The organism is Paenibacillus sp. CAU 1782 (genome assembly GCF_054551715.1).
This window is the reverse complement of record NZ_JBTOLL010000001.1, coordinates 1052894-1166458: the sequence shown is the minus strand read 5'-3', so window position 1 is coordinate 1166458 and position 113565 is coordinate 1052894. Positions and strand designations below refer to the sequence as shown.

The 113565-nt window shown below is 48.0% G+C and carries 136 protein-coding genes (2 of these 136 only partly in view); 131 read left to right on the top strand and 5 right to left on the bottom strand.

All coding sequences use genetic code 11. The features are described from left to right. The 11 genes from priA to spoVM form a co-directional block, all read left to right on the top strand. Positions 1 to 2327: the 3' portion of a primosomal protein N' gene (gene priA / locus ACX93W_RS05825; RefSeq protein ID WP_459391359.1), read on the top strand. 154 nt of this gene lie to the left of the window's left edge; 2327 of the gene's 2481 nt are visible here — the last part of the coding sequence; the start codon falls outside the window, past its left edge; it ends in the stop codon at positions 2325 to 2327. A gap of 26 nt (positions 2328 to 2353) precedes the next feature. Further along, entirely contained in the window at positions 2354 to 2839 is a 486-nt protein-coding gene (gene def / locus ACX93W_RS05820; protein WP_459391358.1) for a peptide deformylase, read from the top strand. A 4-nt stretch (positions 2840 to 2843) separates the two neighbouring features. Further along, positions 2844 to 3800, top strand: coding sequence for a methionyl-tRNA formyltransferase (gene fmt / locus ACX93W_RS05815; protein ID WP_459391357.1), 957 nt, complete (start codon positions 2844 to 2846; stop codon positions 3798 to 3800). Next, positions 3797 to 5236: a 16S rRNA (cytosine(967)-C(5))-methyltransferase RsmB gene (rsmB, locus tag ACX93W_RS05810; RefSeq protein ID WP_459391356.1), complete on the top strand. Its 1440-nt coding sequence runs from the start codon at positions 3797 to 3799 to the stop codon at positions 5234 to 5236. The genes fmt and rsmB overlap by 4 nt, the downstream gene beginning before the upstream one ends. 178 nt (positions 5237 to 5414) lie before the next feature. Then, entirely contained in the window at positions 5415 to 6461 is a 1047-nt protein-coding gene (gene rlmN / locus ACX93W_RS05805) for a 23S rRNA (adenine(2503)-C(2))-methyltransferase RlmN (RefSeq protein WP_459391355.1), read from the top strand. Positions 6462 to 6468: 7 nt separating this feature from the next. Then, complete coding sequence (locus tag ACX93W_RS05800) at positions 6469 to 7239, top strand: Stp1/IreP family PP2C-type Ser/Thr phosphatase (protein ID WP_459391354.1); 771 nt, start codon at positions 6469 to 6471, stop codon at positions 7237 to 7239. Next, positions 7236 to 9383: a Stk1 family PASTA domain-containing Ser/Thr kinase gene (gene pknB, locus ACX93W_RS05795; protein WP_459391353.1), complete on the top strand. Its 2148-nt coding sequence runs from the start codon at positions 7236 to 7238 to the stop codon at positions 9381 to 9383. Before ACX93W_RS05800 ends, pknB begins: the two co-directional genes overlap by 4 nt. A 13-nt stretch (positions 9384 to 9396) precedes the next feature. After that, entirely contained in the window at positions 9397 to 10308 is a 912-nt protein-coding gene (rsgA, locus tag ACX93W_RS05790; RefSeq protein WP_459392018.1) for a ribosome small subunit-dependent GTPase A, read from the top strand. 5 nt (positions 10309 to 10313) lie between these two features. After that, positions 10314 to 10958, top strand: a complete 645-nt coding sequence (rpe, locus tag ACX93W_RS05785; RefSeq protein ID WP_459391352.1) for a ribulose-phosphate 3-epimerase — start codon at positions 10314 to 10316, stop codon at positions 10956 to 10958. Positions 10959 to 10968: 10 nt separating this feature from the next. Beyond that, the gene (locus ACX93W_RS05780; RefSeq protein ID WP_459391351.1) at positions 10969 to 11268 is read left to right on the top strand and encodes a hypothetical protein; all 300 of its coding nucleotides are present in this window, start codon (positions 10969 to 10971) and stop codon (positions 11266 to 11268) included. Positions 11269 to 11356: 88 nt separating this feature from the next. Continuing rightward, positions 11357 to 11437 carry a stage V sporulation protein SpoVM gene (gene spoVM, locus ACX93W_RS05775; RefSeq protein ID WP_010345573.1) on the top strand — a complete coding sequence of 27 codons (81 nt, stop codon included), beginning with the start codon at positions 11357 to 11359 and terminating at the stop codon, positions 11435 to 11437. Between the two features lie 142 nt (positions 11438 to 11579). On the opposite strand, the gene rpmB is transcribed toward spoVM, so the two are convergent. Further along, positions 11580 to 11768 carry a 50S ribosomal protein L28 gene (rpmB, locus tag ACX93W_RS05770; RefSeq protein WP_068683988.1) on the bottom strand — a complete coding sequence of 63 codons (189 nt, stop codon included), beginning with the start codon at positions 11766 to 11768 and terminating at the stop codon, positions 11580 to 11582. Between the two features lie 268 nt (positions 11769 to 12036). Between rpmB and ACX93W_RS05765 the strand changes: the two genes are divergently transcribed. From ACX93W_RS05765 to ACX93W_RS05510, 52 genes are all read left to right on the top strand, one after another. Further along, positions 12037 to 12396: an Asp23/Gls24 family envelope stress response protein gene (locus tag ACX93W_RS05765; protein ID WP_459391350.1), complete on the top strand. Its 360-nt coding sequence runs from the start codon at positions 12037 to 12039 to the stop codon at positions 12394 to 12396. A 56-nt stretch (positions 12397 to 12452) separates the two neighbouring features. After that, positions 12453 to 14183 (top strand): DAK2 domain-containing protein, encoded by a 1731-nt coding sequence (locus ACX93W_RS05760; protein ID WP_459392017.1) that lies wholly within the window; start codon positions 12453 to 12455, stop codon positions 14181 to 14183. A gap of 30 nt (positions 14184 to 14213) precedes the next feature. After that, positions 14214 to 15071, top strand: coding sequence for a DegV family protein (locus ACX93W_RS05755; RefSeq protein ID WP_459391349.1), 858 nt, complete (start codon positions 14214 to 14216; stop codon positions 15069 to 15071). A gap of 6 nt (positions 15072 to 15077) precedes the next feature. After that, positions 15078 to 17132, top strand: coding sequence for an ATP-dependent DNA helicase RecG (recG, locus tag ACX93W_RS05750; protein ID WP_459391348.1), 2055 nt, complete (start codon positions 15078 to 15080; stop codon positions 17130 to 17132). A gap of 71 nt (positions 17133 to 17203) precedes the next feature. Further along, positions 17204 to 17491, top strand: a complete 288-nt coding sequence (locus tag ACX93W_RS05745) for a stage VI sporulation protein F (RefSeq protein WP_459391347.1) — start codon at positions 17204 to 17206, stop codon at positions 17489 to 17491. 90 nt (positions 17492 to 17581) lie between these two features. Beyond that, on the top strand, positions 17582 to 18820 hold the full coding sequence (locus ACX93W_RS05740) for a DUF2515 family protein (RefSeq protein WP_459391346.1): 1239 nt from the start codon (positions 17582 to 17584) through the stop codon (positions 18818 to 18820). 113 nt (positions 18821 to 18933) lie between these two features. Beyond that, positions 18934 to 19263 (top strand): hypothetical protein, encoded by a 330-nt coding sequence (locus ACX93W_RS05735; protein WP_459391345.1) that lies wholly within the window; start codon positions 18934 to 18936, stop codon positions 19261 to 19263. Between the two features lie 200 nt (positions 19264 to 19463). Beyond that, positions 19464 to 20081, top strand: a complete 618-nt coding sequence (locus ACX93W_RS05730; RefSeq protein ID WP_459391344.1) for a genetic competence negative regulator — start codon at positions 19464 to 19466, stop codon at positions 20079 to 20081. A gap of 176 nt (positions 20082 to 20257) precedes the next feature. Next, on the top strand, positions 20258 to 20959 hold the full coding sequence (gene prsW / locus ACX93W_RS05725) for a glutamic-type intramembrane protease PrsW (protein WP_459391343.1): 702 nt from the start codon (positions 20258 to 20260) through the stop codon (positions 20957 to 20959). A gap of 45 nt (positions 20960 to 21004) precedes the next feature. Then, a complete protein-coding gene (locus ACX93W_RS05720; RefSeq protein WP_459391342.1) occupies positions 21005 to 21166 on the top strand; it encodes a hypothetical protein in 162 nt (53 codons plus the stop codon). 130 nt (positions 21167 to 21296) lie between these two features. Then, entirely contained in the window at positions 21297 to 22646 is a 1350-nt protein-coding gene (gene ypeB / locus ACX93W_RS05715; RefSeq protein ID WP_459391341.1) for a germination protein YpeB, read from the top strand. 78 nt (positions 22647 to 22724) lie between these two features. Then, positions 22725 to 23378, top strand: coding sequence for a flagellar brake protein (locus tag ACX93W_RS05710; protein WP_459391340.1), 654 nt, complete (start codon positions 22725 to 22727; stop codon positions 23376 to 23378). Positions 23379 to 23436: 58 nt separating this feature from the next. Further along, a complete protein-coding gene (locus ACX93W_RS05705) occupies positions 23437 to 23634 on the top strand; it encodes a hypothetical protein (RefSeq protein WP_459391339.1) in 198 nt (65 codons plus the stop codon). 149 nt (positions 23635 to 23783) lie between these two features. Next, a complete protein-coding gene (gene cmk, locus ACX93W_RS05700) occupies positions 23784 to 24488 on the top strand; it encodes a (d)CMP kinase (RefSeq protein WP_459392016.1) in 705 nt (234 codons plus the stop codon). 3 nt (positions 24489 to 24491) lie between these two features. Continuing rightward, complete coding sequence (locus ACX93W_RS05695; protein WP_459391338.1) at positions 24492 to 25067, top strand: lysophospholipid acyltransferase family protein; 576 nt, start codon at positions 24492 to 24494, stop codon at positions 25065 to 25067. Positions 25068 to 25146: 79 nt separating this feature from the next. Beyond that, positions 25147 to 26382 carry a 30S ribosomal protein S1 gene (gene rpsA / locus ACX93W_RS05690; protein ID WP_459391337.1) on the top strand — a complete coding sequence of 412 codons (1236 nt, stop codon included), beginning with the start codon at positions 25147 to 25149 and terminating at the stop codon, positions 26380 to 26382. 92 nt (positions 26383 to 26474) lie between these two features. Beyond that, positions 26475 to 27110: a YphA family membrane protein gene (locus ACX93W_RS05685; protein WP_459391336.1), complete on the top strand. Its 636-nt coding sequence runs from the start codon at positions 26475 to 26477 to the stop codon at positions 27108 to 27110. Between the two features lie 7 nt (positions 27111 to 27117). Beyond that, positions 27118 to 28035: a YIEGIA family protein gene (locus tag ACX93W_RS05680; protein ID WP_459391335.1), complete on the top strand. Its 918-nt coding sequence runs from the start codon at positions 27118 to 27120 to the stop codon at positions 28033 to 28035. Further along, positions 28028 to 28207, top strand: a complete 180-nt coding sequence (locus ACX93W_RS05675; RefSeq protein WP_459391334.1) for a capping complex subunit for YIEGIA — start codon at positions 28028 to 28030, stop codon at positions 28205 to 28207. The genes ACX93W_RS05680 and ACX93W_RS05675 overlap by 8 nt, the downstream gene beginning before the upstream one ends. A 153-nt stretch (positions 28208 to 28360) precedes the next feature. Next, positions 28361 to 29683 (top strand): ribosome biogenesis GTPase Der, encoded by a 1323-nt coding sequence (gene der, locus ACX93W_RS05670; protein ID WP_459391333.1) that lies wholly within the window; start codon positions 28361 to 28363, stop codon positions 29681 to 29683. A 12-nt stretch (positions 29684 to 29695) separates the two neighbouring features. Next, entirely contained in the window at positions 29696 to 30295 is a 600-nt protein-coding gene (gene plsY / locus ACX93W_RS05665) for a glycerol-3-phosphate 1-O-acyltransferase PlsY (protein WP_459391332.1), read from the top strand. 5 nt (positions 30296 to 30300) lie between these two features. Beyond that, on the top strand, positions 30301 to 31335 hold the full coding sequence (locus ACX93W_RS05660; RefSeq protein WP_459391331.1) for an NAD(P)H-dependent glycerol-3-phosphate dehydrogenase: 1035 nt from the start codon (positions 30301 to 30303) through the stop codon (positions 31333 to 31335). A 72-nt stretch (positions 31336 to 31407) separates the two neighbouring features. Beyond that, a complete protein-coding gene (locus ACX93W_RS05655; RefSeq protein ID WP_459391330.1) occupies positions 31408 to 31683 on the top strand; it encodes a stage VI sporulation protein F in 276 nt (91 codons plus the stop codon). A 142-nt stretch (positions 31684 to 31825) separates the two neighbouring features. After that, a complete protein-coding gene (locus ACX93W_RS05650) occupies positions 31826 to 32005 on the top strand; it encodes a DUF2768 family protein (RefSeq protein ID WP_459391329.1) in 180 nt (59 codons plus the stop codon). A 115-nt stretch (positions 32006 to 32120) separates the two neighbouring features. Further along, positions 32121 to 32417 carry a 2Fe-2S iron-sulfur cluster-binding protein gene (locus tag ACX93W_RS05645; protein ID WP_459391328.1) on the top strand — a complete coding sequence of 99 codons (297 nt, stop codon included), beginning with the start codon at positions 32121 to 32123 and terminating at the stop codon, positions 32415 to 32417. Positions 32418 to 32430: 13 nt separating this feature from the next. Further along, entirely contained in the window at positions 32431 to 33066 is a 636-nt protein-coding gene (locus tag ACX93W_RS05640) for a nucleotidyltransferase family protein (RefSeq protein WP_459391327.1), read from the top strand. Then, positions 33024 to 33365 carry a 2Fe-2S iron-sulfur cluster-binding protein gene (locus ACX93W_RS05635; RefSeq protein ID WP_459391326.1) on the top strand — a complete coding sequence of 114 codons (342 nt, stop codon included), beginning with the start codon at positions 33024 to 33026 and terminating at the stop codon, positions 33363 to 33365. The genes ACX93W_RS05640 and ACX93W_RS05635 overlap by 43 nt, the downstream gene beginning before the upstream one ends. Before the next feature lie 20 nt (positions 33366 to 33385). Next, on the top strand, positions 33386 to 34135 hold the full coding sequence (locus ACX93W_RS05630; RefSeq protein ID WP_459391325.1) for a hypothetical protein: 750 nt from the start codon (positions 33386 to 33388) through the stop codon (positions 34133 to 34135). Positions 34136 to 34415: 280 nt separating this feature from the next. After that, positions 34416 to 35894 carry a stage IV sporulation protein A gene (gene spoIVA, locus ACX93W_RS05625; protein WP_459391324.1) on the top strand — a complete coding sequence of 493 codons (1479 nt, stop codon included), beginning with the start codon at positions 34416 to 34418 and terminating at the stop codon, positions 35892 to 35894. A 273-nt stretch (positions 35895 to 36167) separates the two neighbouring features. After that, positions 36168 to 36443, top strand: a complete 276-nt coding sequence (locus tag ACX93W_RS05620; protein WP_068683925.1) for an HU family DNA-binding protein — start codon at positions 36168 to 36170, stop codon at positions 36441 to 36443. 191 nt (positions 36444 to 36634) lie between these two features. Beyond that, positions 36635 to 36856, top strand: a complete 222-nt coding sequence (gene mtrB, locus ACX93W_RS05615) for a trp RNA-binding attenuation protein MtrB (RefSeq protein WP_068683923.1) — start codon at positions 36635 to 36637, stop codon at positions 36854 to 36856. A 233-nt stretch (positions 36857 to 37089) separates the two neighbouring features. Next, complete coding sequence (locus tag ACX93W_RS05610) at positions 37090 to 37653, top strand: hypothetical protein (protein WP_459391323.1); 564 nt, start codon at positions 37090 to 37092, stop codon at positions 37651 to 37653. A gap of 101 nt (positions 37654 to 37754) precedes the next feature. Beyond that, the gene (locus ACX93W_RS05605) at positions 37755 to 38621 is read left to right on the top strand and encodes a heptaprenyl diphosphate synthase component 1 (RefSeq protein WP_459391322.1); all 867 of its coding nucleotides are present in this window, start codon (positions 37755 to 37757) and stop codon (positions 38619 to 38621) included. A 4-nt stretch (positions 38622 to 38625) separates the two neighbouring features. Next, positions 38626 to 39345, top strand: a complete 720-nt coding sequence (locus ACX93W_RS05600; RefSeq protein WP_459391321.1) for a demethylmenaquinone methyltransferase — start codon at positions 38626 to 38628, stop codon at positions 39343 to 39345. Next, entirely contained in the window at positions 39342 to 40211 is an 870-nt protein-coding gene (locus ACX93W_RS05595; RefSeq protein ID WP_459391320.1) for a UbiA-like polyprenyltransferase, read from the top strand. Before ACX93W_RS05600 ends, ACX93W_RS05595 begins: the two co-directional genes overlap by 4 nt. Then, on the top strand, positions 40212 to 40877 hold the full coding sequence (locus tag ACX93W_RS05590; protein WP_459391319.1) for a UbiX family flavin prenyltransferase: 666 nt from the start codon (positions 40212 to 40214) through the stop codon (positions 40875 to 40877). Further along, complete coding sequence (locus ACX93W_RS05585) at positions 40846 to 41706, top strand: menaquinone biosynthetic enzyme MqnA/MqnD family protein (RefSeq protein ID WP_459391318.1); 861 nt, start codon at positions 40846 to 40848, stop codon at positions 41704 to 41706. The genes ACX93W_RS05590 and ACX93W_RS05585 overlap by 32 nt, the downstream gene beginning before the upstream one ends. Continuing rightward, positions 41703 to 42677 (top strand): heptaprenyl diphosphate synthase component II, encoded by a 975-nt coding sequence (hepT, locus tag ACX93W_RS05580; protein ID WP_459391317.1) that lies wholly within the window; start codon positions 41703 to 41705, stop codon positions 42675 to 42677. Before ACX93W_RS05585 ends, hepT begins: the two co-directional genes overlap by 4 nt. A gap of 125 nt (positions 42678 to 42802) precedes the next feature. Continuing rightward, a complete protein-coding gene (gene ndk / locus ACX93W_RS05575; RefSeq protein WP_459391316.1) occupies positions 42803 to 43246 on the top strand; it encodes a nucleoside-diphosphate kinase in 444 nt (147 codons plus the stop codon). 21 nt (positions 43247 to 43267) lie between these two features. Continuing rightward, positions 43268 to 44047 carry a CheR family methyltransferase gene (locus ACX93W_RS05570; RefSeq protein ID WP_459391315.1) on the top strand — a complete coding sequence of 260 codons (780 nt, stop codon included), beginning with the start codon at positions 43268 to 43270 and terminating at the stop codon, positions 44045 to 44047. A 90-nt stretch (positions 44048 to 44137) separates the two neighbouring features. Continuing rightward, positions 44138 to 44320: a hypothetical protein gene (locus ACX93W_RS05565; protein WP_459391314.1), complete on the top strand. Its 183-nt coding sequence runs from the start codon at positions 44138 to 44140 to the stop codon at positions 44318 to 44320. 193 nt (positions 44321 to 44513) lie between these two features. Further along, positions 44514 to 45683 (top strand): chorismate synthase, encoded by a 1170-nt coding sequence (aroC, locus tag ACX93W_RS05560; protein WP_459391313.1) that lies wholly within the window; start codon positions 44514 to 44516, stop codon positions 45681 to 45683. A 3-nt stretch (positions 45684 to 45686) separates the two neighbouring features. After that, complete coding sequence (gene aroB / locus ACX93W_RS05555; RefSeq protein ID WP_459391312.1) at positions 45687 to 46781, top strand: 3-dehydroquinate synthase; 1095 nt, start codon at positions 45687 to 45689, stop codon at positions 46779 to 46781. Positions 46782 to 46787: 6 nt separating this feature from the next. Continuing rightward, a complete protein-coding gene (gene aroH / locus ACX93W_RS05550) occupies positions 46788 to 47153 on the top strand; it encodes a chorismate mutase (protein WP_459391311.1) in 366 nt (121 codons plus the stop codon). A 324-nt stretch (positions 47154 to 47477) separates the two neighbouring features. Beyond that, on the top strand, positions 47478 to 49055 hold the full coding sequence (gene trpE, locus ACX93W_RS05545) for an anthranilate synthase component I (protein WP_459391310.1): 1578 nt from the start codon (positions 47478 to 47480) through the stop codon (positions 49053 to 49055). A gap of 1 nt (position 49056) precedes the next feature. Then, positions 49057 to 50103, top strand: coding sequence for an anthranilate phosphoribosyltransferase (trpD, locus tag ACX93W_RS05540; protein ID WP_459391309.1), 1047 nt, complete (start codon positions 49057 to 49059; stop codon positions 50101 to 50103). Then, positions 50090 to 50887 (top strand): indole-3-glycerol phosphate synthase TrpC, encoded by a 798-nt coding sequence (trpC, locus tag ACX93W_RS05535; RefSeq protein ID WP_459391308.1) that lies wholly within the window; start codon positions 50090 to 50092, stop codon positions 50885 to 50887. Before trpD ends, trpC begins: the two co-directional genes overlap by 14 nt. Continuing rightward, a complete protein-coding gene (locus ACX93W_RS05530) occupies positions 50884 to 51573 on the top strand; it encodes a phosphoribosylanthranilate isomerase (RefSeq protein WP_459391307.1) in 690 nt (229 codons plus the stop codon). The genes trpC and ACX93W_RS05530 overlap by 4 nt, the downstream gene beginning before the upstream one ends. Beyond that, positions 51570 to 52775, top strand: a complete 1206-nt coding sequence (gene trpB, locus ACX93W_RS05525) for a tryptophan synthase subunit beta (RefSeq protein ID WP_459391306.1) — start codon at positions 51570 to 51572, stop codon at positions 52773 to 52775. Before ACX93W_RS05530 ends, trpB begins: the two co-directional genes overlap by 4 nt. After that, positions 52762 to 53568: a tryptophan synthase subunit alpha gene (trpA, locus tag ACX93W_RS05520; RefSeq protein WP_459391305.1), complete on the top strand. Its 807-nt coding sequence runs from the start codon at positions 52762 to 52764 to the stop codon at positions 53566 to 53568. Before trpB ends, trpA begins: the two co-directional genes overlap by 14 nt. Before the next feature lie 232 nt (positions 53569 to 53800). Further along, complete coding sequence (gene hisC / locus ACX93W_RS05515) at positions 53801 to 54892, top strand: histidinol-phosphate transaminase (RefSeq protein WP_459391304.1); 1092 nt, start codon at positions 53801 to 53803, stop codon at positions 54890 to 54892. 10 nt (positions 54893 to 54902) lie between these two features. Next, the gene (locus tag ACX93W_RS05510) at positions 54903 to 55994 is read left to right on the top strand and encodes a prephenate dehydrogenase (RefSeq protein ID WP_459391303.1); all 1092 of its coding nucleotides are present in this window, start codon (positions 54903 to 54905) and stop codon (positions 55992 to 55994) included. A 254-nt stretch (positions 55995 to 56248) separates the two neighbouring features. Here the strand turns inward: ACX93W_RS05510 and ACX93W_RS05505 are convergent, their stop codons facing one another. After that, positions 56249 to 57751 (bottom strand): recombinase family protein, encoded by a 1503-nt coding sequence (locus ACX93W_RS05505; RefSeq protein ID WP_459391302.1) that lies wholly within the window; start codon positions 57749 to 57751, stop codon positions 56249 to 56251. An 18-nt stretch (positions 57752 to 57769) separates the two neighbouring features. After that, positions 57770 to 58486: a helix-turn-helix domain-containing protein gene (locus ACX93W_RS05500; protein ID WP_459391301.1), complete on the bottom strand. Its 717-nt coding sequence runs from the start codon at positions 58484 to 58486 to the stop codon at positions 57770 to 57772. A gap of 172 nt (positions 58487 to 58658) precedes the next feature. Here ACX93W_RS05500 and ACX93W_RS05495 point away from each other — a divergent pair, with 172 nt between their 5' ends. From ACX93W_RS05495 to ACX93W_RS05485, 3 genes are read left to right on the top strand one after another with little or no spacing between them, the layout of a single operon-like run. Next, positions 58659 to 58937 carry a hypothetical protein gene (locus tag ACX93W_RS05495; RefSeq protein ID WP_459391300.1) on the top strand — a complete coding sequence of 93 codons (279 nt, stop codon included), beginning with the start codon at positions 58659 to 58661 and terminating at the stop codon, positions 58935 to 58937. A gap of 12 nt (positions 58938 to 58949) precedes the next feature. After that, the gene (locus ACX93W_RS05490) at positions 58950 to 59090 is read left to right on the top strand and encodes a hypothetical protein (RefSeq protein ID WP_459391299.1); all 141 of its coding nucleotides are present in this window, start codon (positions 58950 to 58952) and stop codon (positions 59088 to 59090) included. Further along, entirely contained in the window at positions 59077 to 59232 is a 156-nt protein-coding gene (locus tag ACX93W_RS05485) for a hypothetical protein (protein WP_459391298.1), read from the top strand. Before ACX93W_RS05490 ends, ACX93W_RS05485 begins: the two co-directional genes overlap by 14 nt. Before the next feature lie 100 nt (positions 59233 to 59332). Here ACX93W_RS05485 and ACX93W_RS05480 read toward each other — a convergent pair whose 3' ends face one another. Continuing rightward, positions 59333 to 59587, bottom strand: coding sequence for a hypothetical protein (locus tag ACX93W_RS05480; RefSeq protein WP_459391297.1), 255 nt, complete (start codon positions 59585 to 59587; stop codon positions 59333 to 59335). 81 nt (positions 59588 to 59668) lie between these two features. Here ACX93W_RS05480 and ACX93W_RS05475 point away from each other — a divergent pair, with 81 nt between their 5' ends. The 14 genes from ACX93W_RS05475 (at position 59669) to ACX93W_RS05410 (ending at position 70807) form a co-directional block, all read left to right on the top strand. Then, positions 59669 to 60787 (top strand): ParB N-terminal domain-containing protein, encoded by a 1119-nt coding sequence (locus ACX93W_RS05475; RefSeq protein WP_459391296.1) that lies wholly within the window; start codon positions 59669 to 59671, stop codon positions 60785 to 60787. Beyond that, a complete protein-coding gene (locus ACX93W_RS05470) occupies positions 60784 to 61194 on the top strand; it encodes an ORF6C domain-containing protein (protein WP_459391295.1) in 411 nt (136 codons plus the stop codon). Before ACX93W_RS05475 ends, ACX93W_RS05470 begins: the two co-directional genes overlap by 4 nt. After that, positions 61194 to 61433, top strand: coding sequence for a KTSC domain-containing protein (locus ACX93W_RS05465; protein ID WP_459391294.1), 240 nt, complete (start codon positions 61194 to 61196; stop codon positions 61431 to 61433). The genes ACX93W_RS05470 and ACX93W_RS05465 overlap by 1 nt, the downstream gene beginning before the upstream one ends. A 196-nt stretch (positions 61434 to 61629) precedes the next feature. Beyond that, positions 61630 to 61881: a hypothetical protein gene (locus ACX93W_RS05460; RefSeq protein WP_459391293.1), complete on the top strand. Its 252-nt coding sequence runs from the start codon at positions 61630 to 61632 to the stop codon at positions 61879 to 61881. 59 nt (positions 61882 to 61940) lie between these two features. Further along, a complete protein-coding gene (locus ACX93W_RS05455) occupies positions 61941 to 63512 on the top strand; it encodes an AAA family ATPase (protein ID WP_459391292.1) in 1572 nt (523 codons plus the stop codon). Further along, positions 63505 to 64527: an RAD52 family DNA repair protein gene (locus ACX93W_RS05450; RefSeq protein ID WP_459391291.1), complete on the top strand. Its 1023-nt coding sequence runs from the start codon at positions 63505 to 63507 to the stop codon at positions 64525 to 64527. Before ACX93W_RS05455 ends, ACX93W_RS05450 begins: the two co-directional genes overlap by 8 nt. A gap of 9 nt (positions 64528 to 64536) precedes the next feature. Further along, a complete protein-coding gene (gene ssb / locus ACX93W_RS05445; protein ID WP_459391290.1) occupies positions 64537 to 65025 on the top strand; it encodes a single-stranded DNA-binding protein in 489 nt (162 codons plus the stop codon). Between the two features lie 12 nt (positions 65026 to 65037). Continuing rightward, positions 65038 to 65445 carry a hypothetical protein gene (locus ACX93W_RS05440; RefSeq protein WP_459391289.1) on the top strand — a complete coding sequence of 136 codons (408 nt, stop codon included), beginning with the start codon at positions 65038 to 65040 and terminating at the stop codon, positions 65443 to 65445. Between the two features lie 16 nt (positions 65446 to 65461). Continuing rightward, positions 65462 to 65668 (top strand): LexA family protein, encoded by a 207-nt coding sequence (locus ACX93W_RS05435; RefSeq protein WP_459391288.1) that lies wholly within the window; start codon positions 65462 to 65464, stop codon positions 65666 to 65668. Positions 65669 to 65702: 34 nt separating this feature from the next. Next, complete coding sequence (locus ACX93W_RS05430; protein ID WP_459391287.1) at positions 65703 to 66683, top strand: DnaD domain-containing protein; 981 nt, start codon at positions 65703 to 65705, stop codon at positions 66681 to 66683. Positions 66684 to 66897: 214 nt separating this feature from the next. After that, positions 66898 to 67995, top strand: a complete 1098-nt coding sequence (gene dnaN / locus ACX93W_RS05425) for a DNA polymerase III subunit beta (RefSeq protein WP_459391286.1) — start codon at positions 66898 to 66900, stop codon at positions 67993 to 67995. Continuing rightward, complete coding sequence (locus ACX93W_RS05420) at positions 67995 to 68477, top strand: DUF1064 domain-containing protein (RefSeq protein WP_459391285.1); 483 nt, start codon at positions 67995 to 67997, stop codon at positions 68475 to 68477. Before dnaN ends, ACX93W_RS05420 begins: the two co-directional genes overlap by 1 nt. Then, a complete protein-coding gene (locus tag ACX93W_RS05415) occupies positions 68474 to 68779 on the top strand; it encodes a hypothetical protein (protein ID WP_459391284.1) in 306 nt (101 codons plus the stop codon). The genes ACX93W_RS05420 and ACX93W_RS05415 overlap by 4 nt, the downstream gene beginning before the upstream one ends. 3 nt (positions 68780 to 68782) lie before the next feature. Next, entirely contained in the window at positions 68783 to 70807 is a 2025-nt protein-coding gene (locus tag ACX93W_RS05410) for a DNA cytosine methyltransferase (RefSeq protein WP_459391283.1), read from the top strand. 34 nt (positions 70808 to 70841) lie between these two features. Here ACX93W_RS05410 and ACX93W_RS05405 read toward each other — a convergent pair whose 3' ends face one another. Next, positions 70842 to 71048, bottom strand: a complete 207-nt coding sequence (locus ACX93W_RS05405) for a helix-turn-helix domain-containing protein (protein ID WP_459391282.1) — start codon at positions 71046 to 71048, stop codon at positions 70842 to 70844. Positions 71049 to 71385: 337 nt separating this feature from the next. Here ACX93W_RS05405 and ACX93W_RS05400 point away from each other — a divergent pair, with 337 nt between their 5' ends. From ACX93W_RS05400 to ACX93W_RS05150, 51 genes are all read left to right on the top strand, one after another. After that, entirely contained in the window at positions 71386 to 71769 is a 384-nt protein-coding gene (locus ACX93W_RS05400) for a hypothetical protein (RefSeq protein WP_459391281.1), read from the top strand. Between the two features lie 67 nt (positions 71770 to 71836). Beyond that, a complete protein-coding gene (locus ACX93W_RS05395) occupies positions 71837 to 72010 on the top strand; it encodes a hypothetical protein (protein ID WP_459391280.1) in 174 nt (57 codons plus the stop codon). A gap of 306 nt (positions 72011 to 72316) precedes the next feature. Beyond that, positions 72317 to 72487 carry a hypothetical protein gene (locus tag ACX93W_RS05390; RefSeq protein ID WP_459391279.1) on the top strand — a complete coding sequence of 57 codons (171 nt, stop codon included), beginning with the start codon at positions 72317 to 72319 and terminating at the stop codon, positions 72485 to 72487. 70 nt (positions 72488 to 72557) lie between these two features. Beyond that, complete coding sequence (locus ACX93W_RS05385) at positions 72558 to 73223, top strand: HNH endonuclease (RefSeq protein ID WP_459391278.1); 666 nt, start codon at positions 72558 to 72560, stop codon at positions 73221 to 73223. Further along, entirely contained in the window at positions 73204 to 73683 is a 480-nt protein-coding gene (locus ACX93W_RS05380; RefSeq protein WP_459391277.1) for a hypothetical protein, read from the top strand. Before ACX93W_RS05385 ends, ACX93W_RS05380 begins: the two co-directional genes overlap by 20 nt. 106 nt (positions 73684 to 73789) lie before the next feature. Then, positions 73790 to 74734, top strand: a complete 945-nt coding sequence (locus tag ACX93W_RS05375) for a phosphoadenosine phosphosulfate reductase family protein (RefSeq protein WP_459391276.1) — start codon at positions 73790 to 73792, stop codon at positions 74732 to 74734. 19 nt (positions 74735 to 74753) lie between these two features. Then, a complete protein-coding gene (locus ACX93W_RS05370; RefSeq protein WP_459391275.1) occupies positions 74754 to 75104 on the top strand; it encodes a hypothetical protein in 351 nt (116 codons plus the stop codon). Next, entirely contained in the window at positions 75101 to 75622 is a 522-nt protein-coding gene (locus tag ACX93W_RS05365; protein WP_459391274.1) for a hypothetical protein, read from the top strand. The genes ACX93W_RS05370 and ACX93W_RS05365 overlap by 4 nt, the downstream gene beginning before the upstream one ends. Next, entirely contained in the window at positions 75606 to 75932 is a 327-nt protein-coding gene (locus ACX93W_RS05360; RefSeq protein ID WP_459391273.1) for a hypothetical protein, read from the top strand. Before ACX93W_RS05365 ends, ACX93W_RS05360 begins: the two co-directional genes overlap by 17 nt. After that, complete coding sequence (locus ACX93W_RS05355) at positions 75916 to 76134, top strand: hypothetical protein (RefSeq protein ID WP_459391272.1); 219 nt, start codon at positions 75916 to 75918, stop codon at positions 76132 to 76134. Before ACX93W_RS05360 ends, ACX93W_RS05355 begins: the two co-directional genes overlap by 17 nt. Positions 76135 to 76144: 10 nt before the next feature. Beyond that, positions 76145 to 76483: a zinc-finger domain-containing protein gene (locus ACX93W_RS05350; RefSeq protein ID WP_459391271.1), complete on the top strand. Its 339-nt coding sequence runs from the start codon at positions 76145 to 76147 to the stop codon at positions 76481 to 76483. Continuing rightward, the gene (locus tag ACX93W_RS05345; RefSeq protein WP_459392015.1) at positions 76377 to 76940 is read left to right on the top strand and encodes a hypothetical protein; all 564 of its coding nucleotides are present in this window, start codon (positions 76377 to 76379) and stop codon (positions 76938 to 76940) included. Before ACX93W_RS05350 ends, ACX93W_RS05345 begins: the two co-directional genes overlap by 107 nt. Before the next feature lie 147 nt (positions 76941 to 77087). Next, a complete protein-coding gene (locus ACX93W_RS05340; protein ID WP_459391270.1) occupies positions 77088 to 77366 on the top strand; it encodes a flagellar FlbD family protein in 279 nt (92 codons plus the stop codon). Next, positions 77363 to 77752: a YopX family protein gene (locus tag ACX93W_RS05335; protein ID WP_459391269.1), complete on the top strand. Its 390-nt coding sequence runs from the start codon at positions 77363 to 77365 to the stop codon at positions 77750 to 77752. Before ACX93W_RS05340 ends, ACX93W_RS05335 begins: the two co-directional genes overlap by 4 nt. Positions 77753 to 77813: 61 nt before the next feature. Next, positions 77814 to 78671, top strand: coding sequence for a DNA cytosine methyltransferase (locus tag ACX93W_RS05330; protein WP_459391268.1), 858 nt, complete (start codon positions 77814 to 77816; stop codon positions 78669 to 78671). A 66-nt stretch (positions 78672 to 78737) separates the two neighbouring features. Then, positions 78738 to 79163 carry a hypothetical protein gene (locus tag ACX93W_RS05325; protein ID WP_459391267.1) on the top strand — a complete coding sequence of 142 codons (426 nt, stop codon included), beginning with the start codon at positions 78738 to 78740 and terminating at the stop codon, positions 79161 to 79163. Positions 79164 to 79253: 90 nt separating this feature from the next. Continuing rightward, entirely contained in the window at positions 79254 to 79631 is a 378-nt protein-coding gene (locus tag ACX93W_RS05320) for a BC1872 family protein (protein WP_459391266.1), read from the top strand. 279 nt (positions 79632 to 79910) lie between these two features. Next, positions 79911 to 80282 (top strand): hypothetical protein, encoded by a 372-nt coding sequence (locus tag ACX93W_RS05315; protein WP_459391265.1) that lies wholly within the window; start codon positions 79911 to 79913, stop codon positions 80280 to 80282. Positions 80283 to 80296: 14 nt separating this feature from the next. Then, entirely contained in the window at positions 80297 to 80605 is a 309-nt protein-coding gene (locus tag ACX93W_RS05310) for a hypothetical protein (RefSeq protein ID WP_459391264.1), read from the top strand. Positions 80606 to 80662: 57 nt separating this feature from the next. Beyond that, positions 80663 to 81289 (top strand): hypothetical protein, encoded by a 627-nt coding sequence (locus tag ACX93W_RS05305; protein WP_459391263.1) that lies wholly within the window; start codon positions 80663 to 80665, stop codon positions 81287 to 81289. A gap of 178 nt (positions 81290 to 81467) precedes the next feature. Then, a complete protein-coding gene (locus tag ACX93W_RS05300; protein ID WP_459391262.1) occupies positions 81468 to 81713 on the top strand; it encodes a hypothetical protein in 246 nt (81 codons plus the stop codon). Positions 81714 to 81996: 283 nt separating this feature from the next. Next, the gene (locus ACX93W_RS05295) at positions 81997 to 82599 is read left to right on the top strand and encodes a hypothetical protein (protein WP_459391261.1); all 603 of its coding nucleotides are present in this window, start codon (positions 81997 to 81999) and stop codon (positions 82597 to 82599) included. 547 nt (positions 82600 to 83146) lie between these two features. Beyond that, complete coding sequence (locus ACX93W_RS05290) at positions 83147 to 83872, top strand: hypothetical protein (RefSeq protein WP_459391260.1); 726 nt, start codon at positions 83147 to 83149, stop codon at positions 83870 to 83872. 30 nt (positions 83873 to 83902) lie between these two features. Continuing rightward, positions 83903 to 84655 (top strand): hypothetical protein, encoded by a 753-nt coding sequence (locus ACX93W_RS05285; protein ID WP_459391259.1) that lies wholly within the window; start codon positions 83903 to 83905, stop codon positions 84653 to 84655. 381 nt (positions 84656 to 85036) lie between these two features. Then, positions 85037 to 85711, top strand: coding sequence for a hypothetical protein (locus ACX93W_RS05280; RefSeq protein WP_459391258.1), 675 nt, complete (start codon positions 85037 to 85039; stop codon positions 85709 to 85711). Next, on the top strand, positions 85692 to 87524 hold the full coding sequence (locus tag ACX93W_RS05275) for a DNA packaging protein (RefSeq protein ID WP_459391257.1): 1833 nt from the start codon (positions 85692 to 85694) through the stop codon (positions 87522 to 87524). Before ACX93W_RS05280 ends, ACX93W_RS05275 begins: the two co-directional genes overlap by 20 nt. A gap of 200 nt (positions 87525 to 87724) precedes the next feature. After that, a complete protein-coding gene (locus ACX93W_RS05270) occupies positions 87725 to 88804 on the top strand; it encodes a hypothetical protein (protein ID WP_459391256.1) in 1080 nt (359 codons plus the stop codon). Positions 88805 to 88954: 150 nt separating this feature from the next. Then, entirely contained in the window at positions 88955 to 90412 is a 1458-nt protein-coding gene (locus tag ACX93W_RS05265; protein ID WP_459391255.1) for a hypothetical protein, read from the top strand. A gap of 3 nt (positions 90413 to 90415) precedes the next feature. Next, positions 90416 to 91693, top strand: a complete 1278-nt coding sequence (locus tag ACX93W_RS05260) for a hypothetical protein (protein ID WP_459391254.1) — start codon at positions 90416 to 90418, stop codon at positions 91691 to 91693. A 2-nt stretch (positions 91694 to 91695) separates the two neighbouring features. Further along, entirely contained in the window at positions 91696 to 92064 is a 369-nt protein-coding gene (locus tag ACX93W_RS05255) for a head decoration protein (RefSeq protein WP_459391253.1), read from the top strand. Between the two features lie 14 nt (positions 92065 to 92078). Then, on the top strand, positions 92079 to 93098 hold the full coding sequence (locus tag ACX93W_RS05250) for a major capsid protein (protein ID WP_459391252.1): 1020 nt from the start codon (positions 92079 to 92081) through the stop codon (positions 93096 to 93098). 12 nt (positions 93099 to 93110) lie between these two features. Then, positions 93111 to 93494, top strand: coding sequence for a hypothetical protein (locus ACX93W_RS05245; RefSeq protein WP_459391251.1), 384 nt, complete (start codon positions 93111 to 93113; stop codon positions 93492 to 93494). After that, positions 93484 to 93918 (top strand): hypothetical protein, encoded by a 435-nt coding sequence (locus ACX93W_RS05240; RefSeq protein ID WP_459391250.1) that lies wholly within the window; start codon positions 93484 to 93486, stop codon positions 93916 to 93918. Before ACX93W_RS05245 ends, ACX93W_RS05240 begins: the two co-directional genes overlap by 11 nt. A gap of 7 nt (positions 93919 to 93925) precedes the next feature. Next, on the top strand, positions 93926 to 94498 hold the full coding sequence (locus ACX93W_RS05235; RefSeq protein ID WP_459391249.1) for a hypothetical protein: 573 nt from the start codon (positions 93926 to 93928) through the stop codon (positions 94496 to 94498). After that, positions 94495 to 95073 carry a hypothetical protein gene (locus ACX93W_RS05230; protein WP_459391248.1) on the top strand — a complete coding sequence of 193 codons (579 nt, stop codon included), beginning with the start codon at positions 94495 to 94497 and terminating at the stop codon, positions 95071 to 95073. The genes ACX93W_RS05235 and ACX93W_RS05230 overlap by 4 nt, the downstream gene beginning before the upstream one ends. Positions 95074 to 95077: 4 nt before the next feature. Next, entirely contained in the window at positions 95078 to 95512 is a 435-nt protein-coding gene (locus tag ACX93W_RS05225) for a hypothetical protein (protein ID WP_459391247.1), read from the top strand. 9 nt (positions 95513 to 95521) lie between these two features. After that, complete coding sequence (locus ACX93W_RS05220) at positions 95522 to 95731, top strand: hypothetical protein (protein ID WP_459391246.1); 210 nt, start codon at positions 95522 to 95524, stop codon at positions 95729 to 95731. 22 nt (positions 95732 to 95753) lie between these two features. Further along, on the top strand, positions 95754 to 96545 hold the full coding sequence (locus ACX93W_RS05215; protein ID WP_459391245.1) for a hypothetical protein: 792 nt from the start codon (positions 95754 to 95756) through the stop codon (positions 96543 to 96545). A gap of 58 nt (positions 96546 to 96603) precedes the next feature. Next, positions 96604 to 96942: a hypothetical protein gene (locus tag ACX93W_RS05210; protein ID WP_459391244.1), complete on the top strand. Its 339-nt coding sequence runs from the start codon at positions 96604 to 96606 to the stop codon at positions 96940 to 96942. Between the two features lie 133 nt (positions 96943 to 97075). Next, positions 97076 to 97210 carry a hypothetical protein gene (locus tag ACX93W_RS05205; protein ID WP_459391243.1) on the top strand — a complete coding sequence of 45 codons (135 nt, stop codon included), beginning with the start codon at positions 97076 to 97078 and terminating at the stop codon, positions 97208 to 97210. Positions 97211 to 97407: 197 nt separating this feature from the next. Further along, positions 97408 to 102192 carry a phage tail tape measure protein gene (locus tag ACX93W_RS05200; RefSeq protein ID WP_459391242.1) on the top strand — a complete coding sequence of 1595 codons (4785 nt, stop codon included), beginning with the start codon at positions 97408 to 97410 and terminating at the stop codon, positions 102190 to 102192. Beyond that, positions 102189 to 103013 carry a phage tail domain-containing protein gene (locus ACX93W_RS05195; protein WP_459391241.1) on the top strand — a complete coding sequence of 275 codons (825 nt, stop codon included), beginning with the start codon at positions 102189 to 102191 and terminating at the stop codon, positions 103011 to 103013. The genes ACX93W_RS05200 and ACX93W_RS05195 overlap by 4 nt, the downstream gene beginning before the upstream one ends. A 21-nt stretch (positions 103014 to 103034) precedes the next feature. Next, positions 103035 to 106754: a hypothetical protein gene (locus ACX93W_RS05190; protein WP_459391240.1), complete on the top strand. Its 3720-nt coding sequence runs from the start codon at positions 103035 to 103037 to the stop codon at positions 106752 to 106754. Between the two features lie 11 nt (positions 106755 to 106765). Further along, positions 106766 to 107197: a hypothetical protein gene (locus tag ACX93W_RS05185; protein WP_459391239.1), complete on the top strand. Its 432-nt coding sequence runs from the start codon at positions 106766 to 106768 to the stop codon at positions 107195 to 107197. Between the two features lie 3 nt (positions 107198 to 107200). Further along, entirely contained in the window at positions 107201 to 107344 is a 144-nt protein-coding gene (locus ACX93W_RS05180; RefSeq protein ID WP_459391238.1) for an XkdX family protein, read from the top strand. Between the two features lie 57 nt (positions 107345 to 107401). After that, a complete protein-coding gene (locus ACX93W_RS05175; RefSeq protein WP_459391237.1) occupies positions 107402 to 109477 on the top strand; it encodes a phage tail spike protein in 2076 nt (691 codons plus the stop codon). Positions 109478 to 109536: 59 nt separating this feature from the next. Next, positions 109537 to 110082, top strand: coding sequence for a hypothetical protein (locus ACX93W_RS05170; RefSeq protein ID WP_459391236.1), 546 nt, complete (start codon positions 109537 to 109539; stop codon positions 110080 to 110082). Positions 110083 to 110571: 489 nt separating this feature from the next. Beyond that, positions 110572 to 111321, top strand: coding sequence for a hypothetical protein (locus tag ACX93W_RS05165; protein ID WP_459391235.1), 750 nt, complete (start codon positions 110572 to 110574; stop codon positions 111319 to 111321). A 248-nt stretch (positions 111322 to 111569) separates the two neighbouring features. Next, positions 111570 to 112319: a BRO family protein gene (locus tag ACX93W_RS05160; RefSeq protein WP_459391234.1), complete on the top strand. Its 750-nt coding sequence runs from the start codon at positions 111570 to 111572 to the stop codon at positions 112317 to 112319. A gap of 163 nt (positions 112320 to 112482) precedes the next feature. Further along, positions 112483 to 113214, top strand: coding sequence for an NPCBM/NEW2 domain-containing protein (locus ACX93W_RS05155; protein ID WP_459391233.1), 732 nt, complete (start codon positions 112483 to 112485; stop codon positions 113212 to 113214). A 268-nt stretch (positions 113215 to 113482) separates the two neighbouring features. Continuing rightward, positions 113483 to 113565, top strand: the beginning of a protein-coding gene (locus tag ACX93W_RS05150) for a hypothetical protein (protein WP_459391232.1). 382 nt of this gene lie beyond the right edge of the window; 83 of the gene's 465 nt are visible here — the first part of the coding sequence; it begins with the start codon at positions 113483 to 113485; its stop codon lies beyond the right edge, outside the window.

The following is a 113565-nucleotide window of genomic DNA, read 5'->3' as shown; positions in this document are numbered from 1 at the left end:
TGTCTGAATCATCTTCCTTTGACAGCAGCCGGCTCAAGCCGATTGCGGAGTTGCTTGACGCCCTGCCGCCTTTGCTGCCGGATCTGGTAGAACTGTCCCATTGGATGAGCGACAAGTATTGCTGCTCCCGCATTCAAGCGCTGCAAGCGATGATTCCCGCAGCCTTAAAAGGCAAAGAAGAGCGCAAAGTTTCTTTGGACGACTATGTGGAGAGCAGCATTTTGCCGACAGAGCTAGTGGAATGGATCAATGCCTCTGGCGGAACGGTTAAGCTGAATGCATTGCTGGAGAGGTATCCTGAGCATACCTCCGCCGTAAAATCTGCTTTGCGAAGCGGGGGCCTTCAGCAAACATCCGCTATTCGGGACCGTTTGTCCGTCCGCCGGGTATTGACGGTTTTTTTGAACGTTGAACCAGCAGCCGCTGCCAAAGCCGCAGAGGAACTTCCGGCGCGTGCAGCGAAACAGCGCCTTGCGTTGCTTTGTCTTCTTGAACGGGGCGAGCCGATGCCGCTGCAGGAGCTTGCAACCGCATCGGGGTCATCTCCTTCCAGCGTCCGCGCCTTGGCCGATAAAGGACTTGTGGAGTTGCGCGAGGTGGAGAAGTCGCGAGATCCCTATGGCGACAGAAGCTTCGCGGCGACAGAACCACTGCCCCTGACCGAAGGGCAAGACGCTGTTTACGGAACAATCAGAAGGGCGCTCGACGGAGGCAAAGCCCGTACCATGCTGCTGCATGGCGTGACCGGCAGCGGGAAAACCGAAGTTTATTTACAAAGCATCCGGCATTGTCTGGACTCCGGCCGTCAAGCGATCGTGCTGGTGCCGGAAATTTCGTTGACGCCTCAAATGGTGGAGCGCTTCAAAGGCCGCTTTGGCAATGATGTGGCAGTCCTTCACAGCCGGCTTTCCAGCGGCGAGCGTTTTGACGAATGGCGCAAAATCCGCAGCGGCGCCGCGCAGGTGGCGATAGGCGCCCGCTCCGCGATTTTTGCGCCTTTTTCCAGCATTGGGCTTATTATCATTGACGAGGAGCATGAATCCTCCTATAAGCAGGAGGAGAGCCCCAAATACCATGCGCGGGATGTTGCGGTAAGAAGGGCGAATCAACACGGTGCTGCCGTTGTGTTGGGCTCCGCCACTCCATCTTTGGAGACTTATGCGGCAGCCAGCCGGACGCCGGCAGCCGGCGAAGAACCGGCTCTTCTGCCTATGCAGGAGCGGGTTGGAGGCAGGCCGCTGCCTGAGGTTGCGGTTGTTGATATGCGCGAGGAGCTGCGCGAGGGCAACCGGTCCATGTTTAGCCGTAAGCTGCATGCCGCTCTTGCCGAGAGGCTGGAGCGCGGAGAACAATCCGTACTGCTGCTGAACCGAAGAGGTTATTCAACCTTTGTCATGTGCCGCTCATGCGGCTTTACATCGACTTGTCCTCATTGCGATATTTCGTTGACCTTCCATCAAAAAACACGTGTGCTGCGCTGCCACTACTGCGGCCATGCGGAAGGCGCGCCGCTCCAGTGCCCCTCCTGCAAGAGCGAAAACATTCGTTATTTCGGCACCGGCACGCAGCGGGTCGAAGAAGAGTTGTCCAAGCTGTTTCCCGGCATAGCCGTTATACGGATGGATGTGGATACGACAAGTCAGAAGCACAGCCATGAAAAGCTGCTGAAGCAGTTTGGAGAACGAAAAGCTGATGTGCTGCTAGGAACGCAAATGGTGGCAAAAGGCCTCGATTTTCCATATGTAACGCTTGTTGGCGTTATTGCAGCAGATACATCGCTGCACCTGCCCGATTTCCGCGCGGCCGAGCGGACCTTCCAACTGTTGACCCAGGTTGCTGGCAGAGCGGGACGCCATCAGCTGCCGGGGGAAGTTGTTGTGCAAAGTTATGCGCCGGAGCATTATGCCATAACGACCGCGCAGCATCATGACTACGACGCCTTTCTGCGCGAGGAGTTGACGCATCGGGCGTCGATGGGGTATCCGCCTTATTGCAGGCTCGTATTAATAACAATGTCGCACGAACAGCTGCCGCTGCTGGCGTCCGTCAGCGAGGGTTTCGCTGCAGAACTGCGGGCATTGGCCGAGCATGAGGGGCTTTTGGTTCCGCTCTCCGGCGGATTCCCAAGAGCTATCGAAGTGCTGGGTCCCGTCGCCTCTCCCATTGCAAGAATGAAAGATCGCTACCGGTTTCAATGTGTGATAAAATATCGGGGAAGCATCAATATATCTGCACTTGTACGGCTTGCCTTAAAGCCTTTTACAGAAGGAGCGGCGGGCAAAACCGTGCAGTTTAGCGTGGACGTAGATCCACAGGTTATATTATAGAATGAGAACAAAGGATGGTAACGGAGATGAGCATCAGATTGATTGTGAAAGACCCCGACCCGGTTTTGCGCGAGGTCGCCAAGGAGGTGACCAAGTTCAACGCCAATCTTAAAAAGCTGCTGAAGGACATGGCGGAAACGATGTACGATGCGGAGGGCGTTGGACTGGCTGCGCCGCAGGTGGGCATTTCCAAACGGGTCATCGTTGTAGACGTAGGTGACGACAACGGCCTGGTGGAAATGGTGAATCCCGTCATTGTGTCACAGGAAGGCGAGCAATTTGGTCCGGAAGGCTGCCTCAGCATTCCTAATCTGAATGGCGATGTCCGCCGTTCGGACAATATCGTCGTTCAGGGACAGGATAGCGAAGGCAATACGTTTAGCGTAAATGCCAGCGGTTTTTTTGCGCGTGCGTTTCAGCATGAAATCGACCATTTAAACGGCATTTTGTTTACCGATTTGGCGGAGAGCATTTACGACATTTCGGAAAGATCAAGAAAAGGCGGCGAATAAGGTTATGCGTATTGTATTTATGGGGACGCCGGATTTCGCCGTCCCTTCTTTGCGTGCCCTTCTGGATCAGGGGTACAACGTTGTTGCAGTCGTCACTCAGCCTGACCGGCCAAAAGGCCGCAAGAAGGTTCTTACGCCTTCACCTGTGAAAGAGGCGGCCCTAGCGTTGGGATTGCCAGTGTTGCAGCCGGAACGCATGCGCAGCCCGGAGGCGGTTAAGCAGCTTCAAGCCTATGCGCCAGATCTCGTTGTGACGGCGGCTTACGGCCAAATCCTGCCCAAGGCGGTTCTTGAAATGCCGCGCTTCCGCTGCATCAACGTGCACGGCTCGTTATTGCCGAGGTACCGTGGCGGAGCGCCGATCCAACGTTCCATTATTAACGGCGAAGCCGCAACAGGCGTAACCATTATGTATATGGCGGAAGGACTGGACACGGGAGACATGATCAGCAGCGTGGAGCTGCCGATTGGCGAAAGCGACCATTCCGGCACGATGTTTAGCAAGCTTAGCGAAGCTGGAGCTGAGTTGTTGATCAAAACGTTGCCTTCCGTATTGGATGGCACGGCGGTAGCGGTCCCTCAAGATAATGATCTGGCGACCTACGCCCCCAATTTGACGAGAGACGACGAACGTATAGATTGGGGCAAAAGCGCACAAAGCCTATTCAATCAGGTGCGCGGCCTTTATCCCATGGCCGGAGCGTTTACGCTTCTGAACGGAGAAACGTTTAAAATCTGGTCATGCTCTCCATTGTCCGGCGAAGGCGGGCCGACATCGGGAGCGGCTCCCGGAACAGTCATCGAAGCCGGAGCCGAAGGCATTGTGGTTCAATGCGGCGAAGGACGTTTGCTGCTGAAGGAAATACAGCCTGCGGGCAAAGTCGTAATGAAAGCTTCGGAATGGCTTAAAGGCTCTCGTCTTGCGCCTGACGCTGTCTTTGGCGAAGGAGAGGGCCGATGAGCCGCCCGGCGCGCCCTAGACAGGGCGGAAACGGCCAGCAGAGCAACCCCCGTTCCGGCAAAGCTGCGCTTGGAACGCCACGCGAAGCCGCATTAACCATCCTTGTGAGGGTGGCGACTTCAGGCGCTTACAGCAATTTGCAGATCAATAAAACGTTACAGGAAGCGGGATTGTCCCGCAGCGATGCCGGTTTGGCGACGGAGCTTGTGTATGGAACGATCAGCAGGCAGGCTACACTGGATTATTGGCTGGAACGATTCGTGGCAAAAGGTCTTGGCAAGCTGCAGACTTGGGTGCATCAGCTGCTCCGTCTCAGCGCTTACCAACTGCTCTATCTGGACCGCGTGCCTACACATGCCGCCGTCAATGAAGCGGTTGAAATCGCCAAACGCCGCGGGCATGGCGGAATTGCGGGCATGGTGAACGGCGTGCTGCGGAGCATAGACCGGAATCGCGCCGAATTGAAGCCAGAGCTGATCAACTTGCCGGGAGAAGCGGAGACAATTGCGCTGCGCCATTCCTATCCCTTATGGCTGGTGGAAAGGTGGATTGCCCAGTTTGGCTTAGAGGCGGCTGAAGCAATCTGCGCTTCCAGCAACGAAGCGCCGCATGCCGGCATCCGGGTCAATCCCCTTGCTGCAAGCGTGGAGGACGTGCTGGCTGAACTGTCGGAAGCTGGCCTAGAGGGGCAACCTTCCTCATTGACGCAATCCGGCATAGCGGTTAGCGGCGGAGGCAATCTGACCGAGCTTGCCGGATATATCGGCGGGCGGTGGTCGCTCCAGGATGAAAGCTCCATGCTTGTCGCTGAGGTGGTTGCTCCTCGGCCGGGCATGAAGGTGCTCGACTGCTGCGCGGCGCCCGGCGGCAAAAGCTGTCATCTGGCGGAGCTGATGGAAGGGAAAGGAAAAGTTTGGGCAAATGATCTCCATGCGCACAAACGCAAAATCATTGCTGCCCAAACCGAAAGGCTCAAGCTTCGCAACGTAGAGGCGACAACGGGCGATGCGCTTAAGCTGGGAGAGATTTTTGCTCCGGCTTCCATGGATGCCGTTTTATTGGACGCTCCTTGCTCCGGCTTTGGCGTGATCCGGCGCAAGCCGGAAATCAAATGGACCAAAACGGCGGGCGACGTGTCCGACATTGCCGCCATCCAGCGGTCGCTGCTGGATGCGGTTAGCGACATTGTCAAACCGGGAGGCACGTTTGTGTACAGCACTTGCACGATGCTGAGAGAGGAAAACGAAGAGCAGATCGAGCGTTTTTTGAACGATCATCCACAATTCGAGTTGGACGCGCAATGGCCCGAGCCGCTGCTTAAACGACTGACTGCCGCTGGTCTGATCGACGAATCATTCCAGGGACAGCTGCAGCTGCTTCCCCATCATTTCGGCAGCGACGGTTTTTTTATCGCCCGTATGAAAAGACGGCTGTAACACTCCCGAATTAGCGTAAAACCTCTATTATGGCCCAGCATAGACGTTTGTGGTAAAATAAAACGATGGCGGCTTCCGACTTGCTGTTAGTTGAACAATCGCGTATAAACGATGCAGGCGATTGCTCGACGTAAAATGCATATTTGCTGCTGCCCAATTCAAATACAGGTGTGATGAGATGAAACCATTTATTTATGACTATACATTAGAGCAAATCCGCGATTGGATGAAAGAAAACGGCGAAGCCGCTTTTCGCGGCGACCAGTTGTTTGACTGGCTTTACGTCAAACGGGTGAGCAGCTTTGAGGACATGTCCAATTTGTCCAAGGAATTGAGGCAAAAGCTGGACGATCAATTCCAGTTCGTTACGCTGCAGGAAATTACAAAATTTGAGTCGCGTGACGGAACCGTTAAGTTTCTGTTCGGCCTGCATGACGCCCATGGAATTGAAACGGTCATTATGCGGCATAGCTATGGCAACAGCATCTGCGTAACAACGCAGGTAGGCTGCCGAATCGGCTGCACGTTCTGCGCATCGACACTAGGCGGTCTGAAACGGAACCTGACGGCGGGCGAAATCGTAGCACAGGTTGTAACGGCCCAGCAGATGCTGGATGTAACCGGCGAGCGTATTTCCAGCATCGTGATTATGGGTTCCGGCGAACCTTTCGAAAATTATGACGCCACCATGACTTTTCTGCGTCTGATGATTCACGAAAAAGGGCTTAATATCGGCCAGCGCCACATTACGGTATCCACTAGCGGCATTGTGCCGAGCATGTACAAGTTTGCGGACGAAAACACGCAAATCAACCTGGCGCTTTCAATCCATGCTCCAAATGACAAGCTGAGAAGCAAGCTGATGCCCGTCAACCGGCGTTATCCGTTTGAAGATGTTATGGAAGCGTGCCGCTACTACATTGCCAAAACCGGGCGCCGGATATCCTTTGAATATGCCTTGATAGGCGGCGTAAATGACAGCGCCGAGCATGCTCAAGAGCTTGCCGATGTTCTCAAGGATATGCTCTGCCACGTCAACCTCATTCCGGTCAACCACGTGCCGGAGCGCAACTATGTCCGCACGCCGCGCGAGGATATTTTTGAATTTCAAAGAGTGTTGGAGCGCAACCGGATCAATGTAACCATACGCAGAGAGCAAGGACATGACATTGCGGCCGCGTGCGGCCAGTTAAGAGCGAAACATATGGAGTCCACGGCGAGGTGATAGTTCTTTGTTAACGGCGAATCGCAGCAATATCGGACGAGTACGACACGTAAATGAGGATTATGCTTGGGTTGGCGAGCTGCCTGGCGGGATTACGCTTGCCATCGTTGCGGACGGCATGGGCGGCCATCAAGCCGGCGATGTCGCAAGCAAGCTGGCTGTTGAATCCTTCCGCAGCATGCTGGAGCGCCAGCCTGAGCGGGCTGAGGTTTCCGAGCAGGAAGCCAAAATGCTGCTTCGTCAAGCGATTGCGGAGGCCAATGAAAAGGTTTATGAGATGGCTTCGCGCAACGAGCGCTACCACAGCATGGGGACTACGGTTGTTGCCGCCATGCTGGGGGGAGGCAGCGCTGTTATCGGCCATGTGGGCGATAGCCGCGCTTACCGGATTTCCAAGGAGAAGCTAAGCCTGCTGACCGAAGACCACTCGCTGGTCAACGAGCTGTTGAAATCCGGCCAGCTCAGCCAGGAAGAAGCTGACAACCATCCCCGTAAAAATGTGCTGACAAGAGCGATCGGCACCGACGCGCATGTGGACATTGACGTGCAGTCGCTCCCGTGGAGCTCCGAGGATATGCTGTTGCTTTGCAGCGACGGTTTGACCAATATGGTTGGCGAAGAGCGGATTTTTTCCGTATTGGCCCAGGAAAGCCGTGATCTCAGCGCCAAAGCGGATCAACTCATTCAGCAAGCGCTTGAAGCGGGCGGAGACGATAATGTAACGGTCGTTCTTCTGCAGGAAGCAGCCAGTGCTAAGCGGAAGGAGGATGCAGTATGATTGGACATGATTTAGGCGGAAGATACGAGATTTTATCCAGAGTCGGCGGCGGGGGAATGGCGCTTGTCTATAAAGCCCATGATGTGCTGTTGAACCGCAATGTCGCGGTTAAGGTGCTCAGGCAGCAATTTGTCAATGACGAGGAGTTTATTCGCAGATTCCGGAGAGAGGCGCAATCCGCCGCCGCGCTTTCCCATCCTAACGTGGTTAGCATATACGATGTAGGGCAAGAGAACGATACGCATTATATTGTAATGGAGTATGTGGAAGGCAACAATTTGAATGAAATCATTCAGGAACGCGCGCCGCTTCAAGTACAGGAAGCCGTTCGGATAGCAGCGCAAATATGCGATGCGTTGGAACATGCGCATCACAATCACATCATTCACCGGGACATTAAACCTCATAACATACTTATCGGAAACAACGGTCGTGTCAAGGTAACGGATTTCGGCATTGCCCGCGCGGTTACCTCATCGACGATAACACATACAGGCTCTGTTGTGGGCTCGGTTCACTATTTTTCTCCGGAGCATGCCAAAGGCATCAATACGGGTGAAAAATCGGATTTGTATTCGCTTGGCATCGTGATTTATCAGATGCTTACGGCAAAGCTGCCTTTTTTGGGCGAAAGTCCGATCAGCGTGGCGCTTAAGCATTTGCAGGAGTCGTTTGAGGACCCGAGGCGGGTCAATCCCCATATCCCGCAAAGCGTGGAAAACATCATTTTAAAGGCGATGCGCAAAAATCCGGCTGAGCGATATGCAACGGCAAGGGATATGCTGGAAGATTTGGACACCTGTCTGCTTCCTGAACGGTTAAACGAACCGCCAATTGTTTTCCCGACCTTTAACGATTTGGACGAAACAAAGGTGATGCCGGCCATTCGGCATGACGATACGATGCACCGAATCGAAAATAAGCAGCAGGAGCCGCGGCCTTCGGGCGGCAATAAATCGTCCGGCATTGAGGCGTCCGCTTCCCAGACTGAAATCGCCAAAAAGCGCGGCGGTTGGCGAAAACCGCTAATCGTGGCTGGCATTACGCTAGTGTTGCTGTTTTTGCTGATTATGGGCTTCCGGTGGCTGCTGAAGCAGCTAGACACAGAGGAAGTTGAAGTACCTTATGTAGTAGGCTGGATGGAGAGCGATGCGCGCGCAAAGCTGGAAGAGGTTGGCATTAGGGTCGAAGACCCCGTAACCCGCGAATTCAGCAAAGACATTCCGAAGGACCAGGTCATCGAACAGTCCAAAAAGAATATGAAAGCCAAAAAAGGTACCACCATTCAATTAACGGTCAGCGATGGTCCCGAATTGAAGGAGCTCAAGCAATATGTAGGGCGGCTGCTTCAGGAGGCCAAAGACGAGCTGACGGGAATGGGGATTTCGGCAGACCGGATCAAGGTGAAAGAAGAGTTTAGCGAAGAAGAGGCTGGAACGATTCTTAGTCAAAGTCCGGAACGGGGAGACATGATTGATCCCGAAACGGCCGAAATATCCTTTGTCGTAAGCCAGGGCAGGGAACAAGTGAAAATGCCTGATTTAATTGATATGAAGCTATCGAACGCAAGAACGCTTCTAAGCTCTCTGGAACTGGTTCTGGAGGAAAGCGATATCAGTTACGAGGCAAGCTACTTGCACAAAAAGGATCATATAACAAACCAGGACGATATCCTTCCGGGTGAAATGATTGCCAAAGGCTCCAAGGTGAAAATAAAGGTTAGCACTGGCTTGCCTGCGGATGCCATCTCTTATGTCTTTAATGTCAGAATTTCGCCTGCGGTTTCGGGCACATCCAGCAAGGTCAAGATTCTTTATTCCGATGCAACCGGTGAAAATATCGATGCGGGAACCCAAACGATTAGCGGAACGGTGGATATACCGGTAACGGTTATATTGGCTCCGGATACCGTGGCCCGCGTATCCGTGCTTCGTGACGGAAACTTTATGGACATTAAGGAAATCCGATACGATGAAGCGTTGTCGGGCAACCATTCGCCAGGTTTGGAAATACCGGGACAGGACGACCCGCCGGCGCAAACGGAGGAACCAAGCCAGGAAGAAGAGCAGCCTGCGCATGCGGAGGTAAATGAACATAATGATGAAGACGGCTCAGAACAAAACAACGGCAATGAAGGCGAATGACGGTGCTGCGGGGATGTTGAACGGAGTGATCGTCAAGGCCTTAAGCGGTTATTATTACGTGCGGCCAAGTGATGGCGATGAGGACGGCGAAACGGTTCAATGCCGTGCCCGAGGCATATTCAAAAAACGGGGACAGTCTCCGCTCGTGGGAGACAACGTCCGTTACAGCTTGACCGAAAACGGGGAAGGCACCGTAGAGGAGCTCCTTCCCCGTTCCTCGGAGCTGATACGCCCTCCGGTCTCAAACGTCGATTTGGCAATCCTTGTATTCTCCGTGACGGAGCCCGACCTCAACTTGCAGCTGCTGGACAAGTTTCTGGTCCATATCGAGCATGCCGGCATCCCCGCCTTGCTTTGCCTCAGCAAGCAGGACCTGGAGGAGGAAGGCGAGGAAACGGAGGAAGCCAAAGCAGCGGCTGAATCTGTCAACCGTATTTATGGAGCGCTGGGCTACGAGGTTTTTGGCACCAGTTCCCGCAAAGGCGACGGCGTAGAGCGGCTTCAGGCCCGTTTGAGGGGACATCTGGCTGTATTTGCTGGACAATCCGGCGTAGGCAAATCCTCGCTCCTGAATGCGATTGTGCCTGGACTTGAGCTGGAAACGAATGAAATCAGCAACCGGCTTGGGCGAGGAAAACATACGACGCGCCATGTGGAGCTGATTAATATCGGCGGAGGACTGGTGGCGGATACGCCGGGATTCAGCCAGCTGGATTTTCATGAGCTTGGCGTGCAGGATTTGAGCTATTGCTTTGTGGAGATGAGAGAGCTTTCGCCACAGTGCAAATTTCGCGGCTGCACCCATGTCCACGAGCCCGGCTGCGCCGTTATTTCCGCTTTGGAAGAAGGAAAAGTGGCAAGGAGCCGCTACGATCACTATTTGCTGTTTATGGAAGAGATGAAAGATACGAAACGGAGGTACTAACGAACATGACCTTAATTGCGCCTTCCATATTGTCAGCGGATTTTTCCCGCTTGGGAGAAGAGATTGCCGGTGCAGAAAAAGCCGGCGCGGACTGGATCCACGTAGATGTCATGGACGGACATTTTGTCCCGAACCTGACCTTTGGCCCGCCCGTTATCGCTGCCGTTCGGTCTGCGACGACTCTTCCTTTTGATGTTCATTTGATGATACAAAAGCCGGAGCTGTCGCTTGGCGATTATGTATCGGCCGGCGCTAATCGGATTACCGTGCATGCTGAAGCCTGCACGCATCTTCACCGGACCATTCATTGGATCAAGGAACGCGGTTTGCCTGCTGGCGTTGCCATAAACCCTGGGACCCCGGTCTCCGTGCTGGAGCCCGTTATTCACGATTTGGATCTTGTGCTTGTTATGACCGTTAATCCGGGTTTCGGAGGTCAAAGCTTTATTCCTTATTCACTGGTGAAGCTTCGCCAGGTCAAAGCAATGCTGGAGGAGCGGGGACTAGACGACGTTCATATCCAGGTGGACGGGGGCGTTAATCCAGCTACGGCTCCAGGGATCCGCGAAGCGGGCGCCAATGTTCTTGTTGCGGGAAATGCCGTGTTTGGAGAATCTGACCGGGCCGCCGCAATCGCGGCGCTGCGTTAGGGGAAACGTTATGAATCAACGGGTCAAAACAACATTGAGGACAATCAGTTACAGCCTGCTAGCCGGGCTGTTTTTGGCATTATTCGCCCAAATGGATCATTTTATCAAATATCTGTTTTCGCTGCTTGCCCTTTTAATGGGGATTCTGTATTTCCGCAAGGTGGAGACGACAGTGCCGCGTGTGCTGTTTATCGTCCTGGCCCTGATCTTTTATTTTGTCGCCGCTATCATATTTGCCGCAGTGGCGTTTATACGGGATCATCCCGATTACATGACGGGAATGCTTTTTGGAGCGCTTGCAATGGAATAGGACAATATGCCTTCGCATAGGATGATTACATATAGTGATGGAATTGTTGCGGAGTTATTCCATGAGCGTGTCCGAGGAGGGAAGAGGCATGAAGTTTTATACGATCAAGCTGCCTAAATTTCTAGGCGGGTTTGTAAAGGCCATCCTGAACACATTTCAGAAAAATTGATGCTGCCTTCTTATAATGTGAGTTCAAAAGGTTCGGTTCTCCGTATCGAAGTTGAAGCGGACTTTTTGAACATTTCTTTTAAGAGGCAAAAAATAAAAGCACCTGGGCAACAGGTGCTTTTGTCTATGCGCGTAAGCCGGAACTATACGCGTGTCACTTTGCCGGATTTCAGAGCGCGGGCGCTCACATAGACGCGCTTTGGTTTACCGTCAACAAGAATGCGAACCTTCTGCACGTTGACTCCCCAAGAACGGCGTGTTTTGTTATTGGCGTGGGATACGTTGTTGCCTTGACGCGGCGACTTGCCAGTCAGATAACATTTGCGGGACATGACTACACCTCCTAAGCATAATTCAAGTAAGCAATATTCAAGTTCATACATGCCGAACCGATCATTCAACGCGAAGCCTAAACGGCGTCACTTCAGACGATCATTGAGCTTTACGCTGAACACACTTGAATATCGTATCACAAAGACGAGCTCTCTTCAACCCAAATGTGAGGAAAATGGAATGAATTTCTGTACGGACTTCAATAACGGCGTTCTTTATAGTACAATAAGACTTGGTCCATACTAGTGGAGTAAGGAGTGTGTTACCATGTCACTGCAGCTTCAAAGCGAGCTTGGCTCGGTTTACGTTTCAGATCATTGCATTAGCCTGTTGGCCGGCTCTGCAGCATTGGATTGTTATGGACTTGTCGGCATGGCTTCCCGGAAAGGGCTGAAGGACGGCATTGCAGAATTGCTGGGACGCGAGAACATGTCCCGCGGCGTCGAGATCAGACGGGAAAACGGCAAGCTGTATATCGATCTTTATATCATCGTAAGTTACGGCACCCGAATTTCCGAGGTTGCTCACAATATTCAATCCAAGGTTGAATACGTGATGAATAATGTAATTGGCCTGCAAGTGGACGGAGTTCATATTTTTGTGCAGGATGTAAGGGTATCCAGGTAGCGGAAGGGGAATTTTCATTGGGTAAGCGCTCTATTAACGGATCGGATTTTGCCGCAATGGCATTGTTCGGTGCGGAGCTGTTGCAGAATAACGCGGAACGCGTTAATGCATTAAATGTTTTTCCGGTTCCAGACGGAGACACGGGAACCAACATGAATTTGACGATGGGGTCAGGCGTAAGGGAGCTGAGAAGCAAACCTTCCGATCATATCGGAAAAAGCGCGGAAGCCTTGTCCAAAGGATTGCTGATGGGCGCCAGGGGCAATTCGGGCGTTATTTTGTCGCAGCTGTTTCGCGGCATGTCCAAATATTTGTCCAGTCATCAGGAGGCTACTGCCGCCGATCTGGCTGCGGCGCTTCAGCAAGGCGTGGACATGGCTTACAAAGCCGTGGTCAAGCCTGTTGAAGGAACGATTCTGACCGTTGCGAAGGAAGCGGCAAAACATGCTGTCCATTATGCCAGACGCTCGACGGATGTTGCCGATTTGATGCAGGAAGTATACCGCAAAGCCAACGAAGCGCTGCAGAAAACACCGGAACAGCTGCCGGTTCTCAAGCAGGTTGGCGTGGTGGATTCCGGCGGGCAAGGACTCGTATACATTTATGAGGGCTTTGTCAGAAGTCTTGCCGAGAGGGAAAGCACAGGCTATCAGGAGCTGTTCATGCAGCCTTCCGAAGCCGCCATGCCCGAAGAAGTAGCGCTCCCTGCCGGAAGCCGCAAACTTGAGCAGAAGGACTACGCCTCTGCCCAATCGCGCCTGTCGACCGAGGATATTGAGTTTTTGTACGATATGGAGTTTTTTATTGATCGCAAACATGCCGGCAATATACCGGTGTTATTTGATGAATCCGCTTACAAGAAACAGCTGGAACGGGACGGAGACTCCATTCTGGTTATAGCGGACGACGATATAATCAAGGTGCATGTTCATTCCCGAAAACCAGGAGACGTGCTTAATTTCTCTCTCCCTTATGGAGAACTGATCGATATTCGTATTTTGAATATGAGAGAGCAGCATCGCGAACTGCTGGAGCATGAAGAAGCCGTCGCAACTGCGGATTTGTCCGGAGCCGAGCTGCTTGCGGGCGGCGCCGTTAACGGGCTTGGCGCAAGCGAGGCCTATGAGAAGGCTCCTTACGGGATGATTGCCGTCGCGATGGGGGATGGCATTGCCGATATCTTTTTGGCCAGCGATGTAGACACCGTTTTGTCTGGCGGTCAAACGATGAATCCTAGCACGGAAGATTTTTTAAAGGCGATTGACGCATTGTCGGCGGATCATATCTTTCTTTTGCCGAATAACGGCAATATCATTCTCGCGGCGGAGCAAGCCGCCGAGCTTAGCGATCGCGATGTGACCGTTATCCCGACCAAAACAATCCTGCAAGGCTTGGCGGCGGTTTTGTCGTTTAAGGAGGACGAGTCTCCTCAGCGCAATCTGGATTGGATGAGCGGGGCGGCGCAAGGGATTGTGTCGGGCCAAGTTACAAAAGCGGTAAGAGATACTTCCATTGATGGCGTTGACGTCAAGGAAGGCCACTACATTGGCATCCGCGAAAAAGCGATTGTTGTTTCCCATGCCGATCTTGTGGAAGCATGCACGACTTTGCTTGGCGCCATGTTGGCGGAAGGCGGAGATTTGTTGACTGTCCTGACGGGCCAGGAGGCGAATGGCGAAGACACAGCGGCTATTTGCGAATGGGCGCAAGCGCAATATCCGGATCTGGAAATCGAGGTTCAACGAGGCGGACAGCCTCTTTATCCATACTTGTTTGGCGTGGAGTAATGCCAATACTTATTATTTGGAGGTAATGCCATGGGCAAGGTAAGAATTGTGACTGACAGCACATCCGATATTCCGGCGGAACTAAAAGAAGGGCTGGATATTACAGTTGTTCCCTTGCAAGTGCTGTTTGGAGAAGAAACCTTTCTGGACTCCGTTACGCTGACCGCGGACCAATTTTACGCCAAGTTAAAAACGGCGCAGGTTCAGCCCACGACTTCACAGCCGTCGCCGCTTGATTTTTCGCAAGTGTACGAGCGGTTGCTGACGGAGGATCCGGGGTGTGCCATCATCTCTATTCATCTGGCATCTGTCTTGAGCGGTACGCATCAGTCCGCTACGATTGCCAAATCCATGCTGGAGCAGGAAGGGGATATCGAAATTGTGGATTCCTGCTCCGCTTCCTACGGCATCGGCATGCAGGTTGTGCTGGCGGCCCGTATGGCAAAAGACGGCAAGTCTAAGGAAGAGATACTTGACGCAATAAGAGAGTTGCAGCAAAAAACGTATATCTACTTCCTCGTGGATTCTCTGGAATGGCTTCGCAAAGGCGGAAGAATCGGCAAAGCTGCAGCGCTGATTGGCTCTATTCTCAACATTAAGCCAATATTGTCGCTGGACAAGTCGACAGGCAGCGTAATTCCCGCTGATAAAGCGCGCGGCACTAAAAAAGCGATCGCACGGATCGGCGAGATGCTGCAGGACCAATTCGGCAATGCCCCCGTCGCTGTTGTCATAGCGGGTACTGACGAATTGGATAACGCAGATGAGCTGGAGGCAAAGGTAAAAGCGGTGCTGAATGTTGAGTCTGTTACGTATACAACCGTTGGCGCAGTCATCGGCACGCATACAGGGCCGGGAACATCGGCCGTATTTGCATACAAGGTGTGAGGATTCATGAATAAGCTTAATGAAATGTCAGTCAGGCAATTGAAAGGCGTGAGCGCCCTGAAAGAGGGGGAGCTTCACGCCTTTGGCATCTATACAATCGGGGACTTGCTGGACCATTTTCCATTTCGGTATGAAGATTATCGCATTGTTGATTTGTCGCAGGTTAAAAATGGCCAAAAAGCAACGGTTCTTGGCGTCATACGAGGCATGCCGATGCTGCAACGTTACGGCAGAGGGAAAAACCGCTTAACCTGCAAGGTCGAGATTGGTGGACTTCTTGTTACGGCTGTGTGGTTTAATCGCCACTACCTGGCGGACCAACTGACGTTATCCCGCGAAATTGTGCTGACCGGCAAATGGGAGCAGCACCGGCTGCAAATAACAGTCACCCATTCCGAATTCGCCGACGGCGCGGGAAGCGGGAGGACGGGCAGCCTTCAGCCTGTTTATTCCATCGGCGGCAATTTGACGCAATCCTGGATTCGCAAGCTGATTGGAACCGCGCTTGATCTTTACGGTGAATGGATACCGGAGGTGCTGCCGTCAGACTTGGTGGATAAACATCGGCTAATGAGCCGCTCCGAAGCCGTAAAGCTGATTCATATGCCGGATGATGTCAAACAAGGTCAGGAAGCAAGACGGCGAATGGTGTATGAAGAGCTGTTTCTGTTTCAGCTTAAGCTTCAAGCCTATCGTTCTTTGGGAAAAAGACGCAAGGACGGTATCGCCCATGCCATCGACAGCGTATCTATTCGAGAGTTTGCCTCGACGCTTCCTTTTGAGTTAACGGATGCGCAAAAGAAGGTAGTTAATGAGATTTTAACCGATATGCGACGCAGCAGCGCAATGAATCGTTTGCTGCAAGGCGACGTTGGTTCCGGCAAAACGGTAGTTGCGGCTATTGCGCTTTACGGCAGCTTCAAAGCGGGCCATCAAGGCGCATTGATGGTTCCTACAGAAATTTTGGCGGAGCAGCATGCCAAGTCGCTGGAGCGGCTTTTTGAAGGAACGGGTATTGTGGTGGGGCTGCTTACGGGCAGCTTGAGCGACCGTAAAAAAGGGGATGTCATTGCGGGACTGCAAATGGGCATCACGCATATCGTCGTTGGCACACATGCTTTAATTCAAGAGCCGGTTGTATTTCATAGTTTGGGATTGGTTGTAACGGATGAGCAGCATCGGTTTGGCGTCAATCAGCGAAGCGTGCTGCGGCGAAAAGGCATCAGCCCGGATGTATTGACGATGACAGCCACCCCTATTCCGCGTACGCTGGCGATTACCGCTTTTGGCGATATGGATGTGTCCACGTTAAAGGAAATGCCCAAGGGGCGCAAACCGATCAAAACGTATTGGGTGAAACATGATGCGATGGATAGAGTGGTTTCTTTTGTCAGGAAGGAAGCGGCAGCGGGCCGCCAGTCCTATATCATCTGCCCGTTGATTGAAGAATCGGACAAGCTGGACGTGCAAAATGCCATCGATACCTACATGCAGTTTCAGCAAGCGTGTCCGGAGCTGAAGGTTGGTTTGCTTCACGGCCGCCTCACGCCGGCGGAGAAAGAAGAAGCTATGGGTGAATTTGCCGGCAACACCAGCCAGGTGCTAGTAGCTACGACGGTTGTTGAAGTTGGCGTGGATGTGCCGAATGCAACGTTGATTGTCATAATAGACGCCGAACGATTCGGGTTGTCCCAGCTGCATCAATTGCGGGGAAGGGTTGGGCGGGGCGAACACCAATCCCATTGTATTTTGATCGCGGATCCCAAATCGGAGACGGGACGCCAAAGAATGAAAGTTATGACGGAGACGGGCGACGGATTTGAGGTGGCGAGAAGGGATTTGGAGCTACGAGGGCCGGGCGATTTTTTTGGAACGAAACAAAGCGGCTTGCCGGAATTCAAAATTGCGGATATGGTCAGCGATTATGAATGGCTCGAAATTGCGCGGGAAGATGCCGGCGAACTTTCCGAAAGCGATGTTTTTTGGAGTAGCGAGGACTACAGAGTATTGCGTGAAATGGTTTTGAAGGACGGATTATTTCAAGGCGAGCAATTGGATTAGTCAACTCCGCCTTCCCTTCGGCATATAGTTTAGTCATTGAGGAACTATGCTCTAGTGGAGGTGCAGATATCATGAGCTATCAGAATTATGGCATTAAACCGCAGTTTGTGGAAAGGGTAAAGCAAAAGCTGAAAAACCCGGCAGTCAAGGAACGTATTCGGGGACTGCTCGCCCATGTGACCAAATATGATCTGCAGGACCGGTCGAAGGTGCGGAGGCTGGTAAAGTCTGCGGCAGTTATCCTTCAGGAGAAGCTTACGGAATCGCAGGAAGACGGAATTGTAGCGTTTGTTATTGCGCAAAAAATCGATCCCAATAATACGTTTCATCTGCTTAAGCTGTGGGGCATGTTTCGTTGAAGTTCCTTCCATGCTTATAAAGTGTTTTTCTGCGCAAACTTTAGGTAGCGAGAGCGAACCGAAAAGTTTAGGCGCAGGGGGTTGAGAGTCGTGAATTGGCTGCGTTATTTGCTTGAGCTTCCCGCTGCGGCGGCTGCCTATACAGCCGGCAAATTCAAGGCATTGCGTTATTCCAGGGAGCTTCTGCAGCATGCCTCGCCCCCTGCGTTGTCTTCTGGTGCCGGATACCGGCTGCTGGAAAGCTTGAAGCAGGCAGAGCGGAAAAACCGGGGCGGTACGCCAAGGGATTGGCAGCCGGAGGAGCGGGAGCTGCTGAATCATATCGCTGCGGAAACGAGGCTGCATAACCGCAACAACGTGACGCGCACGGAAGCTTACCGCACGGTTTATTTCCACTCCCCGGAGCTGCATTGGAGTCTTTTGGCCCATCTTGTATCGCGCAATGGCGGCTGGAATATGACGGATCTGAAGGGCGAGTGGCTGCCGAGACTGCTGAACGAAGGACAAAGAAATGAGCTGTTTCAGTTTCTGGAGCGATGCAATGCGCTAATATTCGGCGATGCCTACCCGCAGCTTTTGCTCTATCAATGGAGCCGTCGGGAAGGCCGCAGCCTGTTTCATCTGCTGCCCGGTCTCGGCGTTTCCTCGTTTATGGCGCCAGTCTGGTCGCAATTTTGGCGGGAGGGAGATTCCGCACTTCTCTCCGTTGCGTTAATTATTAACGAGCAGCATTATATCGAAGGCCGCGTTGTACAAAATCCGGCCTATAAGACAGCGGTTCATTCCTTGGTTACCGAACTTCAATCCATCTTGCAGCTCAACGGAGTCGTATTTCCGTATGGAATCGGCATCAGCGACGGCAAAAGCGGCTCCGGCTTGCAGCTTGCAGGATTAATTATCGAAAAATTCAGAGATATCGGGGAGCGAATCGAGTTCGGCAAACGGTTGTATGCCATGTTGTTCGGTATTCCCACTGTGCTGCACGGAGCGCGCTGTTTCTCGGCCGCGATCAGGCATACGGGCTCACGGTCGGATTATGCTCCTTCCCTGTTTCAAAAAACGATGCCGCCGCCAGTTCCCCCTATCGAGAAGCTGTCGGGAGGAAGACTGAAAAAGGATGCTCAGCTTCTGTACAGTCCCGAGCTTGGGAATGCCTGGACTGACGTGGAGCTAAAATCGCCGGAGCCCGGAGACTGGTTCCGCAATGGCGACGAGATTGCGCCGTATTTCGACTCGCTTCCGATGCCTTCCCATTTTGAAATGAGCAATGAATACGGCATGATGCTGGACAAGCTGGAGCTTGCTGCTCTGACAAAGGGCGGCCAATAAGCGGGCGTCGTTATAAAGCGGGCGGCGCGATTTCCTGAATTTAGAGGGAATGCGGGACCCGCCGCAGTGCCACACTAATGGTTGTAATTCATTCGAAATGAGGTGCAACGCTGATGAAGTGGCGCGGATTAATAATTGGCGGTTTGCTTGGCGCGACAGCAACATTGTATATTTCCCGCAAACGGCCCGGAGCTGTCGCTTGGGCTGCAGGCGCAATGAGTGAGCTCTGTCACGCGGCAACAGGTAAAATGGCGGGAAGCATGTTTCGTTCAAAAAGCGGCGGCTCGCAACAGCTTGCCAAATCTGTAAAAGGCGACGCCGGAAGAAATGATAAGTCATCCCGTGAAACCTGGATGCAGATGGAGCAATGGATACAAAGCGATCCGGAAGTGAAACGGGAAGTGGAAAAAATAAAAGCGGAGAGCTCCGCAGCGGCGCACTAGATCATGAAATTGGAACCGGGAATCGGCCAGCAGAGCCCATAAGGGGCTTTGGCAGGCCGATTCTTTTTTCATCCAATATTAGTGCATTTGGCGTTCAGACATGGTAAAGTAATGTCATAGCGTAAAAAGTCCATTTTATGCACCATTAAAATGCGGCTTCATACGCTATTACGATAGACGCTGCAAAGGAGGATCCTATCATGAAGATCGAGCGGCTGAGTCAGGACCGGATACGGATTTTCCTGACATTTGACGATTTGCTGGAGCGGGGGATCCATAAGGATGATATGTGGCGCGAACCTCCCAAGCTTCAAGAGCTTTTTATGGAAATGATGGAGCAGGCATATACAGAGCTGGGTTTTGACGCATCCGGCCCGCTGGCGGTGGAAGTGCTCGCTATGCCGGCCCAAGGCATGGTGATAATTGTTACACGCGGTAAAATCAATCGTTCTTCGGATGAACACGGCAGAGACGATTTTGATGATTCGGATGACGACATTCTGGATATGGAAGTAACCATGGAGCAAAGCGACGTGGTCATGTATGCATTCAGGGATTTCGAAGATGTCATTTCTGTAGCCGGGCAGCTTAAACGCTCCGGATTAACGGAAGGAGGCCGGTTATTCTCCTACAATGGCAAATGGATTTTGACCCTTGAGCCTGCAGGCATGGAACCTCCTCAATATCATGCCGTCATTGCGCTGTTGGCGGAGTATGGAGAAGCGACCTCTGTCACTTATGCCATGCTGGAGGAATATGGGAAACTGATCATGCCGGAAAATGCAGTAAGGGAGATTTGCAGCCATTTTTCCTTTTGATTCATCAATCACATGACAGGGCAACGGCGAGATTTTTTCCGCCGGTGCCCTTTTTCGTCTTTACGGCAGCAATTGCTATATCCGGGCAAGCTCCGCCCATGTATAATTAAGAGTATGACTGTGTCATTTCCGTTCCCGTCCTGCCGGACAGGGAATGCAAGAAAGCAGGGACGCGAGTGGTGTTGTTTTCTATATTGATTGCGGCGATCGCACCAGGCGTCTCGCTGCTTACCTATTTGTATTTGCGCGACAAATACGACGCTGAACCGATTCATATGGTTGTGCGCATGTTTTTGCTCGGCGTGCTTGTCGTAGTGCCCATTATGGTTATTCAGCGCGGCCTCCAGATTTATCTGGGCGAAGATATGCTGCTTGTAACAACCTTTATTCAATCGGCGGGCGTGGAAGAATTTCTAAAATGGTTTGTGCTGTTCCACGTTATCTACAATCATACCGAATTTGACGAGCCTTACGACGGTATACTTTACGCGGCATCGATTTCTCTAGGGTTTGCCACAATGGAGAACGTGCTATATGCCATGTATTCCACTTCATCCTTTGGCCAGCTGCTGCTGAGGGCGCTTCTGCCGGTATCCGGCCATGCTTTGTTTGGCGTTATGATGGGCTATTATTTGGGCAAGGCGAAGTTTTCTCCAAAACGAAAATCAAAACGATGGTTTCTTTTCGTTTCGCTGCTGCTGCCCTTGCTGCTCCACGGCGTATATGACTGGATTTTGCTTGCTCTGGAGCAAGTATGGATTTGGTTCATCATTCCCTTTATGGCGCTTCTCTGGATGTGGGGGCTGCACAAGATGAATTCCGCTACCAGCCGCTCTCCGTTTCGTTTTATTAGGCGAGAGGATGAGGTTAAATTGTAAGTCTTCGGTCCATACTGGCATAATGACGGACTGAAGGAGGCTGTAATGGACAATGCAAGAATCAAGGTAACGATTCGCTGCAATGTATGCGGCGAAAAGTTTGTGCTGCGGGGCCGGAGGGAAAAAGGAAACATTGAAACAGGCTTTCGGCAATGCATTTGCAATAACAGCAGCGATCTCGATATCGAGGAGCATCCCGGCTTTTAATGACAAGCAGATGCTTGCTGGTACTGAAAACCGGACTTTTTGAACTAGCACTTAAATAGGCGGGATGCATAAAGCTCCTTTTTCCAATCCAAACTAATGGCAGGTTTGGAACGAGAAAGGAGCTTTTTGTATGGTATATCGCAGGCTTAGCTCCATTATGTTTCCCGTGCTCGCCGTTATGCTGGTCGGCGCGTTATTCTGGGGCTATCAGGAGCATCAGGAAAAAAACTCGATTTTGATTAAAGCGGAAAATCAATACCAGCGGGCTTTTCATGACCTGACATTTCATGTCGACAAGCTGCACCAGCAACTGGGCAATACGTTAGCGGTCAATTCAACCTCCAAGGATTTTCATCGCAAAGGCCTCGTGAATGTGTGGAGGCTGACCAGCCAGGCGCAAAATGAAATCAGCCAGCTTCCGCTCAGCTTTTTGCCGTTTACGGAAGCCGAAAACTTCTTGTCCCACATTTCCAATTTCGCATACAAAACCGCAGTCCGCGATCTGACCCGGCAGCCATTGTCGGAAGGGGAATTCAAGACGTTAAAAGCATTGTATGATAAATCCGGTGAAATTGTGCAGGATTTGAATCGGATGCAGCAGGATGTCATCGCGAGCAATTTGAGATGGATGGATGTCGAGGTAGCCATTGCGGCGGACCAGGCGACAAGCGGCAACGTCATCGTGGACGGATTAAGGTCTGTGGACCAGAAGGTGAGCGCGTATCCGGAGCTGGATTGGGGACCGTCTGTCAGCAGCATGTACGAGCGGCGTACCGTCAAGCTTCTCTCTGGTGAGCCTGTTACCGCAAATGACATCAAGACTAAAGCGGCTTCTTTCTTGGGAGCTGGCGTCTCCGGAATTCAGGTGGCGGAAAACGGCAAGGACACCCCATTTGCTTCTTATTCCGTGCGGGCAGATCACAATGGATCGGTTGCCCAACTGGATTATACGGCAAAAGGCGGGCAGTTGCTTTCTTACCGAAACGACCGGGACATCGGGAAAAGCGCAATCGATTTTCAGAAAGCGCAGAATGCTGCGGACACCTTCCTGGACAGTCATGATTTAAAGGGAATGAAGCCGATCAGCTACGACCAATATGGTGACACGGGGAACTTTACTTATGTCGGCACGCAAAATGGCGTATTGATTTACCCCGAAAAATTGACGGTCAAGGTTGCGCTGGATAAAGGCGACGTTGTAGGCCTGCAAGCAAGCGATTACGTGTATGAACACCGAAATCGCGAATTGCCAAGCCCGATCATGTCGAAGGAGCAGGCGCGAAAGTCTCTTAATCCGGAAATGAAAGTATCTGGCGAGGAACTGGCGCTCATCAAAAACGAAATGGGCGAAGAAGTGTTGTGCCATGAATTTACCGGCGGCATTAACGGCTACTTGTACAAAGTTTATATTAACGCGGACACGGGCTATGAAGAAGCCATTGAGCCTATGACTCCAGAGGATCAAAAGACGGCGGCTTAAGCATCCAAGGCCCAATCTCGTTATAGCTCCCCGACCGCAGGCATGCTATAATGTCTGGTATACGGGAGGGGAGCCATTTTGTTGCCAAAAGTTAACGCCATGCTTTATTACCACATTGCTTCCTCCGATGAATCGGAAGCTGCCGTGGAGTACAAATCCAGGATAGCGGATGAAGAAGAAGACGGCCTTCTGATCGAATATCCACTGAATGAAAAGACCGGTCGGACCAAGCGTTTGTATCTTGGTGACGAAATGTCGGTTTTTTTTGTGGAAGCCGACGGAGTGAAGCATTACTTTGACTCTCATGTCATCGGCTTCAAGGAGGATGGCGTACGTCTGGTCAAAATCATGAAGCCGGACCCCGAAAAAATGACGAGGGTTCAGCGACGCAGTTTTCTGCGCGTGCCGGCCGAATTGGATCTGGCTGTCAAGATTTCCGGGAAAGGCCGTTTTGTATGCAAAACGGATGATGTCGGCGGAGGCGGTATTTCATTCCTCCATCGCGAGCAGCATGGGCTGAGCAGCGAGGACGCCATTCAGTGCTGGCTGTTGCTTCCTTACAAAAACGGCGTGGTCGACCATGCCTATTTTACGGCCGAAGTGGTCCGGATCAAGGAACTGGAGAGCGGACGCAGGCAAGCCATGATCAAATTCATCGATATTTCCGACTCTGAACGGCAAAAAATTATTCGTTATTGCTTTGAAAGGCAATTGGAATATCGCAATCGTTGAATGAGGGTACCTTATTTGGAGCAACCTAATCCCATCCTGCAGTTGTGGAGGGAATGGGATGTTATCAAAGATTAGCGCTTTGTTACATAACAAAGATAGCCTTGCCGCCGGCTTGGACAAGGCAGGAAAATGGCTGCGTTATGCCATATTGGCCCTGCTGGCGGCAATCATTTTATCGCAGCTGGCCCTGCAGAACGAGACTATAAGAGAGTGGCTGACAAGCGCTGCCAGATGGGAGGGAACCTCTCTTGGCTAGCGCTTCTCTTTTGCATCTTGGGGGATAGTGTGGTATAATTTTCACGTTCGCAGGCAATGCCTGCTTTTTCTTTGAAGGTCAAGTGATTGAACAACCACTCCAAGCCTTGGGGGAAAAGAGGCCGTCTTGCCTTGATTAAAGGAGGTTGACTGTACGTGGTGCAGCAAGATGGCGACAGCGACTTGATCAATGTTGCGATTGACGGGCCGGCAGGCGCGGGCAAAAGCACGGTTGCAAGAATGGTCGCCGGGCAATTAGGTTATGTGTATGTCGACACGGGTTCGATGTACAGGGCAGTAACTTTGGGCGCTCAGCGCCAGGGAATACCTGCAGACGATGCTGAAAGGCTTGCGCAATTCATGGAGAGCCTGGATATCGTGCTGAAACCGGGATCAAACGGACAATTCGTTTATTTAAACGGAGAGGACGTTACCGCAGTGATTCGCTCCAGAGAAGTTACGGGTTCGGTCTCCCACTATGCCGCCAGCGGGATTGTGCGCGAGGTGCTTGGCGTTATGCAGCGCAATATGGCGCTCCGCAAAGGAATCGTTATGGATGGAAGGGACATCGGCACGCATGTGCTGCCGGACGCTGAACTGAAGGTCTTTCTCACTGCATCCGTCAGGGAGCGCGCGCTCCGCAGATTCAAGGAATTGGGTCAGGATGCCGTTGTTACGCTCCAGCAGCTTCAGGCGGAAATCGCCGAGAGAGACAGATTGGACGAGCAGCGCGAGCTTGCTCCGCTTATTAAAGCCTCCGACGCCATAGAACTGGACAGCAGCGACATGACCATCGAAGAGGTTGTTGACGCAATTGTCAAAATGAGCCGAACCAAATTGGCGGAGGCGAAGTAAACTATGTTATATGTCATTTTTCGATCCTTACTAAATGCTATTTACGCTGTACTGTTCCGTCTTGAGCCAAAAGGCTTGCACAATATACCATCTTCCGGAGCCGTTATTCTGGCGTCAAACCATATCAGCAATTTTGATCCGCCCACCATTGGCGTCAAGGTGGAGCGCCAAGTGTTGTTTATGGCTAAGGAAGAGCTGTTCCGAGTTCCGGTTTTTGGTTCGCTGATCACCTCTTTTGGCGCGTTTCCCGTCAAGCGGGGAGGCGTCAGCAAAGAAGCGATCAAGTCGGCTATTAACTTTCTTAAGGAAGGCAAGATGCTGGCTATCTTTCCGGAGGGCTCCCGAAGCAATCCAGGAGCGGCCAAAAAAGGAGCGGCGATGATCGCATTGCGAGGCGGAGGACTGATTGTGCCCGTTGCGATTGTCGGCAGCTACAAGCCATTCCGCAAAATGTTTGTCTGCTATGGGGAACCCATAGATCTGGCAGCCCGCATGGAAGGGTTCGAGGGCGATCAGCTGGAGCGTGCGACGGAAATTATTATGGATGGCATTCACAAGACGGCAAAGCAATACGTTTAAGAAGTTGTTTTAAATGCCGATTGGGCTTTGTCCATCGGGTTTAAATAAAGTTGGGGTATGAACTGAGGAGGTTATTTCAATGTCAGAAGAGATCAATGTGCAAGAAACCGTTGCGGAGGAAGTTACTCAAGACGCAATGGATAATTTCGTGTCTTTGAAAAAAGGCGATTCCGTTAAGGGCACTATCGTCAAAATCGAAGATAACCAAGCTTACGTAAGCCTTGGATATAAATATGACGGTGTTATTCCGCTGCGTGAGCTTTCTTCCGTTCAATTGGAGAATGCGGCTGACGCCGTACAGGTTGGCCAAGAGGTTGAATTGAAAGTTGTCAGCATTGACGACAACAAGGAAAGCCTGGTCCTCTCCAAAAAACTCGTTGACGGCGAAAAAGCATGGGATGACCTGCAAAGCCGTTTCGAATCCGGCGAGGTATTCGAAGTTGTTGTTGCCGACGTGGTAAAAGGCGGTTTGGTTGCCGATGTTGGCGTTCGCGGCTTCATTCCTGCTTCCATGGTTGAGCGTCACTTCGTTGAAGATTTCAGCGACTATAAAGGCCGCACGCTTCGCGTAAAAGTGAAGGAAATCGACGTTGAAAACAAAAAAGTTATCCTTTCCCAAAAAGAAGTGCTTGACGCTGAGTTCGAGCAAAACAAACAACAAGTGATCGGCTCCATCCAAGTTGGCCAAGAGCTGGAAGGCACTGTTCAACGCCTGACTCCATTTGGCGCATTTGTTGATATCGGCGGAGTGGACGGTCTGGTTCATGTATCCGAACTGTCCTGGCAGCATGTTGCACATCCGAAGGATGTTGTATCCGAAGGCCAAAAGCTTGCTGTTAAAGTGCTTAAAGTTGATCCTGCCGCAGGCAAAATCAGCTTGAGCGTTAAAGCAGCTCAACCGGGTCCATGGGAAACGGCAGCTGGTCAATTCAACATTGGCGACATTGTTGAAGGTACGGTTCGCCGCCTCGTTACGTTTGGTGCTTTTGTAGAAATCGCGCCTGGCGTTGAGGGCTTGGTTCATATTTCCCAAATCGCTCACCGTCACATCGCAACGCCTCATGAAGTGCTGAAGGAAGGTCAAGAAGTTAAAGCTAAAGTTCTTGACTTCAACTCTGCTGAAAAACGCGTTTCCCTGAGCATCAAGGAAACCGAAGAAGCTCCTGAGCAGCAAACTCCGGCTCCAAGAGCAGAGCGCGCTCCACGTGCTCCTAAGGTAGAGGAAATCAACAACCCTAACGTAAGCCTGAACAGCTCCAGCATGAGCTACTCCCTGGGCGAGCGTTTTGGCGACAAGTTGAGCAAGCTGAAGTAATTCGCTACTCCTATAGAGGCTATTCCTGCAGCTCCTTGCAGGAATAGCCTCTTTTCTTTGGGCCATAATAGGGAGACGCGAGGTGAACATTCATGATTCCGGGATATATTGCATGCCTGCTCCTGCTAGCCGGTTTTATTCTTCTGGCAACAGGCTGGAAGCCGTTTATAGCTCCTGATCGATCTGCCGTCTCTCTGATATTAATGCTGACGCTAACCACTTGTTTGCTTTTTCTTCCCGCTTGGAGGATGCCCTTTCAAGGCATTGTTTATATCCAGCCATCCGCGGCTCCGCTCATGCTGGCGGGTTTGGGCAGCTTATTTGCCCGCAGCGCTTTTTCGGGAAACTGCTACAGAGCGGCGGTAGTAGGGCTGCTGTCCTTAATTTGGGGCTGCTTGCGCAGCTTGTACAGTTACGAGCCTTTTATGTCCTGGCTTAAGCCAGGATGGGACATTCCCGTTTTATGCGGCCTGTTGGTCAGCTTGCTCATTAGCGATTTCAGCAGGCAGCCGGGACTTCTGGTCTGGTGCTCGATACTGGGAGAATGTTTTGCTTCTTGGCTGGATCGCGGTTCGTATTATGCCGTTATCGGTTCGGCTCGTTGGTGGGACATTGTTTTGCTGTCATTCGCCGTCGCAATTTGCGGCAATGCTTCGCAAGCACTGGTGAAGGCTGGGGGCCTAAGATTGGGGCGTATCTTTACGCGACTGGGGCCAAAGGGAGGATGAGCGAGCTATGAGTCGTTTTTTGGCGGATAACCATCATTTAATTGGGGTTCTTCTTGGCATCCTGTTTGGCATTATCGCCAGGCTGGTGATGCTCAAAACGGATTACAGACAATACCCGACCTATCCTCATGGTCGCATCATCCATATTTCGCTTGGCGTCATTGCCGCGGCGCTTGGCGCGGTTGCCGTACCGGCATTGTTTAACAAAGACTATACAGCGATTACGTTTTTGACGCTGGCAGCCCAGCAATTCAGGGATGTGCGAAAAATGGAGCGGGACACGCTGACAAAAATCGACAGCCTGGAGCTGGTTGGCCGAGGCACTACTTATATTGAAGGCATCGCCATGGTTTTTGAAGGCCGCAACTATCTGGTCATTATGACCGCTTTATTAACCAGCTTGTTTGCGATCATGTTATCACTCTGGTTTGGCATTGCTGCCGGCATATTATCCCTGTTCATTGTGCTAAAGCTGAAATCCGGGAAGTCCATCAGCCATATTGCGGACGTTGAACTGGGTAAGGTCGAGGTTGTGGGTCCGGATTTATTTGTATCCGGCATTTATATCATGAATGTAGGTTTGCAGGACAACCAAAAGATCATGATGGAGCGCGGCATGGGATTTGTACTAACGCCCCGCAATGCCAATGGCAAAGCAACGTTGACCAATCTTGGCCAACGCCAAGCCATCCTTTATGATCTTGCCACGATCTTGGGCGTTTATCGTGATGACGGCGAGCCGGCATTGGTTCCTCTTGCCAAGCTGGATATGAAGAATGGGCGACTTGCCGTATTTGTTTTGCCGCAAGAAATGGATACGCATAAAGGGGTAGAAGTGGTCAAAAGGGTTCCTATTCTGGAATCCGCGGTACGAATGCCTACAGAATCGGCTGTAAACCAGAAGGAGGCGGAGGAACATGGGTGAAATTGTTGCGGTGGTCTCCGTCCACCCGTCCAAGGTTGGCGGGGGTGCCCCTATTTTTATCGCAGGCGATGAAAAGGAACTGCAGTCAGCCGCGTTTTTGCTGGAGAAGATATTAGATGCAAGCGCCCATGACTTAAAAAACGGGACAATGATTCTGGTCAATCATCGTTAAAACAGGAGTAGAGTTCTAAAAGCTTGCATTTCAGTATCTCTGTGATCAAAAGCGGTCTTTTTGAACAACTGTTACAAGTATTTGTTAGCCAAGTTCATACTTTTTTGCTATGATGGGTAACGTGAGTATCATTGAAGGAGTGAAAAACCAATTATGGCTAGACCTGTTATCGCCATCGTCGGGCGGCCCAATGTGGGAAAATCGACCATATTTAATCGAATAATAGGCGATCGGCTGGCAATTGTTGAGGATAAACCTGGCGTAACGCGCGATCGCATTTATGGAACAGGCGAATGGAATGGCAAGCCGTTCAGCATCATAGATACCGGTGGCATCGAAATCGACGGAGAAGACGAAATTATGAAGTCGGTTCGGATGCAAGCGGAGCTTGCTGTCGAAGAAGCTGATGTCATCATTTTTATGGTGGACGCCAAAAGCGGCCTAACCCATTCCGATGAAGAGGTTGGCCAAATGCTGTTCCGTTCCCGCAAACCTGTAGTGGTTGCGGTCAACAAGGTTGACAATGACAGCCGAAGAGATGAAATTTACGAGTTTTACGGCTTAGGATTCGGCGAGCCGGTTCCTATTTCCGGTTCCCATGGCATTGGCATCGGCGACTTATTGGATGCTGCTACCGATCTGCTGCCTGAGCTGGAAGACGACGGCTATGACGAGGATGTCATCCGCGTTGCTCTGATCGGACGTCCCAACGTGGGCAAGTCATCACTGGTCAATGCGCTGCTTGGCGAAGACCGTGTTATTGTCAGCAACGTTGCCGGAACAACTCGCGATGCAATCGATACCCCTTTTCAGCATGACGGACAGAAGTATGTGCTGATTGATACGGCGGGTATGCGCAAGCGCGGCAAAGTTTATGAAACAACGGAGAAATACAGCGTTATGCGCGCTATGAAAGCAATCGAACGCGCTGATGTCGTTTTGGTGCTCATTAACGGTGAAGAAGGCATCATCGAACAGGACAAGCATATTGCCGGTTATGCGCATGAAGCGGGCAAAGCTTCCGTATTTGTGGTCAATAAGTGGGATGCGGTGGAAAAGGACGAAAAAACGATGGCGCATTTTACGCAAAAAATCCGCGATCATTTCTTGTTTATGACCTATGCGCCGGTCGTATTCCTGTCTGCTTTGACCAAACAGCGCTTACATAAGCTGCTTCCCGTTGTCAATCATGTATCGGAACAACATGCGCTGCGGATTCAAACGCATCTGCTTAATGATGTTGTATCGGATGCTGTGGCGATTAATCCACCCCCAACGGACAAAGGAAAACGTCTGCGCATCAACTATGTGACGCAGGTATCAACCAAGCCGCCTACCATCGTTTGTTTTGTAAACGATCCGGATCTGATGCATTTTTCCTATGAGCGTTATCTTGAAAATAAAATAAGAGCCGCGTTTAATTTTGAGGGCACGCCGGTCCGAATCTTTACACGCAGGAAATCAGACGAGGACTAGGGGAGAAAAAAGTTGGCCTTAAACGTCATTGCAATTGTATTCAGTTACTTGCTTGGTTCTGTCTCATTCAGCATCGTTATCGCTAAATGGATCAAAGGTATTGATATTAGACAACATGGCAGCGGCAATGCGGGAGCGACCAATACACTGCGGGTCCTTGGCAAAGGACCCGGCATTACCGTCTTTGCCCTGGACATCGCCAAAGGTATAGCAGCCGTCGGTATCGGCCATTGGTTAGGCGACAATGGATGGATTCCCGTTTTATGCGGACTAGCTGCCATCACAGGCCATAATTGGCCCATCTGGTTTGGCTTTAAAGGCGGTAAAGGAATTGCGACAGCTATCGGCATCGTGGTGGTACTGTGTTTCTTGCCGGCTCTTTATGCCGGCATCGTTGCGATTGCAGCGATAGCTCTGACGCGTTATGTATCGTTAGGCTCTCTACTGTTTGCCCTATTGACTCCGTTATTCGTGCTGCTTCTGGACTATCCGATGCCGCTGTTTTACGGAACATTGGCGTTTTGCGTATTTGCGTTTTTCCGTCACCGCAGCAATATCGTCAAGCTGGTGAAGGGAACGGAAAATAAGCTGGGCGCCAAAAAAGGAGCGTAATGCATATGACTCAAGAACAATCATCTGCGGGACGCAAAGCTGCTGTACTGGTGGCGGGGAGCTGGGGAACCGCGCTGGCTTCGGTACTGGCGGTCAATGGCTATTCCGTCTATTTGTGGACGCGGAGCGCGGAGCAAGCCAATGAAATCAATGCGACGCGCATCAATGGCAAATATTTGCCTGGCTGCGAGCTGCCTCCGCTCATAACGGCAACCTCCAGCATGGAGGAAGCACTTGCGGGAACGGATCTTGCGCTGTTCGTTGCTCCTTCCTCCGCCATGCGACAGGTTGCAAAGCAAGCGGCAGAGTGGCTGCCGGATCATGCGTTAGTGGTTCATGCGACTAAAGGATTCGAGGAACAAAGCCTGAAACGGATGTCCACCGTATTGGCCGAGGAATTGGGCAGACCGGAGGCATCCGTTGTTGTGTTGTCCGGTCCGAGCCATGCGGAGGAAGTTATTCGCAAGCAGCCAACTACGGTTGTAGTGGCAGCGGAGAAGCTGGAAGAAGCTGAAAAGGCGCAGGACGCATTAATGAACTCCGACTTTCGAGTCTATACCAATCCCGATGTTATCGGCGTAGAGGTAGCCGGCGCCATCAAAAACATTATCGCGCTTGGAGCCGGCTTGTCAGACGGCTTAAAGTTTGGCGACAATGCCAAAGCGGCACTTCTGACCCGGGGACTTGCGGAAATCGGCCGGCTTGGGGCAGCAATGGGCGCAAATGTGCTGACTTTTGCCGGGCTTGCCGGCGTCGGCGACCTGGTCGTCACTTGCACGAGCACTCACAGCCGCAATTGGCGGGCCGGCTCTATGCTGGCTGACGGCACTCCGCTGCCTGTGGTGCTGGAGAAAATGGGCATGGTCGTCGAGGGGGTCCGCACAACCAAAGCGGCTCATGAAATGGCTCAGCGATTTGGCGTAGAAATGCCGATCACCCATCAATTATACGAAGTACTGTTTCAAGGCAAAGAGCCAAAGGCTGCGGTCGAGCAGCTGATGGGACGGCTCAAAACGCACGAGATCGAAAGCATCGGATAAGCCCGCGCCTACACCATCGCGGATTCCTCCTCATATGATGTCAGGAACTCATGGTCGAGGAGGGTGAAGCGTTTGTCGAAAGGAATGCCGAAGGATATCCTTGGCGCCATTAACAAAAAGACGGGCAAGAGCATTTCCGAAAATGCCGTCAAAAAGCTGGCCAGCGGCGTAGACGCAAGCACGTTGAAAAACGAGGCTGAACTCCGCAAGCTGATCAAGCAAGTGGCAGACATGGCCAAGATCAAAGTGCCGGAAGCTGCGGTAAACGATATTGTCAAAGCGGTCAAAGCCAGCGGCTTAAGTCCGTCCAATATGGAATCGCTGGTTAACATGATGCTGAAGAAATAAAGTTTGACAGTTTAACGGCAAAAGCCGGCGAAAAACTCCACTGGTACCCATCGGTGGCGTTTTTCGCTAGTTCGTGTATGCAGACATTTGATGCTATAATGGGAAGCATAAATTCGACATAGATTAGGAGAATGGTACCGCAATGGATCCGATGACGAAGATGTGGATTTCGTTTGTAGGCATTGGCCTGATGGCAATTGCCGCTTTCCTGATTACATTCGCAAGAGCGAAAACAAAAGGCGTGCTCCGGGTTGTTTTATCGATTGTAGCGTTTATTTTGCTTGTATTCGGATTTATTTACGGATTCTTTTCAATCATTTAGCGATTGCTTAGATCATGTTAATTTTAGGAAGCGTTTGCCGGCGATGGATTGTACATAAAAAGTGATGTTATCGAAATCAGTTATTGATTTTGAGCTAAAAAAGGAAGGTCGTTCTATGATTGAGTTAAAAGGAAAAACAATGACGGCCGAGGTTCCGGCAGAGTCGGGGCTGACGCTGCTGGATCACGCCATCAAACACAAAGTGGACTGGAGCTTCTCCTGCACGCGGGGAACCTGCGCAAGATGCCGATGCCTTGTTACGGAAGGCGCGGAGTTTTTGGAGGAAGTGACGGACGAGGAATGGGACCGTCTGGAGCCGGAGGAGTTTGAAGAAGGATACCGTCTCGGCTGCCAGGCGATTGTCAAGGAAGGCGCTGGCCGGATTGCCGCCGTCAATAAAACGTATTTCTAGAGGTGTGCCAGACATGACTACACAATTGCCTATTCATAGTGCGCTGGCCATGATCGTTGAAGCTGCCGGAAGCGATCTCTGGGTAACGGGAGGAAGCGCAGGGCTTATGCTGCGTGGTTTGCCCCTGGCGGCATCTCCGCGCGATCTGGATCTTTATTGCGACGAAGAGAATGGCGCGGAACTGCATCACAGATTGAAAGCCTACGCGCTTAATATCCCGCACTTCAGCGAAAGTGATATTTACCGCTCAACCTTGAGCCATTATGATATCGGAGGTTGGCGGGTGGAACTTGTGGCTGGCTTTCAAGTAGCGTCAATGGGCTGCCGGTACAAGGTGGAGGTAAGAGATGTGCTTCTTCCTCACGGCAAGTCCGTAACGGTTGGAAATCATCACGCCACTACATTGGTGCCGCTTGCCCATGAGCTGTGGTTCAACGCTTTGCGCGGCAGAGCGGACAGGGTGGAAACGATAGTGGGCGGAATTTTGCTGGATCGGGATAGACATATGGCTGCAATGAAAGCTATTGAAGAACGAAATCGTTTTCCTGATGAATTTGTCCAGCAGGTACATGACTGGATAACGACCGGAGAGGGCGGTGATCGGGAGTGGACGTTGAAATACACTTTCGGCCTTCAGGCCGGTCGGTAAAGGTGCGCAAAGGCACAACTCTGCTGGATGCCGCAAGACGTGCAGGCGTTCATATCGCCACGCGCTGCGGCGGCAAAGCTTCCTGCTTTATGTGCAAGGTGACCGTGCTCCCCGGAAGCAAGCTGCTGCCGATTGGCGAGGTAGAGAGCCGGAAGCTTGCGGGTTTGGAGGAGCAAGGCGTACGTTTGTCGTGCCAGGCCAGAGTGAACGGCGGGTGCGAAGTGGAAATTCCGCCCGATCCTCTTCGCGCGGCTGTCGCAAGACAACTGGCGCGTCAGCAGGAAGATGACTTATGGTAACGGAAACGGAGGCATAAAACATGACAGTGGCTATCAAATCCATGTTGCGCCGCGCCGGGACAAGACCGGCTGCTGTGCTTGCATGCGCTATTCTGCTAGTGTTGACTTCCGGCTGTCTTTATCCCAAGGAGAACAGCCAGTCCGCTCCGCCGAAGGAAGCGGTACGCAATATTCAGTCGGCGATTGACCAGTATTTCAGCGAGCAGGGACTGCTGCCGATCATTAACGCCAGCCAGGATGTGCCGTTGTACGAGAAGTTCCGGCTGGATTTCAAGAAGCTTCAGGGCAAGGGCTACATCAGCTCGATTCCCGCGGCTGCCTTTGAAAACGGAGGAAACTATTATTTTTTGATCATTGATGAAGAAAGCAAGCCGTTAATCCGGCTCCAGGATATACTTGCTTTTCAGAAAGTGAATGATCTGCAGAAGCAGGTAAATACTTACTCCAGCGCTAACGGAAAGCTTCCTTTGTCGGATACCCTCTATCCCGGTTTTTTTGGTATTGATTACGGGGTTTTAGGTATCAAACAGCCCGTTATAACCAGTATGTTCTCGGGCGGAGCATTACAGGCGATGCTGGATGAAGAAGGGACCGTATATATCGATTACGGCATCGACATCATGCAGCGCTTGCAGCGCGAAGAGGATATTTCCCTATGGCAAGACGGGGATTTGCGCAGGCTGCTGATTGACAACACGGAGTTTGTGCCCGTGAAATCGCCGGCATACCAGTTGAATGAAGACGGGGAGCCGGTTGCAGTAAATAACTGAAAGCATTGTTGTAAAATCTCTTCCCTACGCGGGAAGGGATTTTTTTGTTTCTGCGACATAGTTCAGCCGGCATGTTCATATATTTCAATCTTGGAAGGGAAGATGAGGAGCACGCGGCGGGAGAAAAACAACAATTTTCGTAGAGGGAATAAGCATATTTGGACAGTCTGGACAATAAGATGTTACTAGTCCAAAAAGCATGTACGAGTTGCGTCGCTGGCCTGCCCTTTTGTCCGGTGGAAGGCGGCGAACCGGAAATTCAATTGGGAGGGGATATTCAGTGGAGAAAGTGGACATTTTCAAGGACATAGCCGAACGTACCGGCGGGGATATTTACCTCGGCGTGGTAGGTGCGGTTCGCACAGGCAAATCAACGTTTATCAAGCGGTTTATGGAAACGGTTGTTTTGCCTAACATTGCAAATGAATCGGACCGGGCCAGAGCCGTTGACGAGCTGCCTCAAAGCGCCGCAGGAAAAACCATTATGACGACAGAGCCTAAATTCGTGCCTAATCAGGCCGTTCAGCTGAAGGTGGCGGAAGGGCTTGAGGTGAATGTTCGCTTGGTGGACTGCGTCGGATATGCGGTGGAAGGCGCCAAAGGTTACGAGGATGAAAACGGTCCGCGCATGATTACGACGCCATGGTTCGAAGAACCGATTCCGTTCCAGGAAGCCGCCGAGATCGGCACCCGGAAAGTCATTCAGGAGCATTCCACGCTCGGCGTGGTGGTTACGACAGATGGCAGCATTGCCGAAATACCGCGCAGCTCTTATGTCGTTGCCGAAGAAAGAGTCATAGAGGAATTGAAGGAAGTTGGCAAGCCTTTTGTGCTGATCATCAACTCCACCCGCCCTAAAAGCGAGGAAACCCAGCAGCTCCGCAGCGAACTGCAAGCCAAATACGATATTCCGGTTATGGCGATTAGCGCGGCGACGATGGGCGAGGAAGAAGGATTGTCCGTTCTGAGGGAAGTGCTCTATGAATTCCCCGTGCACGAAGTCAATGTTAATCTTCCGAGCTGGGTAATGGTGCTGAACGAAAACCATTGGCTGCGCAGCAACTATGAAAACTCGGTGCGCGATACCGTGAAGGATATTCGGAGACTGCGGGATGTCGACCGCGTCGTCAGCCAGTTTATGGATTATGATTTCATTGCGCGGGCGGGCCTTAGCGGGATGAACATGGGGCAAGGCGTAGCGGAAATCGACCTTTACGCGCCCGATGAGCTGTACGACCAAATTCTGATGGAGGTTGTTGGCGTCGAAATCCGCGGCAAAGACCATTTGCTCCAGCTGATGCAGGATTTCTCCCATGCCAAGCGGGAATACGACCGCTTTGCGGAAGCGCTGGAGATGGTCAAAACGACCGGATACGGCATCGCAGCCCCGTCGCTTGCGGAAATGGCGCTTGATGAGCCGGAACTCATCAGACAGGGTTCGCGCTTTGGCGTAAGGCTGAAAGCGACGGCTCCGTCGATCCATATGATCCGGGTCGATGTGGAATCGGAGTTTGCTCCCATCATCGGCACCGAGAAGCAAAGCGAAGAACTGGTCCGTTACCTGATGCAGGATTTCGAAAACGATCCGATCAAAATCTGGGAGTCCGATATTTTCGGCCGTTCGCTCCATTCCATCGTGCGGGAGGGCATTCAGGGCAAAATCGCCATGATGCCGGATAATGCGCGCTACAAGCTTCAAGAGACGCTTGGCCGCATCATCAACGAAGGCTCCGGCGGTTTGATCGCGATTATTCTATAATTCGGCGCAAGACGCCTCTGGGGAAAGCCGCTTCGTTCTCATGACGAAGCGGCTTTGCTCTGTCCGGGGGCATTGGCACTTGAAATTGCCATTCTGCTGTATTACTATAGGTTTGTTCGGTCAAAAAGGTATATATTTGAAGTTTTCCGTTAATAAGAGGGATAAGATCGCAAACTTTAGGCAAATGCATACGAAGCCAAGTTTGCTCCGCAAACTTTAAGACAAAGCTTACGAAGCCAAGTTTGCTCCGCAAACTTTTAAGGAGGTGAGAAAATGAACAAGACTGATCTGATCAACAAAGTGGCCGAGCTGTCCGAGTTGTCCAAAAAGGATGCAACCAAGGCGGTGGACGCTGTTTTTGAAGCCATCTCCGATGCGCTGCAAAGCGGTGACAAGGTTCAACTGGTTGGCTTCGGCAATTTTGAAGTGCGCGAGCGTCAAGCCCGTAAAGGCCGCAACCCGCAAACAGGCGAAGAAATCGATATCGCCGCAAGCAAAATGCCGGCATTCAAACCGGGTAAATCGCTTAAAGACCTTGTATCCAATTAACGTATATGACGGCATAAACGCTCGAACGGTAAACGTTTTGAGCGTTTTTGCATGGTTTTATCATAGAAGCTGTTAGCTCTTTAAACGGCGGTTTCCGGAGGCCGTTTCATATTCGCCGCCGCCACCGTTGCGTATTGGGAGAACTTGTTCTATAATTTTTCACTAGGAACAGGAAGGGCGGAGATAACATCATGGAACCGACGGTTGGCGATTATGTAGTCATCAAAGCGAAGGACCAGGGAGTACAGGTCATCGGCCTCACCCGCGGGCAAGATACAAGGTTTCATCATATGGAGAAACTTGACCGCAACGAAGTGCTGATCTGTCAATTCACCGATCATACCTCTGCCATCAAGATTAGAGGCAAGGCCACCGTAATGACCAAATACGGCACGGTGGAAACGGATCAATAAGGCAATACGAGGAAGCAGGCGCAGCCTGCTTTTTGTTTTGGTCATGCTGGTGTACTCGAACAATCCTGCATCTACAGACAAGCGTCATAATGAGCGAAGCGCCTTCGTACAATGGAGTAAGGGTTTCGGAGCCGTATGGAAGCGGCGCAGAATGAGCAAAATGGATATTAAAGGAAACCATTTCAAGCGGTATGGAACATACGCTTAAATCCATTGTCGGGAGGCGCTGCAGGTTGCGTAGCATAATGCCATGGTTAACGGCGGGCGTAGCCACGCTGGTCATTACCTTGCTTCTGGGGCTTGCGCTGGACGGAATGGGGAGCGGGGAGGGCGATCTTCCCGCCATTCGCCATGCTGAGCCAGAGCGGCTTGGCGACTCCAATCTGGTAGAGGTGCTGGCCGGTGTGCCGCTCAAGGAGCGCTTGGGGAGAGTGGAGTGGAACGGGTCTGAACTGACGCTGGAACTGCGAGTTTCGTCTACCGAAGGAAGGCCGGATGTCTGGTTTGACGACGCGAAGTCGTTTATCGAACTGTCTTTTGGCCAACTGGACAATGTGAAGCGCTTGCTGTTCCGAATCGCGGAAAGCGGCCATGGCGCCGAAAGGCGGCTGCTTGCCGTCATGGACATAAGAGCGGAGGACCCATGGCTGAAGGAAGAGCTGGACACCCTTGCCCTGTGGAACCCCGTGCACGACGAAATTTGGCGCAAACGGCTTCGATTAAGGCTAACGGCTGCTTGGAACGAGCGGTTTGGAGCGTCTTCCGGCTATACCGCCACGCCGCTGGATAGATTTTGAATGAAACGATGGCAAGCTGTATGACCTTTTGTGCAGTTTATGCTATAATAATTTAGATTATCGGGCGGCAATCCTGTTATTTATGTTCGGAGGCTTCTACCATGAAAACTTACCGTATTCCAGAAATGGCGGAACACTACACAAAACACAAAATGATTCAAGACCACGCGGAGCTGCCCCCGCTGTCAAGTCCCAGGTTGCGCATGCTTCACGCGGCGCTGGAGCAGGATGGCGCCACCAAGGGACGCAGTGAGTTGTACACGCTTGCGACATCTTTGGTACAGCTTGGCATGGACACCCATGACTTGATCGATGTCGATACCCGAAAGCAACGGGAAGGCAAAATGAGAACGAGGCAGCTGAATGTCCTTGCCGGGGACTATTTCAGCGCACGTTTCTATCATTTGCTGGCAGCTGCGGGGCAGATCGACATGATCGCCAGGCTGAGCCAGGCGGTATGCGAAGTTAATCGGCTCAAAGTAAATCTGTACACGCGAATGCGGGGACTGAAAATAAACGCCGATGAGTATTACGGTTATGCGGTTCAGCTGAAAAGCGAGATGTTCCGGCATTTTGCGGAACTGCTGAACGGGCAGCCTGCCCGTTTATGGCCGGAGCTGCTTGGTGGCATCGCTCGTTGCGAGGTTGCGATCGAGGAAATCGGACGCAGCGAAAACCCGGACCGCTTTCAGCAAGGGTGGGCCTACTGGCATCTCCTTCAGGTTGGCAATGAAGAGGAACGGCATCAACTGGCTACGGGCAAGACGGATCACGGCATTTTTATGGAGCTGGTCCAGAAATACGATGTAAAAAGCCTGCTTGCGAGCAAGTTCAGACAAGCGGCTGATGCTGTGAGCAGCGTGGCGGCGCGGCTGGATTCCGGCGGTCTGTCCGGCGAGCTTAACAGCATAGTGGACCATTTTGCCGGAAAACTCGGCGCTTGGCCCGCACTTAACGAAACGAGGTGAAACCGTGAGCAACGACGCCAAAAGCCATGTGCATTCCCTGTTTGAAACGGTTGCGCCAAAGTATGACTTTATGAACGACGTCATCAGCTTCCGCAGACATAAGGCCTGGCGCAAATATACAATGAACAAAATGGCTGTTAAGCCTGGCGACGATGCCCTGGATATTTGCTGCGGAACTTGCGATTGGACTATTGACCTCGCAAAGGCAAGCGGCACCGGGAGGATTGTAGGCCTTGATTTCAGCAACAACATGCTGCAGGTCGGACGTCAGAAAATCAAAGCCTCCGGTTTGGAGAACAGCATCGAGCTGGTTCAGGGCAATGCCATGAGCCTGCCGTTTGCAGACAACAGCTTTGATTTCGTGACCGTTGGTTTTGGACTGCGCAATGTCCCTGATTATTTGCAGGTGCTGAAAGAGATGACCAGAGTCGTCAAGCCCGGAGGCAAGGTAGTCTGCCTGGAGCTGTCCAAGCCTACATGGCAGCCATTCAAAAGCATTTATTATTTTTATTTCGAGCGGGTGATGCCGCAATTCGGCAAACTGCTTGCAAAAAGATTTAAGGAATATCAGTGGCTTCCGGACTCCCTGAAGCTGTTTCCGAACCATAAGGAGCTGGCGGAGCTTTACACCCAGGCCGGCTTGGAGAAAATCGATATTTCTTTGTTCTTTGGCGGCGTAGCCGCTCTGCATATGGGAACGAAGGGATCTGACACAGTGCAATGATACGCAAATTACGCATTATTCTTGAAATGATCAAGTTCGAACATACCATCTTTGCGCTCCCGTTTGCTTATCTTGGCGCAATATTGGGAACGGTGGTGCTGGAAAACCGCTTGCCGTCGTGGGCGGAAATCGGATGGATTTCACTCGCCATGTTTGGCGCCAGAAGCGCCGCCATGAGCCTTAATCGGCTAATCGACAAGGCAATCGACCTGAAAAATCCAAGAACGAAAGATCGCGCCTTGCCCGCGGGCATCTTAAAATCCGCGGAGGTACTGCTTTTTGTCGCGATATCGTTCGGCATGCTGTTTCTTGGGGCGGCCAATCTTGACCCCATCGCGATGCAATTGATGCCGATCGCTGTTTTTTTTCTCGTTATTTATTCCTACACCAAACGTTTTACATGGTTTTGCCATCTGTTTCTAGGTGTAACCATTGCTTTGTCGCCTCTGGGCGGCTGGCTGTCGGTAACGGGAAAAATTGATCCCGCGGCCTGGATCCTGTTCGGAACGGTCGCGCTTTGGATCGCAGGTTTCGATATTGTGTACGCCACGCAAGACTATGAATACGACCGCAACAACGGCGTTCATTCCATTCCAGCACGCTTTGGTCTTTCCGGCGCGCTTTGGATAGCCCGCGTCCTGCATATCATAACGGGCATCGGGTTTGTTGCGCTGTTCTGGGTTGCGAATCTTGGCTGGCTCTATTTGGCCGGCGTCCTGCTATCGTTGGCGCTGCTCTTTTATCAGCACTATATGGTCAAGGCAGATGATTTATCCAGAGTGCAAACCGCGTTTTTCGGTATGAACGGAACACTTAGCGTTGTATTGTTCGCCTTTGCGTTCCTGGATATGGTGGTGTTTCGATAGATGGCGGAAGAATTCAAAGGTGAAAATGCTCCAATCCGCAAAAAGTGGGTTGTCGGTATTACCGGCGCCAGCGGCTCCATTTACGGCATTCGTTTGGCGGAGGAACTGCTGAAGCGGGAATTTCAAGTTCACCTGGTTATAACAGAGGCCGGATGGCGGGTGTTGAAAGAAGAAATGGGCTGGCATGCTTCCAAGCGGCCCCAAATGCTTCAAGACCGGTTTGGCGATTATGCGACCGACGGCAGACTGGTCTATCATCCCAATAGCGACATCGGCGCTTCTATTGCGAGCGGTTCCTTCCGCGTTAGCGGAATGGTGGTCGTTCCGTGCTCCATGGGAACTCTGTCATCCATCGCGCACGGCATATCCGACGATCTGATGACCAGAGCGGCAGACGTGATGCTGAAGGAGAGACGGCGCCTGCTGCTGGTGCCGCGGGAAACGCCTCTGCATGCGATCCATCTGGAAAACATGTTGACCCTGGCAAGGCTTGGCGTTACGATACTTCCCGCCATGCCCGCATTTTACTACAAGCCGCAAAGCATGGATGAGATGATCGATTTCCTTGTTGGCAAAGTACTGGACAGCATGGATGTGGAGCATGATTTGTACAGAAGATGGGGAGATGAGCAGCATGGGCTTGAAACGCCCGATCATCATCGGTGAAATTGATTATGCAAATGCCTGGCCGTTATTTCACGGTCTGGAGAATAATGAAGAAAACGGACTTTACCGGCTGGTATCCGCCGTACCTTCAAAGCTGAATGGAATGTTGTCTGACGGAGCGCTGGATGTATCGGCGATATCCTCTTTCTCCTACGGAAAACATGCCAGCCAATATATATTGCTTCCCGGCTTGTCGGTTGGCACGGTTGGACGAGTTCACTCCATTCTGCTTTTTCTGAAGCAGCCGATTGGCAAGGTAAAGCCCAAAACCATTGCTGTCACGACAACATCGGCAACTTCGGTGAATTTGTTGAAAATCATAATGGCGAAACGTTTTCAGTGCAACCCCGCCTATATTCCGGCAGAACCGGATCTGGGTGAAATGCTGAAGACGGCGGATGCGGCATTGCTGATCGGAGATCCCGCCATTGCGGCCTCTTGGCAAAACCATCCTTATGAAGTTATGGATCTTGGCCAGATGTGGCAGGAGTGGACGGGGTTAGGCATGACCTATGCCGTCGTTGCCGCACGCAAGGACGCGGTGGAACAGAACCCTGAGGGTATTGCTGCCGTGTACGACTTGCTGAAGGCATGCAGAGTCAGAAACTGTGCTTCGCCGGAGCCGCTTGTTGATGAAGCATGTACGCGGCTTGGCGGAACGCGGGAATACTGGCGCATGTATTTTGAAACGCTGCAATATGATTTTTGTCCCCGGCTGCAGGAAGGGCTTGAACTCTATTTCCGGCTGGCCGGAGAGATGGGCTTGCTGCCGCGGGACATCAAGTTATCCTTTTTGGAACTACAATCCCCTCTAAAGGTGAAGGAATGAAACTATTAGATCTGTACGCCAAAATGAAAGGCGATCTGAATGTGATCGAGCAGGAACTGGAGCGCAGCGTCAGCGACGAGCACATGTTGCTCAGCGAAGCGTCCATGCACCTGCTGAAAGCCGGAGGCAAGCGCATACGGCCTGTTTTCGTGCTGCTTGCCGGGAAATTCGGAGAGTATAATCTTGACGTGCTGAAGCGGGTCGCGGTCCCGCTTGAGCTGATTCATATGGCTTCGCTTGTTCATGACGACGTCATTGACGACGCTGACACTCGCAGAGGTCAACCTACTGTCAAATCGAAGTGGGACAACCGGATCGCGATGTATACCGGAGATTATATACATGGCAGGGCTCTCAGCATCGCGACGGAACTGCCGGATCCTCGCATTCATCAAATATTATCCAAAGCGCTTGTTCAGATGTGTATTGGCGAAATGGAGCAAATTCGCGATTTTTTCAATACCGAACAAACGATGCGCCAATATTTGTTGCGGATTCGCAGAAAAACGGCTTTGCTGATTGCGATCAGCTGCGAGCTGGGGGCGGTGGCGACGGGTGTTAGCCGGACGTCCTCCAATGCGTTATACCGGTTTGGCTACAATGTAGGGATGGCTTTTCAAATTCGGGATGATTTGCTTGATCTGTATGGTACGGAAAAACAGATCGGAAAACCCCCGGGCTCCGATATGCGCCAAGGCAATATTACGCTTCCGGTGCTGCTGGCGCTCAAGGACCAGAAGGTTCGCAGACCTCTGTTAAATGAAATCAGCATGATTCGTTCACAGGAAGGCATGGCTGACACGCGCCGGGCCATCGCATTGATCAAGAGCAGCGAAGGCGGAGGGCTGGCGGACGAAATGGCGAATCGCTACATAGCCAAAGCGCTTGAAGCGCTCAAAGCCCTGCCTGCTATCCCGGCTCGCAAAAACTTGATCGACATCGCCCATTTTGTGGGAAAAAGAAATTATTAACTTAATATGAAAGTTCAAAAGTTCGGCTCAATTCCATATTCGATGTCGGCCATGCCACAAGGCATGCTTCGAAATGGAAAGCGAACGTATTGAACTACCTCTAGAGCGGAAGGGATGGATGGGGCATGGAAAAGACATTTCTTATGATCAAACCCGACGGCGTCCAACGCGGACTCATCGGTGAAATTGTATCCCGTTTCGAACGCAAGGGGCTGCAGCTGAAAGCGGCAAAGTTTATGGCCATTTCACGAGAACTTGCGGAGGATCATTATGCCGAGCATAAAGGCAAAGATTTTTATGAGCGGCTGCTGTCTTTTATTTCGTCCGGTCCGGTTTTTGCCATGGTGTGGAGCGGCGACAATGCTATTGCGCTGACAAGAGCGATGATTGGCAAAACCAATGCCGTCGACGCGGCTCCCGGCACCATTCGCTCCGACTTTGCGGTACATACCAACTTTAATCTGATCCACGGCTCCGATTCGCCGGAAAACGCGGAGCGCGAAATCAATCTGTTTTTTGCCCAACATGAGCTTGTGGAATACGAGCACAGCATTCAGCGGTGGATTTAGCCCGACTACTAGGAGGCCCATATGTCCGAGGACCAGGATTTCATACAGTTTATTTCCCGCATCAAACGGAAAACGGATATTGACTTGTCGCAGTACAAGGAAGCGCAAATGAAACGGCGGCTGACTACACTACGCATGAAGCACGGCTATTCCACTTTTGTGGCCTACGGCGAAGCGCTGGAAACCAATCGCGCGCTGATGAACGAATTTTTGGATCGGATGACCATCAACGTCTCTGAGTTTTGGCGCAACCCGGGAAGATGGGAAGTGCTGATGAATACATTCCTGCCCAAAATCATACAGCGCAGCGCAAAGCCGAAAGTGTGGAGCGCTGCCTGCTCCACTGGCGAGGAGCCTTATACGCTGGCGATGATCTTGTCGGAGCTGGGAGTGTTGGAGAAATCGTCGCTGCTGGCTACCGATCTCGACAACGGCGTTTTGGCCAAAGCTCAAGAGGGCATCTATCTGGAGCGCTCGCTGCGGGATGTTCCGGATAAATGCCGGAAGTTGTATTTTTCAGAATCGGAAGGCGCATACCGAATTTCGGACAAGCTGAAAAAAGCGGTAACCTTCCGTCAGCAAAATCTGTTGCATGATAAGTTTGACACCGGCTTTGACCTGATCGTCTGCCGAAATGTTATGATCTATTTTACGGAGGAAGCCAAGCACTCTCTCTATCATAAATTTTCGGCAGCGCTTCGCCCCGGGGGACTTCTGTTTGTTGGCAGTACGGAGCAGATCTTTTCTCCGGCGCAATACGGATTCGAAACGGCTGATACGTTTTTCTATCGACGCGTATAGCTCCTCTCATCTTCTCCTATACTAGGATCAGGCGCTTCGGGTGTAATCACTCAAGAAGCAGCGTCTCCAGGATATGGAGGGAGAGTTATAATGGACAAGCGCAAAGTCATTTCTGCTTATCGTCGCGGCGATATTACGATACAGGAATGTGCGCAAATAATGGGTTTGGATGGACGGCAAATGAAAGAATTAATGAACGTCTGGACGGCGGTTACGCGTTCAGGCTTGACCGCAAAAGCGCCAAGACGGGATGATCTGCAGCCCCATTCATAACAGCTGATGAAGCCGGGAATCCATTCCTGAAATGGGTTCCCGGTTCCTTTTTGCCCATTCGCTCTGACGCGTTGAAGCAAAAAAATAGTTTTCTTGTCAAACGGTCGGTGCTGTACTATAATGAGCAAAGATGTTTACGGACACAGATGACGCCGGGCGCCTATTGACCTGGCACTGAAGGAGGAGCTTTTGCTTGAGTTTACGCTATTTGACAGCGGGAGAAACCCACGGCCCGCAGTTGACCGCCATAATAGAGGGATTGCCCAGCAACCTGACCCTTGATTTCGAGGAATTGAATTTTCAGCTTCACCGCCGCCAGAAGGGACACGGCCGCGGCCGCAGAATGCAGATCGAGAAGGATACGGCCGATATCGTCGGCGGCGTCCGCCATGGCCGGACAACAGGAGCGCCTGTTGCATTGGTTGTACAAAACAACGACTGGAAGCATTGGACTTCCGTTATGAATATCGAACCCATTGAGGGCAGCGACGAGGAGAAACGCCGCGTGCATCGTCCCCGTCCTGGTCATGCCGATTTGAACGGCGGATTGAAATACAATTTGAAGGATTTGCGCAACGTGTTGGAGCGTTCAAGCGCTCGGGAGACGGCTGCGCGCGTCGCCGTTGGAGCGGTTGCCCGCCAACTGCTGGCCGAGTTTGGCATCAAGGTTGCCGGACAGGTTATTTCCATCGGCGAAATTCAAGCTCCGCCCAACCAGCTTCCGGTTGATGATTTGATCCGGTTGACGGAAGAATCTCCTGTTCGTGTTGTGGACAAGGAGACCGAAGAAAAAATGACTGCCTACATCGACCAAATTAAAGCTGAAGGCGATTCCATCGGCGGCATCGTTGAGTGTGTCGTTGAAGGCGTTCCGATCGGTCTTGGCAGCCATGTGCAATGGGACCGTAAACTGGATGGCCGAATTGCCGGAGCCGTTGTTTCCATCAATGCATTCAAAGGCTGCGAGATCGGTATCGGTTTTGAAGCTGCCCGCTTGCGGGGTTCCCAGGTACATGATGAAATCCTGTACAACGAGGAACGCGGCTATCATCGCGCTTCCAACCGTTTGGGAGGTTTTGAAGGCGGAATGACAAACGGAGAGCAGATTGTCGTTCGCGGCGTCATGAAACCGATTCCGACCCTTTACAAGCCGCTCCGCAGCGTTGATATCGATACGAAGGAGCCTTTTACCGCCCAGGTGGAACGTTCCGACAGCTGCGCCGTTCCGGCTGCTAGCGTTGTGATGGAGCATGTGGTGGCATGGGAAGTAGCCAAGGCTTTCCTGGAAAAGTTCGGAGGAGATTCTCTGGAAGAAATTCGCGCCAACTTGAAAAGTTACCAAGAACAATTGGAGCGGTATTAGACCATGCGCAGCCTTCAAGTTGACCTTGGCGACCGTTCTTATCCCATATATATCGGGGAAGGCCTTCTTCGGGAGGCTTCCTCCTATTTCCAAAAGCATGGCGTGAGCACCAAGACTCCGCTTATGATCGTTAGCGACAGCAAGGTTGCTCCGCATTATCTGGAAGCCTTGACCTCCAATCTGACTGAAGGCGGCTTTACAGTGGTGACTGCGATCGTGCCGTCCGGGGAAAGCTCCAAAAGCTTGGCCGTGCTGGAAGAGTTGGTCACTAAAGCGCTGGAGGCGGGATTGGACCGCAAATCCGCAATTGTTGCTTTAGGCGGCGGCGTGGTTGGCGATTTGGCCGGTTTTGCGGCCGCATCCTATATGCGGGGTGTTAAATTCATTCAAATTCCTACGACGATTCTGGCTCATGACAGCAGTGTCGGCGGCAAGGTTGCGGTTAATCATTCCCTTGCAAAAAACATAATCGGGGCTTTTCATCAGCCGGAATTCGTTCTGTATGATTTGTCCACGCTAAAAACCCTTCCGCCCCGCGAAGTTGCATCGGGTCTTGCCGAGGTGGTTAAACACGGCTTGATCTGGGATGCGGAGTTTGTAGCCTGGTGCGAAGAACATGCGAGCAGGCTGCTGGAGCTTGACGCCGACGCTTTGGGTTATGCCCTTTATAAAGGCTGCGGCGTAAAAGCCAATGTGGTATCGCAGGATGAACGGGAAAACGGATTGCGGGCCATTCTGAATCTGGGTCATACGATCGGACATGCGCTGGAGGCCGTCGCGGGTTACAACGAGCTTCAGCACGGCGAGGCAATCTCCATCGGCATGATTGGTTCCGCGAAGCTTGGCGTACGATATGGCGCGCCTATTGAGGTTTATGAAGTCACAAAGCGCGCGCTTCAAAGCTGCGGTTTGCCGGTTGCTGTGCCGGGGCATATGGATACCGATGCTATCATGGCCGCGCTGATGCATGATAAGAAGTTTTCGGAGGGTACAGCCGTTTTTGTTGTTCCGACTTCGATCGGCACAGTAGAGATTAAGCCGGATGTTCCGTTATCGTGGGTGAGGGAAATCGTTGAGGAATTAAAACGGGAGGCATAAACAGCTATGAGTGTACGGGGAATACGAGGAGCGGTTACCGTTGAAGCCAATGACGCGGCGCAAATTGCCGATGCGACCAAAAACATGGTCATTGAAGTTATGGAGCGCAACGAGGTACTGCCGGAAGACATTTGCAGTGTATTGATCACCGTGACGGGCGATCTGGATCAGGCTTTCCCGGCTCAAAGCATCCGCCAGCTTCCTGGCTGGGAGCTTGTGCCGCTGATGTGCGCCCTGGAGGTTCCCGTAAAGGGCAGCCTGGAGCGTTGCATTCGGCTGATGGTCACGGTCAATACCGACAAATCGCAACGCGAAATTCAGCATATTTACCTTGGTGGAGCTAAAGCGCTTCGTCCAGATTTAAGCAAGTAACAACAAGCGGTTGACGCAGGGTATCCTTTTGAATTATATTAATACGCATAGAATGAGTTAGAGCAGGTTTTGAGCTGAGACGAGATGAGAAGAGCATAGAGCGAGCGCAAGAAAGTAGATCAGATAGAGCCGAATAGGCTTAGGCACAGAGACCGGGATGAAATAGACATGCCTCTCTTTGCTGTTGGTCTTTACCGTATTGCAGGGCTGCAGAAAATCAACAGCCATCTTCATCATTCTCATATCACAAGCCCCCTGCTTAGGCAGGGGCTTTTTAGTTGGACGAAAATGAGATTTTTATCTGATGGATGGAGGTTGTTTGCAATGTCGAACGAACTGAATCAAGTACAAAAACTGGCAGCTACTTTTAATTTGATACCTATTGTCCGCCATGTGATGGCGGATACGGAAACACCGATTTCCATTTTTCAGCATTTTGCCCGGGAAGAGCATGCCTTTCTGTTGGAGAGCGTAGAGGGCGGCGCCAAATGGGCGCGGTATTCCTTTATCGGTAGCGACCCTTTTCTGAAGCTGCATGGCAAAAACGGTAAAATGGTGCTGGAGCACGGCGGAGAAACAACGGTTCTGAACGACAAGCCGATTGAGCTGCTAAAAGCCAAGCTGCGTTCGTTCAGAAGTCCGGCTTTGCCGGAACTGCCGCCGTTTACGGGAGGCGCCATCGGATTTTTCGGATATGATCTGCTTCAATATTACGAAAATCTGCCTCCGCACAGCACAGACGATCTAGGCATGGACGATCTGCAATTTATGTTCTGCGATCAGGTTATCGTATTCGATCATTTCAAACAGCAGCTGCAAATTATCGGCAATGTCCATATCCCGGAAGGCGCGACCGATGCCGAAATCGAAGCAGCCTATAATAAAACATCGACCAAGCTGGAAGGATTGATTAGCCGGCTCAGAGAGCCGATGAAGTCGCTTCCGTCGATTAGCGGGACTTATCCGCTGGACCCCGAGCTTGGCAATGTGCAATCCAATTTGACCAAGGAACAGTTTATCGCCAACGTTGAAAGCGCAAAGGAATATATCCGAGCGGGCGACATATTCCAAGTGGTGCTGTCGCAGCGATTCAGCATTGAAACGGAAGTGGATCCGCTGGCTGTATACCGCGTCTTGCGGACGATGAATCCGTCCCCCTATATGTATTATTTGAAGATGGGGGAAGAGATCATTGTAGGAACTTCGCCGGAAGCGCTGGTCAAAATTCGCGGCGATCATGTAGAGACAAGGCCGATTGCGGGCACACGGCCGCGCGGCGCGACGCCAGAGGAGGACGAAGCGCTGGAGCGCGATCTGCTGTCGGACGAGAAAGAACGGGCGGAGCATTTGATGCTGGTGGACCTGGGCCGCAACGATATCGGACGTGTTTCGCGTTTTGGAACAGTAAAATGCGATTCGTTTATGGAGATCGAACGTTATTCTCATGTCATGCACATTGTATCCAATGTTTCGGGCAAGCTGAGCCCGGACAAAGATTTTTTCGACGCCTTCATTTCATGCCTGCCTGCGGGAACCGTATCGGGAGCGCCCAAGCTGCGCGCGATGGAAATTATCGCGGAGCTTGAGAACGAGGCGCGTGGGGCTTATGCTGGCGCAATCGGTTATTTGGGCTTCGGCGGCACGATGGATACGTGCATCACGATCCGGACGATTATTTTCAAAAACGGAAAAGCCTATGTACAGAGCGGGGCGGGTATTGTATGGGATTCCGTTCCCGAAAATGAATATATGGAAACGGTGAATAAAGCTAAAGCGCTGCTAAAGGCTATTCGTGCGGCAGAAGCCAGCTTTGGCCAGCCTTCTTCGACTGCAAAGGAGCAGCGTTCCGATTCTTCCCTTAATTACGATTACGAAGTTCATGCCGGAAGGGAGAATGCCTGATATGAGTTCTCCACTTACAATGCAAAAAGCGCTTGGAGCTTTGATGGAAGGGCGCAGCCTGGGCAGGGATGAAGCAACGACGGTGATGAGCTGCATCATGAGCGGCGAAGCGACTGCGGCGCAAATTGCCGGCGTTGCCACCGCGCTGCGGATGAAGGGCGAAACGAAAGATGAAATAACGGGATTTGCCGCGGCGATGCGTCAGCATTCCAGCCACGTCGTAACGGAATATGAGGAGCTGCTGGACACATGCGGAACCGGCGGTTCAGGCATCCATAAGTTCAATATTTCAACGGCTTCGTCCATTATTGCGGCGGCAGCGGGCATCAAAGTGGCTAAACACGGCAATCGGGCCATGTCGGGAAAATCCGGCAGCGCGGATGTTCTGGAGGCGCTAGGCGTCAAGCTGGATTTGTCGCCGGAAGCCGCGGCGGCATGCCTCCGGCAAATCGGCATCTGCTTTATGTTTGCCCAACTGTATCATCCGTCGCTGAAGCATGCAGCGGGACCTCGCAGGGAGCTTGGAGTGCGCACCATCTTTAATATGCTGGGCCCGCTCACCAATCCGGCGGGAGCCGACCGCCAATTGCTGGGGCTGTACGACCGCTCCCGCACGGAAACCATCGCCGAGGTGCTGGGCGAGCTTGGCTTGCGCCAGGCGCTTGTTGTGAGCAGCCACGATGGTCTGGATGAGATCAGCATTTCAGCGCCGACGCAAGTTTCCGAGCTGAAAAACGGCGAAGTAAAGACTTTCGATATAACGCCGGAGGAGCTTGGGCTTACCCGGTATTCCATAGACGATGTAAAAGGCGGAGAAGCAGCCGTTAACGCCGCTCTCATTCGCCGCGTATTCCTTGGCGAGGAAACCGGGGCTTACCGCGATATCGTGCTCGCTAATGCCGGCGCCTGCATTTATATCGGCGGTTTGGCGTCGTCAATCGCCGAAGGAGTAAAGCTTGCAGGCCAGGTGATCGATACGGGCAAAGCTTCCGCCAAGCTAGAGCAGTTAATTCAAATGACAGGGGAGTTGGCCCATGTTTCTGGATAAAATCGTTGCCACTAAAAAAGCGGAGGTAGAGGAGCTTGCCTCATCGTTCTGGCTTGCGGATTGCGAGCGGCGCATTGCGGATCTTCAGCCCTGCCGGGGTTTTGAAAACGCGCTTTCTGCCGGCCGCCGCAATCGCGAGATGGGACTAATCGCCGAGGTAAAGAAAGCCTCCCCCTCCAAAGGGCTCATTCGGGAGGACTTTCACCCCGTCACGCTGGCAGCGTCCTACGAAGCCGCCGGTGCGGACTGCATTTCCGTTTTGACGGACAAAGATTATTTTCAAGGGGCCAATGACTATTTGACCCAGGTGCGGGAGGCGGTCGCTCTTCCGCTGCTGCGCAAAGATTTTACGATCGATTATAGGCAAATTTATGAAGCCAGGCTGATTGGCGCGGATGCGATATTGCTGATTGCCGCCATTTTGTCCTCTGATAAGTTAAAGGAATTTCACGATTTGGCCAAGTCGCTTGGCTTGGATGTATTGGTGGAGGTTCATAACGAGGAAGAGCTTGATGCCGTCTTGTGTATGGACAAAGCAACGCTGGTCGGCATTAACAACCGCGATTTGAAATCCTTCGTGACGGATTTGAAAACAACGGAAAAGCTGATTGGCGCAATTCCTGACAATGTGCTGGTTATTAGCGAAAGCGGCATTGCAGGAAACGAGGATATGGCGTATCTGCAGTCCATTGGTGCGCAAGGGGTGCTGATCGGCGAGCATTTTATGCGCCAGCCTAATGTCGGCGAAGCCGTTGAAAGCTTGATGGGACCGGTAAAGAGATGACAAGCCGGGGAACCCGAATCAAAATTTGCGGTTTGAAGGATGCGGCCACCATTGCCCAGATGGACGGTTTGCCCATTCATGAGATCGGCTTTGTGTTCGCCCCGAGCAAAAGAAGGGTAAGCGCTGAAGAAGCAGCTTTGTTGATCCAGAGCGTATATGGAATCAGCGGAGCCGGAGGAGCTGCGCCGCGAACGGTAGGCGTATTTGTCAACGCCTCTCTTTCAGAGCTGGACGGCATTCTGGACATCGCGCCGCTGGATGTTGTACAGCTGCATGGCGATGAAACGCCCCAATATTGCAGGGAACTCAAAACACGGCATCCAGATATCTCTGTATGGAGAGTCATTTCCATTAAGGAAACCGCGGCTGGGGATGGTGCGGTGCAGGGTAATGCGGAAAAAAAACTGCTGCCCTATCAAGGAGCAATCGACGCTTGCTTGATCGATGCGCCGGGAGGCGGAACGGGACAACCATTTAATTGGATGGTTATTGAGGAATACAAGGAAGCAGCGAAGCAAGCAGGCGTTCCGCTTTATGTGGCGGGCGGCCTCCGCGAGGAAACTGTGGAGGAATTGCTGAGGAAATACAACCCGGATGGGATCGATGTCTCCAGCGGAGTGGAGACTGACGGCGCCAAGGATATCGATAAAATAAGAGCATTTGTGAGAAAGGTGATACAGTCATGACACAAGTACCGGACAGCAGCGGTCGGTTTGGCAAGTTTGGCGGCAGATATGTGCCTGAGACTTTGATGAACGCACTCCTGGAGCTGGAGGAGGCTTATGCGCATTATGCCAAGGACGAATCATTTCAGGCCGAAGTTAAAGAACTTCTGTACCGCTATTCCGGCCGTCCAACCTCACTCTATTATGCGCGGCGGTTAACGGAGCATCTTGGCGGAGCCAAAGTATATCTCAAACGCGAAGATTTGAATCATACGGGCGCGCACAAAATCAACAACACGATCGGGCAAGGCGTGTTGGCCAAACGGATGGGCAAAACAAAAATCATCGCCGAAACGGGAGCGGGACAACACGGCGTTGCCTCCGCAACGATTGCGGCTTTATTGGGCCTGGAATGCAAAGTATTTATGGGCGAGGAGGATATGAAGCGCCAGCAGCTGAATGTGTTCCGCATGAATCTGCTGGGCTCCGAAGTCGTGCCCGTAACCTCCGGCACCCGGACGCTGAAGGATGCCTGCAACGAAACGTTGCGTTATTGGGTTAGCCACGTCACGGATACGTATTACATTCTGGGCTCTGTCACCGGGCCGCATCCTTATCCTATGATGGTGCGCGACTTCCAGCGAATAATCGGTGATGAAGCACGGTCTCAGATTTTGGAAGCGGAGGGCCGTTTGCCGGACTATGTCGTGGCGGCGGTTGGCGGCGGCAGCAATGCCATGGGCATTTTTTATCCTTTTGTAGACGACGAAAATGTACGTTTGCTTGGCGTCGAAGCTGCCGGACGCGGCGTAGACACCAATGAGCATGCGGCAACGATGGCCAAGGGGCGCCATGGCGTATTCCAAGGCTCGCTGAGCTACGTTCTTCAGGACAATCATGGCCAGGTGCTGCCCGCGCATTCCATTTCCGCAGGATTGGACTATCCCGGCATTGGACCCGAACATGCCTATTTGAAAGATTCCGGGCGTGCCGAATATGTGCCGATTACGGACGCAGAGGCGCTGGAGGCGCTGCAGCTGCTGTCCCGCACGGAAGGCATTATTCCGGCGCTTGAGTCTGCGCATGCTATTGCGCAGACACTTAAGCTGGCTCCTACGCTGGATAAAGACAAGGTTGTTGTTGTAAACCTGTCTGGTCGCGGCGACAAGGATGTAGAAGCTATTATGGGTTATTTGGGAGGCGCGGAACATGAATCTCATTGATCAAACGTTTGCCAGGCTTCGCGAGGAAGGCAAAACTGCGCTGATACCGTTTGTGTCGGTAGGCGACCCCGATCTTGACCTGTCGCTTGATATCCTGAAGCAGTTGCAGCAATCCGGGGCGGATCTGATCGAGCTAGGCGTCCCTTATTCCGACCCTCTTGCGGATGGCCCTGTTATTCAACGCGCTTCCGAGCGGGCGCTTCGGGGTTCCGTTACGCTCCGCGACTGCATTCTGATGGCAGAACGGGCAAGAGCGGAAGGCGTAACCATTCCGTTAATCCTGTTTACGTATTACAACCCGGTGCTGCAATTTGGGCTGGAATCGTTTTTTGAGCTGGTGAAGGAAAAAGGAATCAGCGGACTGATTATTCCTGATTTGCCTCTGGAGGAGGACAGCGAGGTTCGGACGATGGCGGAGAACAGCGGCATTCATCTCATTCCGCTTGTTGCGCCAACTTCGCGCGACCGCGTAACCGCCATTGCAAAGCGGGCAAAAGGATTTGTTTACTGTGTATCCTCGCTTGGCGTAACGGGAGTCCGCGCAGAGTTTCACAGCGGTATCGACCAGTTTTTGGAGACGGTCCGGGAAGCGACCGATTTGCCTATCAGCATCGGGTTTGGCATTTCCAACCGGGAGCAGGTAGAACGATTCCAGTCGCTCTGCGACGGCGTTGTCGTTGGCAGCGCGATCGTCCGTGTGATCGAGGAATCTCTGCCGCTGCTGCAACAGCCGGCTACCAAAGCGGAAGGCTTGCAAAAAATCGGCCAATTTGTCTCACAGCTAAAGGGATAAGTTAGCAGGCTTTTCATTATTGTTGCTTATTTCATGACATAACTGCATACAGGGCTGCAGGCACGGCATTCCACGTCGGCTTTGCAGCCCATTTTTGGTTTGGCTCTTTCCAGTGATGAGTTCCGACAAAACTCCTATTTTTGCTTGTTTTTCTACTTTAAATCGTGAAAGAGATATGAGACAATGGGGAATAGTTGATTGCCGACTAATAAGTTGAAGAGGTGAACGGCGCATGCAGCCTAAAAGCAATATTGTCCATTTGCCTGTCTACCAGCCAGGCAAGCCGATTGAAGATGTGAAGCGCGAGCTGGGATTAACCGAAGTTATCAAGCTGGCATCCAATGAAAATCCGCTAGGTTCCTCCGCACTCGCAAGAGAAGCCGCGATTCAGGAGTTGTCCAGATCCAACATATATCCCGACGGAGCCAGTGTTTCCCTAACCGCTGCTTTGGCGGAACGGCTTGGCGTCGCTTCAAACCAAATTATTTTTGGAGCGGGCTCCAGCGAAATTATTTTGATGCTGGCCAGGGCGTTTCTGGCTCCGGGCGATGAAACGATTATGGCAGACGAAACATTCTCGCAATACCGACATAACGCGGAGGTCGAAAATGCCGTTATCATCGATGTGCCGCTGATTGACGGAAAACATGATCTGCAGGAGATGCTTGCCCGCATTACCGACCGGACCAAAATTATATGGATCTGCAATCCCAATAACCCGACAGGAACTATCGTTAGCAACGACGAGCTTGTTGCTTTCCTGGCAGCGGTGCCGGGTCATGTAATGGTGGTGCTGGACGAGGCTTACGGTGAATTTGTCGATGACCCGTCCTATAGCGATGGAGTGGGACTTCTGAATCAATATCCTAATCTGGTTGTATTACGGACTTTCTCCAAAATTTACGGCTTGGCGGCGCTCCGCATCGGCTACGGCGTCGGTCATTCTGACGTTATTCGCTCGATCAATCAAGTGAGAGAGCCGTTTAATACGACGCGGCCGTCACAGGCTGCTGCCGAAGCTTCGCTTCGCGATGACGAGTTTGTTGCAGGCAGCCGGCAACAGAACCTGGAAGGTCTGGCCTACATGAGGGGCCATTTTGACAGGCTCGGCTTGTCTTATTTCCCTGCGCACGGAAACTTTATTATGTTTGACGCCAAACGTCCTTCGGGCGATATTTTTGCCGGTTTGCTGAAACGCGGCATTATAGTGCGCTCGGGCTGGGCGAAATACCCGAACCATGTTCGCGTATCGGTAGGCACTCCGGAGGAAAACGCAAAGTTTATCGCGGCTCTGGAGCAAGTCATTCAGGAAGTGACGGTGTAGAAAAATTCATATGATAAAAGTATCTATATTTGGAGTCGGCCTGATCGGCGGCTCCATCGCTCTGTGTCTGAAAGGTAAACCGGGGATCACGGTAACAGGATATTCCCACCGTGCTTCCTCCGTGGAGAAATATTTGCAAAGGGGGGTCGTTGACGAAGGCACTACTTCCATTGAAGAAGCGGTAACCGGAGCCGATTTTATCTTCCTCTGCGTACCGGTGGGCAATTTGGCGGAATATCTGGACAAAATAAGCGCTTATAAGTTAAAGCCAGGCTGCATCATTACCGATGTAGGAAGCACTAAAGCCTCCGTCGCGGCCTATGCACGTTCATTGGATTTGGGCGAAGCCTGCTTTATCGGGGGCCATCCCATGGCGGGCTCCGAGCGCTCCGGCGTGGAGGCGGCATCCTATCATTTGCTGGAAAACGCCTTTTATGTGCTGACTCCGGATGAGTCGATTTCCTCCGAAGCGCTGGATCGGCTGAAGGAGCTGCTCACGCATACGCGAGCCAATATTGTAACGCTTGATTCGGACTCCCATGACAATGTCGTTGGCGCGATCAGCCATTTGCCGCATATCATTGCGGTGGCGCTGGTGAATCAAATCAAGGGCTACAACAATGGCAACGGCGTTTATGAAAATTTGGCCGCGGGCGGTTTCCGCGATATTACCCGCATCGCTTCCGGCGATCCGCCTCTCTGGCGCGATATCCTGCTGGACAATCGCGATGTGCTGCTGCGTCTGCTTCGCGACTGGAATGCGGAAATGGCGAAATTTGCCGATCAGCTGGAGGCGATGGATGGGAAAGCGGTTGAGCAAGCCTTCCGTGAAGCGGGCGAGTTCCGCAGCCGGATGCCGGAAAGGCGCAAAGGCATGATTCATTCCGTCTACGATTGCTACATGGATGTGCCGGATCATCCCGGCATAATCGGCCGGATTGCTACTGAGCTTGGCAACAGCGGAATCAATCTTAGCAATTTGCAAATTATCGAAAGCAGGGAAGACGTCCCCGGCATTTTGCGGCTTTCTTTCCGCAATCAGGATCAGCTGGACCTGGCGATTGCCTTATTAGGCGAAAGAGGGTACGACGTTCATCAATAAATCTGCTTTTGGGCACAAAATAAAAAATCAGTGTTTGACTTCGACTGAGGTGGAGCGCTGCTGGACAAAGGATTCTTCCGAGTAAGCCTTTGCTTTCTTGAGAATCCTTTTTTCTTTTAAAAAAATGAAAACGCTTATTGACAAAATGGAAGCGTATACATATAATAAAAGTACAGTATGGTTTCTCTCCACTCCTATCCTAAAACTGTATCGTCTGAATTGGCGATGGCCGCTCTTATGAGTGGCTTCTTTTTTTAGAAATAATAAACCGTACCAACTCTTTTTTTACAATCCACTGAACTAACATAAAATGTTTCTCCCCACTTGAAAGACACTGAAACATCTTTGTTCGGTACAATTTTTTCAATCAGGAGTTCAGCAACAAGCCGCTTTTCTATTTCGTCTAAATCATTTTGAATCAAATCACCAAATTGACTTAATAAGTCGCCATAGTCACCGTATGAATTACTTTTAGGTAATGGAATTTTCTCGATTTTTTTTTGAATACCAGCTAACATTTCATCGTAACGTTTCATGGATTTTACATACTGTTCCTCACTCAATTTTTGATCAATATAGAAATCGTCAAAAACTCGTTGTTTTGCTTTTTCTATTTTTTCATATTCGTTGTGCAGATCAGTCATTGTGGAATGAACGTCTTCGTTTGCCGCTGATAACGACATCCCAAGTTGCCCAGGACTAAATCTTTGTTGGCTAACATTATGAATCAATTTAATGATTGCAGCATCAAGTGATGGGGTATCAAATATGGGACTTGAGCAGCCCTTTTCCGCATACTTTCTACTGCAAACATATCTGCGCTGCTTTTTATTAGTTGTCATCCGCGAATGCATTTTTCCGCCGCAGACTGGGCAAGTAAGTATAGTTGATAGCAATTGTCTTTGTTTTCCTTTCCACGCTTTATTTTCACCGAATAGTGTTTTCTGAATGTACTGAAAATCATCCCACGAAACCAATTTTTCAAATCCCAATAGCGGGTAAAAAGAACCGTCCCACTCTTGCATTGCTGCATAGGTTGGATTTGACAGCATGTATCTGACTCGACGAGCAGACCATTCAACCCCTGTTTTCGTAAGAATTTCTTTTTGGTTTAAGTGCTTAGCGATTAAGTAGGGGCCTTTTCCCTGAAGCGCCATTTCAAAAGATTTTCTAACCCACACAGAGTTTTCGCCGTCTGCAACAAAAACATCATTAATTTTAGTAAGACCAAATGGCGAAGGCCCACCGTTCCACCGGCCTTTTTCTGCATTGGTCTTTTTCGTGCTTAATGTAATATCGCTCAAATTGTCACTATGGTACTCATTGAAATCAACAAACATGTTGGCAACAAGGCGTCCAGATGGTGTTGAAAAATCTAGGAATTCAGCAGCAGAACAAAGGTCGATCTCCATTTTTTTTAATGATTCAAAGATTAAAGAGAAATCATTTCTCCGTCGAGTTAAGCGTGATAAATTGAAGATAACAAACTTCTTTACTTTTGAATTTTTATTTGCATAATCAAGCGCGTCCATCATCCCAGGGCGTTTTGTGTAACTGAATTTGAAACCTGAGTAATCTATGTCTTTGAAAACCTTTACTAATTTCCAATTATTAAGCTCACAAAAACCAATGATTTGTTTTAATTGTGTTTGCTCCGAAATATCTTTTTTATCCGATCTCTCTTCACTTTGTCGTATATATCCGATAGCCTCTATTTCTTCTTCAAGTTTAAATAACGCCCTTGCCTCAACCACCATAACTCATACACACCCCATTTAAAGTTTTCGCCTAACTTCAATTACCCTTCCCCAAACCTTCGTTTCACTACTAGGCATTACAGCCGGTTGATATTTAGGGTTCGACGGAATGAGTATACTCAAGTCGTTTTGCTTGTTTATCCTCATAAGACTAGCGGCGTCGCTTTTAATTGAAACTACAGCAATCGCATCTGGAAGCACCTCCTTTACAGACTCACATATAACGATGTCTCCATCATTGATCAAATCACCGATCATAGAGTCCCCTTTAACTCTAAGAGCAAATAAGTTTCGTGTTGTTTTTTTGGGCATGTCTACATAAACAAATTCGTCAGTTTGTTCATTTTCAATTGATGTAATCGAATTAAGGATGGGTAATTTTTGTAAATCGTGATGGATATAAGTCGAATTTGCTTCACTCACCTTCAAAGTAGCATTGTATTGATTTTGCAACTCTTTTAACGCGTAGAATCTAACCATTTTTTCCTTTATTTCCGCTGGAGCTTTTTCGATAAGTGAGGCGGTCAATAGTTTTTCTGCATCAGCGTTTAGAACCTTACATAAAGCGCGTGTCAATTCATCAGTTGCAGGACGCTCTGTCTTGCCGTTTTGAAGTTGACTTATATAACCCTTACTAATATTGAAGTTATGTTCTTTTAATGCCTCTGCTATTTCAAGTAAGGTAAGCCCCGAATCTTTAATGTACTCTTTCAACAATTCCGAATACTTTTTCAACAAAAATCCTCCTAACAGTGCACTTCCGAATTAACCTATAAACTAATTTTAGAAATGTTTCAGTAAAAAGTCAACACATTTTCTTTGTTAACTATTGACTGAAACAAAAACATGTTCTAGTATTTAGTTAACGTAATGTTTCAGTAAATACTAAACGAAGGGAGGGGAAGATTTGAGATACTCCAACATACTTAGTGATGCCATCATTTCTAGTGGATGGACATATGGACAAATTGCTGATAAATGCGAGAAAAGAGGCGGGAAGATTTCGAGGTCATATATAAGTAAATTGTGTACAGGCCATATGCCACCTGCTTCAGATGAAGTAAATAAAATACTAACAGAGGTTCTAGCGCCAGTTTCCGACATCACTTATACGCAACTAGCGGTTGCGAAATACAAAGAAGTTGTTCCTAAAGACATCATCGAGGCTCTTGTGGCTGGAATGTAAGGAGGCATTTTTATGAACTCATCAGAACAGATCCTTCAAAGAATGAGTGAACTCAATGTATCGCCGCTTACGATTCAAGACGAATTGGAGAGACTGGAATCGGAGCTAATAGATTTTTTTGGCCCAGGAGTTAATCTGCATGCGGAAACTTGAAGAGTATGAGCAACAGTTCCTAAATATCATGGCGACTGCAATTCGTCGGAAATACGAACAGGAAGCAAAAATTGAGGAAGTTTCCCGTGTCGCGTCCGGCAATGAATTGGTTGAATCAGAAAAGATTTTAAAATCCTCATAAAAGAAAGGAGAGTATACAGGATGTCAAATGAGAAAAGCACTCCCCGATTGCTGAAGTGCTTTAGGTGTAAGAAGGAAGCTAATTACAAAGGCGCCCCTAATTACTGTGCGTTTTGTGGACGTACATTTATAGGCGAAATAAATTCTTGTTCAAAGTATGTTGACTTACTCCCGCAATAAGGACAATAACAAGCTGTATCTGGTAAAGGTGTTGATTCTCCATTATTCATGATGCAGTGACTATCTGGACAACGATTCCCATCAATTTCAAAACCGCAATTTTGACAGTAGTCTGCATTAATCATGTGGTCGTTATATCCACATTTGTAACACTCTTTGTTTTGATTATCTGTCATTTTTATCCTCCTAATTCAGTCGGTGTCTTCATGACTATTCTATCATGGAGCATTAGTGGAAATATAGAAAGGAGAATCAAATTGCTCTTATCAATAGAAAAAATCATAGTAAGTGACCGCATCCGCAAGGACTTTGGCGATGTGGAAGAACTGGCTGCTGATATCAAACAGAACGGTTTGATTAACGCAATTGCGGTGACATCTGACTACCGGCTTATCGCTGGTGAACGGCGGCTGCGGGCGCATATGTCACTTGGATTGAAAGAAATCGATGTCCGTGTACTTGATGCTACTGATGCAGAACACCAACTGCGACTTGAAATATCGGAAAATGAGCATCGGAAGGAATTCACCTTTTCGGAGCGCGTTGAATGGGGCCGGAGGCTGGAGGAGGTAGAGCGCCTGAAAGCTAAGGAACGGATGGCTGGTAAGGAAAATTTACCTGAGCAGTCCGGACAGGTCAGGGATATCGTCGCGGAGCAGACCGGATTCGGTAGCGGTAAGCAATACGATAAGGCTAAATACATTATGGAGAATGCTACGCCGGAGATCATCCAGCAGCTCGACAGCGGCTTAATATCGACACATAAGGCGTTTGTTGAGACGAGGGAACGACTTGAAAGGGAAAGGCTCGAAGCGGAGGAGAGGGCAGAACAAGCTGAATCTGAGTTGTACGAACTGCAACAACGTTTCAAAGGCGCAATCCCTGCGGATCAATTGGAGGAAGCTGTTTCAGCCGCTGTAGAACGTCATCAAGAAGAAACAGACCTTTTGCTTACTCAGAAGGAGCAGGAAAAGCTACATCTACTGAAGCGGAAAGAGGATGAATTGAAATCCAAGCATAAGCAAGAGCTTGAGAATGCTGAATTCATTTCACGAAATCTACGTGAAGGGCTCAAATCGGCGCAGGACAAGCTACAGGCGTTGGAGCTTCAGCAAGCGGATGATTTTGATGAGCAGCAGGAAGCAGCCAGGCTCAAAAAACTAAAGTATGAAGCAGACGTCAATACGATTCAGTTCAGCATCCACGTTAAAAAGTTTCTTCAAACCGTTGGAATTACTTCATATAACCTCGGAGCCATATCAGCCGCAAGCAGCAGCGAAAAAAAACGGTTGTCTGAAAGCTTGGATATGCTTCAGACGTTTGTTGATCAACTCCGTCCAGCAATTAATAGTAGAAAGGTGGTAGGTAAAGAATGAGTACAGATTTGATAGCTATGGCCGAAAGGCAATTGCAACTTACTGAAAGTCAGGGTTTGGCGCTTAGAACACTGCTCGATGGTATGAGGCAAATAAAAGAAGATGTTGCTGAAAAATACGAGGAAGTCCAAATCATGGTTCAGGAGGTTCGGGATAGCGTTACCTTGACGGATCGGGAATGCTATGACCTTCAAGATGCAGTAAGAAAAACCTCTGCCAGACTGACAAAAGATCGTTACAAGGAGTCAGATTTGGAGTTTAAGGCGCTGGTTGGGAAATACCGCCGAATGATTTGGAGCAAGATGAAGGAGCATTTTGAGGTTGCGAAATACTCCCACATCCGGCGAGTGGATTTCGATGATGCCGTTCACTTCGTCAAAACTTTCAGACCGGAGGACTACATCTGATGAAAAATCCTGAAATGGTTGAAGTCCAATCAAGCAATGTTGCTGCTGTCGGTTATGCCGGAGTTACCGAGACACTTTTCATCCGCTTTAAAGGCAAGGCGACGATCTATGCCTATCAGGATGTTCCGGCGGAAGTTCACGCCGAACTGATGTCTTCGGAATCAATTGGCCGCTATTATGCCCAGCACATTAAAAAGGCTTATCTGAACGAAAAGGTTGAGCCGGATGAAGCTTCTTGAGGAAATCAAGGAGATCATTCGCGGCGGGGATACTGAGGACTACCTATCTATGTTGGTTGGCTTGCCTCTATTAATCCTAATTCTGATAGGATGGGTGGTGTTTCTAGGTTGAAGACTGTAGTAAAGGTTCAGAAGTACCTAACGCCTGCCGAGCGGAATGAATTCTATAGTCGGGCTAAGAAGGGAGGTTCATTCCTTGTTACCATCAAACGCTTGTGTGGAATTGGACGGAAGAGAAATTGAGCTTGCTGCTGTAGCTTTAGCGAGTAAGGCGATTGCATTTTATGAGGAAGGAAAAACCTTTGAGGGAGATCAGCATCTTTTGCTGGCATTGAAGTTTAAAAAAGCGAAGAAAGATTTTCATGATAAATATCAGAAGTTTTTTGAAAAGAAATATGGTCTTGAAAACGAGGAAAAGCCTGCTGGCGGGCAGACTTTTCAAGGGTAATATCTTGTTTGATCGCATGATATTACCCTCACATTATCATACGAGAGGGAGAATTGTAAATGTTTATTCGTAAAGTCGAGGTTAAGGGCTTCCGCATTTTTGAGGGCTACCATTGCTTTCATTTTGATAAATCCAACCTGATTGTTGGCAGGAATCGCCTTGGGAAATCCTCTATTGGGGAGGCAATCGCCTTTTGCATAGCGGGTACTGATCGTTTCGGCAAGGAAAGAGCAGCGGACCGTTTGATGAACAAAGACAGCAATGAATTCAGCATTATCATTCATTTGGACACGCAGGCCGGTCTTTTTGTGATCGAGCGCCGCGTGCTGAAGTTGAAAGGCAAGACGGAAAACACACTTTTCATTAATGGGGCAGCAAGTCCTCAGGACATGATTGATACCATTATAGGCAACCGTGCCCATTTCTTAGCCTCATTTCTTCCTCATTATCTGCTACGGATGACGGACAAGGAACTGGAGCAAGAGATTGTTCCCCTCATCCCTACTCCTAAGCAGGAGACAGTGTTGGAAGTGTTGGCTGAAGAAGATCCGCTTGTAGCTGAACTGTTGACGGGCAAGAGCCTTATCGATCCCAACTATTACATGACTACTCAGCGGCAGTACCTGAAGGAGCAAAAAGAAGAACTGTTGCTCATCTCTGGACGGCTGGAAGAAGTACAAGCTGCTCTGGATGCTGATATCCCTGATGCCATTGAGGTTGATACCTCTGAAATTGATCTTTTGAAATCATCAATCGCCGCAATTGAGTCAGCAAAACCAAAGCTTCAGGATACAGACGAGTTAGAGGGACTTATCCGCAAGCTGGAAAATGACAACCAACTCTTGAACGAGAAACTTTCTTTTGATGCCAATACCGTGGCATGTCCTAATTGCGGTCATGAAATTGATCTTGCGCCGGATGCCAATACCAAGAATGAAGCAATCAGCAAGCAGATGGCCGTGAACAACGCTGAAATCAAGGAAGCCAAAGAACACATCGCGGATATTGAAAAAGCCAATGAAGCGGCGACAGCGGCCTTTAACGGCACCAACGCAGAAACACTTTTCTCGTTGCGTAATGAACTGTCAGCGCTGGAAGACAAGCTTGATATCACCAATAAGCACAACATGCGGGTACAAGTTATGAAGGAAGCGAAAGACGGTGCCAAGAGCCGGAAACGCGAACTGCTGGCGGAGAAGACACAAGCGATGAAGGTTATAGAAAATACTGAAAAGCTTATTGCCGCCGTGAAGGTTTTCAACATCAAGCGTTGCGAGATGCAATTGGAAACTGTTTCGGTGCATTTGAACCGCGCATCTATCCGGCTTTTCGAAATCGTGAAAAGCACTGGCGAAATGAAGCCAGCGTTCAAGGCGACATTTGACGGCAAGGAAGTCCGGCTACTGTCTACATCGGAAGAGATTCTTTGCTTTCTGGAGTTTTCAAACTTGGTTCGCAAGCTTACGAAATCGGAGTATCCAGTATTCGTGGATTATGGAGAGTCCATTGAAACATATGATCAACCAGACGTTCAGCACTTTGAAGCTCGTTTTGTTGCTGGACAACCTCTTTCTGTTGTTTCTGATCAATTTAGAGCGTCCTTTATTGGGGAGGAATCATCCTATGAATGAAATTCAAGTTCCATTAAGCGAAATTGAGAGGTTGCAGGAGGCGGCTAAGGCGGTGGGAATCGAGATCCCGATCCAAGCCCCCTTTACCCCATCTGATATAAACAAACTGCTCCCATTGCTCCGTATGCCGCTCAACAGCGCCGCTATACAGTCTGCAACGGCTGCGGAGACAGGTAAGGGCTATGACTCAATCGGATACTCCTATCAGGCACACATTGACCGTATGAATTGGGTATTTGGCCCGACTCAATGGCGTTGGAAGGCAGTAGACGAAGAGTGCGAGGAAACGGCTACGGCGGGCGGATACGTCAAGTTTACGTCCAGTTGCGAAATTGTTCTGCAAATCGGATATCGGGACTTGAATCCAGAATCCAAGCAATGGGAATGGCTGACCGTCCATGAGTTGGAGCCGATCCCTTCAGACCACGAAAGCCTTGAAAAAGGATCGGCGCGGAAGGGATGCCTAACCAAAGGAATTAAGCGGGCAACGTCATTCTTGGGCGTAGGGGCTGATGCCTACCTTGGAACATTGGATGATGACATGACAACCGGCGCAGCGCGGAATGATCAATTGAAGACTCCAATTGGAGGTAGAGCGAAAATCATTGATTCCAAGGGGTATCAAATGCTCAAATCGCTTGCGTCCACGAAAGGATTTACTGAAGATACGAAACTCCGCGAGTTTTACAAGGCTGAATCTGGTGGCATCATTCACAACGATCCGGCGAATCTAACCAAAACGGAAGCATCAGAGGTTAAAAACATGCTGTTTAAGCTTCCAAATGCCATTCTAAACGAAGATGAGGAACCGGATGATAAATCGTCTGATGATGAGGTTTCAAATAATGAAGTTAAACCAAAACGCCCCTCAACACTGGCAGATTTAATGTCATCCGATGATATGGTAATCAAATCAATCGCAGCGGAGTACAGTTTCAAACTGCCAGATGCTATAACGCTCAAAAATAAATCAGCCATATGCAAAACGCTTGCCACGCTTATGGGCATCAAGTAGGAGGTTGCCATGCTTAATAGAGTCATATTGATTGGTAGGCTCACACGTGACCCTGAGCTTCGTTATACGCCAGCCGGAGTAGCAACAGCAGGTTTCACACTGGCAGTTGACCGTCCGTTTACAAGTGGCAACGGAGAGCGCGAAGCGGACTTCATTCCAATAGTCACATGGCGGCAACTTGCGGAGAATTGTGCAAATTATCTCCGCAAAGGGCGCTTGGCGGCAGTTGAGGGAAGAATCAATGTCCGAAATTACGAGAACAACGAGGGAAGACGAGTATACATTACGGAGGTCATTGCGGATAATGTACGGTTCCTGGAGTCCAACCGCGAGATTGGAGCGCCACAACAAGGTAACAGTGGCGGCAATTCAAGTGGCTTCGGCAGCGGAGATAACTCGTCCGGCTCATCCTACAGCGGTGGAAACCGAACTGGTAATGATCCTTTCAAGGATGATGGTCGCCCGATAGACATTAACCCCGATGACTTACCCTTCTGACAGTGAAAGGAAGTGACTGCATTGACGCAGGACAAGCAGTTAACAATCGGACAGCTATATTACCTTGCTGATCAATGCAGTCAGGAGTTTCCGGCTACGCTTGCAAGAAAAATTGACTATCTATCCGAAATTCAGATCCTAATTGGGCGCAAAGCTGCGGACGCTGTAAGAGACTACAAGCGGAAATACGCTGAACGTAAGCGGGTGTACGCCGAAGCATATCTTGCAGCTCCTAAGGATAAAGCCCAGCGGGCCGAACTTGCTATTGTTGAGCTGAGGCTTGAAGAAGCTGATTTGGAAGCCGACAAGGTCAGATGGAATAATGCTTTTGAATCAAATAAAGAAGTCATTAATTCATTGAAATACAATCTGAAAGTATTGCTGGCTGAAATTCCGAATCCGGCAAATGAAAGAAGATAGCAAGGAGGGGAATGCATTGGACCGGCATGAAGAAATTTTGCAGTTCATTAAATCATTCGCTAAGGATAAGGGCTATCCCCCTACTGTCCGTGAAATTGCTTTGGGCGTTGGAATATCACCATCTACGACACATGGACATTTGGATCGCATGGAAATTAAGGGTTTGATTGAACGGGATAAAACATTGCCAAGGGCTATAAGGATTGTTCAGCGAGAACTTTGAAAGCCTTGAGGCAGGTAGGAGGTGAAATGAACAAATGAGTCGTCGGAGATACATCAGCACAGATATGAGCGCGGACGGCGCAATTGCGGACTTAACTGAATACGGCTTATTGCCGGTACTTCTCTATACTTGGGCAATTCCTCATATGGACGATTGGGGACGCATGAGCGGCGAAGCTAGGCAGTTTAAATTGCTTGTTTGCCCAGGCTTAGACGTAACCGTAAGAGAGGTTGACGAAGCTCTCCAACATATTTCTAATGCTGGATTGTGGATGCGTTATGAGTTTGAAGGCAAGAGATTCATTGCAATAAAAAAGAGCAAATGGTTCAAATATCAGTCGTATATCGCCGCTGGAAAGCGTGACGATGACCAAAAATCAACGTTTCCGCGCCCTCCAATGGATGCAGAATGGCGAGAAATACCAATAAACACCGAAAACAAAGCAATGATTCACGACACAACACCGCAAAACACCGAAGATCACCAAAATGCCGAGAGTGAGAATGTTGAGAATGCCGAAGTTAGCCGTGGAGAGCCGCAAATGTCCGCTTCACCTTCTCCTTCACCTTCTCCTTCACCTTCACCTTCTCTTTCACCCTCTCCTTCAAAAACATCTACTACTGGTACGGGCGAGGCCAATCCTTTCAAGCTTTTCGAGTCAGAAGGATTCGGAACACTCAGTTCTGTTGTGGCGGATAAGATTGGATACATGATAGACGAGTACGGGGAGCGATGGGTTTGTGAAGCAATGAAAGCAGCCGTTATTGCAGGGAAAAGGTCACTCAGCTACGTAGACGGCATTCTAAAGCGCTACAAGTCATCGGGGATTGATGATCCTTGGAAAGAAGAAAAGCCTGCACAAATCAATAAGGCGAGTCCTTCGCAGTCCAGTTACGGGCGCTCCAGCAAGCCTCATATACCCATCGTTGCGGAGGGTTACAAGAGCGATTCTGTGACTCCTGAAGAACTTGAGGAAATACGCAGGCTTGCCAGAGAACTAGACGGAAAGGCGTGATTGTGATGATTGAGCGGAAACGTAAAACTAAAAGTAATGTCGACTACAACGATGTGAGAAGCAGTATCAGGGACTTGGCAGTTATCTATAAGCCGGTTGATATCAAACGATTTGTTGCCCAATTTGTCCATAGATACAACGTCCAGAGAGGCTATGAAGCGGAGTTAGAGCAGATAGTCAGGGACGTAGTTCAGAAAGAAAGCGAGGTTAAGTCATGAAGTTTAGCATTGATAAACATATCCTGCTCGACCCTTTGAAGAGGGTAGCTAGTGCATTACCTAGTAAAAATCTTATTCCGATTCTTTCCGGCATCTTGTTTGTTTCAGACGAAAACGGACTGTCTATGACGGCTGGGAACTCATTCATTTTTATCCGCGAAACAATTGATCCAGATGATTTCCAAAGCATTAGGGTAGGCAGTGTTGTTCTCCCAGGCGCTCGAATGGTTGAGATTGTGAATAAGTCCGGCGATGTGTTGGACGTTGAAATCAAGAACCTTGAGGTCACAATTAAAAGTGGCTCCAGCAAGTTTAAACTGATGGGTTTGGAGACAGAAGATTATCCCGAAATTCCTGATGTTGATGCGGAACCGATAACACTACCGGCTGAAGTATTTAAAAAGGCGGTCAAAAAAACAGCCTTCTCCGTGGCGACCGATAAGACAAGCGCCCCTGTTTTAACCGGAGTTAGCTTTGAATTCAAGGACAGCAAGTTAAGAGCAACGGCAACGGATCGAAACCGGATGTCGCGTACCTTAATTGGAATTCAGTCCGATTCACAATTTTCAACGGTCATCAGTAGCGATAATCTAGCAACTATGCTCAAAGCACTCCCTGACGGAGATATCAATTTCAGATTCGGGTATTCGGCGGTAATTGCACAGGTCAAAGGACTATTGTTTTACACTCGCGTTTTAGAAGGGACTTTCCCCGACCTTGATAAAATCATGAAATCGTTTCATGCTACAACGGCAGTGGTGGTTGTTCAGGATTTAATAACTGCACTTGAAAATGTAGATATCGTTGCAAGTGATGAAAAGGTTCATAAGGTCAAGTTGACGTTAACAGAACAGATTGATGTTGTGGCAAAAACTGAAGCTGGTTTAGCGGATGCTAGCATTTCTGCAACTGATATTACAGGAAACCCGATAACCATAACTTTCAACATCGAATACGCTGTCATAGCTCTAAAGTCACTTGATTGCAAACACGCTCGTTTGTGCTTTGACGGGCCAACATCCCCAATCACCATTTACGGAGTCGAGGAGCCTGATAGCATGCATCTCGTCCTTCCGTACAGGACGGCAGGCTAATGAGCAAATACAACAACAAGAAAGTAGTAGTAACTGCCGATGGAACGATATTCACAGTCTCGGACATTGTTAAATACAACTTAAGCATAGAGGGCATCCCCTTTGATAGCGAGATGGAGGCGAACTATTATCAGGAACTGCTTTCCCTTCAGCGAGAAGGAACGGTCTTGGATATTGAATGCCAGCCGAAATTTGTCCTTCAGGACAAGCCTAAGATCGTCTACATTGCGGATTTTAGGGTAACGTTCGCAACTGGAGAACAGGTTATCATTGACGTAAAGGGTGTTGAAACATCCACCTTTAGCGTTAAGAAGCGTTTGTTCAAAGCAAGGTTTCCCGAGTTCAGACTTCAGATCATAACCAGATATCGCGGGGTTTGGATGCCTACAAAGGATGCCAGAAAACAGCAGGTTCAAAACAAAAAGGCACGGAAAGCTTTACTCGATCGTTTCGAACATCAGCAGAAAGGACGGGGAATATGAGCGTATTTGAAGGAATGGAACAGAAATTTACTGTCGTGAAAAATGAGGACATTCAAAATCATCTTACCGAATCGGAGCGGCAGCAGCTCAACCAATTACTTTGGAAGATTGACCAAAGCCGTTTTCATAAAGGCAAGTCGGTAAACGTTTATTTGGTGGTCAACATCGATGAACCATATGCACCGGAAGTAGCATCGATCTTGAAAGACCACGGACATTGGGGCGCAGCTGATCCTAATCAAGTTGAAGCCAGCATTGTAAACGACGAATTGGTGCTGCCGTCTTATGAATTGGGGGACTGAAGAATGAAAACACAACATACAGTTGCTTTTTTGTTCGGTGGAATTGGTGGAGGCTCGTTAGGGTTTCAAGGAGCTAGGGCTGAATATATGGGCAAAATGGCAGGATTCAAGGCTATTTGTAGTATTGATTCCGATCCTATTGTTTGCCGAAACTATGATCTCATAACGGGCGGCGGCGCTGTCCAAATGGATCTGTTTGACCGCCAGCAGTACACAGATTTCTTCGGCAAGGACCCTTCAAATGATTGGCATGAGGCTAGCCCATGGGACATCTGGAAGGCATTCGGCGAACAGGTGCCTGACGTAATATTCACATCGCCGCCGTGTAAAGGGTTCAGTGGGCTGCTACCGGAGAAATCGGCCAAAACGAAGAAATACCAAGCGCTCAACCGGTTAACTATACGCGGTATCGACATATCACTGGCGGCATGCCGAGACTATGGCGGGGAATTACCAAAGCTGTTCCTTATGGAAAATGTGCCGCGAATTATGACTCGCGGCAAGGCAATATTGGATCAAATCAAACAGGTACTCAAAAAGTACGGTTATGCAGTAAATGACGAGACACACGATTGCGGTGAAATAGGCGGGCTTGGGCAGCGGCGCAAGCGATACCTGCTCATTGCGCGTAACGAGTCACGCATGCCTGCTTTTGTTTACTTGCCGGAAAAGAAACCACTCCGGACGATTGGGGATGTTATCGGCATCCTGCCTATGCCAGGTAACGAAGATCAAGGCGGCCCACTCCACAGATTACCAATGCTCCAGCGTAAGACATGGGAGCGGCTGGCTTTTATACCTGCTGGGGGAGACTGGCGCGACCTTGAAAAAGTAGAATTTGAAAAGTATCGGCTTGAACATGAGCCGCGTGGCGGAGCTTGGGCGGTAGATGAATGGGACAAACCTGGACGGACCGTAACAGGCGGCGCCGGAGTTGGACGCAGCAATGGCCTATCAGCCGTCAACGACCCGCGAACCGGATTCGGTGAGGGAACGCACCGCGCCATTTACCGCGTCTCTAAGCATGATGAGCCGGGGCCGACAGTAACGGGGGCAGCACGGCCAAACAACGGCGCTGCATGCGTTGGTGATCCTCGATTGACCGAACGCGAGAGCCGTCACGGCAGCGTATACCGCATTGTTCGTACCGATGAGCCAGCTCCTTGTGTAACTGGGACCCGATTTGGCAGCGGGGCCATTGCGATAGCTGATGCCCGCGTGAAGACGAAGCTTCATCCAGATTCGTATGGTGTCCAAGATTGGGGCCAACCGTCCAAGGCAGTGCGAGGAGCCTCTAGGATTATGCAGTCAGCATCGAGCATTGCTGATCCTAGAGTAAATGGGCGGGATGGTTCTCGCCGTAGCAACGGCTATGCAGTCAGGCCGTGGGATGGGCAAGCCCAAACCATTACTGGAGAGGATTCACTTGGCAGCGGTGGACAGTCAGTAGCAGACCCGCGCCTTAACCCGCGCAGCCAGCGTTACCCAGGCACGTACCGCGTCGAGGATTGGGAGCAGGCATCAAATACGATCCTTGGGCAAACAGATGTACAGTGTGGAGCGCCGTCGATCAGCGACCCACGCCTCGGCTGTTCTCCACGGTCCGGATCATACGGGGTACAGCGCTGGGAGGAGCCAGCTACAACGGTAACTGGTTCAGGCGATGTTCATTCTGGTAGTTCGGCTATTGCAGACCCACGTATTCCTGATTACAACGAACGCTGCGTGATGGTCATTATCGCGGAGGATGGCACATGGCACAGGCCACTGACGACATATGAGCTTGCCGCTTTGCAAGGCTTCCCGAGCCACTTGCCTGACGGTAGACCGTTCCAGTTGGTGGGGTGTAGCGACGCAAAGGCGCGGGAGTATATCGGTAATGCGGTACCGCCGGATGCTGCTCAGGGGATGGCAGAATCTATTCTACTTGCTCTGTCAATGTCTGCAGAAGGTGAAACTTTCATGTTTACTCATCAAGACATTTGGGTTTTGCCAGAAGATCAATACCAAACCGCGGTCTTGCATTAGTTCCAAGAAAAACAAAAGGAGCATAGGAGGGTATTTACCCTTCTTGCTCCTCAACTTCAAACAACTCTTCAATCGGCAAATTCAATGCTTTAGAAATTTTAAATAGATGGTCAATCCGATATTGGACATTCCGGTCAAATCGAGAAACGGCGGCTTGAGTTATTCCTGCCATCTCTGCTAAATCAATTTGAGTCAACCCACGTTCTTTCAAAATTTTCAGCAACTTTGGTTTGATATTCACACTCTCACCCTCTTTTAATATAGATTATACATTTCCGTATATTTATCGTCAAGAATACTATACAGTGTATATACGATAGTGTATAATGTAATTAAGAGGTTGAAGAACAAACCTCCGAAAGGGTGAAACAATGAAAGATTGGGTCGGACTCCTAACCGCTATCATCCAACTGGTTACAGCAGTTATGCTTCTTCGGATGGCGGGCAAGGAAAAGAAAAAAGGAACCCCACGTAAGCGCCCACGCAAACGTAAATAGGTTCCCGGAGGGAGTTAGAGGCTCCCTCCTCCCAATCTTAACATAAGGCAAGGAAATAATAAACTTGGGAGTGTGGATGAGATGGAATTTGTAAACAAAGGGACGATGACAAACAACAACCAGAAGGTAATGGCGCTGAAATCGGAAATCGCAAGAATGGAAGAAAGCGTAGCTCGTAAAGATGCAGCAATGGACGAAATCAGAACAATGATCGGCAACAGCAGAGATAAAGTTGACGTTGCTTTGTATGAGCAGGCCAGAAACGATTGGAACCACGCTTGGAAAGCTTTACAGGCTCTTAAAACTGAATTATATGTACTTGTTGAGCTTGGATACACTGGCGGCAAAAACAAATTTGTATCGTGCAGCGCCACATACTACGATGTTGACGGCGGCGAAATTAAAATTGAACACGGTTATGACATGGTTGAATACAGACCTGATGGCGTTGAGGATTTTGCATAACAGACGAATAAACGGGGCTTCAGCCCCTCCAAATATGCTGGCGAGCTTACGCGGGGAGGTAATTAGAATGTTTGTTCAAGGCGATGCAGTTCAGTTTCGTAAATGTGGTGGATGGTATGAAGAAGTTGGCGAATGGCGCGATGGCATTTTTGAAAAAGAATCCCGCCGGTGTTATTTCATTAAGGATTCAACGGGGAAGGTCAATGAATACTGGAAGCATCGGATTGAGCTTCGCAAATAACAGGCCCTTCGGAGCCTTCCAAGGAGGTGAACCGCTATGCAAACAGCAACCCTAGTCATTAGTATTGCTGCATTAGTAATTAGCCTGGCTGCGCTGGTAAAGGCAGCAAAGCGTAATTAACCGCCTGATGAGCGCAAACGCGCCTTGGACCTGCTGCGGGGTTGGTCGAAACACTCCTTCTAACGGGGAGTGTCGCGGAAATCCGCCACGAGCTGGCCGTGCATGGCTGGCCTTTATATATATCGTTCTTTCACAAATGAATAGATCAGGAAAAATTTCCTTACCTAATAGAAAGGGGCAACGGTTATGCCGATTATGGTTTTGAATCTCTCTGAACTGGAGAGTCAGCCTATTGAAGTCAGGGAGGCAATTGCCTTCTATGCTTCTATGAGTGTGCTGCCTATTCGTTTTTCTCAGGCAGAAAGAGAGCGTCATTACAAGGTTTTGGAGGATGCCGGATACATCGAAAGTCTGTAAATCCGCAGTAAGTGCGTAGCATTATTGGATGATAATTAAAGTACAAACAAATGAAAGGTGGTGTGCGAAGATGATGTTTCCAAAGCCGGTTAAGCAACCGAAGGAGAATAAAGCTTATAATAGCCTGCGGTCAAAGCGGAAGGAAAAGAAACCCGTTGCCGAGTGGAAACAGAACATCTTGGCACATCACAAATCCAATCCCAGCAAAGCGGACCGAGCAGAGTTTCCGGCAAGCGTGGTAAAGGAGTTAATCGAAGAAACAGGCGGTCGCTGTCAATGTGGTTGCGGTCAGGAAGCCACTACAACGCATCATGTCTATCCAAGAGGGCGCGGTGGGCGCGGAGTAAAGAGCAACGCCATGCGATTAAATGGAGTCTGCCACGACCGAATTCAAACGTCTGATGAGGAACTGAAGCAATGGATTGCTGTTTACACTGAAATGCATGGTGAACGATTTTGGTATGACGAACAGGACTGGACGGAATATCACGATAAGCAGGACAGAGCCGGACGGTTGGAAGCTGAAAAGAAGCAATGTTTGAATCGTATCAGCCCTGCTGTTGATTTACTAGCGGCGGCATCGGGCCGAAAGTTGAAAGCAGCAGAAGTTCGATTGCTGGATGGGATGAACGATCAGGACATGACAACCTTTTTAAAACTGATGCAGGATGCCCTTGGGCAATCCGCTCAAAAACATCCTTCGGAGGTTCACGGTTATGGCTACTTCAACGACTAAGAGAGGGCGGCAGGACGCGCTTAAGTGGAAGCTAACACCATCTGAGAGCGAGTCTTGGGATAGCTACGAATGGCTGATCCGGCAGAAAATGGACTCCCTGGAACACCTCATACGCGAATTCAGCAATGATGTACGTATCATAGCCGGTCCAAGACGTAAGGAAGAGATTGATTCATTGGTTGCAGCACTGGTAACAGACCTATGGAATAACGTTGCTGAGATTGGGACGGAAAAGGTCAAGGCGACAATTGGGGCAGCTAGAACATTTAATACTTCCAGTGTTTTCAGTGGTAAAGGCGACATTATTGTAAGTTCAGAAAACAAAATAACTCCAGACTTGTATAATGCACAGATTAAATTAGGAAAATCCAATAGAGAGATAGCGGAAATGTGCGGCGTAAAACCTGAAAGTATCTATGGATATCTTTATGCTTGGAGAAAGAAAGGGTTAATAGAGTAATAGAAAATTGAAAAATCAAAATATTCAATTAAAAAAGGTGATCTAAATTTAAGTTTGCCCCTACTCAGGGGAGAAAGAGGGGATATACAGAATGGAGGAGGCCCACATGACAGAATTACTAGCAAACGTTATGAGTGTAAGTGGCGGCAAGGACAGCGCCGCTATGTGGATATACGCAGTCAAAGAAATGGGAGTTAAGGTCATACCGGTCTTTGCAGATACCGGGAACGAGCATGAATTGACTTATGAATATATTGACTACCTTGAGCGGGAGCTAGGGCCGATCCAACGAGTAAAGCCGGATTTTACAGACCGCATTGCCAACAAGCGCATTTATGTGCGTGATAAATGGCCGGAGAAGTTGCTCAAGATGGGAAAAACGGACAAAGAGGCTTTGACGATAGTGGTAAGGGCTTTGGAATATCTTCACCCAACAGGCAACGCATTCCTTGACTTGTGCCTTTGGAAAGGGCGCTTCCCAAGCACAAAAGTTAGATTTTGCACTCAATACCTTAAAATAATTCCTATTGCTGAGCAAGTCTATTTCCCTCTTTTTGATCAAGGATACAAGGTTGTGAGTTGGCAAGGCGTTCGAGCTGCTGAAAGTCCAGCGCGTGCCAAACTCCCTGAAAGATCGGAGGAGCCAGAGGGGTACGAGGTTTACAGGCCATTACTCAATTGGTCAGCGCGCGATGTGTTCGATATACACCGCAAATACGGAATCGAACCAAATCCGCTATATAAAATGGGTATGAGTCGCGTTGGATGTATGCCTTGTATAAACGTCAACAAAGGTGAACTGTTTGAAATTCAGCGGCGTTTTCCAGAAGAAGTTCGCCGTATTTCAGAATGGGAAGACCTTGTTGCGAAAGTGTCAAGAAGGGGAGATTCATCTTTTCTCCCGGCGCTTGAAGGCGATGACAAAAAGGATATTTACGATTGGGTGGAATGGTCCAAAACCACATACGGCGGCAAGCAATATGACTTTTTGAAAATGATCGAAATGGAGGAAACTCCTACTTGCTCCAGTGTTTATGGGCTGTGCGAATAATTTTGGAGGGGATAAAGGAATGAAGGATACAGTACCAGTAATCGTAATGCGGAACAAAACGAATCCAGAAAGATACCTTGCATCAAGTATGGATGTAGGTGATTGGGAAGATGAAAACTTGGATGTCGCGATGGGAGATATCCAGCATGCTTATATGATCGTGCGTAAAGACTTGCAACCAGTTAGTCAGCAGGATTACGAAGCTCATGTAAATGCGGAATTGGAGCATAAAAAGCGGATGATAGAGCGATTTGGGGACAGCGCCTTTATATCGCTAGACTTTGACGATGTGTTGGCAGCATATGAGCCGGTAAATATTGAAATAACGCAAGAACAATATGCTGTGGCGCGGGAGTTGATGGAGGAATGAAGGATACACAGCAAACTTTACAAGTAACCATGAGCAGATTGCCAGAAAGTCTAATTGAATCTATGGAGGAAAGTATCGAAACTCTTAATTTGAATAATGAATTGCTTGACGAAGACGCAGACTTGTTTAATGCATTGTTTGCAGGTTACGAAATTGCATGGGATGCCCTTGAAGAAGCCAATAGGGAGAATGAGCAAATAAAAGACACGGCAAACCACTTTTATCTTGTAGCCGACAGTTTTCGGCAAATACTTGGTGTGGGTACGAATGACGACGATGGAATTTCAGACGCTCGGAAAGTAATAGCAGACAAGGACAGGGAGATAGAGCGGTTGCGGAGCGAACACAAGTTAATGCGTGATTTGCTTGAACAAATAGACAACATGAACCGTGAGTTTTCACCAACGCTTGAATCATATGATTATGCCGAAATGCTGGTTGATATAAAAAGTGATGTATCAGATTTGTTGGAAGAACTATCCCCCAAGGAGGATAAGACAGATGTCCAGCACAGTTGAATGTCCCTATTGTGAGCATGAGAACGAAGTAGGAGACTACCTCTATGATGCGGTTGATAACAAGTTTGATTTTGAGTGTGAGTCTTGCGAGAAGGAATTTGAGGTAGAGGTTGAATACGAACCTACATTTTCGGCAGGTGAAATCATTTGGGTAAGTTGCCAATCCTGTGGAACGGAAACGCGTGAACCTTACAAAAGAGGGCGGGTTTACCCATTTCCCAAAAACGCAAAGGACTGTCTATGTGAAAAGTGTTGGAAAGAAGGAATTGCAAAGGAATGGGAGGCTGGTAGGGATGTCCAAGAATGTTAACCCTGAAAAGGGATACCCGAGCAAAATAGCAATCGTCTACCCGGAAGGCAGCTTACTGCAAAACATAGCGATCTACGCATTTAATCATTTGTCATCGTCAATAGACGAAAATCCAGAATTAGCGGCCGAGCTGGCGCAAGAATTTGGAGTTAGTGAATCAGAGATTCATGCAGCGGTAGAAACTCTTTACACCGAAAATTGAGGTGGTGACTATGAAACGACTGTCCGTAGTGAGTCGCATTAGCCATCTGCTCGACAATCAATGTTCAGGTTGCCTAAAACGAGACGAACTGATAGAGCAGCATGGCAGCACATTTTCACGGATTGACGGTTATTGCAACAAAGATTGCACAATCGGTCAGCAACTTCAAGCATTGGGCGGCTTGCTTAGGAGGGATTGCGTTGAAGCGACTCATATACGTGGCCGGAGTAAATCGGAAGCATCTGGCTGCGGCAGCTCAGTCAGTCCCGGCGTGGCTGTTATCGGCAACGCTGCTCCGCAAGTACCCGAGTTGGCTGGAGCAATACATGACAAAAGCGCGTGCGGTTAGATGGGACCCTGGTACATTTAGCGCCGATGCAATCAGTTATCGTGCCTATCGGGATTACATCTACTTCCACGCTAAACGGCATCATGACTACCTGCAATACGACGAAATAGGCGATGCAGAGGCGACAGGCTGGTATCTGCGTGACATGAGACGGCGCGGGATGCGTCCTATACCGATCCTGCAAGGAGATGCCTGGCATTTACTCCGGCAAGAGCCACAGCTCGCTATAGGCGGTCTGGTAGGCATGCAGGAGCACGAACGGTCTAATTATCTTGATGATATTTTTTATAATCACAAGCCAGTTGGCAAAATCCACTTGCTAGGTATGATGCAGCATCAATGGTATTCGCCCTATGCGGAAGCCTTGGAAGGTGACAATACGTCATGGATACCGCGCAGCGAATGGAACCGGCGGAAAACGATTGACGAATGGCTAACAGAGTATGGTGAGCAATAGATACCGCACAAGCCAAGAGAATGCGTACAACTCAAACTGTTTGGGTAAGGACGAAGGCCTCCGAGACGAACGAATAATCTTAGCCGTCAGGCGGAGGCCGTATAAGCCCTATAAAGCCCTATAAACGATTATTGGAGGATGATAGTAATGATTAAGCTGACATTGCTTGAGGGAGACGCGGTATATGTATCTCCAGAATTAATAGTTGCTGCCTATGACGGAGGCGAAGCGACAACTTTATTTATCGGTGGTGACGAGGCTTACTCGGTCAAGGAATCCCCCGAAGAAGTAGCCCGAAAGGTATTGGAGTATAAGGTGATATTCGCGCAACATCAGGCTTATATCAGAAACGAGGAAACCTATTCTTACGCTCATGACGCATCGAGGGCGTTAAGAGTTCTGGCCGGTCTGGAGGAATCCCAATGACACAACGTCCATACAGGGGCAGACGGATTGATAATGGTGAGTGGGTAGAGGGATGGCTTGTAGTCGGCACAGAAAACAAGGCGTACTACATCTTCACGACAGACGAAATTGCGCAATGGCTGGTCGATCCCTCAACAGTAGGTCAATATACTGGCATAAAAAATTTCTATGAAGGCGATATTTCTCCTCCTGCACAGCGTACGCGGGGAGAAGTAACGATCATATGTTACGATTCGCAACAAGCTCAATACAAAGCCGTGCCATTAAGTTTGTTCCATGCCAACGCTGGAAATGGTGGGTGGACAGGATTTAGTCTTAGTTCATTTTCCGAGGTAATCGGCAACCGCTGGGACAATCCCGAACTACTGGAAGGAACTAAACCTTGATACGGAATGATTCGGTATTTCCGAATAGTTGATCCATATTGTGCAGAAAGGAGAGCGTAGATTGATAACTGCAAAAAGTTACTTTAGCGGCGCCGGTGGTATGGATTTGGGAATGATAGAGGCCGGGATAGACGTAATCGAATCATACGAAATTGACCGATTTGCTTGCGATACGCTCCAGGCAAATTTCAGTCACAAGGTAAATGAAAGTGACATTACTCAAATCACGGTGCTGGACCAGCAAGACGCAGACGTTTATATCGGGACCTTCCCATGTACGAAATACAGCGCTATTGCCGACATTCACGGCACACGAACCGGTGATGACTTATTCCTTCATTTCTTCCGGCATGTCGCGCTTGCACAACCTGAAGCGTATGTCATCGAGAATGTCCCAGGCATGAAAAAATTTCAGGTGGTTATGGAGTGTCTAACGAAGCTGCCGAACTATTACGTCCGGGTGGAGTGTCCAGTTAACGCGAATATGTGGCTTCCACAGGAACGCAAGCGCCTTATCGTCATCGGTACGAAGAAACCATTTGATTCGCTGCGTTACCCAGAAGGAAAGCCGGTTTCGATGCGGGAGATAATCGACGTCGGGGCGGAGGTATACGCGCCGGATTATGTCCAGAAGCGATTAAACGGGAATTACCGAGACAAACCTATCATAACAGGGCTGGACGGTAAAGCACCTACATGCGTGGCGCATTATGCAAAAGATCGCTCTACGCGGTTGATTGATGACGGGAAAAGAGTCCGGCCTTACTCCGTTCGAGAGTATGCGAGACTCCAAGGCTTCCCGGACTGGTTCCGTTTTGCCGGGACCGACAATGATGCTTATCGTCAGATCGGAAACGCAGTTGCTGTTCCAATGGGCCGATGGGTGGGCCAGGAGCTTAAACGGTATTTTACTGCATAGTACGACGATTACCCGCATCATCCATCCAGACAAGGAAGATGCGGGAAAAACGGGGAGGAAACCAACATGATTCAAGTGAAAAATTTGAAAGTCGTTAATCTTTGCTGGGGCTGTGGCAAGATGCACGACAATGTACCATACGACTTTAAAACCAGCGATAAAACAATCAAGTGCGATAAATGCGGCGGGGCAGTTGTTACAAAAACAGGAAAAGTTCAAATGGCGTTTATTCCTTCAATCCCGGTCTTTATCGTAGATGACGGGGAAACACACCGTTGGGCGGCAGAGACGATAGAAGCGGCGAAAGCAGCGCATGTCGCGTTACACGGAGAATGGGAAGAAGAATCGTCTATTACTCAAATAACCGATCCCATAGAATTTAACCGCAAATTCATCATGCCGGAAGAGGGGAACAGGACACTCAAATCTATCAACGAGGTTGTGAGCGAAACCAAGGTTTTTCCGGCGTTAATTAGCACATCGGTTTGGTAAAAGGAAAAACATACGAATCAGGCCGAAGGGCTACGCTCGACAGCATAAGCTCAGGCGTAGCCGGAGGCCGTATAAGATGGAGGGGTATAGATGACAAGGGAGCAAGTATTGGCTATGTCTGCTCAGGAGCTTGCAGAGGCTACAGCGGTGCATGTGATGGGATGGGAAATCATTTCGACGATGGAAGATTCTCGGAATCGCAAACAATCTAACGATTATCCTAACGGCGCAGGAATAATTGCTTTGTACGGGACGCGCTACATCGCCAGAACAGGAGGTCGTTATTTTAATTGGAGCCCAGGAGAGGACATATCCGCAGCATGGGAAGTAGAAGAGGCGATTCCGGCTGACAAGCATAAACTCTATAATTCCATGTTGATATTGATCGCCGGAGATGGATATAACGCAGTACACGCATCTCCCGTAGATCGGTGCAAGGCCGCTCTATTGGCGGTGATGGGGATATGACAGACGAGGACAAATCCGGCCTATCCGTCAGTTCGCCGGATTTAAAGCAAGGATGCGGATGCGCACTCATCATACTGGCTGTTGCTATATTTTTCAGTTTTACAACGGTTTTGGGGTTAATAGAAAAACTGATAGACAAGCTTTGAGGGAGGAAGGTGAAATAGATGACACAACCAAATGACGGATGGGAAACTTGCGCTTTATGTGGAGAGGATTTCCGTCCGGAAGATAGTTTCTGTGATGACACGTGCGACGAATGCGCAGAGGAGGATGGTTTGCTTGGCTGATCAGTCTAGGGAAGAGAAGATACAGCACCTGCGCGATAAGCATCAGACGGCATTGTCCTACAGGGCCGAACGAATGGATGTAGGTGTAAATGAACTTGGTTTGGCGCTAGAGGAAATAAAACGCCTACAAATAGCCTTGTATACGCATCAAAGCTGTGATAAGTCGGCTGCGGAATTGTATGTCGAGGTATCCCAACTAAGAGAGGAAAGGGATGACTTTAAGCATAGCGATATTATGCTGCAAAGTGAAGTTAAGAAGTTGAGAGAAGAAAGGGTCAAACTGCTTGCTGCTCTCAAAAATGTTGGCGTTAATCCTGCTCTGTTGGGGATAGGAGTAGACAATGAAACCATGGACAGATTTTAAAACGATGAAGAGGAATGATTGAATTGGAAAAGAAGACAGGCGTTGAACTTGATATAGAATTGTCAAACCTTCTTGGGCATGATTCTGATAATACACCAGCATTTTCAACAACATGGGAAGGCATTGGGTTGCTTGCCGCTGCATTGAGAGAAGAAGGTTTTATGTTCAGCCTCCAACTAAATGAGGAAGGCTATGAAGGCAGCGTATTTGATGGATATGAAGCAAACTCAATCTATCATGTACACAATGCTGATGATGCACCGGAAGCGTTGGCGATAGCCGCACTGAATGCTTTGCGTGAGAAGAAATCCGCAGTAAAATAGCATGAAATTAAAGCTATGATGAAAGTAATTAAAAATCTGAAGCGCAGAGGTGAGACAATGGGAGAATTAATATTGATGGACAAGAAGTCGGACATCGAAGATACGGAGAAGATTATTCAAATTACCTTTTTCGATGACATCACACCTGAAGATATCCGCAAAACAAAATGGCTGCTGGGGAAGTATACCGACATGGTAGACATCTGCCGGAACTATGAAATCGCAATGCAGGAAATGGAGAACGGGTTATCGGCTTACGACCTTCTCTGCGCGGAGGGAACGGCAGGGAAACGGGAGACGGGGCAGGAACTTACTGCTGATGTAACCGCTAATACGGTTATCCTCAAAGACAAACGGGAAGCCAATTATAAGTTTTATAAAGTCCTCTGCAAAATTGTGGAGGGAGTAGTTAACAATCTGCGCGACCCGCACGAGCAGAAGATTGCGAAGCTGCTATTCATCGAGGGCCGGAAATACCTGAAGGCTCAGACAATAATGGAATCCGGCATGAGAAAAGGCGTTCCAGGTATCTCGGCAACAACATTTGCAGATAAGCGGCGGCGAGTGATTGCGAACATTACCCAAAGTCTAAAAATAAACCGTACATTGGATTTCGTGGTTATCGACTATGGACGGGGGCGCAATCAAGATGGAGAGATCGGCTTAAGAATGCCTAATCAATAAAAATGTTGCAAAGAGCATTTCAAACGGGGGAGGACGGCCTGAATCCTCCTTTTTCATGTGGTCTTCCAGAAAATCGGAATGAGCGAAAGTTGGATTTTATCGGATTTACAAATACTTCCTTGACCAGTGTCAGCTGTTGTCGGATACTGGAAGAAAAATCTGATTGAGGAGTGTCTTTGTGGAGGATGCATTTAGCGATATAACAGAGATGTTTTCGGCAGGGGCGGGCATTATTATTAAATTGTTATTCTTGTATATAATACTCCCTGAAATAGTTGTTATAATTGTTGTAGGTGGAATATTAAAAATTAGAGGTAAGTTGCTTAGTTTTATAGGTGTTGCTGTAGCGCTTTTATGTTTTTATCTCTTTTCAATCTACGGGTTACCGCAATTGACTGATGAAGTTTCAAGGCTTGGAAATTAGGCGCCCATTGGCGCTTTTTTTTATTTGGTCAGGAAAAGTTTCCTTACCTTCTCAAAATACAAGGCGGTGGTGATTAATGTAATGGCAAGACAAAGAGATCCCAAGAGGGGTTAAGAAAAGGCTGAAGATGCCGGACGATTATAATAATTGCTAATAGAGTGTCGTGCGAGGTTGACTGCCTCACTCCTCCGTTGCCGCTCCGAAAGGGGCGGCTTTTCAAACGACATTTAAAGGATATGGAAAAAAGTTGTCGAATGAGAAGTTTAGGGAGGAGTCGAATATTATGTATCTTGATCTAGAACAACTTGAAAGGATGCAAGATGGCATCGAACGCTATAGTAGGTATTTTGATTTATTTTATGATGAAGAAATTAAGATGAATGATTATTTAAAAGATACGTTGAAAGATGATGAATTAGTAACAGCAATTGTAGAAGGTATTATTCTAAGAGCTCATGCTAAGTTTGAAATGCTAATGAAAGATTTTTGTGAAAACATTCGCTTCTCGATGGAGATAAGAGTAAGGCTTTCAGATTATCATAGTACAGGTATACTAACCTTTGTACGGTATCTTGAAGGTTTACTTCCAATTAATTTTAAAAAGGAAAATAAAGAATTATGCGAGACAGTTGAAAGATGGAGCAATTTGAGAAATTCCATTGCACATAATGACAGTATGTTACCATACAACACGGACAATGAATTAAAAAGGTTAAATAAGATCCGGGAAGCTACGAAAGTATATTTTGATTTTGAAACTCATGAGAAATTCATATTCGTTTTACTTGACCATAAAAACTTTATGATTGATTTAAAACATTTTACAAACAAACTTTTTTCGGTGATTAATGAAATAGTCTGTTCGGATGATCATGAGTTAGATTAGTTCTACGTAAACCAACTCAACAAAGGTGGTGTCCATCATGCCCCAGATAATGCTCGACATTCCGCAGTATGGACCGTGGATGCAGACGCACAAAGGTGACCGCGCCTGCCGGCAGCTCGCCGATCTGCATTACTCGCGCCAGCATGTTGGAGCGCTAATGTTTTGTAGACCTGGCCGCAACCTTGTGTTGAGGACTGCTGTCGGTGATGCTGTATGGGTGACCTGGTCCGGCATCCGAGACGATGGATTGAGGGCGTGGGAATGCACCATCTTCCGAAATGAATCGCCGCACCTCAGCAGCGATATGATCCGTGCCGCAGTAGAAGCAACAATCTCCGAATGGGGCCAACCGCCGCCAGATGGAATAATCACATACGTTGATCAATCGAAAGTCCGGAGTTCAAATCCGGGCTTTTGTTTTTTGTCTGCAGGCTTCCAGCGGATCGGAAAGAGCAAGCGGCGTGGGCTTATCCTTCTACAGATTGTACCTTGACCAGTGTCGAAATGTGGTGGATACTGGAAGAAAATATTTGAGGAGTGCCGCCAAGTGGAAAAAGAGACTAAAGATAAATCAAAGGCTTTTCCAACAAAGAAAGACTTATTCTACTGGATATTAATCCTGCTTGTATTCTTAATACTCGTATCTGTTTGGAGAACAGATGATCCTGGAAAATTAGTTGATGAAATTTCTCTTGGAGGAACATTCTTTTCTATTTTGTTAGCGGTTATTGCCATAATCTTTTCATTTGTGCAGTCAAGTGATTCGTCAAGAAGTACGAATCAAATTGCCGATAAAATTGCAGCAATGTCACATAGCTTATCAGAGTTATTAGTATTAAAAAAAGAATTAGATAGAATAATTGCACAGCAGAAAAAAACAGCAGATTTGTTGGATAAAGACCTGAAAAAAATGAGAGATACTGCACAAGATGATTCTTTGAAATCTGAAGCCAATCAAGTTATTAACTCATATAAGCTAACAAACAAGCTGTTGAATAATGTTGATTATGACTTAATGAAATGGCATAACGAGATCTTGGCTGAGTATAAAGCTCTAATCCCATTTATAAAATCTCGTTTTGTGACAGCGGGTGAATTAGGATTAAATGAACTTTTGGCTGAACTTGAGAGTATGAACATTGAGATAACTGTTATTGATCTACATCTTATCTTAACAACCCTGCAATCAGAGGGGTTTCTGGAGAAGGATAACGATTATATTGAATCGACTAATAATTTAATTTATTTTTTAAATGCTTCACTTAATCTATAAAAACTAACGTTTGAATAGTGGGGTGCTACAATGGTTAATGAAACAGAAAAGCACAGAACAGAAGACAAAAGTGAAAAGTGGACACTTAAACGATTATTGTGGATTGTAGGAATTATATGGCTACTTCTTGGAGTAATAATGTATTTCATCAGCCCCAATTGGGATGATAGAGGGACTTTAGGAGATATGTTTGGATCTATTAATGCATTGTTCGCAGGATTAGCATTTGCGGGAATCATTTATACAATAGCGATCCAAAGGAAAGAACTAGAACTCCAGCGAAAGGCGATTGAGTTACAAACTGAAGAGATGAAGGGCCAGAAAGAAGAGACGGCTCGGTCAGCTGATCAATTAGAGCAACAAAGGAAATTAATGAATTTCCAGATTTGCTTAGCCACTTTAAATGGTATGCTGGCTGTTAAAAAGGATGGTATTGACAACATCACGATAAATCAATCAACAAAAGGATTTGCGACGTTTAATCACATAATTAATCTTAAAAAAAGATCCATGGAAGTTGAAATTGAAAAATGTCGATTGCAATTCAATTATTATCTTTCAGTTTATTTTGATATCTTACAATATATATTTAATGCTGAATTAGATAAGTCGCAAAAAGATGAATTAGTGAATCTAGTCTTCACGCACACTAGCAGTGAGGAAGTAGCCGTTTTAATGTTTTTTTCAGAGGATAATCAACATCGGTCATCACTTCTTAGTGCAGCAAAGTTAGGTGAGAAACTGAATGTAAGAGAGTATAGTAAAAATGGAGTATATGCATAAAGCACCCTCGGGTGCTTTTTCTATTGGAGGTAAATATGAACAAAATATAGATGGACCATATCAGTCTTATGGAAAACAATTCGTGAGTTTACCTGAATATTGGGACAACCTGAGTTTTTGCGCTGAACGATAGATTAGTTAAGACATATTCAATTGTCCAGGTGAAGGACTTCTAGGATGATCGAATCGAAGTGCTATCTGTTTATATTTAGGTAAGGAAAAAATTCCTGAACGTTTATATTGTTACATAAACATGGAGTCTGTAACGTTACAATCAATACACCTTAAACCCTTGTAAAATCAATAGCTTCATTAAATGCCTGAAGGAATGTAATTGTTGTAACGATAAAATCAGCATTACAGAAAGGAGTGTAACGTTACATGGCGAAACAGTCGAAAATCGAAAAGTTTGGCTGCGGAGATATTGTTCATAAAGGGATCAAAGCCGGGAAGTCTGTCCGTCAAATTGCTCAGGAATGTTCCGACTTCGCGAAAGAGGGTATTTCTCATACTGCTGTTGCAAAGTACATCAAAGATCAAGAAGACAAAGAGCAACTGTTGAAAAAAGAAGTTATTGCTATGCATAAAACACGCGTCCTAAAGACTGTTAATCAAGAAATTGATATCATTCAAACTAATCTGGATGTTACCAAACGCATGATTGAACGTTTTGAAATGATCGATGATATGCCAAAAACGTTCAAACATTACATGGATGGCATGTACGAGGTAATTGAGAAAAACGGCGCGGATACCAATTTTATTGAATTCTTTCGGGAATGGCAATCTAACTTTGAAAATGAACTTCGGCGAAAGGTATATGAAATAGCGACATTAAACAAAGAAGTTAGGGAAAATATGAAGTTTACCGTCCAACTTCGCGAAAAAGCATTTCAGTTTGAATTGGTTCAGGAGTACATCGGACTATTCATGGAAATTTTCCAAGAGGAGTCCAAGGATGGTGCGTATGAACGCGCCGTCACAAGAATTGCGACAAACCCACGCATGAAACAACTGGTGGATCAGCAAAAGCTTTATGTTGAAAGTGGTGGTTGATTTGCTATATAAGATTCATGAAAAACTTAAACTAGCAGCGGAAGCAATAAGCCCGGTGAATGATAATGTATTCAGATACATCAACCTTGCTGGCGAATTGGTGAGAAAGCTTAAAAAAGAATATCGAGAAGATCCAGAAGCCTTAAAATCATTGAAGGGAAACCTTGATGATTTTGAGGCTTTTTGTTTTTCTTATTTGAGGATTAAAACGAAAAAAGGCGATATTGTTCCGCTTACGCTTAATAATGCTCAAAGGAAGCTTGCGAAGACTGTCTTTGAGCAACTGGCTAAGGGAAAGCCAGTTCGGATCATTATTCTAAAAGCAAGGCAGATGGGTTTTTCGACAACGACCGAAGCAATCATCTATTATTTATCTTCGCTCCAAGAGGCGAAGAATGCTTTTATCGTTGCACAGGATTCGGCTGCTTCAGAAAACCTATATGACATGTTCCGTCTTTATTACGATTACATTCCGGACATGATTAAGCCAATGCGGAAGCGTAACAACGCTAGGCGATTGACATTCGAGAATCCCGCACTCAAAGATTCGGAACGCAAAAAAGAGCCAGGATTAAAATCTAAAATAACCGTCCAATCCGCTGAGAACAGAGTTTTGGCACGTTCTGAAACAATTCACTATCTCCATGTATCTGAACTTGCTTTCTGGCCGGAGAACTACAAAGTCAAACATCGAACATCGCTTTTTGCAGCTCTGTCTAAAGAAGAAGGATCAGTTGCTATAGTGGAATCAACGGCAAATGGTATCGAGATATACAAGGAAATGTGGGATGATGCAGTTGCAGACAAAAGCGACTACATTCCGCTGTTCTTTCCCTGGTTCGATATGCCCGACTACAGGATGCCGCTACCTGAAGACTTTGTTCTCACAAAAGCAGAACTTGAACTGAAAAAAGAGTTTAACCTTGAAGACGAACAATTACAATGGCGGCGTTACACGATAAAGAATGACCTTGGCGGAGACGAAAAACTATTCCGTCAAGAGTACCCGTCAACGCCTGAAGAAGCGTTCCTTGTTACCGGTCGAACTGTTTTCAATCAAGATAAACTGGACAAAATGACACATCACACGAAAGAAGGTACTCGCTACAATATCGTAGTTCCTCCAGCAATTGAAGGAGAAGGATACGATTGGACCAAAGTTGAATTGGTCGAAGATGAGCGGGGAGAACTTGAAGTGTTTCATGAATTTGATCCGGAACTCGAATATTGCATTGGAGCAGACGTTGCCGAAGGGTTGGAAGGTGGCGATGCTTCAGCTGCATATATTATTGATGCTGAAACCGGAGAAGATGTTGCGGTAATTCATGGACAGATGGATTTGGATATTTACGCGAAGCAATTGGATTACATTGGTCGCCAATATGGCGATGCTCTACTTGGCGTGGAAACAAACAATGTTGGACATAGCGTTGTGAATACATTGCTGAACGTCACCTTCTACCCGAATCTTTATCACCACGATCAATACAATGCTGAAGCTGGAGTGAACGAAACAAAGCCAGGATGGCCCACAACAACAGTGACAAGGCCGATCCTAGTTGATGCTATGGTCGAAGGAATACGTGAAGGGGTATGGCGAATTAACGATGCCAATTTGATCAATGAAATGAAGACATTTGTCCGGAACAGAAGCGGCAAGCCGCAAGCCATGGGGAAAGGTACGCAAGGTGGATGCAAGGATGACCGTGTATTAGCATATGGCATCGCCCATCAGATGAGATTACGTAGACCCCCAAGTACAAAACATATAATGCTTCCTTCTATTGGTGGTGTTACTATAAGAAGAAACTAATAAGAATGGTTCAGTAACCAACATAACATGGTGGACCTCATGAGATGCTAGTGTCATTCATTAAGTTTCCCCTTTGGAATATGTTTTACAAATCTGGTAGTGGGAGCCTTTCAATGCTACACTAGAAGGGAAAGACGAATGATGTCGAATACTGTGTCACTACACTAGAATATCTAGAAATATAAATAGGGGTGCTGAGTTTGCGTTGGTTAAAAAAAATTGAGAATAAATTTTACTGGGGAATAATTGGTTTTGTTATTACCTTAGCCTCAACTGGATTTGCATTTTTCACATTCTATTATGATAAAGTGGCTCAGCTTACCGTAAAAGTTGTAAATGAAACAGATGTCTTGGATGTTTTTCAACCAGTCAATGAACTACTGATAACATTTCAAGGAAAAGATATACAAGAAGAAAATATTAATTTGAAAATTATGAATATTAGATTAGAAAATACTGGCAATATTGATATTCTTGAAAGTTATTATGATTCAAATTTGGAATGGGGTATAATGCTTGAAGATGCATCAATAATTGAAGTTAGAATAATTGACAGTAATTCTGAGTACTTACGGAATGGAATTGGTGGATATAAAACTAATGATAATTTTGTTTCTCTAAACAAAGTGATCTTCGAAAGAGCAAAATTTGTTCAATTTGAACTGTTAATAATTCACTCAAATAATGAAACGCCGAAAATAAGTACGATAGGAAAAATAGTGGGTATGGATAGGATCAATGTTGTTTTAAACAATGAGAAAGATTCTGATACTCCGTTCTTTAAGGTTCTTTTCCAGGGGAATATAATGGTTCATTTAATTAGAGCGGTTATTTACTTTTTTTGTTTTGTTCTATTAGTTAGTGTTATAGCGTTGATATCAAGTGTTTTTTCAAACGCAAAGGAAAAGAGTAAAAAGAAAAAAGTGATGGGAATAATAAAACATTGTTTTGATAATGAAGTAGATGAAAAAATATTGAACATATTTAATCGTCTGGATGTGGATGTCGCTGGAAGCATTCTGAAAATTATCGAAAGAAACTCCTCTAGTCATTTAAATAGAATAATCAGTGACCAGAAAAGTGATGACGATGAAAATAATGAAGATATAACTGCTTTAACTAACGTGTATAGAAGAAGCTATATAGCTAGGATGGCAAGCAAAGAATTAAAAGAACTTATGGAACATGATTTTATTCAAAATGATGGGGATAGACTTCGTGTATCAGAAGAATTTGAAAAAATGCTAAAAAAATTCATAGCTATAAATCATGAAATCTAAATAGAGAAATTAATTAATAACTGTCTTAATGAAAAATGAAAAAACAGTAGTGAATCCACACAAATGCAATGCTATTCTATAGATGGATAAGAATGAGCGCTAGCCTAATGGGTTGGCGCTTTTTCTATTGTGTGGAAAGGTGGTGAAACATTGAAATGGCATCAGAAGGTTCTTTACTCTCTGGCGATGAATGTTCTTCCAGCCGCAGTTAAACGCCAAATGATGGGGATAGGACGAGCTACAGTCCCGAAGAATGCTAATCCCTGGAGCATCTTTAATTGGCTACCGAAGAAATACCAGCAGGCGCATAATATTGACCTGACAAAGCTCCAAAGCTATACAGCAGAAGAATTACTGGAACTTCTTATTTCCGTCCACCCTGACGTATCCTATGCGCTCTATACCTACTTGCGCATGGGGGATACAGGGATAACATTTACCGCAAAGAAGTCTTCGGGCAGCGAAGACAAAGGTGGTCAACGTGTTCTGGATGAATTGAAGCGGATGCTTAACACGCCGCTGCCATCTCCGGGCTATCAGCATGGACGTTCGCTCGATAAGCTGGATACGGTTCAACGGATGATGATTATGGTTCGTGGAGCTTGCGCCGGAGAAGTAGTATTGAACGAGCGGTGCAATGATGTTGTTGATATCGTACCAGTAGATCCATCGTTAATTTGGTTCAGGCGTGATGATGTTACGAACCGACTTATCCCCTGGCAATATGTGAAGCACGGCCAACAGAAGCAAGGCGAGGAGTGGTTTGGTCAATACAAAAAGATTGATACGCCAACATTCATCTACGAAGAATTCGACCCGATGGTTGATGATCCGTATGGACGAACGCCGATGCTACCAGTTCTTCAAGTGGTGTTCTTTCACCTTCAGGTACTACAGGACTTAAAGGCAGTTGTGCATAATCAAGGCTATCCGCGTTTGGATATTTCGATGATGGAAGAAATTATGCTTAAAAACGCTCCGGTTCAATACAAGAGCAACCCCAAGGCACAGGAACAGTGGCTCCGTGAACGGATGTCAGAAACCTTGAACCATTTTAATTCACTAAATCCGGATGATTCGCTAATCCATTGGGATAGCGTGAAGGTTGAGTACCTTAAGGGCGGCAATGCTGGTCCAATGATTGATATTAAGAAGCTAATCGACATCATTGATACACAGATGGCGACAGGACTTAAGACGCTGCTAACCATATTATCCCGACATCAGGGTTCTACAGAAACATACAGTTCCATCGATACCCAAATCTATATTAAAAATGTTGAGTCCGCGCGGAACGTTTCAAAACGTTTCTGGCAGCGGGCCTTTTCATTGTCTGCGAGGATTCGGGGAGCGCAGACGAATGTTGAGGTGGATTACGCGCCAATTGATCTGCGATCGGAAAATGAAGTGGAGCGTGACCGAAGGGCCAAAATCAGCAACTACGTCACAGCGGAAAAGAACTTCTACATTACGCCGAAAGAGGCGGCTGAGGAAATTCGTTGGACTCTTGGCCTGAATCCTAAAATACCGCCTGAGCTGATCCTTAAGCTTGAAAGTAAACATGTTCCGCAAACAACGGAACAAATTCCACCGGGAGGAGGTGAATAATCAATGGCTAAACCTACATCAGAACAATTAGCCCAAATTAATCAACTTGCGCGAGTTCCTATGACAGAAGACGAAACCTTTGTTTTTCCTGCTAAGTTAGTAGGCGACCAAATCATTCCGCGCCGGTTCATGCGGCTTACTCCAAATTTCTTGAGGAAGATGGCCGCCCAAGCAAAGGCTGGTGTTTCTCTGTTGTTGGACCATTCATGGGCTAATCTTGGCGTGATGACAATCCCGATCGGCAGAACGTTTGAAAGCCGACTTCAGATGGACGGAGATGAATTAGCACTTTACGCTGACCATTACATGAAGCTGGGACAAGAAGTGGGAGATATCAAAATTGACCAGATTGCTGATGGCATTGATGCAGGAACCATATTTGATACATCAATTGGGTTCACAGTAAGCAGCCAAACGTGCTCAATTTGTGGGCAGGAGTATTTCGGCGGCAGTTGTCCTCATATTAGAGGGCGCGAGTATGATTCAAAGCTCTGTATTGTTGACATCAATGACGGTGACTTAATGGAAAACTCCCTTGTTTTTGATGGAGCATATCCCGGAGCTGGAATTGTAATGAGCAATGGAACTGAAACGCAAGCGAAGCAAACAATGCAATTCTTATCACAAGACACGAAGTCACTACCGAGTGATGGACGTGTCTTTTATTCATTTAGCAATAAATCGGGGATTGACGGGTTTGTAATCCAAAGCCCGCAAAATAACGTGACTGAAACACAGTCAAAAGGAGTTGGAATTGTGACGGAAGAACAAAAAGCTGCTCTTGCAGCACAACAAACACAGGCTGCATCTTTATCGGCAGCAACTTTTGTGCTTGGTCAAGTGAGAATTGCGTTAGGTGTTGAGACAGACGCAGAAATCGTTGGCAAGCTCGCAAGCCTAAGCACACAAGCTGAGGACGGCAAGGCATACAAGCTGAAATTGATTGATGAAACATGCGGTGCGGGCGTTCGTGCGCTTGGTGAAGCATTCAACGTGGAGGCGATGAAACTTTCTTTCGAAGCGTTGTCGGCTGCGCAAGTGGAGAAAATCCGCGACTCCTATGATGCACAAGCTAAAGCTTTGTTTGGCGGCGGCGGAAGGCACACCGAAGGCGAAGACATCAACTTGCCTACTGGTGCATTGAATGGCTCTGCTCCAAGCAATCCAAACAACAAGCCAACTGAAAAAACTCCGGAAGAACTTAGGACGTTGGCTAGAGAAGAAGCTAGAGCCGCCCTCAAGAGCACTGGGCATTCCAATCTGTTGAAGGAGGACAAATAATTATGGAATTTGCTAAATATAATGGCAAGCCTGGTCCTGGTATCGCATATGAGCAAACGTTTGTTGAAGTTCTTGCTTCAACTGATCTGCAAGCAAGGATTCCTGGCGGCGTTTTATTGGCGCAGGGCAATGGCATCGTGAAGAAAGGAACAGTTCTCGGTCGGGTTACTGCTTCCAACAAATTCGTTCCTTATGACTCTTCCGCTACTGATGGATCTCAAACTGCTGTTTGCATTCTTGATAACGATCAGGACACAACAAGCTCCGACATTGGAGCATCCGCTTGGATTGCGGGAATATTCACTGAATCAAAATTGACAGGCATTAATGCAGCGGCTAAAACGGCGCTGCGTCTTTGCTACTTTGTATAGGAGGGGAAATAACAATGGCAATTAACGTACTTGATCCGTTGTTTTTGACGGAAGTTGTTCAAAACATCCGCACGGATATCAACTCTTTCCGTGGAGCGCAGTTACTGACTGGTGGTGTTGATCTTAAGACGGAACGCGGCTTGACCATCGAATATGACATCACTTATGACGATACAGGCATGACACCGCCTACAGGCTTGAATGATCCTTCTCCAATTCATACGCCCCCTGTCGTGAAGCATATGAGCTTTACAAATCAGGAATGGCGCGAAAAGGTCATTATCGACCGCGAGAAAATGGCGGTTCTTCGCCAGCCAGGGAACAAGTTGGAGCAACTATGGGCCGAGGAATACATGGTTGAGCGCATGGTAGGGTTGAACGCCCGCCTTGAGACTCGTTTTGAATGGATGCGGTGGCGCTCTTTGACAGGCACATTGGTTGTTCCGGCCACAAAGACCAAACCGGCAGTTACAATTGATTACGGTGTGCCGTCCAACAACAAACCGACTGCAGCTACGCTTTGGACAGATACCGCCAATGCCGACCCGTTGAAAGATTTGGATGATTGGATTCTTCGCTTCCGTGGCAGCGGCGCAAGAGCTGTTAAGATCATCGCAAACAAAAAGGTTGATACGTTGCTGAAGCAAAATGCCAAAATCCGCGAACTGTTGAAATACACATTGGGTAAAGAGGTTGTTACCGGCGAATCGCTGGCAACGATTATTGACCAAAACCTCAATGGATTGCAGTATGAGGTGTATGATGGCGGCTATATCGACGACAACGGCGTGTTCTATCCGTTCATTCCTGACAATGCCGTTATTATCATTGGACAAGGCATGACAGGCAGCATTATGGACCTCGTAACAAGTCCAAACAACTACGAGGATATTTTCACCGGACATCCTGGTAAGTTCGCTTTACCGAAACTGATCAGCGGCGATCCTGACCAATGGCAAGTCATTAACGGAGCCACTGTTCTGCCGCGGCTGAAATATGTCAACTGGCATATCTTCGCGACCGTGGCATCTTAAGGAGGGCGAAACATGACTATTGTAAAAGTGCTGGTTGATGCTGTAGGCGAATACGACGCAGGGGACATCGTAACTGATGCCCCTCAAGGACTCATTGATATTGCCTTGAAGGAAGTGCGCAATGCTGCTACTGGACAATTGCTTGCTGAAATTGTCCGTCAGGATGAATTGAGTCCAGAACCTACAGAGCGGGAATTGGAACTTCAAATGGAACTTCAAGCTGCGTTGGACAGGGAATCGGAACTATTGGAAAAACTTCAGGCCTTGGAGCCTGATTCCGAATTGAAGGAATTGAAAGCTGCGGCGAAGGAATTGAAAATTACTGGTTACACCAAAATGGGCGTCGATGAACTGAAGCAGGCCATTCAAGCTGCTGGTGAAGGCAATGCCGAATAACATCTTAAACAGCGAAACGTACCACGAAGAAATACGATCCAGACTTGGGGTAGGGGCTGACATTGTTTCGGACGCAGATATTGATGCGCCGTCAGTCCTTCCGATTGCCGAAGACCGCATTATCGAAATGGTTCCTGATTATGAGACTGCAACCGATAAGAAAGAACGTTACATTTATGCCGCTGCCATTTGCATGGTGGCGGCTATTTTGGCTCATTCGATGAACGTGCGCATTAGGAAAGCAAAGAAAGATTTCGATTTCACGATAGAAAACTTCGCCACTGATTGGGGCCAATTGAAAAAAATGCTCATGGAAGAGATCGAGGGTCTTATTGGTTCCATTACGGATGATGAAGGTAGTACAAAGCAAATGTTAGATTTTGCTGGTCCAACGCGATTGAAAGAATCAAGATGCCGGAGGTGAGGGGTTCGTGTTTCATGAATTTTCACACCGCCATACACCTTGCACAGTTGAGGGACAGCCCGACAGTGTTGTCTTATCGCGGGAAACAAAGGCGACAACGGTTATGGGGAAGGAATACGTCTATAACGGTTTATTTGCTCCTACATCTTCTGTTGAACCAGGAATGATGGTAAAGACGGATGTTTCTTTTTTTGTGCTGACATTTCGGCTTACCGTGGACAGGGACAAGTATTGTTCGCTTCTTAAGGCGAACTCGCAAGTTGAAGTCCAACGTTTCCGTCAGACCTACGATGCCAAGGATAATCCAATTGACCAAGCGTTTCAGTCGATTCAAGAAGATGTTATTTGCTTCGCTCAATACGTTTCGGGACAAATGAAAATGGACGATCCGGGTCTATTGTCAACAACACGCTATGTTCTGGTGCTGGCTCCAGATGTTGATGTAAAGCAGCCGCAAGACCCAACGCTCATAAAGCCTGATCGAATAATGCTGGATGGCCGTCCTTATCAGGTTGATGTGGTAGACCGGATCAAATATCCTAATCTGCTGCATGTCCAGTTGTCTGAGGATTTACGATGAACGGATATACGGGGTACAACTATCAGGCGGCAGAACGGGATTTACGGAATGAACTGATTAAAGAGGTTATCGCGCTATCGGAGCTGGTGGAGGAAACTGCTACAAGCAATGTCCGCTATTATCCCGAAGTGCGTAATCATCTCCGGCGGCAACTTGAAACATTGGCTTCTGACATGTTTTCAATGGAAATTACAACAGAATACTGGCAAGCATGGCTGGAGCAATTCGGCAAAGGTTCATTGATGGCTGGTCCGCAAGATAACCCCGGCTTAATGAATTACATCAACTCCGATTTGTGGAATAGATTTCGTTCGCGGTCCTCGAAGGTGGTTGCAGGGCGCGGAGCAGGCCATTACAAGGCGATGGATGGGTCGATTAAATCATCTAAAGGTAAGATGGCAGGCGTGGATTTGGAGGAACTGGCGGCTCGCGGTGACATCGACCAAAGTTATGGGCCAACGCCGCCAACATTCTTTTTACGGCAGGCATTACAGGCAAACCGAAATCGAATCATTCAAGGCCTTCAGGAAGTCATATTAAACTTCCCATACCACAAATATTTCAAGGTGAGGTGATGATTTGAGTCAAGACTTAATAGAGGCAGTGTACAGCCTTCTGAAGCGTGATGAAGTGTTCATGGCCTATCTAGCCTTAACTCCTTCATCGCCTCCAGAAGCAGTTGTAAAACGGATATTGAAAGAGTTGGAGTCCGACATGACCGTCATTTCCGAAAATATCCCACAAGCGCAAATCTACATTATGCCTGGAAGATACGGGCGGAACCCTTTGGTGTTTCAAGGTAAGTTTTGTATGGACTTTTACGCTAAATCATCTGTTACAGCCCGAAAGATGGCAGATGCAGCGTATAAAATACTCCACGACAAGAACCTGCGGACAGAGGATTTGAACACATTCCGCTGCGTTTTAACATATGACACAGATTTTGCAACTGGAAAAGCCGGTATCAAAGGATACAAAGCTATCTATGACGTTGACTACATCCGAATGAATTGAGGTGAAGGTATGGAACAAAAGCCAAAACGGGGCAGCAACAAGGAACCAACACTGACTGAACGAGAAGTACAGTTGAAGTTGCTGGTTGAAGAAAAAATCGAAATTGCAACAGCACTCGGCCTAATGATCATTGCTGTGCCGGATGATGAAAGCTACAAATATACCGATAAATACAAGCGCCTCCAAGAAATCGACAGATTGCTTTGGGGGCTAATCTAATTATGAGGGGTTGAACAATAATATGAATCCAGCAGTTCTTGATGGTGTAGGCACGATATGGTTCCGTGACGAAAATGGTAAGCTGCGATATGTGGACGAAAAAGTGAATAGCGTCATCTTTGCCCCGCAATTTTCTTGGACAAAGGTGTTCGGAGGTCAGTCTGGTTATCCATTTCACTTAACCGCTCAGGATTTACAAGATATCGTCACTATTGAAGTACCCCGGTTCTCTCCAGCGCTGGCGGAAATTATGCAAGGTTCCAAGACTGTTACTGGTCCGAAAAACATGGATGAGTTGGAAGAAGGCGTACTCTTGACAGGTGGATATCAAATTAAAGGATTGGCTAAATACGGCGTTACCGAAATCGTTAGTGGAAGTGACACTGTCCAATTAAAAGACGCTGACGGAAAGCTGACAGAGTTGGAACGCGTTGCTTCCGCTCCTACCGCTGGTCAATATGCAATTTCTAGTGACGGCATCATTACATCAGCAGCTGCTAATAACGGAAAGAACATTATCGTAACTTATAATTGGACGTCCGAAAAGGCAGAAACAACCGTTTTTGATGGAATGCGGAAACCGAAGCCGTTTAAGTTTGTTCACCGTTTCGAAATAATTGATGATCGCACACGCAAAGTACTTCAATGCCAACTAACTATTTACAATGCTATCGGCGGTGGCACAACAAATGTTGGTGGTCAGCGCAAAACACCTTCGGTCAACCAACTTCAACTTGAAGTGCTAGAAGGATATGTTACAGCGGATAACCCGAATGGCGTTGCTGCTGAAATCGTATTTGCATACGCATCATAATACAAGGAGATCCCTCGCTAACTGGCGGGGGATTATCTCTTTTTGGAGGTAATTAATCATGCCAGCACAAGTAATGGATAACCTGGACCAGACGCTCAATAAAGGTTCTGAGGTACGTCTTTCCGATACAACAACCAAGCAAATGAAAATTGGCACAGTGAAAATTATCCGCGAGTTGCGCCAAATCACCAAAAACAATCAATACAAATTCAGCTTTTGCATTGGCCGCGAGAAAGGTTGGGCAGGAGATCCGAAGTTTGACTTTCCGGCTGCTGAACAGAATTTCAGAAAGGCTTTCGATTTGATGCTTGAAGGCGGCTTGTCTGATGAAGAATATGACCAGGTAGACGAGCAAGGCATTGAGGAGTTGGATAATCTCCTGACTCGATTTCTATAGCGACTCCTTTCCGGCTGATCCTGATGCCGAGGAAGATGATTCGGACGATAATAAAAGCGGAGAACAGACGGATTGGTTAGCGCTATGGGCCTTGTGTATCAGTATGGGAGTGCCGGACAGTGAATGGGAGAACATGACCTATCCCAAGATTCGAGCACTCTCCAAACTGCGTAACCGCATGGAGGAGTTTGACATCATTCTCCACGGCGGAAAAATTGAAAAGAAGCCAAAGAAAGCAAAAACGCTTGCCGATCTTGGCATATTTTAAACCGGATAACGATCTTTCACCTAAGGAAAATTTTCCTGAGCGGCGCACTGTACCTGTTTGGTATGGTGCGCCTTTTTTGCGTTCTGGCAAATCCGTAGTTGGGACGCATTAAATCTGTTTTACGATTAAAGTAGATAAATTCGGATTCGGGAAGCTCTTAGGGGCTTCCCTTTTTCTGTTGCCGGGAGGTGGGTAATATGGACGGAATGGATAAGGATGTCGTTGGTGCGCGAATAAAGCTTGATATAAGCAAACTGCGGCCATCTTTTCAAGAGATAGACGAAGGCGCTCGAGCGAATGCGGAGTCATTTAAAGTCCTGACGAATGCGCTGACCGAGACTCAGAAGATGTATAACGCCATAACAACAGCGGCTAATAATGCAGCTTTGACAGCGGATGAACGCCGAAAAAAAATACTTGCTGAATCCGATGCACTGGTTAAACAGAGGACGGCTCAAGCAGAGTTGCTCACCGCAAAAAAGAACCAGTTGGACCAAACGAATAAAATCACTGCCGAAAAGTTACTTGCACAACAAATGATTGTCAAACAGCGGAATGATGCTATCCTCCAGCAGGAGAAAGAGCATCAGCAGCGCATGGCAACCTTGCAGCAGAAAGCCATGGGCGCCAGTTCCGTTGAAAACTTAGCTCAAGCAAAGATCGATCGGCAATTCCAGATCATGAAGAACGGTCATCGGATGCTTGAAATGGCAGATCAGCAGCATAATGCGAAAATGCTACAACAAACCGAAATGCATCAAGCGCGGCTCAATCGGGTGGTAAACGGCAATGATGTGCTTCAACGATCAGGGCAATACCTGATGGCCGGAACGATGTATTATAGCGTCATTCGCGGAGCTACCGAGGCTATTTCGGTTATGAAAGATTTTGAGTATGAGATGGTCAACATTAAGCGGGTTATGGGCGATACCGCTGATATTGATTTTGTTAAGCAATCAGCCATTCAAAACGCCAAGGAATACGGATACGCGCTGAAGGATGTCGGTGAAGTCTATACGTTGATTGCTCAACAAGGTTTTGACGAGCGACAAACGGAGGCATTGGCAAAAACGGCTCTTATGGCTGCGAACGTCGAACAATCCTTTAATGACGCTGCTCAGGCTCAAGAGTTGCTGACCGGAGCAATCCTCAACCTTGGGCTTGCTGCTGAAGACTCTGAACGCCTGCTCGATAAGCTCAATGAGGTTTCCAACCAGTTCCCGACTACCTCGAAAAAGATTTTGGACGGGATGAACCGTGTGGGTGCGGCTGCCAAAAACGCAAAAGTTGAAACGAACGACCTCATTGGTTATTTAACCGTCCTTAACCAAGCTGGCTTTACAGGTGCGGTAGCCGGTAACGCCATTAAGTCGTTCATATCCTTCTCTTCCCGAGACATCGCCATCGATAAGCTGGAAAAGTATGTAGGGACAATCAAACAGGCAAATGGCGATATGATGGGTTTTAGCGAGTTGCTGGATCGAATTGCTGAGAAGTGGTACACGTTGGCTGATGCAGAACGTCACGAGATCACTCAAGCTGTTGCGCGCGGTGACCAAGCTTCCCGTTTTATCGCGCTAATGAACAACTATTCCAGAGCGATGGACGTTGCTTCCGTTGCGGAAAATTCTTTTGGTTCAGCTCAACGAGAGAATGCATTGGCGATGACTACTCTTGAAAAGCAAGTTCTTCAGCTCAAGGCAGCTTGGGATGAACTTGTTATTACGCTGGGAGACAGCGGTGTATTGGCTGTGCTCAAGGAGATTGTCAAAACAGGAACATTTCTGATTGATGGCTTCAATTCTTTGCCTGGACCAATGAAAAACACCATAACCACAACCCTTTTGCTTGGAACAGCAATCATGGCCCTGAATACCGGTATGAAGTTAATGACAGGGCAATCCATCGTTGCGATGGTGACTGGGCTGGTGACAGCTTCGAAAGCCATGTTAGGAATGAAAACGGCTACCGATGCCGCTAATGTATCGCAAAAGGCATTTATTGCAACACCAATAGGCGCGGCTCTGACGGCTATCTCAATCGCTTTAAGTGGTCTAATTACTGCATGGTCCTATTACAAAGGGGCACAAAACTCTGTCGTTGACAGTACTAAGCAGAATGAGCGCGATGCCTACGCATTGACTGAACGTTATCGGGAATTGATGGCTGTTACTGAGAGTAATACAGCTTCAGATAAGGAAATCACTCAAGCGAAAAATGAACTTTCTGTAGTCATGGAGAAAATCAGCAAGGCTATGCCTGAACTTGTCTCGGCATGGGATAAGCACGGAAATGCCATTCAAATTAATGCTGATAAAATCAAATCTTTTGGTGAGGAGTACAAACAAGCACTAATTGCTGTTGAACAGAAAAATTTTGATTCGTTAGATAAACAGCGTGAAAAACTCCAAAAAGAGCTTGATACACTCATTAACATGCAAAAGGGTTCTTTTAACAGGGGCATAGATGCTCTGTTATATGGAGAAACATTCGGTGATCCAGATAAACTTGCAGCAAAAATAGTCGAAGCTGGCGAAGCGTTGGCGGCTGTGTCTGACAAGGCAAGTTCTAGTAAGCGGTCTTTAGATTTATTGAATGGGACTGTTTCGACCTCGACTGATGAGGTATCTTCGCTTGGTGCAGCAATGGAGGATGCAGAAGAATCAACATCCAGTTACGAAGACTCCATTAGGGACTTTCAAAAAGAAGTGAAAGATGCCAGCAGCGCTATCGGTGAACTGAATACGATTCAAGCAGACTTAAGGAAAGGTCAAATCTTGAACGGGGCCGAAGTTTCCAAACTTATTGAAAAGTATCCCGAATTGAGCAACAAAATTACAAAAGTCGCTGATGGGTGGACGGTTGAAGGAGATGCTGTCGAGGCGCTGCGTAAAGCCAAAATCCAAATGGCAATCGACGCCCTGGAAGCTGAAAAGGCGGCAACGGCCAATACGCTTTTAGGCACTCAGGAGCGCATGAGCGCCTATGGCGTTGAAATGCAGGGAATCCGTGATTTGGCATCTCTCAAACAGAAGTTACTAGGGGCGGCGGCTAATAAGCAGGTTTACGAGGATGCTGCATCTTCTTCTGCTGCTCCGGCATTCGGAAAAGACTTTGGGATACTTGGATTTGCTGTACAGATACAAGCAGGCATCAAAGAGCAAATAAAAGCTGATGACGCTGAGTTGCAACGCATTGAGTCCATTTACAACAGCTACTTCAAAGAGATGGAGGGTTATGACCAAAGAATTTCAGGCCTAACGGAATTGTTCAACGATCCAGGCTTCGGGGTAAGTTCTAGCAAAGATAAGGGCGCTAAATCCAGTAAAACGAAAGAACGCGACTTATTTGCTGAGGCTCAACGAAAAATTGAGCATGAAAAAGCGATGGACCGAATTAACCTTGACCAAGAACTCGTTCTTTGGCAGCAACTTCAAACGCAATATGCTAAAGGAACCGAGGAACGGATGAAGCTTGATGAAAAGGTTTATTCCATCCAGAAGCAAATTGTCGAAGAAAAGGCCAAGAAGGAAAAAGAAGCCTATCAAACGGCTATGAACCAAATCAGTCATCAGAAATCCATTCGGGAGGTTTCGGCAAAAGAGGAACTGAAGATGCTCCAAACACTTCAAATCCAGTACAAAGCTGGCACGGAGGAGCGAATGAAACTTGATGAAATGGTTTATGCCGCGAAGAAGGCGCAGATTCAGGAAACGTTCTCTTTTTCGGAACAGTGGATCGCCCATGAGAAAGCAATGGGCCGTCTGAGCGATGAAGAAGAACTTGCAGCATGGCGGCGTATCCAATCCAGGTACGCCAAAGGCAGTGAACTGAGAAAGAAGGCTGATGAACAAGTCTATTCGATCAAGATGCGGCTGCTAAAGGATGAAGAGAGTAAAATCAAAGAGATGTTTTCTCTTCAGACAACTGGCATTGAGACTATCCGCAAAGCCAGCATTGAAGCTCTGAAAGACGAAAGAGACGCCTTTGTAAAAGAACAAGACAAAAAGATAGAGGCCGTCGAGAACGTCATCAATGCACTAAAAAAGCAATATGACGATTATGACTATGAAGCAGAATTAGCAAAGAAACAGGCGCGTCTTGCATTGCTTCAATCCGCTGTCGGCCCCGAAGGCATCAAGGAGCGTAGAGAATTAGCCGAAGAAATTGAACAAATGAAACTTGAACGTTCCAGGGAACTGACCATTCGCGGTCTGGAAGAATCTAAGGAAGCGTTAGAAAAAGAACGTGACCTGAAGAAAGAGGATTACGAAGAACAAATTAAAACCCTTGAAAAACATTATGATGACATGCTTACCGCCTTGAAGGGTTTTGGAACGGAAGTTGAGAGCGAGGCAGAGATTCTAAAGCAGCTCCAGATAATGAAGGAGTCTGAAAAGAACGCCGAAATCCTGAGTCAACTTGATACCTTTATTGCTGAGTACCAGTCGCGCATGGCGCGGATTGCTAATTATAATGTGGCTGTGAATACATCCGGTGATTCCCCCGAATCGGATGTCGCTGAATATAACGCTAATAAAGATGCATGGGAAAAGGCGCGGGCAGCAGGTAATGCGGCAGAAATGGCACGGCTAACAACGCGTAACCAAGAAATCCGCGACAAATACGGCGTTGTTAAGGATACCGGAAAGCTTCAGCACTTTTCTGAAGGCGGGCTGGTAAAAGGATTAAGAGGAATGGCAGTACCTGTCGTAGCTCATGCGGGCGAAATGGTCTTAAATGACAAGCAACAAAGCAATCTCTTTAGCTTGCTTGATTTGAGTTTACCGTCCGTTAACTTCTCGGTGCCGAATCTTCCGATAGCGGCAGGTTCCGGTCAATCAATCGTCAATAACAATTACTACACGGTTTCAACTGGTGACGTAAACATTGATGACCCTTCTACAGCTCGTTCATTCTGGTCTGAGCGAGATAATTTTGTGCGCCGAGTTCAGTCAAGAGGAGGAGGTAAACAACGATGATTGAGGTTACGATAACCGGCAGCAAGGACAATCGGGTGGATACCTTTTCTTCCTTGGGGCTGGGCCTTAAGCGGAGGGACATTCCTGTCCTTCCAGATACAAGGGATTATTCGCAAACCATCGCCGGAATGGATGGTGAAGTGGATTTCGGGGCTGAATATGGAACGCGAACCATCCAGCACGAATGTATCCTGATGGCGAATGATCCAAGCGCAGATTACCAATCCAAAATTATTAAGCTGGCCCAAGTGTTCAATACAAAGAGGGGGGATGTCTATCTAACATATAGCGACCTGCCGGACCGGAGGTACAAAGCTCGATATTCTGGGACGTTGCCTATTCACAAAATCATCTTCGACGGGGAACTGACAATTCCCATGAAGATGCATGATCCATTCCCCGAGTCGCTCCGTGACACTCGCATTTATGAGTATGGTCAAGGCTTGGAATATGGGCAGGGTTATGAATACAATAATCATTCAGTACCAGTTAGTGTTGATGGGCAAGTCTTTACCATCGAAAACTCAGGAACAACGGAGTCATATCCGATTATCTCAATCGCAGGTTCTTTCACTAATCTGACCTTAACAGATGATGAAGGCACAACCTTCACCTTTGTCGGAACAAATGGAGCAACGGATAGTTTGGAAATCAACTGTAATTTAAGGAAAAAGACAATTAAACTCAATGGATTAAACGCCTTCGCAAGATCAAACGGCGTTTTTTTTGTGCTTAGACCCGGCATTACAACATTCACACTCAACGCAACAAATCCTGATCTCGTCATTTCTTTCCTGTTCCGTCATCAGTATCTCTATTAAATAAAGGAGGCTAAAAAAGAGATGGCATTCATTCCAAGGGTTATCGAAAAGCTTCTGGATATGATTAATCTTCAGAGACACAACGACAACTACGCCGACATTAAAACAGAATTAGATAAATCAGATGCGCACATTGGCAATTCAGCAGTCCATACTACACAAATCGAAAAAGATAAACTGGCTGGAATTCAAGCAGGCGCACAAGTCAATCCGGGAGCAGCGACAACATCCGCAGCCGGTTTAATGTCTGCCGCAGACAAAAGCAAGCTGGATGGTGTTGCGGCTGGGGCGAATAATTACACACATCCCTCATCGCATCCACCGTCTATTATTGTTCAGGATACAGGTAATCGCTTTGTGACCGACACCGAGAAGGCAACCTGGAACGCCAAGGCGGGGACAACAACAGCGACTGTATCAACCGATGGATTGATGTCTGCCGCTGACAAAACGAAGCTTAATGGCATCGCTGCGGGGGCGGAAGTAAACCAAACCGCGTTTGGTAACATTAACGGCATCGCGGCGCAAGCGAAAACTGATTCTTTGGACATTGTTGGCGACATCGGATTAACCGTGACCACTGATCCAGTCAATAAGCAAATAAAACTTACCGTGACAGGAGAAGCAGCTCCAGGCGCACATGCAATTACGCATTTGCCTGGGGGATCTGATCCAATTCCAACAGCCACTACATCTACAGGCGGCTTAATGAGTGCACAAGACAAACAGGATCTTACTGCTGCAAAGACAGCAATAGCAGAAGGCCAAACAATCCCGGCCCCCATACAGCGGGGAGTCAACGTCATCCAGTCCGATCAGGCAAGCGGGGCAACGTTTAGGGTTATCGGCTGCACGCTCTGTAACATATTGGGACGCGATGGCGGTTGCGAAAGTCTAACTCCGTTTCAGACGTTTGGCACGGTGGAATTGTCCACAACGCAGAAACGGAGCGGAATTAATGCCATCAAGGTTACGGCATCCGCTTCAACGTCAACGTTTTACAAGGATTATGCGTATGTTCTTGACGCAACCAAACAATATCTATTCGGCTGCTGGGTCTACATTGAGTCATATACATCGGGAACGATTAACGTATCATTACGTGACGCAGGCACGAACACATCGCGTTATGCTGCATCTGTAAACACCTCGCTTGTAGGGCAGTGGCAATTCGTCCCGTTAAAAGTCCCGACAGCAAATGTTTTAGTGGGTAACGGATTTAGGACGTTGTTAGGCGTAACAACAGCGACGGCGATCGTTTATTTCGATGAAATCCGCCTCTACGAACTATCCGCCGCCGACTACGCCGCCATTGGTACAACGATAACCGGAGAAGCAATAGACCGCCGTTGGCCTTACGTAGACAGCGTACAGCATACGCGGGGGCTGTCGGTAATGATGCCGGGTAAAAACTTGCTCAAGGGCGCACCTGACGCAACGCTTCCAGAAATGGTGTTGAATGCTCCTTATGATTTCTCAATGACTCGCAGTTCTACAGGACTTAACACAATCACGGTTGATGTTAAGCCCGGAACTGTGTATACGCTAAAAGCAGATCATAGCGGATATATGAATGTGAGGCGCGGTGTTAGTGGGGCCGTAATTTCTGGAACGTCAAGCCAAACGCTAACCTTTAACACTGATATCGAGACTAAGGTTACTATCGGTCTTGGCGTTAATGGCGCGGGGAGTGTTAGTTTCAAAAACTGGATGCTCGTACTTGGCGGGGCCGACCAATTGCCCGCAAGCTTTACGCCTTACAATCCAACCTACGCCAACGCCGACACGATACTCGCCAGCAATGTAGACCGCACAATCGCGGACAGCTACGACAGCGCAACCGGGCAGATTTTCCGACGGTTAGTAATTGGATTAAAGATGGATGGTTTAAAAGATGTGGGACTAGAGGGCGTGTATACAGGATACAAGCGTTTGTATCAAAACATTGCAGTGCCGACAAATACGATCCAGCATCAAAATGCTGTTAGATTTGATGGACTCGTTTTGCAACGGTATGGGCCAGCTCCGATAGCCGCAGATCACTTTGTCATTACAACGAGCGATAATAGGGTTTATCTCTCGGTTGGTAATACTTTGAGCGGATGGGTAGACGCAGTAGCCCCTAACTCCAATGCAAGGAAAGGACTATGTAATGGTTGGCGGGCGAACGGCAACAACGGTAGTATCTATAACTCATGGGTGTCAATCTTAACTGGTGAAGCCCCAACAACCAATACTGAGGCGTATGTTGCCGCCAACAAAGCCCCCGGCTGGGACGCATACGCCACGCTCGACTACGTGCGGGCAACACCGATCACGGAGCAACTGTCCGGCGATCTTGGCGGGCTGAATGTGGTCAAGGGAGGAAATCAGGTTGAGTTGATGGAGGGTGTTGTAGTAAGAGAGCGGGCCTATCCCAAATTAGACGGCAGCGGATGGTACATTATGTCCGCTGACTCCACGGAGTTTTGGGGATCGTCTCGTGTTAAGTATACTACGCGTAAATTTTTGTCGGTCTATAAAGGGATGGAGTTAGATAGTAGTTGGAGAGCTGTGTCAGGCCCTCCAACGTTTATTTCGGCCAACTCTGCAAGGTACACCGCCGCCGAAATCGCAGCAAATGAGTGGTATGTCGATTACATCGTCTTGGACAAGCACTCATATACCGCCAACGTCGTTGATGCAACGCTTATCTACCGCAGCACGCTTGGGGGAGCCGTGGCGCAGGCTACGCAGGATATCGCCAAGTTGCAGCAGCATAACGGTGTGCAGGATTTTGCGCTCGACTACATCGAGGCCAAGGCGGACAACAACGCTCACGACCTCGTACAGCGTAACAGCTACGGCACAACAGCCGGTACAGCAACGGCATACACGTTAACTCTTACGCCTGCTCCGCAACTTGTCGAGGGTATGCGCGTTATGGTCAAACTGCACGTAGATAACGGCGCGAATCCTACGCTTAATGTCAACGGGACGGGGGCGCAAGCAATCCGCAAGCCAAACGGATCGGCTCCGGCAGCAGGGCTACTCAAGTCCGGCTCCGTGTATACGCTGGTCTATAACGGAACGGCTTTTACGTTACAGGGTGAAGGGGGTGAGTACGGAACAGCGGTGGCAGCCGAAGTGTTGGCGGGCAAAACGATTGGGACGGATGCAGGAATCGTAACTGGTACAATGCCGGATCGATCCAGCCAAGAACCGGACGCGATATCCACGTTCTTATTTAATCCCGGCACCGGCAACCGCGTATACCTCAAGCCGCCGACCGGATATTATCCAGGCAGCGGAAGTTTCGGCAATGTGCGATCAGCAGCGCAGCCGGATTTGATTGCGGCTAACATCCGCGCAGGTACAAGCATTTTTGGGCTTGTCGGTACGTTGATCGAGGGTAAGCGCTGGGCACAAGGGACTTCGCCATTGCAACATTTTGACCGTTATCACAAAATCACTATAACCGGTCTATCTTTTCAGCCATCTTTTATATTCGTCTCTACTTCGGGAATTAACGCTCCATTAAGCAGCGCATGGGCAAGCATCAGCCCGCAGTTTACAGGCGGGATACTTACTAATAAGTACCCTGACACAAGCTCCGGTTATATTCGAATGCAAGAAAATGGAGCGCAGGGAACGGGGAACGATCAATTTCAAATTACAGCAAACGGCGCGGAAATAGTCGTTTACTATGATAGCGGAGCTGGTGTCCCCACAGCAAGCCCGGCATGGTGGGCATTTGAATAGGAGGGCATGACATGCAGATTGGGCGAAAGATTTATTACGAACTGATAACTGGTAACGTCATATTGGACACAGGGGAGCGCTCCGGCGATGTAGTGGAAACGACTTCGGAACAAGATTTCGCGTCCTATGCGGCATTGGCGGTGCGAGTCCCGGAGTCAGTCGGTATGTTGCAACTGGAATACGGACAATATGCAGAGGACTTTGCCGCGTGTAATGGGTACCGAGTAGACCCGGACACAGAGCAAGTCCTTTTTTCGTACCCAGGTCCCGACGAGCCGGAGACGCCGGTATTTCAGCGTCCGCTTACGGAGACGGTAGCTGCTTTGGAAAATGAATCGGCGCTTATGGCGTTGGAACTGGTCGACACCCAAACGAGGCTCCAACAGTCTGAGGCTGACCATGCCGCACTCCTGCTTGAGTTGGTAGACAAGGGGGTGATCTAAAGCATGGATTGGTTTGGGATCGTTAAGCGGCATTATGATGCTGGACGTTACAACGACGAGCAAGTAGCCGTTTTTGTCGCAGGTAACAAAATCACAACAGAGCAATACCAACAAATCACAGGTACAGAGTATGGCTCCGCCACATAGGCGGGGCTTTTACTATTTAATGTTCAGGAAAATTTTCCTTAGGTGAGAGGGGATTACATGCTTAAGGTATTTGATAAAAATCTTGTGCCGGTAGGTGTATTGCCGGATGCAATGGATGTAAAGCGGACGCGCCGCCTAAATTCGGATTATGAATTAAACTTCACGTTACCGATGGATAGCGAGGATTTTCAAAAGGTACAAATTAAAGGCCACGTTCAAGATGAGCGTGGCCAATTTTATGTTATCAATGACCGGTCCAGGAAACGGGATGGTATGAAGCGTCTTGTTGAATTTGACTGTATGCATGTGATGTTCAAAATGTCGGATATGAAATTTCCGTATGCCTCTTATATTGAGGAAGCCTATGGAGTCAATATTTCAACGTTGCTGAATTCCATTTCGGCGGCGACAGGCGGCAAGTTCACGTTTGTTCTGGATGATTCATTCGACCTGAAGGACGTTAAAGACTTCGGGCGCGGCAACTGCTTGCAGGCACTGAACAAGGTTGTGGAGCTTTATAGCTGCGAGATCGAGCCGGACAACTTTGTCATTCATATTAAAAAACAAATCGGTGCGGACTTTGGCCTCCAGTATCGGTATCAGAAGAACATTATTAACGTAACCTTCCGCGATAGTAGCAGAGCGCTTGTAACGCGTATGTACAGCCAGATGAAAGATGGACGAACATTCATTGGGCTACCAGCGTCAAACCTTACCACGGAGGAATACGCGCTCCTGAATGCTGTTCCCGGCGCAATCGTTGACGGGGTAATACGAGTCAATTATTTGATTTCTCCATATGCCGGTTACTGGTCGAATTCGACCAACACTTATTTTGATGGTGAGACGATCAATCAGGACATAGAAGATCCGATGGAGTTGTTGGAGTACACCAGAAAGATGCTGCGGGAGAACGAGGTTCCAGCGATTGACGTTTCTATTAATGCAGCCGACTTGAACAAAATCGACGATGACGAACCGCAAATCCATTTGGGCGATACCGTGACCATGTTTGATGCTGAAATGGAGATCAACGGAATAACGGCGCGGGCCATGGAAGTCACAGATTATCCTTTCGAAAAGAACAAACATCCGAATGTCACGCTGGCAAACTTCTTTCTGCGAGACTATGACGATATCATTGCTGACCTGGACAAGTCCAAACAACTTGTCGATAGTATCATCAGCGGGGGAAAAGTCCGGACAGCAGCCTTTGAAACATTCGCAGCTCAAGCCGTCCATGACATCAATAACAGCAAATCCGAAGTTATCTATGATGAGCGCGGAATTGTCCTCAGGAGCAAACTTAACCATAATGACCAGGTAGTTCTATCCTCCAAAGGCTTGTACGTTACTACTGATGGGGGAGATACAGCAGATGCGGCTCTTACTGCTGCCGGATTGGTTGCGGAAAAGGTTATTGGCAAACTCGGCAACTTTATTGAAATTGAGATCGGCGTTTTAAACAATGTCTTCAAGGCAAACGCCAGTGGAATCCACCTTGGACATCAACAGTTTGCAAATGCCCCGTTTCGCGTAAACATGGCCGGTCAGTTAACAGCTACCAATGCTTATATAACAGGTAATATTAATGCAACGGGAGGGACGTTTGCAGGTGGTATTGTTGCCTTAGGAACGATCACAGGCGGCACATTCTATGGCGGCTATATCGCAACATCTTCTTCTTACCCAAGAGCAGAAATGTCTAATACAGGACACTTCTTTGCAGCGTATTCAACTCCGACAAACTTCCTGAAAATATATGCCGTTGAAAGTGGAGTGCCAATGATTTATTTTGATAATCCATCCAACGTTTCTCGTTTGTATCAAGAGGGAAACAGCCTATCGCTTGCGACATTCGGAAGCATGTTATTGGCTTCAGCGGATTCTTTGACTCTACGGTCAACAGGTGTCACATCGGATATAGTTTTTACTCCTGGAAACAATGGATTTGCCCGATTTGAAAATTGGAGTAAATTATACTCAACAAATGGAGGGCAGACATTGCAGCAGGCTCTAAATGCAAAGGCAAACGCATTTTCAGGCGCTTCAGGCCAAGTCTATGTGTCTTCTACGCCTGGAGGTCCGGCGAATATTGCTCTAAACTTCATTAATGGATTGCGAGTTTCCTAATTACACCACATTATGAAATCTGTTATAATGTGCTTAAAAACGGGAAACGAGGTCGAATTATGAAAAAATATGTAATAGGATTTATCATAGGTGCGTTGTTGATGTTTTCGGGACAGGCGCTTGCTAATACAGTTTCAAGAATCGGGTTAAAGGTTGGGGCGGAGGCAACTGTTATTCTAAACGGTAATCAGTTACCTGATGCGATTATAGTAGACAGCAAATCCTATGCGCCGGTAAAAGACATTGCGGATGCTTTCGGAGCTGATGTGAAGTATGAACCGGCTTCCAAAGGAAAGAAAGCGGTGATTACAATGGTTGGTGATGTGAAACAATACCCTTCTGATTTGCAAATTCTAATCTTACAAAAGGAAAAAGAGGAACTTGTTAACGATCTGACGCTAAATCACAATTCCGTAGAAAATGCAAATAAGTATTTAACTGAAGCGAAACAAAAATACGAAAACACATCTTTGGAATGGGAACGCTCAATGTATGAACAAGACATTGAAACTTACACTAAGATGAAGAATGAAAGCGAAACGCGATTAAAGGAAATAAATAAACGCCTTGCTGAAATAAATACTGAATTAGAATCACTGAAATAAAAAAAACAGTAATAGAAAGCGAGGATGACAAACATTAGTCCTTTATTAAAAGTAATAGGAATCTTATGCGGATTAATTGGTGTAATATCAGGCGTTGTTAATTTAGCTTCGGGAGCTAACTTTCTGATATTTATTTCATCGACGATTCCTCTATTAGTTTCAGCAGTATTGTTCTATGCTTTCGGTGAATTACTGGAATCGGTGAACGCCATAAAAAACAAATTGGTAGGAGCGGCACACAGGGAACAACCACCAAATGACTACCAAAAGATTAAACATCCAGAAAACGTAAAACAGTAGTTTCGGCATTAATAAATAAACACTATATTTGAAGCTCTAAAGGAATAACATAAATATACTCCTCTACCCCACTCCTTATTGGTGTGGGTTTTTCGACATTTATTGACAAAACATCCTATGGACAGACATGGTATATCATGGGAGTATAATGATAGTTCAATAGACATAGGATGTTGGGGGACAGTCGAAATGAAGAAAGCAGTTATATACATCATTCTTTTTATCTCTATACCCATTATTATTAATTACGGTCTACTAAGCTGGAGAGCCCCAGGTGTTAATGGAGACGTTGGTGATTGGATCGGTTTTTTCGCTAATTTTCTTGGTGTAATCGGCGCCGTAGTAATAGCTTTGTATCAACTTAAAAAGCAAAAAGAACACGATGAGAAAAAAGATATTGAAAATAACCGTTCGTTTGTTGATGTGCATGATTTTAGGGCTCCGATGATGCTTATTGATGTCAAAACTCACGAAAATAGTAGAATAGTTATGACAGAGGGGTATGAATTACTGAAAAAAAGTTTGCTCCCTAGAGAATACAGGAAACTTCAGGTTCCTTATTTTAAGATTTCTCATCATGGATCAGGACCATTTATCACTAACTGTTCTATAAAAATAAACCTCTCTTACGTTATTAATGATAACAAACATACGGATGAATGGGATTTCTATCTCGCCTCCATTGAGAAGGATGTTGAAATATTCATACCTTTGGTTCCCCTAGAAATACCGGTAGGGGTCACGATTGACATGAATGTTTTTATTTTTAAATATGTGACAGTTAAAGGCGAAAAACTTACTCTTTACAGAGATTATAAAGATGATTTGGAATTCCTTCGTGACGAGCATGGCAACAACATCTATATGAATCCCTTGAAGACTGTAGACTGGATTTATCCTAATAAAATCGTGAATAAGAAAGAAGAAGAAAGTAAGTAGGACTAATTATTTTTATAGTACCGATATTCACGCGAGTTCACAAAGAACTTTCGTATCTCATTAGCCGCCACTATATAGTTGGTGGCTTTTTTAGGTTAATCCGCAGTAAATGCGTAGCGTTTTGCTTATACGATGAAACTATAGAATAACTCAGCAGCAACCATTGGGTTAATTCTTCAATTTCATTATTGATGCAAAACGCATGACGGGGTATACTCCCGTCCAGCATCTCCAAAGGAGACAATAGTTTGGAGAAACCACAAGTATTTAGTCACGAATCATTCGGAGATATCCCAGTAATCGTTTTGGAAGGCGTAGAATGGTTTGGAGCTACTGAGACAGCATCCATTCTTGGGTTCAATAAGCCCCATGACGCGGTATCAAACTATGTTGACGGGGATGACTCCGCCGTTCACGGAGTCATTGATTCAATGAATCGGAAACAGTCAAAAAAGTTCATTAATGAATCAGGACTTTATAGCTTGATATTTGGTGCAGCCAGACAAGGTAATAATCTGGAAATCAAGGAAAGAGCAAAGAAATTCAAACGATGGGTTACAAGCGATGTATTGCCTTCTATCCGCAAACACGGCATCTACGCCACTGACAACGTGATCGACAATATATTAAATGATCCTGATTTCGGTATTGAGTTGCTAACCAAACTTAAAGAAGAACGTGCAGCTCGTGTTAAAGCAGAGCAAACCAATGCTATTCTGATGCATGTTAACAAGACATACACCGCTACTGAAGTAGGCAAGGAGCTTGGGTTCAAGTCTGCGATAGCACTCAATAAAGATTTAGAGGATCGCGGTGTTCAATTCAAAGTAAACGGCACATGGGTTCTTGGAGCGAAGTATTCCGATTGTGGTTATACAGAAATCAAACAAACTCCGCTGGATAACGGAAAAGTCGTTTATGATCGACGCTTTACCCAATTGGGGAGAGAATGGCTTTTAAATTTGTATAATATAAATGAAATTGCAATAAATTCTTAAAAGCTCATCAACCGATGGGCTTTATTTTTTTATCAGACCAGTTTATTAATTTATATATAGCTATTTTTCCGACAATTTCTCTTTTCCTAAAAAGGAGTTTTGTGGAATATGTCGAACTACTTCAATAGTCCGATATTACTACATAACAGAAAGAGGGATTGCATTGAAAGATAAGCTTAAAGGACTGGTTGTAGGTATTTTGGTAGGTACGATGATTACGGGAGGATCGGTTTTTGCTGCAAACAAGATGAAAATTGAAGTGAATTACGAAAACCTGAAGTACATGGTCGATGGAGTTGAGAAGAAGCCTTCAATTGGACAGGGATTCATTTATGATGGAACTACATATGTGCCACTTCGTTTTGCAGGTGAAGCGCTTGGTAAAGATGTGAATTGGGATGGAAAGACGAAAACCATATGGATTGGAAAGAAAGAAGGGAATTTTAAATATTTATCGGAAATCGATTATTCTAGAGCAGAAGGCAAAGCTATTGATTATTTGAGAATAAATGAATGGAAAAATCCTCCTGGCCAAAATTTTAATATTGCAGGGCAAAAGTATTTTAGTGGTTTAGGACTGGGGTTCCAGGGTCAACAAACGGGAAAAGTATCATATAACCTTAATGGAAATTACAGCAAACTCTCAGCTCTTCTCGGAATTGATGATTCCACTAAGAATTCAGTGAATTTTGGTCGACTTACAATAGTTGGTGATGGTGTAGAACTTTTTAAATCTGATAAACTAATTGGTGGAGATCCAGCAAAGGAGATTAGCGTAGATTTGTCTGGAGTGCTCAAGTTAGAAATATTGTTTGAGGGAATTGAAACTGATGCATTTGGAAGTTACGCAGATTACTTAAATATTGTATTCGCTGAAGCGAAGTTATTCCAGTAATCATAAACATTAAATCCGTACTAAATAAGAACTAAATAAAGAATACAATAGAAATATGAAAAGCTCTCGACAAATGACGGGGGCTTTGTTTGTTTTGCTTTCTGAAATACTGTCTAATAGTAATTAAGAACTAATTGTTCACATTTTGTTCGTTTTTGATTAATACGAAAGAAGGATTTAACACATAAATGGAGAAATGTTACAGTGACATTATGTAGCAGCAAGTTCTCCAACCGATGGAGCATAACTCAAAGGTGATTAAGCAGCGATGATAAAGGAATATAGAGAAAAGCTAAATAAGGTATTCTTTATTGTATTGTCTAAGGGAATGGGGAATGTTGGTCATGAAGA

What these genes read in the sequence shown, in the direction of transcription:
- ACX93W_RS05630 (WP_459391325.1), top strand. Translation starts at nt 33,386, where the DNA reads ATGACAGTGGCTATCAAATCCATGTTGCGCCGCGCCGGGACAAGACCG.
- ACX93W_RS05370 (WP_459391275.1), top strand. Translation starts at nt 74,754, where the DNA reads ATGAAGGATACAGTACCAGTAATCGTAATGCGGAACAAAACGAATCCA.
- ACX93W_RS05410 (WP_459391283.1), top strand. Translation starts at nt 68,783, where the DNA reads ATGAAAACACAACATACAGTTGCTTTTTTGTTCGGTGGAATTGGTGGA.
- ACX93W_RS05505 (WP_459391302.1), bottom strand. Translation starts at nt 57,751, where the DNA reads ATGGTGGTTGAGGCAAGGGCGTTATTTAAACTTGAAGAAGAAATAGAG.
- ACX93W_RS05490 (WP_459391299.1), top strand. Translation starts at nt 58,950, where the DNA reads ATGAACTCATCAGAACAGATCCTTCAAAGAATGAGTGAACTCAATGTA.
- ACX93W_RS05340 (WP_459391270.1), top strand. Translation starts at nt 77,088, where the DNA reads ATGATTAAGCTGACATTGCTTGAGGGAGACGCGGTATATGTATCTCCA.
- ACX93W_RS05250 (WP_459391252.1), top strand. Translation starts at nt 92,079, where the DNA reads ATGGCAATTAACGTACTTGATCCGTTGTTTTTGACGGAAGTTGTTCAA.
- ACX93W_RS05450 (WP_459391291.1), top strand. Translation starts at nt 63,505, where the DNA reads ATGAATGAAATTCAAGTTCCATTAAGCGAAATTGAGAGGTTGCAGGAG.
- ACX93W_RS05660 (WP_459391331.1), top strand. Translation starts at nt 30,301, where the DNA reads ATGACTCAAGAACAATCATCTGCGGGACGCAAAGCTGCTGTACTGGTG.
- ACX93W_RS05735 (WP_459391345.1), top strand. Translation starts at nt 18,934, where the DNA reads ATGAAGTGGCGCGGATTAATAATTGGCGGTTTGCTTGGCGCGACAGCA.
- ACX93W_RS05215 (WP_459391245.1), top strand. Translation starts at nt 95,754, where the DNA reads ATGAATCCAGCAGTTCTTGATGGTGTAGGCACGATATGGTTCCGTGAC.
- rpsA (WP_459391337.1), top strand. Translation starts at nt 25,147, where the DNA reads ATGTCAGAAGAGATCAATGTGCAAGAAACCGTTGCGGAGGAAGTTACT.
- ACX93W_RS05220 (WP_459391246.1), top strand. Translation starts at nt 95,522, where the DNA reads ATGGAACAAAAGCCAAAACGGGGCAGCAACAAGGAACCAACACTGACT.
- ypeB (WP_459391341.1), top strand. Translation starts at nt 21,297, where the DNA reads ATGGTATATCGCAGGCTTAGCTCCATTATGTTTCCCGTGCTCGCCGTT.
- ACX93W_RS05640 (WP_459391327.1), top strand. Translation starts at nt 32,431, where the DNA reads ATGACTACACAATTGCCTATTCATAGTGCGCTGGCCATGATCGTTGAA.
- ACX93W_RS05480 (WP_459391297.1), bottom strand. Translation starts at nt 59,587, where the DNA reads ATGACAGATAATCAAAACAAAGAGTGTTACAAATGTGGATATAACGAC.
- ACX93W_RS05585 (WP_459391318.1), top strand. Translation starts at nt 40,846, where the DNA reads ATGGGCTTGAAACGCCCGATCATCATCGGTGAAATTGATTATGCAAAT.
- ACX93W_RS05365 (WP_459391274.1), top strand. Translation starts at nt 75,101, where the DNA reads ATGAAGGATACACAGCAAACTTTACAAGTAACCATGAGCAGATTGCCA.
- ACX93W_RS05280 (WP_459391258.1), top strand. Translation starts at nt 85,037, where the DNA reads ATGGCGAAACAGTCGAAAATCGAAAAGTTTGGCTGCGGAGATATTGTT.
- ACX93W_RS05200 (WP_459391242.1), top strand. Translation starts at nt 97,408, where the DNA reads ATGGACGGAATGGATAAGGATGTCGTTGGTGCGCGAATAAAGCTTGAT.
- ACX93W_RS05680 (WP_459391335.1), top strand. Translation starts at nt 27,118, where the DNA reads ATGAGTCGTTTTTTGGCGGATAACCATCATTTAATTGGGGTTCTTCTT.
- ssb (WP_459391290.1), top strand. Translation starts at nt 64,537, where the DNA reads ATGCTTAATAGAGTCATATTGATTGGTAGGCTCACACGTGACCCTGAG.
- ACX93W_RS05355 (WP_459391272.1), top strand. Translation starts at nt 75,916, where the DNA reads ATGTCCAAGAATGTTAACCCTGAAAAGGGATACCCGAGCAAAATAGCA.
- trpC (WP_459391308.1), top strand. Translation starts at nt 50,090, where the DNA reads ATGTTTCTGGATAAAATCGTTGCCACTAAAAAAGCGGAGGTAGAGGAG.
- ACX93W_RS05390 (WP_459391279.1), top strand. Translation starts at nt 72,317, where the DNA reads ATGCCGATTATGGTTTTGAATCTCTCTGAACTGGAGAGTCAGCCTATT.
- aroB (WP_459391312.1), top strand. Translation starts at nt 45,687, where the DNA reads ATGCGCAGCCTTCAAGTTGACCTTGGCGACCGTTCTTATCCCATATAT.
- ACX93W_RS05185 (WP_459391239.1), top strand. Translation starts at nt 106,766, where the DNA reads ATGCAGATTGGGCGAAAGATTTATTACGAACTGATAACTGGTAACGTC.
- ACX93W_RS05320 (WP_459391266.1), top strand. Translation starts at nt 79,254, where the DNA reads ATGACAAGGGAGCAAGTATTGGCTATGTCTGCTCAGGAGCTTGCAGAG.
- ACX93W_RS05420 (WP_459391285.1), top strand. Translation starts at nt 67,995, where the DNA reads ATGAGCAAATACAACAACAAGAAAGTAGTAGTAACTGCCGATGGAACG.
- aroH (WP_459391311.1), top strand. Translation starts at nt 46,788, where the DNA reads ATGAGTGTACGGGGAATACGAGGAGCGGTTACCGTTGAAGCCAATGAC.
- ACX93W_RS05675 (WP_459391334.1), top strand. Translation starts at nt 28,028, where the DNA reads ATGGGTGAAATTGTTGCGGTGGTCTCCGTCCACCCGTCCAAGGTTGGC.
- ACX93W_RS05260 (WP_459391254.1), top strand. Translation starts at nt 90,416, where the DNA reads ATGGCTAAACCTACATCAGAACAATTAGCCCAAATTAATCAACTTGCG.
- ACX93W_RS05485 (WP_459391298.1), top strand. Translation starts at nt 59,077, where the DNA reads ATGCGGAAACTTGAAGAGTATGAGCAACAGTTCCTAAATATCATGGCG.
- trpE (WP_459391310.1), top strand. Translation starts at nt 47,478, where the DNA reads ATGTCGAACGAACTGAATCAAGTACAAAAACTGGCAGCTACTTTTAAT.
- rlmN (WP_459391355.1), top strand. Translation starts at nt 5,415, where the DNA reads ATGAAACCATTTATTTATGACTATACATTAGAGCAAATCCGCGATTGG.
- ACX93W_RS05295 (WP_459391261.1), top strand. Translation starts at nt 81,997, where the DNA reads ATGTATCTTGATCTAGAACAACTTGAAAGGATGCAAGATGGCATCGAA.
- ACX93W_RS05645 (WP_459391328.1), top strand. Translation starts at nt 32,121, where the DNA reads ATGATTGAGTTAAAAGGAAAAACAATGACGGCCGAGGTTCCGGCAGAG.
- ACX93W_RS05210 (WP_459391244.1), top strand. Translation starts at nt 96,604, where the DNA reads ATGCCAGCACAAGTAATGGATAACCTGGACCAGACGCTCAATAAAGGT.
- ACX93W_RS05760 (WP_459392017.1), top strand. Translation starts at nt 12,453, where the DNA reads ATGGCATTGTTCGGTGCGGAGCTGTTGCAGAATAACGCGGAACGCGTT.
- ACX93W_RS05230 (WP_459391248.1), top strand. Translation starts at nt 94,495, where the DNA reads ATGAACGGATATACGGGGTACAACTATCAGGCGGCAGAACGGGATTTA.
- hepT (WP_459391317.1), top strand. Translation starts at nt 41,703, where the DNA reads ATGAAACTATTAGATCTGTACGCCAAAATGAAAGGCGATCTGAATGTG.
- ACX93W_RS05240 (WP_459391250.1), top strand. Translation starts at nt 93,484, where the DNA reads ATGCCGAATAACATCTTAAACAGCGAAACGTACCACGAAGAAATACGA.
- ACX93W_RS05720 (WP_459391342.1), top strand. Translation starts at nt 21,005, where the DNA reads ATGGACAATGCAAGAATCAAGGTAACGATTCGCTGCAATGTATGCGGC.
- ACX93W_RS05310 (WP_459391264.1), top strand. Translation starts at nt 80,297, where the DNA reads ATGATTGAATTGGAAAAGAAGACAGGCGTTGAACTTGATATAGAATTG.
- ACX93W_RS05570 (WP_459391315.1), top strand. Translation starts at nt 43,268, where the DNA reads ATGTCCGAGGACCAGGATTTCATACAGTTTATTTCCCGCATCAAACGG.
- fmt (WP_459391357.1), top strand. Translation starts at nt 2,844, where the DNA reads ATGCGTATTGTATTTATGGGGACGCCGGATTTCGCCGTCCCTTCTTTG.
- ACX93W_RS05285 (WP_459391259.1), top strand. Translation starts at nt 83,903, where the DNA reads ATGGTTAATGAAACAGAAAAGCACAGAACAGAAGACAAAAGTGAAAAG.
- ACX93W_RS05305 (WP_459391263.1), top strand. Translation starts at nt 80,663, where the DNA reads ATGGGAGAATTAATATTGATGGACAAGAAGTCGGACATCGAAGATACG.
- mtrB (WP_068683923.1), top strand. Translation starts at nt 36,635, where the DNA reads ATGGAACCGACGGTTGGCGATTATGTAGTCATCAAAGCGAAGGACCAG.
- ACX93W_RS05455 (WP_459391292.1), top strand. Translation starts at nt 61,941, where the DNA reads ATGTTTATTCGTAAAGTCGAGGTTAAGGGCTTCCGCATTTTTGAGGGC.
- ACX93W_RS05755 (WP_459391349.1), top strand. Translation starts at nt 14,214, where the DNA reads ATGGGCAAGGTAAGAATTGTGACTGACAGCACATCCGATATTCCGGCG.
- ndk (WP_459391316.1), top strand. Translation starts at nt 42,803, where the DNA reads ATGGAAAAGACATTTCTTATGATCAAACCCGACGGCGTCCAACGCGGA.
- ACX93W_RS05765 (WP_459391350.1), top strand. Translation starts at nt 12,037, where the DNA reads ATGTCACTGCAGCTTCAAAGCGAGCTTGGCTCGGTTTACGTTTCAGAT.
- ACX93W_RS05590 (WP_459391319.1), top strand. Translation starts at nt 40,212, where the DNA reads ATGGCGGAAGAATTCAAAGGTGAAAATGCTCCAATCCGCAAAAAGTGG.
- ACX93W_RS05695 (WP_459391338.1), top strand. Translation starts at nt 24,492, where the DNA reads ATGTTATATGTCATTTTTCGATCCTTACTAAATGCTATTTACGCTGTA.
- ACX93W_RS05205 (WP_459391243.1), top strand. Translation starts at nt 97,076, where the DNA reads ATGACCTATCCCAAGATTCGAGCACTCTCCAAACTGCGTAACCGCATG.
- ACX93W_RS05650 (WP_459391329.1), top strand. Translation starts at nt 31,826, where the DNA reads ATGGATCCGATGACGAAGATGTGGATTTCGTTTGTAGGCATTGGCCTG.
- ACX93W_RS05780 (WP_459391351.1), top strand. Translation starts at nt 10,969, where the DNA reads ATGAATCAACGGGTCAAAACAACATTGAGGACAATCAGTTACAGCCTG.
- ACX93W_RS05745 (WP_459391347.1), top strand. Translation starts at nt 17,204, where the DNA reads ATGAGCTATCAGAATTATGGCATTAAACCGCAGTTTGTGGAAAGGGTA.
- ACX93W_RS05190 (WP_459391240.1), top strand. Translation starts at nt 103,035, where the DNA reads ATGGCATTCATTCCAAGGGTTATCGAAAAGCTTCTGGATATGATTAAT.
- ACX93W_RS05385 (WP_459391278.1), top strand. Translation starts at nt 72,558, where the DNA reads ATGATGTTTCCAAAGCCGGTTAAGCAACCGAAGGAGAATAAAGCTTAT.
- ACX93W_RS05430 (WP_459391287.1), top strand. Translation starts at nt 65,703, where the DNA reads ATGAGTCGTCGGAGATACATCAGCACAGATATGAGCGCGGACGGCGCA.
- ACX93W_RS05335 (WP_459391269.1), top strand. Translation starts at nt 77,363, where the DNA reads ATGACACAACGTCCATACAGGGGCAGACGGATTGATAATGGTGAGTGG.
- ACX93W_RS05510 (WP_459391303.1), top strand. Translation starts at nt 54,903, where the DNA reads ATGATAAAAGTATCTATATTTGGAGTCGGCCTGATCGGCGGCTCCATC.
- ACX93W_RS05175 (WP_459391237.1), top strand. Translation starts at nt 107,402, where the DNA reads ATGCTTAAGGTATTTGATAAAAATCTTGTGCCGGTAGGTGTATTGCCG.
- spoVM (WP_010345573.1), top strand. Translation starts at nt 11,357, where the DNA reads ATGAAGTTTTATACGATCAAGCTGCCTAAATTTCTAGGCGGGTTTGTA.
- ACX93W_RS05395 (WP_459391280.1), top strand. Translation starts at nt 71,837, where the DNA reads ATGTTTGTTCAAGGCGATGCAGTTCAGTTTCGTAAATGTGGTGGATGG.
- ACX93W_RS05325 (WP_459391267.1), top strand. Translation starts at nt 78,738, where the DNA reads ATGATTCAAGTGAAAAATTTGAAAGTCGTTAATCTTTGCTGGGGCTGT.
- rpmB (WP_068683988.1), bottom strand. Translation starts at nt 11,768, where the DNA reads ATGTCCCGCAAATGTTATCTGACTGGCAAGTCGCCGCGTCAAGGCAAC.
- trpB (WP_459391306.1), top strand. Translation starts at nt 51,570, where the DNA reads ATGACACAAGTACCGGACAGCAGCGGTCGGTTTGGCAAGTTTGGCGGC.
- ACX93W_RS05400 (WP_459391281.1), top strand. Translation starts at nt 71,386, where the DNA reads ATGGAATTTGTAAACAAAGGGACGATGACAAACAACAACCAGAAGGTA.
- ACX93W_RS05375 (WP_459391276.1), top strand. Translation starts at nt 73,790, where the DNA reads ATGACAGAATTACTAGCAAACGTTATGAGTGTAAGTGGCGGCAAGGAC.
- ACX93W_RS05170 (WP_459391236.1), top strand. Translation starts at nt 109,537, where the DNA reads ATGAAAAAATATGTAATAGGATTTATCATAGGTGCGTTGTTGATGTTT.
- ACX93W_RS05620 (WP_068683925.1), top strand. Translation starts at nt 36,168, where the DNA reads ATGAACAAGACTGATCTGATCAACAAAGTGGCCGAGCTGTCCGAGTTG.
- ACX93W_RS05565 (WP_459391314.1), top strand. Translation starts at nt 44,138, where the DNA reads ATGGACAAGCGCAAAGTCATTTCTGCTTATCGTCGCGGCGATATTACG.
- hisC (WP_459391304.1), top strand. Translation starts at nt 53,801, where the DNA reads ATGCAGCCTAAAAGCAATATTGTCCATTTGCCTGTCTACCAGCCAGGC.
- der (WP_459391333.1), top strand. Translation starts at nt 28,361, where the DNA reads ATGGCTAGACCTGTTATCGCCATCGTCGGGCGGCCCAATGTGGGAAAA.
- ACX93W_RS05705 (WP_459391339.1), top strand. Translation starts at nt 23,437, where the DNA reads ATGTTATCAAAGATTAGCGCTTTGTTACATAACAAAGATAGCCTTGCC.
- ACX93W_RS05605 (WP_459391322.1), top strand. Translation starts at nt 37,755, where the DNA reads ATGAAAACTTACCGTATTCCAGAAATGGCGGAACACTACACAAAACAC.
- dnaN (WP_459391286.1), top strand. Translation starts at nt 66,898, where the DNA reads ATGAAGTTTAGCATTGATAAACATATCCTGCTCGACCCTTTGAAGAGG.
- ACX93W_RS05465 (WP_459391294.1), top strand. Translation starts at nt 61,194, where the DNA reads ATGAAAAATCCTGAAATGGTTGAAGTCCAATCAAGCAATGTTGCTGCT.
- ACX93W_RS05595 (WP_459391320.1), top strand. Translation starts at nt 39,342, where the DNA reads ATGATACGCAAATTACGCATTATTCTTGAAATGATCAAGTTCGAACAT.
- ACX93W_RS05360 (WP_459391273.1), top strand. Translation starts at nt 75,606, where the DNA reads ATGTCCAGCACAGTTGAATGTCCCTATTGTGAGCATGAGAACGAAGTA.
- trpD (WP_459391309.1), top strand. Translation starts at nt 49,057, where the DNA reads ATGAGTTCTCCACTTACAATGCAAAAAGCGCTTGGAGCTTTGATGGAA.
- ACX93W_RS05530 (WP_459391307.1), top strand. Translation starts at nt 50,884, where the DNA reads ATGACAAGCCGGGGAACCCGAATCAAAATTTGCGGTTTGAAGGATGCG.
- ACX93W_RS05685 (WP_459391336.1), top strand. Translation starts at nt 26,475, where the DNA reads ATGATTCCGGGATATATTGCATGCCTGCTCCTGCTAGCCGGTTTTATT.
- pknB (WP_459391353.1), top strand. Translation starts at nt 7,236, where the DNA reads ATGATTGGACATGATTTAGGCGGAAGATACGAGATTTTATCCAGAGTC.
- rsgA (WP_459392018.1), top strand. Translation starts at nt 9,397, where the DNA reads ATGTTGAACGGAGTGATCGTCAAGGCCTTAAGCGGTTATTATTACGTG.
- ACX93W_RS05245 (WP_459391251.1), top strand. Translation starts at nt 93,111, where the DNA reads ATGACTATTGTAAAAGTGCTGGTTGATGCTGTAGGCGAATACGACGCA.
- ACX93W_RS05350 (WP_459391271.1), top strand. Translation starts at nt 76,145, where the DNA reads ATGAAACGACTGTCCGTAGTGAGTCGCATTAGCCATCTGCTCGACAAT.
- ACX93W_RS05180 (WP_459391238.1), top strand. Translation starts at nt 107,201, where the DNA reads ATGGATTGGTTTGGGATCGTTAAGCGGCATTATGATGCTGGACGTTAC.
- recG (WP_459391348.1), top strand. Translation starts at nt 15,078, where the DNA reads ATGAATAAGCTTAATGAAATGTCAGTCAGGCAATTGAAAGGCGTGAGC.
- ACX93W_RS05255 (WP_459391253.1), top strand. Translation starts at nt 91,696, where the DNA reads ATGGAATTTGCTAAATATAATGGCAAGCCTGGTCCTGGTATCGCATAT.
- ACX93W_RS05470 (WP_459391295.1), top strand. Translation starts at nt 60,784, where the DNA reads ATGAGTACAGATTTGATAGCTATGGCCGAAAGGCAATTGCAACTTACT.
- def (WP_459391358.1), top strand. Translation starts at nt 2,354, where the DNA reads ATGAGCATCAGATTGATTGTGAAAGACCCCGACCCGGTTTTGCGCGAG.
- ACX93W_RS05730 (WP_459391344.1), top strand. Translation starts at nt 19,464, where the DNA reads ATGAAGATCGAGCGGCTGAGTCAGGACCGGATACGGATTTTCCTGACA.
- ACX93W_RS05275 (WP_459391257.1), top strand. Translation starts at nt 85,692, where the DNA reads ATGTTGAAAGTGGTGGTTGATTTGCTATATAAGATTCATGAAAAACTT.
- ACX93W_RS05415 (WP_459391284.1), top strand. Translation starts at nt 68,474, where the DNA reads ATGAGCGTATTTGAAGGAATGGAACAGAAATTTACTGTCGTGAAAAAT.
- ACX93W_RS05380 (WP_459391277.1), top strand. Translation starts at nt 73,204, where the DNA reads ATGGCTACTTCAACGACTAAGAGAGGGCGGCAGGACGCGCTTAAGTGG.
- trpA (WP_459391305.1), top strand. Translation starts at nt 52,762, where the DNA reads ATGAATCTCATTGATCAAACGTTTGCCAGGCTTCGCGAGGAAGGCAAA.
- rpe (WP_459391352.1), top strand. Translation starts at nt 10,314, where the DNA reads ATGACCTTAATTGCGCCTTCCATATTGTCAGCGGATTTTTCCCGCTTG.
- ACX93W_RS05195 (WP_459391241.1), top strand. Translation starts at nt 102,189, where the DNA reads ATGATTGAGGTTACGATAACCGGCAGCAAGGACAATCGGGTGGATACC.
- ACX93W_RS05165 (WP_459391235.1), top strand. Translation starts at nt 110,572, where the DNA reads ATGAAGAAAGCAGTTATATACATCATTCTTTTTATCTCTATACCCATT.
- rsmB (WP_459391356.1), top strand. Translation starts at nt 3,797, where the DNA reads ATGAGCCGCCCGGCGCGCCCTAGACAGGGCGGAAACGGCCAGCAGAGC.